The organism is Paenibacillus sp. NPDC056579 (assembly GCF_042793215.1).
GTDB lineage: Bacteria > Bacillota > Bacilli > Paenibacillales > NBRC-103111 > Paenibacillus_S.
This window is the reverse complement of the sequence record NZ_JBHTVD010000011.1, coordinates 147,413-262,755: the sequence shown is the minus strand read 5'-3', so window position 1 is coordinate 262,755 and position 115,343 is coordinate 147,413. Positions and strand designations below refer to the sequence as shown.

General features: G+C 50.5%; 94 protein-coding genes and 1 pseudogene (2 of these 95 running past the window's edge). 81 read left to right on the top strand and 14 right to left on the bottom strand.

Annotated features, from left to right (window positions below):
• The 6 genes from ACFQ88_RS32155 to ACFQ88_RS32130 form a co-directional block, all read left to right on the top strand.
• Positions 1-541, top strand: the 3' portion of a protein-coding gene (locus ACFQ88_RS32155) for a carbohydrate ABC transporter permease (RefSeq protein WP_379460897.1). It extends 344 nt beyond the left edge of the window; 541 of the gene's 885 nt are visible here — the last part of the coding sequence; its start codon lies off the left edge, out of view; its stop codon occupies positions 539-541.
• Positions 538-1,368: a carbohydrate ABC transporter permease gene (locus ACFQ88_RS32150; protein WP_379460895.1), complete on the top strand. Its 831-nt coding sequence runs from the start codon at positions 538-540 to the stop codon at positions 1,366-1,368. The genes ACFQ88_RS32155 and ACFQ88_RS32150 overlap by 4 nt, the downstream gene beginning before the upstream one ends.
• Before the next feature lie 44 nt (positions 1,369-1,412).
• Positions 1,413-3,245, top strand: a complete 1,833-nt coding sequence (locus tag ACFQ88_RS32145) for a cache domain-containing sensor histidine kinase (RefSeq protein WP_379460893.1) — start codon at positions 1,413-1,415, stop codon at positions 3,243-3,245.
• Positions 3,235-4,860: a response regulator gene (locus tag ACFQ88_RS32140; protein WP_379460891.1), complete on the top strand. Its 1,626-nt coding sequence runs from the start codon at positions 3,235-3,237 to the stop codon at positions 4,858-4,860. Before ACFQ88_RS32145 ends, ACFQ88_RS32140 begins: the two co-directional genes overlap by 11 nt.
• A 25-nt stretch (positions 4,861-4,885) precedes the next feature.
• A complete protein-coding gene (gene nagZ / locus ACFQ88_RS32135; protein WP_379460889.1) occupies positions 4,886-6,493 on the top strand; it encodes a beta-N-acetylhexosaminidase in 1,608 nt (535 codons plus the stop codon).
• Positions 6,494-7,490: 997 nt separating this feature from the next.
• Positions 7,491-8,264 carry a type III pantothenate kinase gene (locus tag ACFQ88_RS32130; RefSeq protein WP_379460887.1) on the top strand — a complete coding sequence of 258 codons (774 nt, stop codon included), beginning with the start codon at positions 7,491-7,493 and terminating at the stop codon, positions 8,262-8,264.
• Positions 8,265-8,931: 667 nt separating this feature from the next.
• On the opposite strand, the gene ACFQ88_RS32125 is transcribed toward ACFQ88_RS32130, so the two are convergent.
• Positions 8,932-9,603, bottom strand: coding sequence for a DUF2642 domain-containing protein (locus tag ACFQ88_RS32125; protein WP_379460885.1), 672 nt, complete (start codon positions 9,601-9,603; stop codon positions 8,932-8,934).
• A gap of 289 nt (positions 9,604-9,892) precedes the next feature.
• Here ACFQ88_RS32125 and ACFQ88_RS32120 point away from each other — a divergent pair, with 289 nt between their 5' ends.
• From ACFQ88_RS32120 to ACFQ88_RS32095, 6 genes are all read left to right on the top strand, one after another.
• Positions 9,893-10,948 carry a CotH kinase family protein gene (locus tag ACFQ88_RS32120; RefSeq protein WP_239633881.1) on the top strand — a complete coding sequence of 352 codons (1,056 nt, stop codon included), beginning with the start codon at positions 9,893-9,895 and terminating at the stop codon, positions 10,946-10,948.
• A 142-nt stretch (positions 10,949-11,090) separates the two neighbouring features.
• Positions 11,091-13,283, top strand: a complete 2,193-nt coding sequence (locus ACFQ88_RS32115) for a RelA/SpoT family protein (RefSeq protein WP_239635343.1) — start codon at positions 11,091-11,093, stop codon at positions 13,281-13,283.
• A gap of 38 nt (positions 13,284-13,321) precedes the next feature.
• Complete coding sequence (gene dtd, locus ACFQ88_RS32110; protein ID WP_379460882.1) at positions 13,322-13,762, top strand: D-aminoacyl-tRNA deacylase; 441 nt, start codon at positions 13,322-13,324, stop codon at positions 13,760-13,762.
• A gap of 124 nt (positions 13,763-13,886) precedes the next feature.
• Positions 13,887-14,063 (top strand): hypothetical protein, encoded by a 177-nt coding sequence (locus tag ACFQ88_RS32105; RefSeq protein WP_239633883.1) that lies wholly within the window; start codon positions 13,887-13,889, stop codon positions 14,061-14,063.
• Positions 14,064-14,258: 195 nt separating this feature from the next.
• Positions 14,259-15,743 carry a coproporphyrinogen III oxidase gene (locus tag ACFQ88_RS32100; RefSeq protein WP_379460952.1) on the top strand — a complete coding sequence of 495 codons (1,485 nt, stop codon included), beginning with the start codon at positions 14,259-14,261 and terminating at the stop codon, positions 15,741-15,743.
• 103 nt (positions 15,744-15,846) lie between these two features.
• On the top strand, positions 15,847-17,805 hold the full coding sequence (locus ACFQ88_RS32095) for an FAD-dependent oxidoreductase (protein ID WP_379460880.1): 1,959 nt from the start codon (positions 15,847-15,849) through the stop codon (positions 17,803-17,805).
• A gap of 752 nt (positions 17,806-18,557) precedes the next feature.
• On the opposite strand, the gene ACFQ88_RS32090 is transcribed toward ACFQ88_RS32095, so the two are convergent.
• Complete coding sequence (locus tag ACFQ88_RS32090) at positions 18,558-18,695, bottom strand: hypothetical protein (protein WP_239633886.1); 138 nt, start codon at positions 18,693-18,695, stop codon at positions 18,558-18,560.
• Between the two features lie 117 nt (positions 18,696-18,812).
• Here ACFQ88_RS32090 and hisS point away from each other — a divergent pair, with 117 nt between their 5' ends.
• The 3 genes from hisS (at position 18,813) to ACFQ88_RS32075 (ending at position 22,728) form a co-directional block, all read left to right on the top strand.
• Positions 18,813-20,069, top strand: a complete 1,257-nt coding sequence (hisS, locus tag ACFQ88_RS32085; RefSeq protein ID WP_379460878.1) for a histidine--tRNA ligase — start codon at positions 18,813-18,815, stop codon at positions 20,067-20,069.
• A 39-nt stretch (positions 20,070-20,108) separates the two neighbouring features.
• Positions 20,109-21,884: an aspartate--tRNA ligase gene (aspS, locus tag ACFQ88_RS32080; protein ID WP_379460950.1), complete on the top strand. Its 1,776-nt coding sequence runs from the start codon at positions 20,109-20,111 to the stop codon at positions 21,882-21,884.
• Between the two features lie 85 nt (positions 21,885-21,969).
• Entirely contained in the window at positions 21,970-22,728 is a 759-nt protein-coding gene (locus ACFQ88_RS32075) for a tRNA threonylcarbamoyladenosine dehydratase (protein WP_379460876.1), read from the top strand.
• A 72-nt stretch (positions 22,729-22,800) separates the two neighbouring features.
• On the opposite strand, the gene ACFQ88_RS32070 is transcribed toward ACFQ88_RS32075, so the two are convergent.
• Complete coding sequence (locus ACFQ88_RS32070; protein WP_379460874.1) at positions 22,801-23,778, bottom strand: helix-turn-helix domain-containing protein; 978 nt, start codon at positions 23,776-23,778, stop codon at positions 22,801-22,803.
• 255 nt (positions 23,779-24,033) lie between these two features.
• Here ACFQ88_RS32070 and ACFQ88_RS32065 point away from each other — a divergent pair, with 255 nt between their 5' ends.
• From ACFQ88_RS32065 to ACFQ88_RS32015, 11 genes are all read left to right on the top strand, one after another.
• Positions 24,034-26,097 (top strand): glycoside hydrolase family 65, encoded by a 2,064-nt coding sequence (locus tag ACFQ88_RS32065; RefSeq protein ID WP_379460872.1) that lies wholly within the window; start codon positions 24,034-24,036, stop codon positions 26,095-26,097.
• Between the two features lie 71 nt (positions 26,098-26,168).
• On the top strand, positions 26,169-27,494 hold the full coding sequence (locus ACFQ88_RS32060; RefSeq protein ID WP_379460870.1) for an ABC transporter substrate-binding protein: 1,326 nt from the start codon (positions 26,169-26,171) through the stop codon (positions 27,492-27,494).
• A gap of 17 nt (positions 27,495-27,511) precedes the next feature.
• Positions 27,512-27,715: a hypothetical protein gene (locus ACFQ88_RS32055; RefSeq protein WP_239633892.1), complete on the top strand. Its 204-nt coding sequence runs from the start codon at positions 27,512-27,514 to the stop codon at positions 27,713-27,715.
• A gap of 18 nt (positions 27,716-27,733) precedes the next feature.
• On the top strand, positions 27,734-28,825 hold the full coding sequence (locus ACFQ88_RS32050; RefSeq protein ID WP_379460867.1) for a Gfo/Idh/MocA family protein: 1,092 nt from the start codon (positions 27,734-27,736) through the stop codon (positions 28,823-28,825).
• A complete protein-coding gene (locus ACFQ88_RS32045) occupies positions 28,822-29,715 on the top strand; it encodes a sugar phosphate isomerase/epimerase family protein (protein WP_379460865.1) in 894 nt (297 codons plus the stop codon). The genes ACFQ88_RS32050 and ACFQ88_RS32045 overlap by 4 nt, the downstream gene beginning before the upstream one ends.
• A gap of 1 nt (position 29,716) precedes the next feature.
• Positions 29,717-30,841 (top strand): DUF6807 domain-containing protein, encoded by a 1,125-nt coding sequence (locus ACFQ88_RS32040; protein WP_379460863.1) that lies wholly within the window; start codon positions 29,717-29,719, stop codon positions 30,839-30,841.
• 35 nt (positions 30,842-30,876) lie between these two features.
• Positions 30,877-33,372, top strand: coding sequence for a glycosylhydrolase-like jelly roll fold domain-containing protein (locus ACFQ88_RS32035; protein ID WP_379460861.1), 2,496 nt, complete (start codon positions 30,877-30,879; stop codon positions 33,370-33,372).
• A 263-nt stretch (positions 33,373-33,635) separates the two neighbouring features.
• A complete protein-coding gene (locus ACFQ88_RS32030) occupies positions 33,636-34,961 on the top strand; it encodes an ABC transporter substrate-binding protein (RefSeq protein ID WP_379460859.1) in 1,326 nt (441 codons plus the stop codon).
• Positions 34,962-35,223: 262 nt separating this feature from the next.
• Positions 35,224-36,546, top strand: a complete 1,323-nt coding sequence (locus tag ACFQ88_RS32025) for a replication-associated recombination protein A (protein WP_379460857.1) — start codon at positions 35,224-35,226, stop codon at positions 36,544-36,546.
• 589 nt (positions 36,547-37,135) lie between these two features.
• Positions 37,136-38,476 (top strand): hemolysin family protein, encoded by a 1,341-nt coding sequence (locus tag ACFQ88_RS32020; RefSeq protein ID WP_379460948.1) that lies wholly within the window; start codon positions 37,136-37,138, stop codon positions 38,474-38,476.
• A gap of 194 nt (positions 38,477-38,670) precedes the next feature.
• Positions 38,671-40,137 carry an HD-GYP domain-containing protein gene (locus ACFQ88_RS32015; protein WP_379460855.1) on the top strand — a complete coding sequence of 489 codons (1,467 nt, stop codon included), beginning with the start codon at positions 38,671-38,673 and terminating at the stop codon, positions 40,135-40,137.
• Between the two features lie 95 nt (positions 40,138-40,232).
• Here ACFQ88_RS32015 and mnmA read toward each other — a convergent pair whose 3' ends face one another.
• Positions 40,233-41,318 (bottom strand): tRNA 2-thiouridine(34) synthase MnmA, encoded by a 1,086-nt coding sequence (gene mnmA / locus ACFQ88_RS32010; RefSeq protein ID WP_239633900.1) that lies wholly within the window; start codon positions 41,316-41,318, stop codon positions 40,233-40,235.
• Positions 41,319-41,494: 176 nt separating this feature from the next.
• On the opposite strand from mnmA, the gene cymR reads away from it, so the two are divergent.
• The 17 genes from cymR to ACFQ88_RS31925 all read left to right on the top strand — a co-directional run bounded on the left by cymR (position 41,495) and on the right by ACFQ88_RS31925 (position 59,723).
• Positions 41,495-41,914 carry a cysteine metabolism transcriptional regulator CymR gene (cymR, locus tag ACFQ88_RS32005; protein ID WP_239633901.1) on the top strand — a complete coding sequence of 140 codons (420 nt, stop codon included), beginning with the start codon at positions 41,495-41,497 and terminating at the stop codon, positions 41,912-41,914.
• Between the two features lie 15 nt (positions 41,915-41,929).
• Positions 41,930-43,078 carry a cysteine desulfurase family protein gene (locus ACFQ88_RS32000; protein ID WP_379460852.1) on the top strand — a complete coding sequence of 383 codons (1,149 nt, stop codon included), beginning with the start codon at positions 41,930-41,932 and terminating at the stop codon, positions 43,076-43,078.
• 120 nt (positions 43,079-43,198) lie between these two features.
• Positions 43,199-43,723, top strand: coding sequence for a PRC-barrel domain-containing protein (locus ACFQ88_RS31995; protein ID WP_239633903.1), 525 nt, complete (start codon positions 43,199-43,201; stop codon positions 43,721-43,723).
• A gap of 10 nt (positions 43,724-43,733) precedes the next feature.
• The gene (locus tag ACFQ88_RS31990; protein ID WP_239633904.1) at positions 43,734-43,931 is read left to right on the top strand and encodes a hypothetical protein; all 198 of its coding nucleotides are present in this window, start codon (positions 43,734-43,736) and stop codon (positions 43,929-43,931) included.
• A gap of 309 nt (positions 43,932-44,240) precedes the next feature.
• The gene (locus tag ACFQ88_RS31985; protein WP_239633905.1) at positions 44,241-45,311 is read left to right on the top strand and encodes an AI-2E family transporter; all 1,071 of its coding nucleotides are present in this window, start codon (positions 44,241-44,243) and stop codon (positions 45,309-45,311) included.
• Between the two features lie 203 nt (positions 45,312-45,514).
• Positions 45,515-46,795: an ArsB/NhaD family transporter gene (locus tag ACFQ88_RS31980; protein WP_239635346.1), complete on the top strand. Its 1,281-nt coding sequence runs from the start codon at positions 45,515-45,517 to the stop codon at positions 46,793-46,795.
• A 42-nt stretch (positions 46,796-46,837) separates the two neighbouring features.
• Entirely contained in the window at positions 46,838-47,134 is a 297-nt protein-coding gene (locus ACFQ88_RS31975; protein WP_379460848.1) for a hypothetical protein, read from the top strand.
• Between the two features lie 417 nt (positions 47,135-47,551).
• On the top strand, positions 47,552-50,179 hold the full coding sequence (gene alaS, locus ACFQ88_RS31970; RefSeq protein ID WP_379460846.1) for an alanine--tRNA ligase: 2,628 nt from the start codon (positions 47,552-47,554) through the stop codon (positions 50,177-50,179).
• A 127-nt stretch (positions 50,180-50,306) separates the two neighbouring features.
• Entirely contained in the window at positions 50,307-50,570 is a 264-nt protein-coding gene (locus ACFQ88_RS31965; protein ID WP_028549809.1) for an IreB family regulatory phosphoprotein, read from the top strand.
• A gap of 61 nt (positions 50,571-50,631) precedes the next feature.
• Complete coding sequence (gene ruvX / locus ACFQ88_RS31960) at positions 50,632-51,051, top strand: Holliday junction resolvase RuvX (RefSeq protein ID WP_239633908.1); 420 nt, start codon at positions 50,632-50,634, stop codon at positions 51,049-51,051.
• Positions 51,052-51,056: 5 nt separating this feature from the next.
• Positions 51,057-51,365, top strand: coding sequence for a DUF1292 domain-containing protein (locus ACFQ88_RS31955; protein ID WP_239633909.1), 309 nt, complete (start codon positions 51,057-51,059; stop codon positions 51,363-51,365).
• Positions 51,366-51,389: 24 nt separating this feature from the next.
• A complete protein-coding gene (locus ACFQ88_RS31950) occupies positions 51,390-51,689 on the top strand; it encodes a DUF1292 domain-containing protein (RefSeq protein ID WP_239633910.1) in 300 nt (99 codons plus the stop codon).
• Between the two features lie 169 nt (positions 51,690-51,858).
• Positions 51,859-52,929, top strand: a complete 1,071-nt coding sequence (gene mltG, locus ACFQ88_RS31945) for an endolytic transglycosylase MltG (protein ID WP_379460843.1) — start codon at positions 51,859-51,861, stop codon at positions 52,927-52,929.
• A 12-nt stretch (positions 52,930-52,941) separates the two neighbouring features.
• Positions 52,942-53,877: a peptidase U32 family protein gene (locus tag ACFQ88_RS31940; protein ID WP_379460841.1), complete on the top strand. Its 936-nt coding sequence runs from the start codon at positions 52,942-52,944 to the stop codon at positions 53,875-53,877.
• A 28-nt stretch (positions 53,878-53,905) separates the two neighbouring features.
• Complete coding sequence (locus ACFQ88_RS31935; RefSeq protein ID WP_379460839.1) at positions 53,906-55,186, top strand: peptidase U32 family protein; 1,281 nt, start codon at positions 53,906-53,908, stop codon at positions 55,184-55,186.
• Positions 55,187-55,685: 499 nt separating this feature from the next.
• Positions 55,686-57,737 carry a methyl-accepting chemotaxis protein gene (locus tag ACFQ88_RS31930; RefSeq protein ID WP_379460946.1) on the top strand — a complete coding sequence of 684 codons (2,052 nt, stop codon included), beginning with the start codon at positions 55,686-55,688 and terminating at the stop codon, positions 57,735-57,737.
• A 165-nt stretch (positions 57,738-57,902) separates the two neighbouring features.
• Positions 57,903-59,723: a peptidoglycan D,D-transpeptidase FtsI family protein gene (locus ACFQ88_RS31925; RefSeq protein WP_379460837.1), complete on the top strand. Its 1,821-nt coding sequence runs from the start codon at positions 57,903-57,905 to the stop codon at positions 59,721-59,723.
• On the opposite strand, the gene ACFQ88_RS31920 is transcribed toward ACFQ88_RS31925, so the two are convergent.
• Both ACFQ88_RS31920 and ACFQ88_RS31915 read right to left on the bottom strand, forming a co-directional pair.
• Entirely contained in the window at positions 59,717-61,012 is a 1,296-nt protein-coding gene (locus tag ACFQ88_RS31920) for an ATP-binding protein (RefSeq protein WP_379460835.1), read from the bottom strand. The two genes, ACFQ88_RS31925 and ACFQ88_RS31920, sit on opposite strands and share 7 nt — an antisense overlap.
• Before the next feature lie 113 nt (positions 61,013-61,125).
• A complete protein-coding gene (locus ACFQ88_RS31915; protein ID WP_379460833.1) occupies positions 61,126-62,184 on the bottom strand; it encodes a metallophosphoesterase family protein in 1,059 nt (352 codons plus the stop codon).
• A 260-nt stretch (positions 62,185-62,444) separates the two neighbouring features.
• Here ACFQ88_RS31915 and ACFQ88_RS31910 point away from each other — a divergent pair, with 260 nt between their 5' ends.
• The 6 genes from ACFQ88_RS31910 (at position 62,445) to ACFQ88_RS31885 (ending at position 66,496) form a co-directional block, all read left to right on the top strand.
• Positions 62,445-62,831 (top strand): DoxX family protein, encoded by a 387-nt coding sequence (locus ACFQ88_RS31910; protein ID WP_239633918.1) that lies wholly within the window; start codon positions 62,445-62,447, stop codon positions 62,829-62,831.
• A 194-nt stretch (positions 62,832-63,025) separates the two neighbouring features.
• A complete protein-coding gene (locus ACFQ88_RS31905; RefSeq protein ID WP_379460831.1) occupies positions 63,026-64,252 on the top strand; it encodes a DUF2157 domain-containing protein in 1,227 nt (408 codons plus the stop codon).
• Positions 64,242-64,775 (top strand): GDYXXLXY domain-containing protein, encoded by a 534-nt coding sequence (locus tag ACFQ88_RS31900; RefSeq protein ID WP_239633920.1) that lies wholly within the window; start codon positions 64,242-64,244, stop codon positions 64,773-64,775. The genes ACFQ88_RS31905 and ACFQ88_RS31900 overlap by 11 nt, the downstream gene beginning before the upstream one ends.
• Before the next feature lie 88 nt (positions 64,776-64,863).
• Positions 64,864-65,031: a hypothetical protein gene (locus ACFQ88_RS31895; RefSeq protein WP_239633921.1), complete on the top strand. Its 168-nt coding sequence runs from the start codon at positions 64,864-64,866 to the stop codon at positions 65,029-65,031.
• A 160-nt stretch (positions 65,032-65,191) separates the two neighbouring features.
• On the top strand, positions 65,192-65,626 hold the full coding sequence (locus tag ACFQ88_RS31890) for a MarR family winged helix-turn-helix transcriptional regulator (RefSeq protein WP_239633922.1): 435 nt from the start codon (positions 65,192-65,194) through the stop codon (positions 65,624-65,626).
• Between the two features lie 45 nt (positions 65,627-65,671).
• Positions 65,672-66,496: a lipoyl protein ligase domain-containing protein gene (locus ACFQ88_RS31885; RefSeq protein ID WP_379460828.1), complete on the top strand. Its 825-nt coding sequence runs from the start codon at positions 65,672-65,674 to the stop codon at positions 66,494-66,496.
• A gap of 231 nt (positions 66,497-66,727) precedes the next feature.
• Here the strand turns inward: ACFQ88_RS31885 and ACFQ88_RS31880 are convergent, their stop codons facing one another.
• Entirely contained in the window at positions 66,728-67,465 is a 738-nt protein-coding gene (locus ACFQ88_RS31880; RefSeq protein ID WP_239633924.1) for an alpha/beta hydrolase, read from the bottom strand.
• 208 nt (positions 67,466-67,673) lie between these two features.
• Between ACFQ88_RS31880 and pdhA the strand changes: the two genes are divergently transcribed.
• The 4 genes from pdhA to lpdA all read left to right on the top strand — a co-directional run bounded on the left by pdhA (position 67,674) and on the right by lpdA (position 73,077).
• Positions 67,674-68,747 carry a pyruvate dehydrogenase (acetyl-transferring) E1 component subunit alpha gene (pdhA, locus tag ACFQ88_RS31875; RefSeq protein WP_239633925.1) on the top strand — a complete coding sequence of 358 codons (1,074 nt, stop codon included), beginning with the start codon at positions 67,674-67,676 and terminating at the stop codon, positions 68,745-68,747.
• Positions 68,748-68,765: 18 nt separating this feature from the next.
• Positions 68,766-69,746, top strand: coding sequence for an alpha-ketoacid dehydrogenase subunit beta (locus tag ACFQ88_RS31870; RefSeq protein ID WP_239633926.1), 981 nt, complete (start codon positions 68,766-68,768; stop codon positions 69,744-69,746).
• 533 nt (positions 69,747-70,279) lie between these two features.
• A complete protein-coding gene (locus ACFQ88_RS31865) occupies positions 70,280-71,659 on the top strand; it encodes a dihydrolipoamide acetyltransferase family protein (protein ID WP_379460825.1) in 1,380 nt (459 codons plus the stop codon).
• 5 nt (positions 71,660-71,664) lie between these two features.
• On the top strand, positions 71,665-73,077 hold the full coding sequence (lpdA, locus tag ACFQ88_RS31860) for a dihydrolipoyl dehydrogenase (RefSeq protein ID WP_379460823.1): 1,413 nt from the start codon (positions 71,665-71,667) through the stop codon (positions 73,075-73,077).
• A 579-nt stretch (positions 73,078-73,656) separates the two neighbouring features.
• Here lpdA and ACFQ88_RS31855 read toward each other — a convergent pair.
• Positions 73,657-74,571, bottom strand: coding sequence for a hypothetical protein (locus ACFQ88_RS31855; protein WP_379460821.1), 915 nt, complete (start codon positions 74,569-74,571; stop codon positions 73,657-73,659).
• A gap of 312 nt (positions 74,572-74,883) precedes the next feature.
• Between ACFQ88_RS31855 and ACFQ88_RS31850 the strand changes: the two genes are divergently transcribed.
• The 4 genes from ACFQ88_RS31850 to ACFQ88_RS31835 are packed head-to-tail and all read left to right on the top strand — an operon-like array spanning position 74,884 to position 79,671.
• Positions 74,884-75,486 carry a TetR/AcrR family transcriptional regulator gene (locus ACFQ88_RS31850; protein WP_379460819.1) on the top strand — a complete coding sequence of 201 codons (603 nt, stop codon included), beginning with the start codon at positions 74,884-74,886 and terminating at the stop codon, positions 75,484-75,486.
• Between the two features lie 51 nt (positions 75,487-75,537).
• A complete protein-coding gene (locus ACFQ88_RS31845) occupies positions 75,538-76,746 on the top strand; it encodes an HlyD family secretion protein (protein ID WP_239633931.1) in 1,209 nt (402 codons plus the stop codon).
• Positions 76,727-77,881, top strand: coding sequence for an ABC transporter permease (locus ACFQ88_RS31840; protein ID WP_379460817.1), 1,155 nt, complete (start codon positions 76,727-76,729; stop codon positions 77,879-77,881). Before ACFQ88_RS31845 ends, ACFQ88_RS31840 begins: the two co-directional genes overlap by 20 nt.
• Positions 77,878-79,671: a hypothetical protein gene (locus tag ACFQ88_RS31835; RefSeq protein WP_379460815.1), complete on the top strand. Its 1,794-nt coding sequence runs from the start codon at positions 77,878-77,880 to the stop codon at positions 79,669-79,671. The genes ACFQ88_RS31840 and ACFQ88_RS31835 overlap by 4 nt, the downstream gene beginning before the upstream one ends.
• A 76-nt stretch (positions 79,672-79,747) precedes the next feature.
• Here the strand turns inward: ACFQ88_RS31835 and ACFQ88_RS31830 are convergent, their stop codons facing one another.
• The gene (locus ACFQ88_RS31830) at positions 79,748-80,515 is read right to left on the bottom strand and encodes an IclR family transcriptional regulator (RefSeq protein ID WP_239633934.1); all 768 of its coding nucleotides are present in this window, start codon (positions 80,513-80,515) and stop codon (positions 79,748-79,750) included.
• A 429-nt stretch (positions 80,516-80,944) separates the two neighbouring features.
• On the opposite strand from ACFQ88_RS31830, the gene ACFQ88_RS31825 reads away from it, so the two are divergent.
• From ACFQ88_RS31825 to ACFQ88_RS31805, 5 genes are read left to right on the top strand one after another with little or no spacing between them, the layout of a single operon-like run.
• Positions 80,945-82,054, top strand: a complete 1,110-nt coding sequence (locus ACFQ88_RS31825) for an ABC transporter substrate-binding protein (RefSeq protein ID WP_379460812.1) — start codon at positions 80,945-80,947, stop codon at positions 82,052-82,054.
• Positions 82,055-82,064: 10 nt separating this feature from the next.
• A complete protein-coding gene (locus ACFQ88_RS31820) occupies positions 82,065-83,180 on the top strand; it encodes an ABC transporter ATP-binding protein (protein WP_239633936.1) in 1,116 nt (371 codons plus the stop codon).
• Positions 83,181-83,183: 3 nt separating this feature from the next.
• A complete protein-coding gene (locus ACFQ88_RS31815) occupies positions 83,184-84,050 on the top strand; it encodes an ABC transporter permease (RefSeq protein WP_239633937.1) in 867 nt (288 codons plus the stop codon).
• Positions 84,047-84,850 carry an ABC transporter permease gene (locus ACFQ88_RS31810; RefSeq protein WP_379460809.1) on the top strand — a complete coding sequence of 268 codons (804 nt, stop codon included), beginning with the start codon at positions 84,047-84,049 and terminating at the stop codon, positions 84,848-84,850. Before ACFQ88_RS31815 ends, ACFQ88_RS31810 begins: the two co-directional genes overlap by 4 nt.
• Positions 84,851-84,905: 55 nt before the next feature.
• Positions 84,906-86,042, top strand: coding sequence for a M20 family metallopeptidase (locus ACFQ88_RS31805; protein WP_379460807.1), 1,137 nt, complete (start codon positions 84,906-84,908; stop codon positions 86,040-86,042).
• A 100-nt stretch (positions 86,043-86,142) separates the two neighbouring features.
• Here ACFQ88_RS31805 and ACFQ88_RS31800 read toward each other — a convergent pair whose 3' ends face one another.
• Complete coding sequence (locus tag ACFQ88_RS31800) at positions 86,143-86,601, bottom strand: DUF2269 family protein (RefSeq protein ID WP_379460805.1); 459 nt, start codon at positions 86,599-86,601, stop codon at positions 86,143-86,145.
• Positions 86,602-86,752: 151 nt separating this feature from the next.
• The gene (locus tag ACFQ88_RS31795; RefSeq protein WP_239633940.1) at positions 86,753-87,421 is read right to left on the bottom strand and encodes a hypothetical protein; all 669 of its coding nucleotides are present in this window, start codon (positions 87,419-87,421) and stop codon (positions 86,753-86,755) included.
• A gap of 185 nt (positions 87,422-87,606) precedes the next feature.
• On the opposite strand from ACFQ88_RS31795, the gene ACFQ88_RS31790 reads away from it, so the two are divergent.
• From ACFQ88_RS31790 to ACFQ88_RS31745, 10 genes and pseudogenes are all read left to right on the top strand, one after another.
• On the top strand, positions 87,607-88,257 hold the full coding sequence (locus ACFQ88_RS31790) for an HD domain-containing protein (RefSeq protein WP_239633941.1): 651 nt from the start codon (positions 87,607-87,609) through the stop codon (positions 88,255-88,257).
• Positions 88,257-88,910, top strand: coding sequence for an SAP domain-containing protein (locus ACFQ88_RS31785; protein WP_379460802.1), 654 nt, complete (start codon positions 88,257-88,259; stop codon positions 88,908-88,910). Before ACFQ88_RS31790 ends, ACFQ88_RS31785 begins: the two co-directional genes overlap by 1 nt.
• 163 nt (positions 88,911-89,073) lie before the next feature.
• The gene (gene sigK / locus ACFQ88_RS31780) at positions 89,074-89,775 is read left to right on the top strand and encodes an RNA polymerase sporulation sigma factor SigK (protein WP_239633943.1); all 702 of its coding nucleotides are present in this window, start codon (positions 89,074-89,076) and stop codon (positions 89,773-89,775) included.
• A gap of 69 nt (positions 89,776-89,844) precedes the next feature.
• A pseudogene (locus ACFQ88_RS31775) lies at positions 89,845-90,518 on the top strand (ABC transporter ATP-binding protein).
• Positions 90,519-91,089: 571 nt separating this feature from the next.
• A complete protein-coding gene (locus ACFQ88_RS31770) occupies positions 91,090-91,479 on the top strand; it encodes a DUF1259 domain-containing protein (protein WP_239633945.1) in 390 nt (129 codons plus the stop codon).
• Between the two features lie 285 nt (positions 91,480-91,764).
• Entirely contained in the window at positions 91,765-92,187 is a 423-nt protein-coding gene (locus ACFQ88_RS31765; protein WP_379460799.1) for a DoxX family protein, read from the top strand.
• A 63-nt stretch (positions 92,188-92,250) separates the two neighbouring features.
• On the top strand, positions 92,251-92,715 hold the full coding sequence (locus tag ACFQ88_RS31760) for a phage tail protein (RefSeq protein WP_379460797.1): 465 nt from the start codon (positions 92,251-92,253) through the stop codon (positions 92,713-92,715).
• Positions 92,716-92,805: 90 nt separating this feature from the next.
• The gene (locus tag ACFQ88_RS31755) at positions 92,806-93,726 is read left to right on the top strand and encodes a helix-turn-helix domain-containing protein (protein WP_379460795.1); all 921 of its coding nucleotides are present in this window, start codon (positions 92,806-92,808) and stop codon (positions 93,724-93,726) included.
• A 312-nt stretch (positions 93,727-94,038) separates the two neighbouring features.
• Positions 94,039-95,478 (top strand): sulfatase family protein, encoded by a 1,440-nt coding sequence (locus tag ACFQ88_RS31750; RefSeq protein ID WP_379460793.1) that lies wholly within the window; start codon positions 94,039-94,041, stop codon positions 95,476-95,478.
• 171 nt (positions 95,479-95,649) lie between these two features.
• Positions 95,650-96,666, top strand: coding sequence for a glycoside hydrolase family 43 protein (locus ACFQ88_RS31745; protein WP_379460791.1), 1,017 nt, complete (start codon positions 95,650-95,652; stop codon positions 96,664-96,666).
• Between the two features lie 44 nt (positions 96,667-96,710).
• Here the strand turns inward: ACFQ88_RS31745 and ACFQ88_RS31740 are convergent, their stop codons facing one another.
• On the bottom strand, positions 96,711-97,802 hold the full coding sequence (locus ACFQ88_RS31740) for a GntR family transcriptional regulator (RefSeq protein ID WP_379460789.1): 1,092 nt from the start codon (positions 97,800-97,802) through the stop codon (positions 96,711-96,713).
• A 470-nt stretch (positions 97,803-98,272) separates the two neighbouring features.
• Between ACFQ88_RS31740 and ACFQ88_RS31735 the strand changes: the two genes are divergently transcribed.
• From ACFQ88_RS31735 to ACFQ88_RS31725, 3 genes are all read left to right on the top strand, one after another.
• Positions 98,273-99,574, top strand: a complete 1,302-nt coding sequence (locus tag ACFQ88_RS31735; RefSeq protein ID WP_239633953.1) for an ABC transporter substrate-binding protein — start codon at positions 98,273-98,275, stop codon at positions 99,572-99,574.
• Between the two features lie 58 nt (positions 99,575-99,632).
• Positions 99,633-102,740, top strand: coding sequence for an alpha-mannosidase (locus tag ACFQ88_RS31730; protein WP_379460787.1), 3,108 nt, complete (start codon positions 99,633-99,635; stop codon positions 102,738-102,740).
• A gap of 84 nt (positions 102,741-102,824) precedes the next feature.
• Complete coding sequence (locus tag ACFQ88_RS31725; protein ID WP_379460785.1) at positions 102,825-106,544, top strand: OmpL47-type beta-barrel domain-containing protein; 3,720 nt, start codon at positions 102,825-102,827, stop codon at positions 106,542-106,544.
• A 90-nt stretch (positions 106,545-106,634) separates the two neighbouring features.
• On the opposite strand, the gene ACFQ88_RS31720 is transcribed toward ACFQ88_RS31725, so the two are convergent.
• A complete protein-coding gene (locus tag ACFQ88_RS31720; RefSeq protein WP_379460783.1) occupies positions 106,635-107,828 on the bottom strand; it encodes an MFS transporter in 1,194 nt (397 codons plus the stop codon).
• 279 nt (positions 107,829-108,107) lie between these two features.
• Here ACFQ88_RS31720 and ACFQ88_RS31715 point away from each other — a divergent pair, with 279 nt between their 5' ends.
• The 5 genes from ACFQ88_RS31715 to ACFQ88_RS31695 all read left to right on the top strand — a co-directional run bounded on the left by ACFQ88_RS31715 (position 108,108) and on the right by ACFQ88_RS31695 (position 113,679).
• Complete coding sequence (locus ACFQ88_RS31715; RefSeq protein ID WP_379460944.1) at positions 108,108-109,136, top strand: LacI family DNA-binding transcriptional regulator; 1,029 nt, start codon at positions 108,108-108,110, stop codon at positions 109,134-109,136.
• Positions 109,137-109,448: 312 nt separating this feature from the next.
• On the top strand, positions 109,449-110,777 hold the full coding sequence (locus tag ACFQ88_RS31710) for an ABC transporter substrate-binding protein (protein ID WP_379460781.1): 1,329 nt from the start codon (positions 109,449-109,451) through the stop codon (positions 110,775-110,777).
• A gap of 48 nt (positions 110,778-110,825) precedes the next feature.
• Positions 110,826-111,641, top strand: a complete 816-nt coding sequence (locus ACFQ88_RS31705) for a formylglycine-generating enzyme family protein (RefSeq protein ID WP_379460779.1) — start codon at positions 110,826-110,828, stop codon at positions 111,639-111,641.
• A 17-nt stretch (positions 111,642-111,658) separates the two neighbouring features.
• A complete protein-coding gene (locus ACFQ88_RS31700) occupies positions 111,659-113,326 on the top strand; it encodes a right-handed parallel beta-helix repeat-containing protein (RefSeq protein WP_379460777.1) in 1,668 nt (555 codons plus the stop codon).
• A 152-nt stretch (positions 113,327-113,478) separates the two neighbouring features.
• Positions 113,479-113,679, top strand: a complete 201-nt coding sequence (locus tag ACFQ88_RS31695) for a hypothetical protein (protein ID WP_379460775.1) — start codon at positions 113,479-113,481, stop codon at positions 113,677-113,679.
• A gap of 157 nt (positions 113,680-113,836) precedes the next feature.
• Here the strand turns inward: ACFQ88_RS31695 and ACFQ88_RS31690 are convergent, their stop codons facing one another.
• On the bottom strand, positions 113,837-114,442 hold the full coding sequence (locus tag ACFQ88_RS31690; protein WP_379460773.1) for a TetR/AcrR family transcriptional regulator: 606 nt from the start codon (positions 114,440-114,442) through the stop codon (positions 113,837-113,839).
• Positions 114,443-115,004: 562 nt separating this feature from the next.
• Between ACFQ88_RS31690 and ACFQ88_RS31685 the strand changes: the two genes are divergently transcribed.
• A protein-coding gene (locus ACFQ88_RS31685) for a sulfite reductase subunit alpha (RefSeq protein WP_379460771.1) crosses the window boundary here: on the top strand, positions 115,005-115,343 show its start. It continues 816 nt past the right edge of the window; 339 of the gene's 1,155 nt are visible here — the first part of the coding sequence; it begins with the start codon at positions 115,005-115,007; the stop codon falls past the right edge of the window.

Sequence of the window (115,343 nt, the reverse complement as noted above, 5' to 3'; positions counted from 1 at the left end):
CGCCGTCGTCGGCATCCTGTTCTCCTTCATCTACCATCCGGAGATCGGATTACTGAACCAGCTGCTCAAATCGGCCGGAGCAGGCAGTCTGGTCCATACGTGGCTTGCCGACGACAAAACGGCGATGCTCGCTATTCTCGTTACGAACGCCTGGCAGTGGACCGGATTCTATGTCGTGCTTGTATTGGCGGCCATTCTTGGCATTTCGACGGAAGTATACGAGGCCGCAGAGCTCGACGGGGCTACCGGCTGGTCCAAAGCATGGCATATTACGATTCCGCTTATTCGCTCGGTCATTATGGTCATTATTCTGTTGTCGATAACCGGAGCGATGAAGGCGCTTGATATTGTAATGGTCATGACCGGCGGAGGGCCTGCGAACCAGACCGAAGTGCTGGCCACCTATATGATCAAGCAAGGCACGCGGCTGAACGAATACGGGTACGGCAATGCGATTTCTATTCTGATCGTGCTGTTCACCCTCGCATTAACGGTTCTATTTCAGCTGGTGTCCAAACGATTCGGGGAGGTGGAGACATGAAAACCGCAATGATGAAACGCGCATTGATCCATTTGATGCTGTGGTGCTATCTGATCTTCACACTGTATCCGCTTGTATGGATATTGAACTCCTCGTTCAAAACGAATAAAGAAATCATCTCCAATCCGTGGGGATTGCCCCAGCAATTCACGTTCAGCAATTATACGAACGCCTGGACGGGAGCGAAAGTCAGCACTTATTTTTTCAATAGCTTCTATGTTAGTATATTGGCAAGTGTAGTAACGATGTTGCTCGCAGCCGCCGCGGCTTATGCGCTTACAAGAATGAGGATGAAAGCGGTTAACAAAGCGGTCGGCGGATTGCTGCTGCTGGCGCTTCTCGTTCCGGGCGGGACGCTGATTTTGCCGTTGTTCATTTGGCTGCGCGACCTTCATTTGTACAATACGCATTTCGCGCTGTTGTTTCCATATATCACATTCGGCCTGCCGTTAACGGTGTTCATAATCTCCGCGTTTATGAAATCGATCCCGCAGGAGCTGGAGGAAGCGGGGGTCATGGACGGATTAAGCGCCTTCGGCTTGTTCGCCAGAATTATCCTTCCTATTACCGTTCCGGCGCTGGTGACGGTGTTCATATTGAACTTTTTGTCCAATTGGAACGAGTTTGTCATGGCTTATTTATTTCTCTCCAAAGAAAAGCTTCGAACGCTTCCGACGGGAATGGTTGCGTTCATGAACCAGTTCAACATGAACTATGGCAGCTTGGCCGCATCCATCATGTTCAGCGTGCTGCCGGTCATTGTCGTATATGCCGTATTGCAAGAGAAAATTATCGAGGGAGTTACCGCAGGCAGCACGAAAGGATAGCGGAGCCGCGGCCTTCCTTGGCCGGTTGGGGGAGACACGGCTCGATGAATCTTCGCAAGAAAGTGTTTATAGCCTTCATGGCTTTCATCGTCCTTCCGCTGTTCGTGCTCGGGCTGATCACCTACCTCGTATCGCAATATATTATCGGGGAGAATTATGCGGAGCAATCGGAGCTTACGTTAAAAGCGGTTGGTCGCAATCTGACTTATGTGCTCAAAGAGGCGAATTACTTTTCGGAATCTTACATGCTGCGTGAGGATATCCAGAGTGTGCTGGGGACGGGCCAAACCTTTGATGCGGTTGCCTTGACCGAGTACGGAAGGCTGCTGCAGCGGACTTTTTTATCCTACACACCGGCCTATTCCGCGGCTTTATACGATTTTGACGGCAAGGTGTTCAGCGAGGGCAAGATCGGATACCGCAGATTATCTTACGAGGAGCTGTTCCGGCAGCCGGTGTACAAGGAAGCGATGAGGCTGAACGGGATACCGGTGTGGATAGGCCCCCACGAGGAACCGGAATTGACCGGTGACGGCCCGTTTTTTACGATGCTGCGGGTGGTCAACGATAAATATACGCTGGATAACAAAGGCATATTGCTTCAGCAATTTCAATTTCAGGAATTGAACAAAATTTTTAACGATTACGATTCGGGTCGGAATGCGGATAACCGGTATATGCTTGTCAATCAGGACGGGCTCGTCATGGTCGACAGCAAGTCGGAGCTGCAGGGTCTCCTTCTGTCCGGGCTGCTTAGCTCGAGTATGGATTGGAGCAAGGACTATGACAGCAGGAAGCTCGAGTTCGGTGGCGTAGAAAGCGTCGTTTCCGTGCACCATCCGGAGCTTGACCGCTACGGCAAAATGAACTGGAGTGTCGTCTCCGTCACGCCATGGCGGTATTTGTCCGGCAAAACCGAGCAGGTGCTGCGGTGGATCGGAGCGATTACCGCGCTATGCTTGCTCAGCGCTCTGCTGTTTAACCTGTTGTTCGTAAACCGGAACATCCGCTTTATTCTATATGTCGTGCAGCTGATGAAACGGGTGGAGATCGGAGACCTCCGCATCCGCGCGGAGGCGGCCTCGAACGATGAAACGAGCGTGCTGGCGCGCGGCTTCAACAGTCTGGTAGAGCGGATCAGCGGTCTGCTGGAGGAGGTGAAGCGCGAGCAAGAGCGTAAAAACAAAGCGGAGCTGATGCTGCTGCAAGCCCAGATCAAGCCGCATTTTTTATTCAATACGCTCGAATCCATCAACGCGCTGGCCGCGCAAAACGAGGGGCGCAAAGTCAATAAAATGGTGCGTCAGCTCAGTACGATTCTGCGCATCAGCTTTCAGACTTCAGAGCAAATACCGCTCTCATTGGAAATGGATCATTTGCGCAATTATTTGGAAATCCAAAGCTACCGGTTCGAGGAGCTGTTCGAATATGAACTTGACATCCCTAATTCGCTGCGCGATAGTCTGATTCTGAAGCTGACCTTGCAGCCATTGGTGGAAAACAGCATTCAGCACGGGTTCGAGGGGATTGCCTATAAAGGTCGGGTTCATGTCAAAGCGGAGGACCACGGGGAGCACATCGTCCTCTGGGTGGATGACAACGGCATCGGCATCGATTCGGCCGTGCTGTCCCGTTTACATTATAAATCCGGCATAAGCCAGTCGGCGGCAAAATTACATGCGGCGGCTATTGCGGCTGCCGTTCGGGAAGAAGGAGCCAGCGCAAGAACCGGTCTCGGTCTACCCAATGTGGCGGACCGGTTAAGAATCCGCTACGGCTGCCGGTACGGGCTATGGCTGTGCAGCGAGCCGGGGCAAGGCACGCTGATTCGGATCGTCATTCCTAAACAAACGGCGGGTGAACCGGATGAAGCTTAAAGCGATGCTTGTGGATGATGAAATCAATATTATCCGGAATTTGCAAAAAGTCATTTCTTGGGAAGCCATGCAGTTGGAGCTCGTAGGGATGGCTTCGAATGGTGCTATGGCTCTGGAGCTGGCGCAAGAGCATAATCCGGACCTGATTCTGTCCGATATCCGCATGCCGGTGATGGACGGCATTACGATGCTGCAGCGGCTAAGGGAGCAGGGCTTCCAAGGAGAGGTCATTATGCTGACCGGCTTCCAGGAGTTCGATTATGCGCGGTCCGCCATCAAGTACGGCGCGAAGGATTATATCGTCAAGCCGATTGATTACGAGGAGCTGCAGCAGGTGATCGAACGGCTGGCCGGGGAGCTGAGAAGCAAGTTCGCCGGCAGGGAAAGAGACAGCAACCGGTGGAAGCAGCTGTCGGGCATCGCATACGAGAAGGTGCTTCTCGACGCGCTTATGAATTGTCCTGCGGGGATAAGCCGTCAACTTCTCGATGTAGGTTCCATAAAATGGAACAATACGAGGTTTATATTGTATGTAATCGATCTGGACGATTATTCGCAGCTTACCGTCCAGGATGAGCGGGAGCGGAGGCTGGTGCATTTTGCCGTTCGCAATGTGCTGCAGGAGGTACTGCTCGACGATTGTCCCGATTACTCGGTTCTGCAAACGAGAGAAGGAGAATGGTGCCTGCTCGCAGCAGAAGAACGATCGCCGGGCAAGCCGTCCGGTCAGCTGAGGCATTGGGCGGAACGGATGCAGCAGGCCGTGGAACGCTACACCCGGCTCTCGGTCAGTGTAGGCGTATATCCGGCATCGCTGTCACTGGAGGAGCTCTCGGGTGCTTACCGGAGCGCCAAACAAGCCATGCGGTTATCGTTGCAGGCGAAGCATATCGAAATCATCGGAGAACGTGCCGAAGCCGTTCATTCGGTAAGCTCCTTTTGGACTATGGCCGACGGTCTCGTTGCGGCTTTGCTGCAGGGAGATCAGGAGAAGGCGCACGAACTGCTTGAGCGGCTCTTGAGAGAGCTGGCGGAGCCGTCGTCCTTGCAGGCGGAGCCGATGCTCCATTTTCTAAGCATCCATTTGCTGCGGGAGATGAGAAGCGTCGGCATCCTGACGGCCGAGCAGGAGCAGACGTTGTGGCTTGAGCTGAACGGGAGTCGTCACATCAAGCTGCTGGTGCAGACGATCTACCGCATCGCCTCCGAATGCGCGAACGGATCCGCAGGGAACAGCCGCAAATCCATTGAGCTGCTGATGGCTTGCGCCAAAGACTATATTCACCGCAATGTTACCCGCGACTTGGGAGTGGAGGAGCTCGCATGTCATCTTGGAATCAGCACGAGCTATTTCAGCCAGCTGTTCAAGCAGCATTTCGAAGAAACCTTCGTCGAGTATGTGACGCGGCAGCGGATAGAGCTTGCCAAGACGCTTCTCTCGTCGAGCGGCAAAAGCGTAACGCAAATCGGCAAGCTGGTCGGCTATGCGGAACGGCGCTATTTCACCAAAGTGTTTCATAAGCATGAGGGCATGAGTCCCTCGGAATATCGGGAGTACCTTTCACAGCCGAGTTCCTGTCCAAGTGATTCCAGTCCGTTGAATTCTAGCCGGTAAACCTGAGGATGGAAGGTGAAAAAGGATGATGGCGGATCACCATTGGACCTTAAAGCGGAAAATCGGCCAGATGGTCATGTGCGGCTTCCATGGAACGGAGCCGTCGGATGATATCGCCCGGTTGATTCGCGACGAGCATATCGGCGGCGTTATTTATTTCCGCCGCAATTTACGGGATGCTGCCCAAGCGCGGAGGCTGTCTACGCAATTGCAGCAGCTTGCAGGCGGGAAGGTGCAGCTGCTCATAGCCATCGATCAAGAGGGAGGCATGGTGAACCGGATTGACAACGGTGTCACGATCATGCCGGGAGCGATGGCTCTGGGCGCGGCGCGTAACACCGCCTTCGCCCGGCAGACGGCGCGTGCGGCTGGTGAGGAGCTGAAGCGCCTCGGCATCAACATGAACTTTGCCCCTTGCCTCGATGTTAACAATAACCCGGCCAATCCGGTGATCGGAGTACGATCTTACGGGGAAAACCCGCAGCTTGTAGGCGAGCTGGGTTCCGCCGCGGCGATGGGCTATCAGGAGGCGGGCGTGGCCGCGACGGTCAAGCATTTCCCTGGCCATGGCGACACCGGCGAGGATTCGCATCTCGCGCTGCCCTTGGTACCGCATGGCCGCGAGCGGCTGGAGCGAGTGGAGCTCGCTCCATTCCGGCAGGCGATTGCGGCCGGCGTCGACGCGATCATGACGGCTCACGTCATGTTTCCGGCCTTCGAGCCGGAGCGCGTGCCGTGCACGCTGTCGGGCAAGGTCTTAACCGAGCTGCTGCGCAGGCAGCTCGGGTTCACCGGCGTCGTCGTCACCGACTGCCTGGAAATGGGCGCGATCGCCGATCACTTCGGCGTCGCGGAAGGCGCGGTGCGCGCCGTCGAGGCCGGGGCTGACCTCATTCTGGTCAGCCACCGCATCGAGCGGCAGCAAGCCGCGCTAGCCGCCCTGCTCCGTGCCGTGGAGCAGGGGCGCATCCCCGAGCGGCGGATCGACGAATCCGTGACACGGATTCTGGCGATGAAGCGCCGCAGGGGGCTGTTGGGCGGCGGCGGGGCGTCTGCCGCCAGTGATGTGCCAGCCGCAGAAGCTGCGCTGCGGCTTGCGGAGACAGTCAGCGAGCGGAGCGTCACGCTGGTGAAGGAGGCCGGGCGGCTGCCGCTCGACGCGGGCAAGCCGGTCTTCGTCGTCTGGCCGGAGGTTCGCGTCGGCACCGAGGTCGATGAAGTGATACCTCAGACGGAAACATTGGGCTTCTGGCTGCAGCGGCTCGGATATACCGTTCGTGAGGAACGGATCGGCGTCACCACGATGAAATGGGAAGCCGACTATTTATTGCAGGAAAGCTTGGGTTACGAGCAGGTGGTTGTATTGACATACAACGCTGAAGCTTCGCCTCAGCAGGTTCGGCTTGTCAAGAAGCTTGAAGCCCGCGGCATTTCCTTGATTGTCGCCTCCGTGCGGATTCCTTACGATCTGAATGCTTTTCCCCATATCGGGACGTACATTGCCTGTTACGAGAATCGGCCTTCCGCTATGAGGGCGCTGGCTTCCGTGCTGGCTGGGCGGATTCAAGCGTTCGGCAAGCTGCCTGTTACTATACGACCCGCCTATCCGTATGGATGGTCGTGGAACGGTTGAGCGGCAAGGACTTGTTGGCGGCAATAGCTTTGCCGAGAAAACCAATGAATGTAAAGCTGCTGCTGGGTATCCCGGTGGGGTACCTCCTTTTATCCGCTGTTGTTTTCGGGAACTTATCCGTCCGTGCGGTAACTTCCGGTGAGAACAAAGGCGGGCGCTATCGCTCCTCCAAGAGATACACCACCTTCTCACCAAGCTTTCAATAACCTGGCTTTCTCGACAAGACAGCGGCCGCCTTCTGGCGGCCCTTCAGATTGTTGACAAAGCCCCATGGATTAAAGGGTTTAACTGTTAGAACTCAAGAGCGTGCCTTCTTATGAGCAATGTTGTTTCGGACATCAGATCCGTTATTTTACCAAAAATGCCTCTATTTGCAGGGTGATCGGACCGTAGTTCCGCTATTTCGCCAAAAACCACTGTTTTCGCATGCAAAATTTGCAAATAGCGGCCTCTGTGTCCGATCACACTGCAAAAGAAGCCTCATACCAAGGAATAGCGGAACCTCTGTCCGATAGACCACCACCAGCCACCATGTCCTAAGCTCTCTCCATAATCATAAACAAATGGATCCCAGGACAACTATTTACTATGTAATAATGCGAGGTCGCAATTGGATATGCCATCGGGCCTGATACCTTGCAGCAGCTTCAACAATCCTACAGGCTTCTCGACAAGCAAAGGCCACCTTCCGGTTGCCCTTGGAGTTTGTTCAGAAACTTGCAAAAACTGAAATTTTGTTGCATACCCCGGTGCGGTATACCTCTCCAGCCGCAATTGAAACCCGTGAATCTGTTTAGAGTAAGTGGTATTTTAAACAGGTTCAATGGCGGACTTACACTCCTCCGAGCTATACCCAACCTACCTATTACAAAAATCTCAATGCAATAAAGGCTTCTCTACAACCCAAGGGCCGCCTTCTGGCGGCCCTTGATCGCTTTGTATATAATAGAGAGGCAATGGAAATAGCCGGATACGCCCCATAAGGAGAATCGAATCGATGCCAGCCGTCATTTTAGTTATAGATGTAGGTAACACCAATACGAAAATTGCCGTCTACAACGGAAAGCATATGGACTATTTCTGGAGAGTGACGACCCAGCGGGACATGACGCCGGAGGAATTCTGGATCGTGCTTCATCAGCTGTTTCTGCAAAGCCGCTTTGCATACGAAACTTTGCAAGGAGTCATAGTGAGCTCCGTCGTGCCTCCGGTCATGTCGGCGATCCGCGAAGCGTGCCGCAGCCGCCTCGGGATGCAGGTGATGGAGTTCGGCCCCGGCCTCCGGACCGGGCTGACCATCAAGACCGATCATCCGGCGCAGGTCGGCTCCGACCGGATAGCTCTGGCTATTGCGGCGCTGCAGCTCTACGGCCCGCCAGTTATCGTCATAGGGCTCGGAACGGCAACGACGGTCAATGTAATCGATGACCGGAGCCAGTTTATCGGCGGAGCCATACTGCCCGGCGGATTCATCTCTGCCGAAGCGCTGTACCAGCAAACGGCACAGCTGCCGACCGTCAATATCACGAGCCCTCTAAGAAAGCTTACACATGATACGGCGTCCAGCATGACCTATGGCATTGTGAACGGAATAGCCGGACAGGTAGATGGGATCGTAGACCGCATCCAGGAAGAAATGCACCTTCCGTTCACGGTTATCGCGTCCGGCGGACTTGCGGAGCTGATTTCTCCGGAGTCCCGGACCATCCAGCATACCCATCCCGATCTCGTACTGGAAGGCTTGCGGATTACTTGGGAGCTAAACCAATGAGAAAACCTCTATCGAGGTCTTTCAAGATGAGCGACCGCGTTCAATGGTAGGTTTTATCGCCAATAGGAAAGATCCTCGCTTCGCTTTATTACTTTACCGAACTTATGCTTTCCTATGTGGTGAGCAAACCTCTATCGAGGCTTTTCAAGATGAGCGACCGCATTCAATGGTAGGTTTTATCGCCAATAGGAAAGATCTTCGCTTCGCTTTATCACTTTGCCGAACTTATGCTTTCCTATATGGTGAGCAAACCTCTATTGAGGCTTTTCAAGATGAGCGACCGCATTCAATGGTAGGTTTTATCGCCAATAGGAAAGATCTTCGCTTCGCTTTATCACTTTGCCGAACTTATGCTTTCCTATATGGTGAGCAAACCTCTATTGAGGCTTTTCAAGATGAGCGACCGCATTCAATGGTAGGTTTTATCGCCAATAGGAAAGATCTTCGCTTCGCTTTATCGGTTTACCGAACTTATGCTTTCCAATGTGGTGAGCAAACCTCTATCGAGGTCTTTCAAGATGAGCGACCGCGTTCAATGGTAAGTTTATCGAGGCCTTCCAAGAGCTTCGCCTCCGATAACCTCGGATATCTTCTCAATTTTATTGTGGCAAAACGAAAGGCCGCCCGCTTCTTGAGTGAAGCGGACGGCCTTATTTTTATGCAAACTTTATGGAATATGGACGGTTCTTATTTGCTCCATATGGAGAAAAACCGTTTCTCCTCCGGCAGCGACAAGCTCGACCATTCCGTTTCGGATCGATTTGAGCTGACCTATTGTGTGGGGATCGTCCCCCGAATCGAGCACAACGAGGCGGCCTTCCAGCTTTTTCATCTGCTGATCGAACGTCCGCGCCAAGGTTAAGGAAAGCGGGCTTAGAGGGAAGCGTTCGAGCATCAACGCATACGGCGTAACATTCGGTTCGTACGGAATCATATATTTTAACTGCTGCATCGGAATGTAAACGACCTGATAGACAGGGGAGTAGAAGGCGAAGAAGTCGTTCATGACACTGGTTACATAGCCGTGGAGCGGCTGGCTGCCGGTAATAACCATTTCGGTAAATACGCCTTTTGCATTCATTAACATTTTACGATATGAGATATCCTGCTCGTCGTCGAACAGCGGTTCTGTCAGCATGACGCCGTTATCCCCGGTTCTTTGATCGTCATCCAATACCAGCTGCCGCAAATGCAGCAGCGGGATGTATATATATTTCCGCCCGTTATTAAGTATGATCATGTCGTTGCCAAGATGGTCCAGATTTCCGCGGAGCGGAGCATTAATTCCGGAAATCGTAAGTATTACGTTTTGTCCTAGCAAATCGGTTAAAGCTGCCATATCGCACCTCCTCTACATTTGAAGTTTCCGACGGATTCCGGCTTTTATAGCAAACTGATACTCTATTAATATGTTCCCGGTCGTCCTTCGGACTGGTTGGCCAACTAGGATCAAGTTAATTTCCACTTCCAACTAGCAAAAATTAAGAGAGGCGGACGCTGAAATAGATCCCCGAGACACGGGCGGAAGCCGTGACGAGCGGCTATACGAAGGCATAACGTAAAGTACTACAAAAGTCTATCATCCGTTGATAGGCTTTTTGCTTTTCAAGGAAAGGCGGAAACATTCCATGGATATTCGCACAATGCATATTTTGATCGGCGAAAAGGAGCTTTCGGAGCTGCAAAAAAATGTATGGAGCGATAAATTCGAACCGGCGCAACTCGTCAGCCAAGACAAAAAGGAACCTGTCAAAATACGTATCCGCGGCGGACATACAAGGGAATACCCCAAAAAATCATACGAGATCGTGCGAAACGGAAAGACGTATCATTATAATGCCGAAACCGACGATCCGTCCATGATCCGCAATGCGCTCTCTTTTCGTTTCTTCGAAATCATAGGTGTGCCTTGTCCCAAAACCCGGCATTGTCTTATGAAGATTAACGGCAAAAGCCATGGCTTGTATTTGGAAATCGAAGGGGTAGACCGGATTTTTTTCCGCAAAAGAGGCATTGGCGTTCGTTCCTTAATGTACGCCTCCAACGACTTGGCCGATTTCAGCCTGCTTCACCCTGATACGGGGCGGAGAAAAGCCTCCTTATTCCAGGGCTATACGTTAAAGATCGGCAATGAAGCCGACCGTACCCATTGGAAATCGTTCATTTTAAAGCTCAATACGCTTAAAGGCCCCCGTTTGGGGCGATACTTGAAGCAACGATTGCATATTGACAACTATCTCCGGTGGCTGGCCGGCGCCGTTTTGACGGGAAACTATGACGGCTTTGAACAAAACTATGCGATATTCCGGCATAAACCGAGCAATAAATATTGGATCAGCCCTTGGGATTACGAAGGCACCTGGGGGAGAAATTGCTACGGAAAGAAGGTCGACAGTGACCTGGTACGCGTGACCGGATACAACAAGCTGACCAAGATGCTCTTATCCTTCCCACCGATTCGCAAACGGTACAAGAAAATACTTCACGATTTACTGAACCGCCATTTTACACTTAAGAAAATAGAACCGATGGTGCAGGACATGTATCAATCGATCGCCCCGCATATATACCGGGATACGACGCGGAAATGGTCATCCTCCGTCTTCGATGGAGAGCCTCAAATCATCCGGGATTATATTATTGAACGGCGGAATATCGTTGCCGAAGAGCTGAAAAAGCTTTGATAGGTAAGCATCTGCGGTCGTTTTATGAAACGGCTCGGATGGTATTCGACAAAGTTTGTCGATTCCAGTGCAAATAAGTTGACGTAAAGCATCATTCAAAGGCATAATGAATTAAAATCGATTTAAGGGAATGGATAAACGAATGGGCATTGAGCAGCTTCTTGAGAAGGCGTCCAGCTATGTAAAAGAAAATGATCTGAAGCGTATAAGAGAAGCCTACGAGTTCGCTGAACAGGCTCATTCGGGCCAGGTTCGCAAATCAGGGGAGCCTTATATACTTCATCCGTTGGCTGTAGCGGAAATCTTGGTCAACATGCAGATGGATACGACTTCTATCATAGCCGCACTGCTTCACGACGTGGTGGAGGACACGACCGTTTCTCTGGAAACTGTGAATGAGAGATTCGGCAAAACCTGTGCCATGCTGGTGGACGGTTTGACCAAGCTCGAGAAAATCAAATTCAAAACAAAAGAAGAGCAGCAAAACGAAAACTATCGAAAAATGTTTGTAGCGATGGCTCAGGACATCCGCGTCATTTTGATTAAACTGGCCGATCGCTTACATAATATGCGCACGCTCAAGCACCAATCGGAGGAAGCACAGCGGAGAATTGCGGATGAAACGCTGGAAATCTTTTGCCCGATCGCCCACCGGCTCGGTATTTCTGCGATCAAATGGGAGATGGAGGACATCGCCCTCCGTTATTTGAATCCTCAGCAGTATTACCGGATCGTGAATTTGATGCAGAAGAAACGAACCGAGCGGGAGAAATATATCCAGGATGTCATCGAAACGGTGAACGGGAAGCTGTCCGAAATGGGGATCGACAGCGACATCTCGGGACGTCCAAAGCACATTTACAGCATTTACAAAAAAATGACCGCGCGCAACAAGCAGTTTAACGAGATTTACGATTTGCTGGCGCTTCGGATTATTGTAGACAACATCAAGGATTGCTACGCAACCCTGGGTATTATTCATACATTATGGAAACCGATGCCGGGACGGTTCAAGGATTATATCGCTATGCCGAAGCCGAACATGTACCAGTCGCTGCATACGACCGTGATCGGTCCGAAAGGCGAGCCGCTAGAGGTGCAAATTCGTACCTTCGATATGCACAAGACGTCGGAATACGGGATTGCCGCCCACTGGGCTTACAAGGAAGGCAGTATGGTTCCGTCCGGCAGCTTCGAGGACAAGATGAACTGGTTCCGCGAGATTTTGGAGCTTCAGCAGGATGCGCAGGACGCTTCGGAGTTCGTCGAATCGTTGAAGATGGACTTCTTCTCGGACCTCGTCTTCGTGTTCACGCCGAAGGGCGAGGTAATTGAACTGCCGGCCGGCTCCGTGCCATTGGATTTCGCCTACCGGATTCATACCGAGGTCGGCAACAGGACCATAGGCGCCAAGGTGAACGGACGCATTGTACCGCTGGACTTCCGGCTCAAAACCGGCGATATCGTTGAAATATTAACGTCCAAACACTCTTATGGTCCAAGCCAGGATTGGATCAAGCTGGCGCAATCCTCCCACGCCCGGACGAAAATCCGGCAGTGGTTCAAGAAGGAGAAGCGTGAGGAAAACGTGGAAAAAGGCAAGGAAGCCATCGAACGCGAGCTGAAACGCCTCGGGATCGATCCTCCGACGCTGATGAAGGACGACGAGCTGATGGAGGTTGCCAAAAAGTTCAACTTCAACGAAATTGAAGATATGTATTCTGCCGTAGGCTTCAACGGGATAACGGCGGCGCAAATCGTTACCCGCCTCACCGAAAAGCTGCGCAAGCAGCAGGAAGAGGCGAGACAGCAGGCCATGCAGCTGTCCGAGGAAGTCAAAGAGCTCAAATCGGCTCCGACTGAGCGCAAAGGAAGACCGACTCACGGCGTCCGCGTCAAAGGCGTGGACAACGTATTGGTTCGGTTCGCGCGCTGCTGCAATCCGGTACCCGGTGATCAGATCACCGGATATATTACCCGGGGGCGCGGAGTCTCCGTGCATCGGGTCAACTGTACGAACATTCCCGTTACGGACAATGGGGATGACGGCAATCGTGTCATTGACGTAGAATGGGCGGATTCCATTGAGGCCAACTATAACGTAGAAATTGAAATTACGGGACATGACCGCTTTAACTTCTTGAACGAGGTGCTGCAGGCGGTATCGGAAAGCAAAACGGCGATTTCCGCCGTCTCGGGCCGCTCGGACAAAAACAAAATGGCCATCATCCATATGACGATTCTTATCCGCAACATCGAGCATTTGCACAGTGTCGTCGAAAGAATCAAGCGGGTGAAGGACGTCTATTCCGTTCAGCGGATTATGCAGGCGTAGAACCTGGTCAATATAATGAATTGAGGGTAACGATAGTCATGAGAGTAGTCGTACAGCGCAGCAAGCAGGCACAGGTCACGGTTGACGGTGCCGTCGTCGGCTCCATCGATCACGGGCTCGTCCTGCTGGTCGGTATTACACATGAAGACACGGAGCAGGATGCCAAACTTGCTGCAGATAAAATCGCAGGGCTGCGAATATTTGAGGACGAGTCAGGGAAAATGAACCATTCTGTCCTGGACGTAAAAGGACAAATATTGTCCGTTTCTCAGTTTACTTTATACGGGGACTGCCGCAAAGGGAAACGGCCCAATTTCATGGCGGCCGCCCGTCCGGAGCAGGCGAAGCCGTTATACGACCGCTTTAACGAGCTGCTGCGCGAGCAGGGCTTGCAGGTCGAAACCGGCATTTTCGGGGCTATGATGGACGTTTCGCTTATCAATGACGGTCCGGTTACGCTCATCGTGGAGAGTAAATAGCAAGCCGAGCGGTACAAGCCTGCTTGGGCTTGAAACATATCGAAACCATACACTGCCGAATGGTTAGGTTTATGCGGATTTGGACAAAATAAGCATATACTTACCACAAGGAGATTTCTTGCTCATGCACCAGTCCGGCAAAGAGAAAGTAGCGGTACTGCCCGAGCAGCAGCTGTTGTATTGCAGTGTGGAGGAATCCATGGGGATGGCTGCCGCTTATTTAGTCGACAACGAGCTGTCCGCAGGGTTTTCATCCGTCCACGAGCAAATCAAGCGGCAGCCTCGCAAGACGTTCCGATAATAACCGAAAGACCCTCGGATATCCGGGGGTCTGTTTCTTTTCTTGGTAGCGGGCCATGTGGTACACTGAGACTAGTTTTTTTCGACGCATGTCGACTCATACAATATGTTTTAGGTTATAGAAGTACGGTAACGGAGGGATTCGGCTTTGAAAATCTATTTAGAGCGGGATGGCTTTGAAGGCTATTCTACCGATATGTTTCATATATGCAAGCTGTTTTTTGAAGAAGTAGAGCTCATTTACGAGCCGTCTGACGACGCAAATCTGCATATGAAGATTACGATTCGGACTGACGAATCGGCGCGTCTCGCCTACGGAGACATCCGCCTAAGCAGCCCGGCGGGAGGAGAAGTCTACACCTCCCGTTACGAGAAAAAGCTTGGAGCGCGAGAAGAGACCTACAAGCGAGCAATCAAGCGAGTAATCGGTTTCTGCATGCTGCATGTTCTGCGGGATTACACCGGGCTGGAGCAAGCATGGGGAACGCTTACCGGCGTCCGTCCGACCAAGCTCATGCACAACATGATGATGAAGAACAGCTTGGAGGATTGCGTTCAAATGCTGCGCGACGAATATTTGGTCACCGAGCCCAAAGTGCAGCTGCTTGCCGGGATTGCCGAACGCCAGCTCAAGGTCATTCCCGATTTGTTCCGGCTCGACCGGGAGGTCAGCATCTATATCGGCATTCCGTTTTGTCCGACCAAATGTGCTTATTGCACATTCCCTGCCTATGATATCCGCGGCAACAACGGATCTGTTGAAGCGTTCCTTGAAGGTCTGCACGACGAGATCCGGATTACGGGCCAATGGCTCCGGGAGACGGATTTGAAAATTACGACGATCTACTGGGGCGGCGGCACTCCGACAAGTATTACGGCCGAGCAGATGGACGCACTGTTCGTAACGATGAGCGAAACATTTCCGCACTGGGATGAGGTGCGGGAGCTTACCGTCGAAGCGGGGCGGCCCGATACGATCACGGAAGACAAGATTGAGGTTATGAAGAAATGGAACGTCGACCGGATCAGCATCAATCCCCAGAGCTTCACGCAAGCTACATTGGACGCTATCGGCCGTCATCATACGGTAACGGAGACGCTGGATAAATTCAAGCTGGCGCGTCAAATGGGCATGAACAACATTAATATGGACTTGATCATCGGCCTGCCTAATGAAGGAATGAAAGAGCTGCAGAAAACGCTGGACCAGACGGAGCAGCTGCTTCCGGAATCGCTCACTGTTCATACGCTTTCTTTTAAGCGTGCTTCCCGCATGACGAAGAACAAGGAAGATTACGAGGTAGCGGAACGCGACGAGATCGAGGAAATGATCCGCACGACGGCGGAATGGACCGAGCAGCAAGGCTATGTGCCTTACTACATGTACCGGCAGAAGAACATTCTCGGCAATCAGGAGAACGTCGGCTACGCCCTGGAAGGCTATGAGAGCTTGTACAACATCCTGATGATGGAGGAAAGACAGACGATCATTGGCCTCGGCTGCGGGGCGGTGAGCAAAATTTTGTTCCCCAAAGTCGAGCATGAGGACGGCTATGAGCAGCGAATCGAGCGGTTTCCGAATCCGAAAGAGCCCGCGCTCTATAATCAAGCTTACAAGGAATATGTCGTGAAGAAAATCAAACTGCTTGATGAGGCTTACAAAGAAGCTGCGCTAAAATGAAACATAATTCGACTCTGCTACGTATATACAAGTTGGGGAATTGTTCCTGAATTGTTCCTTTACTTATAAAAACGCAAGACAATAACAAGTTACGAGGTGCGCAATGGGGAAAGCAGGTTATTCGACCGGCAATGCAAAGGGCTGGCTGTTAGCAGTTATTGCTCTCGTATTGGTGGCTGCTTTGGGAGCCGCGGTCTACGTATTTGCATCAAAGCAAGGGGGCTCGGTCGCACCGGGCAAGGCGAAACCGCAATCGCTGCAAGAAGTCAAATCCGCCAAAGACATTAAAAACAGCTATGACGTCATCGTCGTTGGCACCGATCCCGAGGGCGTTGCCGCAGCGGTTTCCGCAGCGCGCAACGGAATGAAGACATTGCTCGTGGACGGCAGAGACCGGACGATTCTGGGCGGTCTTATGACGGAAGGCTGGCTCAACAGCATCGACATGAACTATGAGCCGACCAAAGGAATTATCGGCAAGCACGATATTATGAACAAAGGGATTTTCAGCGAGTGGTACGGCAAGATCGAAGGCGATTCGTTCGATATTACGACGGCCGCCAATGCGTTCTATGACATGGTATCCAAGGAAAAGAACATCGATCTACTGATGAAGACGAAGGAAATCGTTCCGGATGTGACCAAGAGCGGGGATAAAACGACCGTAACCGGCGTCACGATTACTAAGGCGGACGGCAGCAAGCAGACGGTAAAAGCGAAAGCGGTTATCGATGCGACGCAGGACGGCGATATTGCGGATGCCGCCGGCGTTCCTTTCACTCACGGACGTGAGGATCTGGGGGATGTGAAAAGCCGGATGGCCGTTACCGCGGTGTTCCGTCTGAATAACATTACGCCGGAGCGCTGGAAGCAATTCGGCAAGACGATTCTCGCCGAGGACAAAGGACAGCAAAAATATGGTATCAATGAAATGAGCCTTTGGGGCTTCGATAAAATGCAGGATTACCCGGCTGTCAATAAAGAGCGGGTAAGAATGCGCGGTTTGAACGGCGGCCGCCAAAACGACAACACGATGCTGGTCAACGCGCTGCAAATTTTCAACGTGGATCCGTTCGATCCGAAATCGAGGCAGGAAGCGATACAGATCGCTAAGGACGAGCTGCCTCATGTTCTGGCTTATTTGAAGAAAAATTACCCTGATTTCGAGGGTGTGGAGCTGGACGCCATTGCTCCGGAGCTGTATGTGCGTGAATCCCGCCATATGATAGGGGAATACCGGCTGTCGATCATCGATTTGCTTGAAAACCGCGATCAGTGGGATCGCATTGCGTTCGGCGGTTATCCGGTCGACATTCAACGGACGAGCCCTAAAGACAACGGGGCTGTCGTAATCGATCCGGATAAATTTGCGGTTCCTTTCCGCAGCATCGTTCCGCAGAAGGTAGACGGCATCCTGGTCGTTGGACGTGCAGCCAGCTACGATACGCTGCCTCACGGCAGTGCGCGCGTCATTCCGGTTGGAATGGCGGAAGGGGAAGCGGCTGGAGCGGCGGCTAAGCTTGCCGCGGATCAGAACATGACGTTCCGTCAGCTGTCCGCTTCCAAGGAGTCGATCGCCAAGCTGCAGGATATGCTGAACAAGCAAGGAATGGATTTGAAGCCTTACTCGATCAAGCCGCTCCCTTATATGGAGCATAAATCGTACGAAGGCTTGAAGACAGCTGTTACGCTCGGACTTTCCACCGGCGGCTACAAGAACGATTTCGAGCTGGATAAGGCTTCCAACCAGCAGCGGATGGTCAACCTGCTGGAAGGCATGCGCAGGTCCAAGCCATCGGCCATGACCGGCAGCCCTGCTACCGTCATCGCCAATGTGAAGGAGCCTCAGAAGCAGCCGATCTCGCTTGAAACAGCAGCGCAAATGATTGCGGCTCTGTTGAAGCTGGATTCTCCGCAAGGCAAAGCGATTGATACGCTGCAGGCAAAAGGCTTCTTGGCGAAGCAAACCGTCGACAGCATTGCGAATAAGCAAGAGCTGGTCAACGGCGATGCGTACATGCTCATTCACGATGTATATAATCAGCTAAAAACGGCAAAATAACGACAGCTTTGGCGGAAATTGTTCGCCTGGGCGAGCAATTTGCTTGACTTTGCCAAATTTCGATATTACAATTATGCAAAGACTTATAAGTAATATGGATCCGTTGAAGGGACAAAGTACTTCGAGAGCCGCATAACCAGAGAGGGAAGCCTTGGCTGAAAGCTTCCTTATGTGAACCGGACGAACAGACCTCCCCGAGGACAGGCAGGGAACCATCGGAAGCTTGGCCGGTGCAGTAGCTGCTTTGCGTAGCGCGGGCGTTAACCGCATGAGTGTGAGCCTTGATCAAGCTGTTAGTTCGATGAGCAGCATGGCACAGGTTCAAATCGTGGGTGGTACCGCGGGATGATTCCGTTAATCGAATCTCTCGTCCCTGACTATGCTGTCAGGGGCGGGAGATTTTTTAGTTTCCGTGCGTCAATCCCCCCATACCCCCCTTCCTCTTAAGGGGGGCCCCGGGCGCTGCGCCCCTGGACCCAGCAAAGTTTGGTGAAAGGTGCGAAGTGAGCGGCTTCGATGGGGGATAAGTGGTGGGATCGCGTCCGTTTTGTTTATACTCATGCTGAAGCATGGATAAACAAAACACGCTTTCATACGTGCCTGAACGGTTAGTGCAGCGCGAAGCGCAGCAAGCATGAAGGCAAATTTCGGAACGAAAGAGCCCATCATGCGAGAAGGTTTCCTTTGCACCAACGTAAAGCGTGTTCTGAACTGGCTTTGCGTAGCAAAGCGGTTCAGAACAGACGCGAGCTCTATCGCCGCAACGTAATGCCAAGCTGCAGCCCGTTCCCGCACGTATGGCAAGCGTGTCCGATTCCGGCATGCCGCAAGGCATAAGCCAAACCGGACGAAAGCGATCCTACCGCCACCATACCTTCGAAGTCGCACACAGCAGCTCCCTCCGCCAACATTTACGGGGTCCAGGGGCGTAGCGCCCTGGGGTCCCCCTTTAGGTAAAGGGGGATTTAGGGGGATCCGATCTAAGCCAATTGAAAGGAGTCCAATAGATGAGCATTCAAAAGCCAAAAGGAACGCAGGATCTGCTTCCAGGAGAAGTGGAAAAGTGGCAGTATATCGAAGCCAAGGCAAGAGAACTCTGTCAAAGATTCAATTACCGCGAAATCCGCACGCCGATCTTCGAGCATACCGAGCTGTTCCAGCGAGGGGTAGGAGAAACGACGGATATCGTCGAGAAAGAAATGTATACGTTCCTCGATAAAGGCGACCGGAGCATCTCGCTTCGTCCGGAAGGAACCGCAGGCGTTGTCCGCGCCTATGTCGAGAACAAACTGTACGGCGAGCCTGACGTAAGCAAGCTGTACTATATCGGACCGATGTTCCGTTACGAGCAGCCGCAGGCAGGACGTTACCGTCAGCTGCATCAATTCGGCGTCGAGGCGTTCGGTTCGGTGGATCCGAGCATCGATGCAGAGGTTATTGCTCTTGGCTACAGCTTTTACAGCGAGGTTGGAATCAAGGATGTGACTGTGGAGATCAACTCCGTAGGCAACCCGGCTGTCCGGGCGGTATACCGGGATAAGATCCAAGAATTTTTTGCGCCGGTCAAAGATAAGCTGTGCAAAGATTGCCAATCGCGCTATGACCGCAATCCGATGCGGATTCTCGACTGCAAAATCGATCAGAAATACGGCGAAGGAGCTCCGACCATTTTGGAGTATCTGGATGAGGAATGCAGCACGCACTTCCAGGCGGTGCAGGAGCATCTGAAGGCAATGGACATTCCGTTCCGCGTCAATCCGCGTCTGGTGCGCGGCCTGGATTACTACACTCACACCGCCTTCGAATACAAGGCGTCGGGCATCGGAGCCATCGATACCATCGGCGGCGGCGGCCGGTACAACGGCCTGGTCGGCCAAATCGGCGGCAACGACCAACCGGGCGTCGGTCTTGGTCTGGGGCTGGAGCGCACCTTGCTCATTTTGCAGGCACAGGGCGTTGAGATCCCTACGACGAAGCCGCTCGATGTATATTTGATCGGACTGGGCGAGGCGGCCGAGAAGGAATTGCCGCGCCTGCTTCATCAGCTTCGCAAGGAAGGCTTGAGAGCGGAGAAGGATTACTTGGGCCGTAAAATCAAGGCTCAGATGAAATCGGCTGACCGTTACCAATCTAATTTCGTTGCGATCTTGGGCGAAGACGAGCTGGCACGCGGTGAAATTACCGTCAAGACGATGGCCAACGGCGAGCAGCAAACCTTGAAGCTCGATGAATTCGCAGCTGCAATGCGAAAGCTTACCGAATAAACAAATTTTTGAATCCATTTGGAGGTTGATGAAATCATGATGTTAAAAACGCACCATTGTGGAGCTTTAACGAAAGCGAACGTCGGAGAAACCGTCGTTCTGAACGGCTGGGTCCAACGCAGACGCGACCTTGGAGGCGTATTGTTTATTGATCTGCGCGACCGCAGCGGCATTGTTCAAATCGTATTCAACCCTGATTTCTCAGGCGACGCGTTGAACATTGCAGACCGTGCGCGTAACGAATACGTGTTGGCTGTAAGCGGCAAAGTAGTAGAGCGCGACCCGGCTACTATCAATCCGAACCTGGCAACGGGTGAAATCGAGATTCGCGTAACGGAAATCGAAATCATGAACCAGGCTAAAAACCCGCCGTTCTTCATTGAAGACGGCATCGAAATCGACGAGTCGCTGCGCCTGAAATACCGCTACCTGGACCTGCGCCGTCCGGAAATGCAGCGCACGCTGATGCTTCGTTCCAAAGCGGCGAAAATATTCCGCGACTTCTTGGACGACAACGGATTTTTGGAAGTGGAAACACCGATCCTTACTAAGAGCACGCCGGAAGGCGCGCGTGATTATCTCGTGCCAAGCCGTGTGCATCCGGGCGAATTTTTTGCACTGCCGCAATCGCCGCAAATTTTCAAACAGCTGCTGATGGTAAGCGGACTTGAGCGCTATTATCAAATCGCCCGCTGCTTCCGCGACGAGGACCTTCGTGCCGACCGTCAACCGGAATTTACGCAAGTCGACATCGAGACTTCCTTCTTGTCCCAAGACCAGCTGCTGGACTTGATGGAGGAGCTTGTGGTTCGTTTGATGAAGCAAACGGCCGACGTGGAAATTTCCCGTCCGTTCCAACGGATCAGCTACGCCGACGCCATGGGCAAATACGGCTCCGACAAGCCGGATCTGCGTTTCGGTCTGGAGCTGCAGGACGTATCGGATATCGTATCCTCGTCCGGAGTGAAGGTGTTCGCATCCGTTGTGGAAAAAGGCGGCCAGGTTAAAGCGCTGAACGCCAAAGGCTGCGGAAGCTGGAGCCGCAAGGAGATCGACGATCTCGGCACGTTCGCTGCTCGTTATGGCGCCAAAGGCTTGGCATGGGTCGTTCTGAAGGACGGCGAAATGAAAGGGCCGATCGTGAAGTTCTTCTCCGAGCAGGAGTTGGAAGCTTTGAAAGAGCGTCTTGGAGCGGAAGAAGGAGACTTGCTCTTGTTCTCCGCCGACACGAAGAAAGTGGTTGCCGATGTATTGGGTAACCTTCGCCTTAAAATCGGACGCGAACTCGGTCTTATCGACGAGAGCCAGTTCAAGTTCGCATGGGTTGTCGACTTCCCGCTCTTGAGCTACGACGACGAAGCCAAACGTTATGTAGCCGAGCACCATCCGTTCACCCGTCCGAAGGAAGAAGACGTTCACTACTTCAACACCGATCCGGGACAAATTCGCGCTCAAGCGTATGACCTTGTTCTGAACGGTTACGAAGTGGGCGGCGGCTCGATGCGGATTTACAAACGCGAAGTACAAGAGCTGATGTTCCAGGCTCTGGGCTTCTCGAAGGAAGAGGCGCAAGAGAAATTCGGCTTCCTGCTCGAAGCGTTCGAATACGGCACGCCTCCTCACGGCGGTATTGCTTTCGGCTTCGACCGTCTGGTTATGCTGATTGCCGGTCGCACCAACCTGCGTGAAACGATCGCATTCCCGAAAACGGCAAGCGCGACAGACTTGTTGACCGACGCTCCGGGCACGGTAGACGACAAGCAGCTAGAGCAGCTGTCCATCCGTTTGGCGTTAAAGCAGCCGGCTTCTAAATAATTAAGAAACAGCGCAGGCCGGATCACGAGGTCCGGCTTGTCCGCCTGTTTCTCAACCGATATATGAATAAGGAGGGCAGCCCGTTATGCTGCACCAGTTTTCCAGAACGGAGCTTGCGATCGGTCCCGAAGGCCTGGAGGCTATGCGCAACAGCAGCGTAGCCGTGCTTGGCGTCGGCGGTGTCGGCTCCATAGCTGCAGAAGCTTTAGCCCGCACGGGCGTCGGCCGGATCGTGCTGATCGATAAAGACGTTGTCGATATTACAAACGTCAACCGTCAAATCCACGCTCTGTTATCGACCGTAGGTCAGCCGAAGACGGATTTGATGCGCGACCGGATTTTGCAAATCAATCCAGAGTGCGACGTCATTTCCTTGCGTATGTTCTATACGGAAGAAACGTACGAGAAGCTGTTCGAGTATCCGCTTGATTACGTCATCGACGCTTCCGATACGATCAGCTACAAAATCCACTTGATCAAGCAGTGCCTGCAGCGGAAGATTCCGATCATTTCCAGTATGGGCGCGGCCAACAAAATGGATCCGACGAAGTTTCAGGTAGCGGATATTTCCAAAACCTCGATGGATCCGCTGGCTAGAGTCATCCGCCAAAAGCTGCGCAAAGACGGAATCAAAAAGGGCGTGAAGGTCGTCTTCTCGACGGAAGAGCCTATCAAGCCTCGTGAAGACGTAACGCAGAAAATCGTGCCGGAAAATGCCCCTGAAATTCGAAAAGCGCAGCAGCCTCCGGCGAGCAATGCATTCGTTCCCCCGGTTGCAGGCTTGATCGCAGTAAGCGTCGTCGTACAGGATCTGTTGGCGGCAGCGGCCAAAGCCAAATCGTAAAATAGAAATTTAAAAAGAGCTTGGCAAACCTGAGGAGCAGGACTCCTTCTTGGTTGCCAGGCTCTTTTCATTTCATCGAACGACTCCGATAGAAGCTTTTCTAATCTCATAAGGCTGAAAGGAATACTTCATGTCCCGGATATCGTCATCGTCCTCTTCCGATTTGTCTTCCACCAATAGGATGGTATTATCGTTTTTCCTGTACTCCTGGGGCGTCATTCCGGTCTTTTGCCTGAACAGCGTATGAAAAAACTTCATGTCATGGTAGCCGATCGCACCGGCGATTTGCTGTACGGTCATCGAGGTCGATTTCAACAGCTCGCAGCAGCGCTGGATTCGCAAATTTTGCACATAGCACGTAAACGAGGTTCCCGTCGCTTGTTTGAACAGCCGTTGGAGATGACTGACGCTAAGGAAAGCATGCTCGGCTACCTGCTTTAAGTTGATATCTTCATGATAACGGTGCTTGATGAAGTGCAGCGCATCCTGGATTTTCAGGTTCATTTTTTCCGGAGCGACGCAAGACAATGTATCCCGATGAAGAAGAGCCATGATCTGAGTCAGCATGGATTGGACGACAACCTCATAGCCAGGAAGCTTAAGCCGGTATTCGGACAGCAGCGTATGGAACAAGTCGGTGTATTTGCTGTCTTTATCGTAGTAGTGGAACCACGGACGCTTCAGCTTCGAAGGGCTGTATAAAGCATGATGCAGCTCGGAACCGCGGGGAGGCATATTCCCCTCAGAAGGAAGCGCTTCCAATCGAAACACGCAATTGATAATCGCCAAAGTACGAACTTTATCAGGAGATGTAGGGCGGTATACATGAGAGGTGCCGATAGGCAGCAGAAAAATATCGCCTCGTTTGACAGGAACGACGGTATCATCGATATATTGATATCCTGTTCCTTCGGTGACATAGCTGATTTCTATCGCATCGTGCGTATGCTGCGGAATGCTGAACGCTTCAAAAGCGCGGTTGACGAAAACATTCATGCCGGGGCGAAATCGTTGTTCCGATTTGAACACTTCCATTGCCACTGGATTCATCTACACTCACCTCAGAAAAGTACTATAAACGGATATAGGGGAATCTCGTCGTTGGGAGTAATGCAAAATATACCTATTTTGTACCATTATAAGCACATATCGCTCAGATTATCAACCCATCTTGCACTAACTTTTGTAGGGTTATTTTCGCGAAATGAGGTCTAAGCCCCATAAACATCGTGTGAACCCCCCATATGACAAACGGTCAGATTGGTATAATTTAATTGATCATGTTAAATGAGGGGGCGCAGTCGCTTGAAGATCAATCGTAAAGCTTTGGTAACCCGGCATCATCCTGTTATGACAACCATCGACCCATTATCTCCTCTTTCCGTAGGAAACGGGGAGTTTGCTTTTACCGCCGATTTTACGGGCTTACAGACATTCCCCGACAAGTACACCATCCCTTTGGGAACGCAATCCCAATGGGCATGGCACAGCTCGGGAGGACACGATGTCTGGTCACTGGACGATGTCCGGCTCCAGTATCGGGATGAGACGACGAAGCTCGGCGGCTACCCGATTCATGCGGAGGATAAAGAGGAGCCTTACCATTGGCTAAGACAAAATCCGCACCGGCTGCAGCTTGGGCAGTTCGGGTTTCATATCGTTTCGTCGTCCGGTGCTCAGGTACAGCCTGAGTCCATTACGAATATAGAGCAGACACTGGATCTGTGGAACGGAATTTTACACAGCCGATTTGTTGTAGAAGAGCAAGAAGTACGGGTGCAAACGTGCGTGCATCCCGATCGGGATCAGCTGGTTGTGACCGTAGAAAGCCCGCTGTTATCGGAGGGGCGTCTCGGCATCAGCATACGCTTCCCTGCACCGGGAATGACAGCAAGGGGTTGGGACAAGACCATTGCATTGAATTGGGGAGAAGCCGATTCTCACGTGACTCGCTGCATTCCGGATGGAGCTTCGGGAGCCACCATTGAGAGAACGATGGATGACGATAGCTATGCAGTAAAGCTGCAATGGACGCAAGGAGAGCTGTCTCAGGTAGGGCAGCACGACTTCTTGCTGCAGAGCTCACCTTCATCCGACAGGCTGGAATTCGCCGCAGGCTTCTCATCATCGGCTGAACTGATAACGCTTGCAGGCGTGCAGGATACATTGGAAGCGAGCCGCCGTCATTGGGAGACGTTCTGGATGGAAGGCGGGGCGGTAGAGCTTGCCGAAAGCGCCGATCCGCGAGCTCTGGAGCTGGAACGGAGGATCGTCCTCTCCCAGTACAATACGGCGATCCATAGTGCAGGCTCCGTGCCGCCGCAGGAAACCGGCTTGCTGTACAACAGCTGGTTCGGGAAGCTGCATTTGGAGATGCACTGGTGGCATGCGTTTCATTTTCCGCTCTGGGGCAGGACGCAGCTGCTTGAGCGCAGTATGGGCTGGTACGCGGACATTCTCCCTCTCGCACGGGAGCTGGCGCAGGCTCAAGGCTACACCGGAGCCCGCTGGCCCAAAATGGTGGCGGCCGACGGCAAACAAAGTCCATCCGTAATCGCTCCTTTGCTCATATGGCAGCAGCCGCATCCTATCGTGATGGCGGAGCTTTGCTACTTGGCCGATCCGAGCCAAGAGACGCTGCAGCGCTACGGAGATATCGTGCTGGAATCCGCCGAATTTATGGCCTCTTTTGCAGCGTGGGATGAGCAGGGTCAAAGATATGTGCTCGGTCCGCCTGTAATTCCGGCTCAAGAGAATCACAAAGGGGAGCATACATGGAATCCGACGTATGAGCTCGAATATTGGCGTCATGGTCTGGAAATCGCAGCCGAATGGGCGCGAAGAATGGGCAAGCCGGTTCCGCCTCAATGGGATGAGGTACGCGAGAAGCTATCCGAGCTTCCGGAAGCGGACGGCGTCTATTTGGCACATGAAAACTGCCCTGACACTTATACCAAAGCGAATATCGACCACCCTTCCATGCTGGGAGCCCTGGGAATGCTTCCGGGGAAAAAAGCGGATTTGCAAGTGATGAGAAACACATTGCTCAAAGTGATGGATAGCTGGACCTGGGAGCATACGTGGGGATGGGATTACCCGATGGCGGCCATGACTGCAGCCCGGCTGGGCGAAGGGGCTTGGGCAGTCGATCTGCTGCTCAAGGACGTGACCAAAAACACGTATTTGGCCAACGGGCACAATTACCAGCGTCCGGGCTTGTATGCTTACCTGCCGGGGAACGGCGGACTGTTAACCGCAGTGGCAATGATGGCCGGCGGCTGGCAGGGAGGCCCTGAGGGGCACGCTCCCGGATTTCCTTCCGACGGCAGCTGGACAGTGCGCGCAGAAGGCTTGAAACGCTGGATGTAAATGAGATGAGGCTTCATTGAATGAACAAGGAACATCGATGTTTTTCCTAACAAAAAGAGGGGGTTCTTTCAATGCGTAAATATACGATTCCGGCTTTTCTGGCTTTTGCTATGACGGCTTCCATGCTTGCAGGCTGCGCTAAAGATACCGGCAGCTCCACTGCTACAGCCGATGATACTAAGAAAACGGCGGCAAACCCGGAGCCGGTTGAATTGACGATTTATTCCGCAGGCGGCACGAACAACGATGAATTCGAGAAAAACTATGCCAGCTATATCAAAAAGAAATTTCCGCATGTGACGATCAAATATATCAATCCCAGGGAAGGTGCAGGGACCAAGCTGGAGGACTTGATCACGGCGGGAGTCAACATCGACTTATACTACGAATCGATTGGAACCTTCTTCTCCACGCTGCCGAGAAACAAAGCGACGTTCGATTTGACAGAGATGGTGAAGAAGAAAAACCTCGATCTGAACCGCTTTGATCCTACGCTGATCGACGCATTGAAGCAAAACGGCAACGGTCAGCTGTGGGGTCTTCCGGTGACGACCAATACGATGTCGCTGTACTACAACAAGGATATTTTTAACAAATTCGGCATCCCTTATTTGAAGGACGGCATGAGCTGGGAAGAGCTGTACGAAGTTGCAGGCAAGCTGAACCGGACCGACGGCGGCAAAAAGTACGTAGGCATGGCTATTTCCCCCAGCCACAGCATGAGGATGAACAATTATTCGCTGCCGTTTGTGGACGCGAAGACCGGCAAGGCGACGTTTGATAATGAAATATGGAAGCAGCTGCTTCAGCCTATCTTGCAGCCGGCGGCAGATTCCCTCTATCAATCCAAAATGGCGGATTTGAACAGCAAGCTCCCTTACTCGAGCGAATGGCTTAAAACACAGGACTTGGCTATCTTGGGCGTCTTCTCGGATTGGCAGGTCGTGAATCCGGAGCCGGTGCCGTTCGATTGGGATTTGGCGGCATACCCGCAGTACAAGGACAATCCGGGCGTAGGAAGCCAGCAATATCCGGTATATTGGGCTATTCCATCCTTCTCCAAGCACAAAGAGCAAGCCTTCGACGTGTTAGCTTACTTGGTTTCCGACGAGTACCAGACCGAGCTGTCCAAACGGGGCGGGATGACCGTACTCACCAATCCTGAGGTGCGGAAGGCATTTGGCGAGAACAGCCCTCATAAAAATAAAAATCTGGCAGCCGCTTATTATAACAAGTCCGCTCCGATATCGGTAAAAACCGAGTATGACAAGACAGCGGAAAATGCGATTACCGCCAAGCTGGCTGATCTTGCTCTGAACAAAATCGATATTAATACGGCACTTCGCCAAGCTCAGGAGGAAGCGGACAAAGCGATCGAGGCTGCGAAAAAGAACTAAGTGCGGGAGGGGCACACATGGTCAAAAAAATATTGATATTGTGCGGTTTGTTTCTTGTTCTGCTGATGGTTTGGATTGCGGCAGGCTTATGGTTCTCGTCGGTGTACGGCAATGCCGGATTCGGCGGCTCTCTGATTATTGGCTTTGTCACCGTGCCCCTTGTCTTGCGTTTGGCTGTTATTCGTTTGTTCCGTTCCGGAGAAAAAAAGCTGGATATTTAAAGGAGGCTACACTGAATCATGACGACAAAAGAGATCGGATATGCCGTGTTTGGACTGGGTGTCGGAAAAAGCCACCTCGCTAGCGCCGTCAAAGCGGCAGGCTGCAAATTCGTCGCCATTTGCGATATGAACGAAGAAGTGCTGAACAAGCTCGGCGACGAACACGGGATTGCTCCTGAGAACCGTTATACGAGCTATGACGAGCTCTTGAAACGGGAAGATATCGATGCTATAAGCGTCTGCACGCCGAGCGGCTGGCACCGTGACCATACAGTGAAGGCTTTGCGGGCGGGCAAGCATGTATTGACGGAGAAGCCGCTGGAAATCCGCCTCGACCGGATCGACGAGATGAATCGCGTCGCAGAGGAAGAAGGACGTTATCTCGGTTGCGTATTCCAAAACCGTCTGGCTCCGGGCAATCAGAAAATCAAGGAAACCATCGACAGCGGCCGCTTGGGCAAGCTGATTACGTGCAACTTCCATCTGAAGTGGTACCGAGACGACAAGTACTATGCCAAAAATGGCGGCTGGCGGGGCACCTGGGCGATGGACGGCGGCGGAGCGATGATGAATCAAACGATTCACACAATCGACTTGATGCAATGGCTGATGGGCCCGGTCCGAAGCATTTTCGCCAAAGCGGGCACGTATACGCATCCGATTGAGACAGAGGATACCGCGGTTGCCGTTGTGACATTTGCCAATGGAGCGATTGGAACCTTGATCGGCACGACATGCGCGTATCCGGGGCTGGAGGTATCGGTGCAAATTCATGGATCGACCGGTTCGATTTACTCCAAGAACAACCGGATTGAGCTTTTCAAAATGGCCGACGACGACGAGCAATTCTCGGAGGAAGCACGAGTGCTTGAGGAGTTCGGCAGCAGCCAAAACGCCAAGGCTTCGGGTACAGCCGCTGCAGGATTGCCGAAAACAGGCCACGCAGGCCAGGTTCAGGATATGATCGATGCGGTAGTCGAGAATCGTCCGCCGATGATTGAAGGCCGCGAGGGCAGAGCTTCCGTCGAGATCGTGCAGGCACTGTACGAGTCGGCAAGAACGGGAAAAGAAATCTTCTTTCCTTTTGTACCGGAGCTGAGCGAAGTATGAGCGGGCTGACGAATGGAAGACAACCGTTTCCCGTCGGCTGCTGCATTACGTCCGGATCTTTTATGCCGCAAAGCGGCAATGCATCGAATCGAAATGAAGATAAAGTAACAAGGCTGGTTGACGAAATGAACCGGCTGCTGTCGTCGGGGTACGATTTTGCCGAGCTGACGGTCGGCGCCCTCGTGCAGTTGAATGCTGCGGAGTTCGAACAATTGAAGGAACAGATGAAGGCCGACCGGCTTACGATTCCGGTGTTTAACAGCTTCATACCTCCAACCTTAAAATTGACGGGACCGGATGTCCGCACACAGGAAATCGATGCCTATGTGGCGCTTGCCATGAGCCGCGTCCAAGCGGTTGGCGGGGAAATCATCATCTTCGGAAGCGGTGCCGCCAGAAGGGCGCCGGAAGCTTTCTCCAAAGAGCAGGGAATGGAGCAGATCAAGGATTTTCTCCGCCTATGCGATCGGCATGCACAGCAATATGGCATTGTTGTGGCGATCGAGCCGTTGAACAACAAGGAGTGCAATATGATCAACAGGGTGGGGGAAGCTCTGGACCTGGCTCGCGAGCTGAACTTACAGAACGTCCGGGTGCTGGCGGATGCTTATCACATGCATTTGGAGCAGGAACCGCTTGAGGTCATTCCACAGGCGGTAGCCGACCGGATGCTGGCCCATGTCCATTACGCCGAGTTCGACCGCGGCTTTCCTGATGGAAGCAACGAAGAAGGCGTTGATCTCGCGGGGTTGCTGTCCGTGCTTCAAACGAGCGGATACAGGGGACGTATTTCCGCGGAATGCATGGTTGCGGACGCAGCGGCGGCGAGCGGCAAATCTTTGGGTTATGTGCAAAGTCTGATTACACAAATGAAGGAAAGAGGGGATTAACATGGCATCCATTGCATTGCTCGTCCATTCGGGAAATCATAACCGGGATTATTGTCCCGTATCGTACCGCGTTTCGGCAGACTCGCTGCTATCGCAGGGGGAGACAGCGGACGGATTGCAATTGCTCGGGCCGCAAGGTGAGCCTATGGCTCTGCAGGTGGAGGAAGAGAATGGAGAGCTCGTCCTGCACTGGATTGTAAACGGACTCAAAGCAGGAGAGACCCAGCAATATACCGTCGCGAGCGGTAAGGGTACACAACAACACGCGGATGACGGCGTGCGACTAGAAGAGCAAGAGCATCAGATCGATATTGTGATCGGTGGACAGCGGTTCACCTCGTATGTGTTCGATCCGTCCATTGCCAAGCCGTATTTGGGGACGGTAATCGGGCCTTACGGCGAAAGCTATACCCGCCTGGATTTTGAAACGAAAGAGCATCCCCACCACCGGTCGATATGGCTTGCAATTGGGGACGTGAACGATATTGATATGTGGAACGAGCCGAAGGAGCGGCACGGGAAGCAGATCGTAACCGGCATCGATAACAAGACGCAAGGTCCGGTATTCGCGAGCATTACGTCTACCCAGAATTGGTGCTCTTACGGCGGCAAGCCCCAGTTGACGGAAACCCGCACGATGACCTTTTACAATACGCCGGCAGAGGGACGGTTTATCGATTTGGATTTTACTCTGCAGGCTAACGGCCGCGTGGAGCTTGGCGCTACGAAGGAAGCGGGACCGCTTGGCATTCGCGTTGCGGAATCGATGAAAGCGGACAACGGAGGCGTCATCCGCAATGCCTTCGGCTCCGTCGGCGAGAAGGAATGCTGGGGACAGCGCGCCCAATGGTGCGATTACTACGGCAACGTAGGCGGGCACACGCTCGGTATCGCGGCCTTCGACCATCCCGACAATACGGATTTTCCTACTTATTGGCATGTGCGGGACTACGGGCTGCTCGCTCCGAACAACTTTTACTTCCTTGGAGGTAAACTATTGCAAAAAGGGCAATCCATCCGCTATAAGCACCGGATTTATTTCCACACCGGGGATACCGCAGCAAGCGGCGTAGCCGGCAAATATCAAGACTACATTCATCCTCCGAAAGTGACCTTGGCTGAATAACAATAATACCGGAGCTAGAAAGGAGAGGCTTGGCAGTGAGCTTATCGACGCACAGTACAAGCGCCAAACAGGATTTGCGGGAGCAATTTTTACATCCTTCAAATGAGTTTACCCCCGTTCCGTTCTGGTTTTGGAACGATGACCTGAGCCCGGCCGAAATATTGCGGCAAATTGCGGATTTTGCCGACAAAGGGGTCATGGGGTTTGTCATTCACCCGAGAATCGGGCTTCCCGAAACGATCCCCTACATGTCCGATACGTACCTGGATTTGGTGGAGACAGCGGTCAAGGATGCTTATCGCAGAGGAATGACCGTCATTCTGTATGACGAGGCGATGTACCCTTCCGGAGCGGCCAACGGCCTGGTCGTGAAGGGCGATCCCGCCTTTGCCAGCAGAGGCTTGAAGATGGTGGAGCTCGGCTGCGAGAAGCCGGTTCGGCTGTCGGATGTGCTCGAAGACGGAGATGTGCTCGTCTCGGCCCAAGCGGTCCGTAGAACGGGTGATAAGCCCGACTGGCAGACGCTGACGCTTCTGGAACCTGCCGAAGGCCAGGTTTCGCTGCAGCGCGAAGACTCCGGCGACTGGACGATGTTGCTGTTCATCGAGACGTTCTCCAGAGGAACGATCCGAGGCATCCATTTCGGCGAAGACGACGGGGAACCGAACGCACCGGCAGCCGCCGATCTGATGAATCCGCTGGCGACGGCCAAATTTATCCGCTTGACTCACGACAAGTATTACGAGAGGCTGAAGGATTACTTTGGCACTACGATCCAAGCGATGTTCACGGATGAGCCGGATTTGCTCGGACGACGTCACAGGAAAGGGCTGCGCGCCTGGACGGAAGGCTTTCTCGGATATTTTCTGCAGGAAGGCTGCGCAGAAACCGATCTGCCGCTTCTGTGGATGGACGGGGAATCGTCCGACGAAGTGCGCCGAAGATACCGCAAGGCGGTTAATAAGCGGATGGTAGCCGCGTATTACAAGCCGCTTAGCGACTGGTGCGAGCAGCACGGCATCGCTTTGACCGGACATCCTGCACAAAGCGACGAAATCGGTCTGCTCGAGCATTTTCATATTCCCGGACAGGACGTCGTCTGGCGCTGGGTTGCCCCCGAGGACGGCAAAGCCATTGAAGGAAGGCATACGACGATGGCCAAATGCTCGTCCGATGCCGCCAGACACCGGGGCCGGCGAAGAAATTTGAACGAAATGCTCGGCGTATGCAGTCCCGGCGGAGGCTGGGCGCTTCATGCCGGGGACATGAAATGGTACATGGACTGGCTGCTCGTCAGAGGCGTCAACTATCTGTGCCCGCACGCCTTTTATTATTCAATCGACGGTCCCCGCAGAATTAACGAGCGTCCGCCGGATGTAGGGCCGAACAACATATGGTGGCCTCACTACACGCAATTTGCCGATTACATGAAACGGATGAGCTGGATTATGACCGACAGCGCGAACGTGACCCCGATCGCCGTTCTGGGGCGAGAGGATTGGCTGCCGTGGAAGGCGGTAAAGCCTCTTTACGAGCATCAGCGAGAATTCAACTATCTGGAGGAAAGTTTGCTGGCAGGAGCTTGTACCGTTTCCGACGGGCAAATTCGCATCGCGAACCAGACGTATACCGTCGTCATCGTTGAGAACGACGGGCTGTGGGAAGAGGAAACGGGCCGGATTCTCAGCCAATTTATCGAACAGGGAGGCTCCGTCATTCAGCTGCAAACGGGCGAAGCCCGCAGAACGATGCCTGCGACCGCTCAAGCTGCAGCACCGGAGCAAATCGTCGCAGAGCTGGACCGTCTGTTTGCGAAAGACGCAGCCTTGGAGCCGGCATGTCCAGATATCCGGGTCAGCCATGTCGTTAAGGAGGATAACCATTTTTACGTTGTCGTTAACGAAGGCGAACAAGCTTACGACGGAAGCCTGTCGGTCGGAGTGTCCGGCAGGGCGGAGCTGTGGAAGCCTTGGGAGGCTGAGATATCCGAAGCGGACGCTTATTCGCGAGAAGGACGCACGGTTATTGACTTCACTGTAGAGAGACGGCAATGTCTCGTCTTCCGCGTCGATCCGTCCGCTGCTCCAGGGAAGGAAGGCCTGCGCCGGGAGAAGAGGCCTGTCGTATCCTATTCTCGCCGTTTGTCGGCCGATACGTGGAACGTAGAAGCTCCGCAGCTTACGGAGCATGCACTGACCTTGGGCAGCTGGACGGAACGGGAAGGATGGGAGCATTTCTCCGGGACGGTGACTTACTCCAATAAATTCCCGATCGATGAGACGAAATCGCCGGACCGCCGGGTTGTGCTGGATTTGGGGGAAGCGCATGAAATGGCCGAGGTCTGGATTAACGGCCAATGGGCCGGTGTCCGCATGTGGCATCCGTATTCATTTGACATCGGGCCCTTGCTGCAGCCGGGAACCAATGAGCTTCGGGTTGCCGTCACGAACAGCTTGGCGAATCGGGTGGACCGGGTGAAGCTGCCGTCCGGCTTGATCGGACCGGTGACAATTGCCGAATTCGACCGGTAATTGATTTCGCAATTTTGCTCGAATAGCGGATGTTCCAATTACTTGCTGTTAGCACGGAAAGCGAAAGGGATGGTGCCCAGCAGCTTATGGCTGCGGGCATCGTTCCGAATATCATAATTGCTGCAAGAATACCCGCAGGACTAGAATCGGATCGCTTTAATAGAGAGTGAAGATATGAAGTTAAAGCGGTTTCACTTTCCATTCTCATTGAATTTTGTGATGGAAGGGTTACTTTGAAAGTTACGAAAAGGGGAGAAAGATCAATGATGCTCAAAAAAACAGTAGCTTCCGTGGTAGTATCCACCATGATGCTTTCGATGTTGGCGGCTTGCGGAGGCGGCAGCGGGGGAGAAGACAAAGGCGGGACAGGAACGACGGCTCAGCCTTCCGATACAAATAAAAAGGCGGACCTTGTTGTCTTCTCGAACAGCGGCGATTCGGTAGAGAGCTGGAACGAGCGATTCGGGAACGCGATCAAACAGAAATTCCCTAACTACAATATCAAGTATATTCAGAAGCAGAAGGATTACGGGATCAAAGAGCTTCTGACCTCCGGCGAGACGATCGACATTTATTGGGACTCCATCGGCGGCTTCGCCTCGGCGGTCCTTGATAACGGTCTGGAATTCGACATGACGGAGCTGGTGAAGAAGCATCAGATTGATTTTAGCAAAATGGAGCCATCCGTCGTTGATTCCATCAAGCTGATCGGTAAAGATAAAATATACGGCATTCCGGTGTTCAACAACAATATGGTGCTGTATTACAATAAAGATTTGTTCGATAAATTCGGCGTGCCTTATCCGAAGGACGGCATGACCTGGACCGAAGCCAACAAGCTGGCCCAGCAGCTGACCCGTATGGACGGCAAGCAGTATGTCGGCCTGTCCAGCTCGCAGACACACATGCTGCCGATGAACCAATTGTCGATCCCGTTCGTCGATCCGACAACGGAGCAGCCGACCATTTTCTCCAATGAAAAGTGGAGAGAATATTTTGACACCGTATTCGTCGGGCCAAGCAAATCGCAAGGGTATGTAGAATACATGAAGCAGCTGAAGGATGCGATTCCGTACCGCAACGAGTTTCTTGTCGAGAAAAATTTGGCGATGTTCGCATGGCTGTCCTCCATCGTGTTCGTATTTCCGGAGGAATTTAAGAGCATGAACTGGGATATGGTGTCTCTCCCTACGTTCGAGAGCTTGCCGAAGGTCGGCTCACAGGCGTATCCGACGTATTTCACTGTCACGTCAATGTCCAAGCAAAAAGATCAGGCGATGAAGGTCATTCAATATTTGACTACGGATGAAATACAGACCAAATTGTCCAAAATCGGACTCATGCCGGTATCGAATTCGGATGCGATCAAGAAAGTGTACGGAGAAGAGAGCATCTTCAAAGGGAAAAACTTCGGAGCCTCCTTCTACAACAAATTTGCGCCGATTCCGGCCAAAACCCGTTACGACAGCCTTCTGTTGACGCCGTACGCCAAGGCGGTTCCGAAGGTCGTCATGACAGGCGATTACAATACCGTATTCCGTGCGACAGAGGAAGAAACAGCCAAGAAAATTGCGGATGCGAAAAAATAGCTTGTATGAAAAAGCAACGGATTGCCGGCTTTCGAGCCGCTTCCTTGCTTTTTTGTTTTGCTGAATCGTCGCTGGTCCGGCGAAAACGGAGCTCTTGCAGCGAACAACCGTGAAAAAGGAATATCTGCTCCATCTGCCTTGCCTAGACTCGTAATTCTGCGAGCTTCCCGCCGGTTGTCTTTGTAAATCCGGCCGCATCCGATATAATAGACCATACACGATAGAAACTAGCAGCTCTATTTCCGTAAAAGGTAGTGATAGAATGGATTTGTTCTCATTTGCGGCTGAAGAGAGCCGGCAGGGCAAGCTGCTGGCGGATCGGATGCGTCCGTTGACATTGAGTGAATATATAGGCCAGGAGCACATCGTAGGCCCCGGCAAGCTGCTGCGCCGGGCTATCGAAGCCGATCAGGTCACGTCGATATTGCTGTACGGACCTCCGGGCACAGGGAAAACGACGCTGGCGAACATTATTTCCCGCGCTACGCAGGGAGATTTCGTCAAGCTTAACGCGGTCGACGCCTCGGTCAAGGACGTTCGGGACGTAATCGAGCAGGCCAAGAACAACAAGGCGCTTTACGGCCGCAAGACGATCTTGTTTCTCGACGAGGTGCACCGCTTCAACACGTCGCGTCAGGATGCGCTGCTCCCTGCCGTGGAGCAGGGCATCATCATTTTCATCGGCGCGACGACCGAGAACCCGTTCCACCACGTGAACGGGGCGCTTCTGTCGCGTTCCACGCTTTTTGAGCTGCACGCGCTGACGCAGGAGCACTCGCTCGCGGCGCTGCGCCGCGCTCTCGCCGACAGCGACCGCGGCCTCGGGCAGCTGCCCGTCGAGGCCGACGAGGAGGCGCTCGCGCATATCGCGCGCATGGCCGGCGGAGATATCCGCCGTGCGCTCAATGCGCTCGAGCTTGCCGCGCTAACCACGCCGCCGGATGCCGGCGGCATGGTGCGCGTGACGCTTGCCGTCGCCGAAGAGTCGATTCGGCGACGCACCGTGAAGGCCGACGAGTCGACGCAGTACGACGTCTTGTCGGCCTTCCACAAGAGCGTGCGCGGCTCCAGCGACGCCGCGCTGTTCTGGTTCCTCTATGCCGTCGAGAAGCTCGGCATGGATCCCATGACCTTCCTGCGGCGGTTGATCGTCGCCTCGAGCGAAGACATCGGCATGGCCAATCCGCAAGCGATGGTCCAGGCGGTATCCGCCATGGACGCCTATCACAAGATCGGCTGGCCGGAATCGAAGTACGTCATCGCCCAGGCGATCCTGTTCGCTGTAGAAAGCCCCAAATCGAACGCTATCCCCGTCGCAATCGGCAAAATCATGGATGCGTTCGATGCGATCGGAGCAGCAGAGGTGCCGCTGCATCTGCGTGACGCGCATTACAAGGGAGCGGAGAAGCTCGGCCATGTCGGGTATCAATACCCGCACAATTATCCGGGCCATTACGTCGATCAGCAGTATTTGCCTAAGCCGCTCGACGGGCATCATTTTTACGAAGCGACGCAGCAAGGCATGGAAGATAAAATCAGGCAAAACCAGGAACGGCGAAGAAAAGGGCGGCGCGCAGATCGATGATCGGCGCGTTGTTTTTTTTCATGCGTCAAACAACGTTCCTGGTTCCGTGCTGCGGCACTTAATGCCGACAAAGAGAGATGATCAACGCTCTGCCTTTCATGCCGTGTTGTGCACCGATTCTGGATCGTACTGAAGCACTTGAGGCCAGTTAAGCGCTATGATTTGCGTGCTTCTTGATTTTGCTGCGTTGAATATCGATCCTAGTTCCATATCGTGGCACGTAAAAGCCGGGTAAAGATCATTGATCGGACATTGGTTCCGTTATTTCGGCAAAAACGCGACAATATGGATAGCGATCGGACCGTCGATCCGTTATTACGCCAAAATTCGGTCCAAATGCCCAAAAAAACAAGCAATAACGGATTCGCTGTCCGATCAGTGTGTTTTTGGATGGTCAAAGCAGGAAATAACGGATCTCTTGTCCGATCTATCCCATACGCCGATTTTTCCATTTTAGTGCAAGCTTTCTGGTGTTTTTGGGCATAGCGCACCATGCGGATGTATAGTGTATTAATATATCATTTACATTATTAAACCTAAGGGAGGTGTACCTGTTCGCCTCACGCGAGGGGAATAGGGAAGCATATTGATCGATAGTGACCCTTTACCGACGATATGGAACTTCAGCCTCGTCTTGCTGCTGGTGCTGCTTAACGGTTTTTTCGTAGCCGCCGAGTTTGCCATGGTTAAGGTCCGCAACAGCCGGATTGACTCGCTGGCTCAGGAAGGGCACCGGAACGCACGGTTTGCCAAGACGATCATGGGCAATATGAACGGGTATTTATCGGCATGCCAGCTGGGCATTACATTCGCCTCTCTGGGCCTTGGCTGGCTCGGTGAACCGGCCATCGCCAACGTTCTGGAGCAGGTACTGCGTCCGCTGCAGCTTTCCCCTGCGGTCATTCACACCATCTCCTTCATCATCGCTTTTACCATCATAACGACATTCCACATCACGCTCGGCGAGCAGTTTCCGAAAACCTACGCGATTCGCATGTCGGAGCGGGTAACGCTGTTGTCGGCCGGCCCCTTGATTGTATTTTACAAATTGACATTCCCATTAATCTGGTTTTTGAACGGAACCTCGAACTGGATGCTTCGCAAGGCGGGGATAGAGCCGTCCGAGGAACATTCTACAGCACACACCGAGGATGAAATCCGTCTGCTTATGAAAGAAAGCAACAAAAGCGGCCTGATAGACAATACGGAGCTCGCTCTGGTCGACAACATCTTTGACTTCGCCGAGACGAACGCACGCGAAATCATGATTCCAAGAACCGAAATGGTGTGCCTATACTCCCACTTATCCTACGAACAAAACCGGCTGATCGCGGTCACGGAAATGCACACGCGCTATCCAGTCTGCGATCCGGATAAAGATAATATCATCGGCTTCGTCCATATCAAAGATTTGCTGAAGTCCGACTCTGGAGTGGATCATATAAAAAGCATCGTTCGCCCCATAACGAAAGTGCCCGAATCGATGCAAATCAGCGCACTGCTAAAGCTGATGCAAAAAAAGAAGCACCAGATGGCCCTCCTCATAGACGAATACGGAGGCACTTCCGGGCTGGTTACATTCGAGGACATAATTGAAGAGATTGTCGGAGAGATTCAAGACGAGTTCGACGAGGAACGTCCCAGGATCGAGAGAAGGGATGACGAAACCCACTCCATCGACGGCAGGCTGCTTATTGAAGAGGTGAACAGCTATTTCGGGCTCGAGATCGAATCAGACGATTATGATACGATTGGAGGCTGGGTCTATTCTCAGGTGGAAATTCCGCCGAAGAAAAACCAGCGAATTCTATATAACGAACAAATTGAGTTTGTTATCGAGGAGACGGACCAGCTGCGGATTTCCAGAATCGTCGTGAAAAAACGAGGCAACGAGAGGCCTCAAGCGGAGCAGACAAATTTTAGTCTGTGAGCACCCAACTAATTCTCAACAAGCTCAGCGGGTGAAAACCCGCTTTTTTGCTGTGGTGCGCTAAAATCGACACAATCATTAATAAAATCTTAAACGATGGATATTGCTGGTTTCCATTTTATGATAAACTGATGAAGTAAGAGACTAAATACCTAATTATACCGTATTTTGTTGTCGAAGGAGACCTTGTTTTTATGAAAATTCGCGATCTTCTAGGCCCGGTGTCCGCTGTTTTGGTCCCTTTTCTGCTGTTTGAATACTTGAAGGCGAATCCTGCACTGGACGTTAGGTTCTTTGTACCCAGAGGCCACTTTTATATCGTCAGCTCCGTCGCTTTATTGGCTACTTTGGTTGCGATCGCGGTAGGCATCTCGGGCAGCCGTGTCCGTAACATCAAAGTAAGCTTCCTGTCGCTATCGTTCATCTCATTAGCCGAAACATTTACGGTACATGGACTCTCCACACCGAATTTTCTTATTCATTCCTCGCATTTGCCCGGAGTCGCCGCCCAGTCCAGCACCCTGCTGGCGTCGTTCTGGCTCTGGCTGTCTTCATTGTCCTCCGACTCGGCTTTCATAACGAAATTGTCGGGAATGAGAGGGGGTTTGATTCCGGTATGGACGATCTTTATAGGCGGGATCGGCATTGCCGGACTTCTTCATCCTCATCTTCTTGACCTGATCCCTCTGGATCAATATCCGATAAACGGAGCCATCACATTATTCGTCATTTTCCTGAATCTGCTTACCATATACCGCTATTATCAATCGTACCGCTTTTCCCGGTTTCCCCTGCAAAAAGCAATCATCTACAGCTGCTGCTGGCTTATGGTAGCACAATATATTATGGTAGCAGGCGAGAGCTGGAGAACCAGCTGGTGGCTGTACCACTTCCTGCTGCTCGGTTCTATGATTGTCATGCTGTCCGGCTTGGTGAAGCAGTACGCAGCGAATCCTTCGCTTGCCATGGCCATGAAATCCTTGTTCACCAACGATCCGGTTGAACGGATTACAAGCTGTCTCTCCCCGAGCGTGAAGACGCTGATTCTTGCTACCGAAGCCAAGGATACCTACACGGCAGGGCATAACTTCAGAGTCACGATGTATGCGATGAGGCTCGCGGAAGAGATGAAGCTGCCTCCGGAGCAGCTGCGAGTGCTGTCCCAAGGCTCGATTGTCCATGACGTCGGCAAAATCAACATTCCCGATTCCATTCTGAACAAGCCGGGACGACTAACGGAGGAGGAGAGGGTTATCATTGAAGCCCATCCGGTCAAAGGTTATGAAATGTGCCGCATGCTTGGCATTATGAGAGAGGAGCTCGCCATCATTCGATCGCATCATGAAAAATGGGACGGCACAGGCTATCCCGACCGGCTGAAGGGAGAGCAGATCCCGCTACTGGCCAGGATCGTAGCCGTAGCAGACGTATACGACGCTCTGACGTCCAACCGTGCTTATCGTCAGGCTTGGTCGCACGACCAAGCGATTCAGCTGCTCATTGACAACTCAGGGTCTCATTTCGACCCTGAGTGTGTTGAGGCATGGGTCCGTGTATGCGAGCGCGATCCGCAAGTGTACCAGTATCCTTCCTTCGTTGTAGGAGGAGTGTATCCGGGCCTCGCACTGCAATCCGGCACTTCGGAGCGCATCCCGTCCTAAATGCAACAAATCCGTCCCGGTTAAGGACGGATTTGTTTTTTTCAGCAATCAATATGCTTCCGATTGTCACTCGGATCTTTATTTAGCCAATATCCTCACCGCAGCAGCTCGTCTATCGTCGCGCCGCCAAGACAGCTGTCGCCGTCATAGAATACGACCGATTGGCCGGGTGTTATCGCTTTTTGCGGCTGGTCGAACGTTACTTCGACGGTACCGTTCGGACCGAATGCCAGCGTCACGCCTTGATCCGGCTGGCGATACCGGAATTTGGCTGTACAGCGGATCGGCGCTTCGGGCAGCTTGCCGCTGATCCAGTTCAGATCGGTAGCCCGCAATCCTTTCGAATACAGACTCGGGTGCTTTTCCCCTTGAACCACATACAGAACGTTGCTCTCGAGATCCTTGCCTGCAACAAACCAAGGCTCGCCGGTGCCGGAGCCGCCGATGCCCAGCCCTTGCCGTTGTCCGAGGGTATAGTACATCAGTCCGTCATGACGGCCTTTCACTTCGCCATCGAGCGTGACCATATCCCCGGGTTTAGCAGGCAAATAGCCGCTCAGAAACTCTTTGAAGTTGCGTTCGCCGATGAAGCAAACGCCGGTGCTGTCTTTTTTCTTAGCCGTGTACAGACCGGCCTTTTCGGCAATGGCTCTCACTTCAGGCTTAGGCAGGTGTCCGATTGGGAACATCGCCTTCGACAGCTGGTATTGATTCAGCGCATTCAGGAAATACGTTTGATCCTTGTTGTTGTCGACGCCGCGCAGCAGGCGGTATACGCCGTCCTGTTGCTCCACTCGCGCATAATGGCCTGTTGCGATATAATCCGCGCCAAGCTCAAGCGCTTTTTGCAAAAATTCGCCGAACTTGATCTCGCGGTTGCACATGACATCGGGATTGGGCGTGCGGCCTTTGCGGTACTCGTCCAAAAAGTATTGAAACACCTTATCCATGTATTGTTTCTCAAAATTTACCGTATAATAGGGAATACCGATTTGGTCGCACACCCGGCGTACGTCTTCCGCATCCTCTTCTGCGGTGCAATGTCCGAATTCGTCGGTATCATCCCAGTTTTTCATGAAAACGCCGATAACCTCGTAGCCCTGCTCCTTTAATAGAAGCGCGGAGACGGAAGAATCCACTCCGCCGGACATTCCGAGGACGACACGTGTTTTATTGTTCATCTGTGTACCCTCACTTTACAGCTTGTTTCGACCGTTGTCTAAATAGTATTATACATAGTTTTAAGCAATTATAAAATATTTCATGAATATGTCACGGTTTTTCTCCCATAAAAGAAGGTTTTATGTTACGATAAAAAAGATACCAAAATGTATGAAATGTAAATGAGGTGCTCTATTTGAAGATTTCTACTAAAGGGCGATATGGACTAACCATCATGATGGAGCTGGCAACCAGATACGGCGAAGGCCCCACCTCTCTAAAAAGTATTGCAGAAAAGCATCAGCTTTCCGAGCATTACTTGGAACAATTGGTCGCTCCGCTTCGAAACGCAGGTCTGGTCAAAAGTATTCGAGGAGCTTACGGGGGATACATACTATCGAAGACGGCGGAGGATATTTCTGCCGGCGATGTGATTCGGGTACTGGAAGGGCCGATCAGCCCGGTTGATTTTACGGAAGAAGACGATCCTGCTAAGCGCGATCTGTGGGTTCGCATTCGCGACGGCATCGCTCAAGTTCTTGATTCGACGACGCTGAACGACCTGATCACCTTTAAGGATGAAGGACAAAACGACAACTATATGTTCTACATATAAGATTGCAGGTTCACTATGACGTACATTTATTTCGACCATGCGGCTACAACTCCGGTTCATCCGGAAGTCGTAGAAGCCATTCTGCCCCATTTCACACAAAATTTCGGGAACGCCTCCAGCACACACAGCGCAGGAAGAGAAGCTCGCGCGGTACTCAATCAATCCAGAGATACGCTGGCTTCTTTTATCGGCTGCGCGCCTTCCCAATTACTCTTTACGAGCGGCGGAACGGAAAGCGACAATCTGGCGCTATTCGGTGCGGCTGCCGCTCGACAATCCTTAGGCAAACACATCATTACTTCGCAGGCGGAGCACCATGCGGTGCTTCATGCCTGCGAGCATTTGGAATCACAAGGCTTCGAGGTTACTTACGTTCCTGTGGACAGCACAGGCCGTGTTCGCGTATCCGATATCGAAGCTGCGATTCGTCCGGACACCATATTAATCAGTATTATGTATGGCAACAATGAGGTTGGAACGATACAACCGATTCAAGAAATCGGCACGATAGCCCGATCCCGCGGAATTGCTTTTCACGTTGACGCCGTTCAAGCGCTCGGGATGATTCCTATGGACTTGAGCCGAATGCCGGTGGATTTCATGAGCTTTTCCGCGCACAAAATCAATGGTCCCAAAGGGATCGGTGCGCTTTATATAGCGAAGCAAGCCAAGATGGAGCCCATGCTGTACGGGGGAAATCAGGAACGCAAACGGAGACCGGGAACGGAGAATGTTGCTTCCGCCGCCGGGTTTGCGAAGGCTGTGCAAATTTTGAGTCGCGACAGGTATGAAAAGCAACAAAACTTGGAAAAACTACGTAATGCGATGGTGGCGAAGCTTCATCAGCTGCTCGGTCCGGAACAGGCAGTGGTGAACGGTCATCCCGATGAACGGCTGCCGCATATTTTGAACATCAGCTTCCCGGGCGTTTCTACCGAGACGATGCTCATGAACTTGGACTTGGAAGGCATCGCAGCGGCAAGCGGATCGGCATGCACGTCCGGCTCGCTCGAGGTGTCCCATGTTCTCAAGGCCATGCAGCTTCCCGATGCGCTGACGACATCGGCCATACGCTTCAGCTTCGGCATCGGCAATACGTTGGAACATATTGAAGAGGCTGCAGCAATCATTGCAACCATTGTGGGCCGTGTACGTAATATCTAGTATAGGCGATCCTCTTCGTTATGACCCCTGCGATTACGCGGCAGCCGCCGTGACAGGGTTCACGACATCCGATGGTAATCAAATGTTTAATTAACATGCTGCTGCAGGAGGAAGTCTCCATTGAAAAGAGCGCGTGATGTAATCGGACTGCCGATATTTTGCGTACAATCCGGCAAGCAGCTGGGCACCGCCAAGGATATTTTGCTGGGTGAGGGCTGGCAGGTGGAAGCAGTACTTCTGGAAACGAAGCATTGGTTCGCCACGCCGAGCTGCATTAAGTGGAAGGATGTCATCGCCCTGGGCGATGACGCGATTACGATTGAAGACGAAGAAGTGCTCTGCCCGCTCGAGGACAATCCGGGTTATACATCGCTTTGTAATGGAGACCGGAAGCTGAAAGGAATGCCCGTACTAACGGTTAACGGACAGCAGCTGGGTATCGTCGACGACGTTTATTTAGACCAGAATAAGGGTAAAAAGGTAATAGGCTACGAACTGACGGAAGGCTTTATTTCGGACCTTAAAGAAGGGCGCAAATGGCTTCCTTTACCTGAAAAGGTGACTGTAGGCAAAGATGCGATTATCGTACCTGTTCATTGCAATGATACATTGGAGGAAAGCTTTATACCAATTGAAGAAGAATAGGGTGATTCAAATGCTGCGTTGTCCAAATTGCAATTCCAAAGATATCGGCAAAATCGGCTCCCATCAATTCTATTGCTGGGGATGCTTTATTGAACTTACGGTAAACGGCGAGAAAATGTCCGTCTTCCAAGTAGAAGAGGACGGAACGCTCAGCTCTCTTGACGATTTGTTCTTCGAAGAGGAAATTACGCAAGTTCATGCCAACTGATACAGCATAACAAAGCAGATCGATGAAATGAAGCATCGGCATCTACCGCCAGCCACGGCGAATGATCCGGTGCTTTTTTTAGTTGTACCTGAAACAGCCGTCAACTGCAAGCAATCTATTATTATCGGCATATCTATATACCGTTTCACAATAGGAGGTCCATTGGATCGTCCGCACACTTTCCAGTTTATTCTGCTGCATCCAAACTATGCGTGATTGATGCAAAAGTGGGTACACAGGATTAAGATAGAAGGGTTGTACATATACTGTAAGGGTGACAGCGATTTTGCAGTATAGGTGGTGATACCGTTGGACCGATTTTACAAAAGCCGATTTTTTTCCGTCCTTATTTATACGTTGCTGAGCTTGCTCATTCTGTTTTTTCTGCTGCAAATCAAGCCGATAATCACCGCGCTGTTTCTGTTTCTCAAGGAAATATTGGCTCCGTTTATTATCGCCATGATCATCTCTTATGTGCTGAATCCGGTCGTGTCCTTATTGAATGCCCGCAAGGTGCCGCGAACCGTGGCCGTACTGTTGATATACGCCGTCTTCATCCTCTCGACAACCGTAGTGCTTATGAATGTCATTCCGATGTTCATGTCGCAGCTGTCCCAGCTCAACAATCATCTCCCGCAGCTCGCCATGAAGGCGCAGGGGATCGTGGACGGCATGAACAGCGTCCAGTTTTTGCCGGACAGCGTCCGTACCGGGATCAATCAATCGCTTGCGAAGCTGGAAAATGGAGTTTCACTAGCCATCTCCAAATATATCGACGGTATTGGAAGCACAATCAATATGCTGTTTATCGCTTTCATCATTCCGTTCTTGGCATTCTATATCCTGAAGGATTATCAGCTGATCGAGAAAACGGTCCTTGCCATCGTCCCTAAAGCGAAACGCAAGCAGATCATTACGCTGCTCGTGGATATGGATACGGCGCTTGGCAATTACATACGCGGTCAATTCATCGTCTGTATGATCATCGGGCTGCTCGCGTACCTTGGGTATTGGATGATCGGCATGCCCTATGCGCTGCTGCTCGCCTGCTTAGTCGCCATCTTCAACATCATTCCGTATTTGGGGCCTTTTTTCGGCGCAGCGCCGGCCATCATCATGGCTTCGACCATCTCGCTCAAAATGGTGCTGATGGTTGCTATCGTAAATACAGCCTGTCAAATTCTCGAAGGCAACGTCATCTCCCCTCAAGTGGTAGGCAGATCGCTCAAGATGCACCCGCTGCTGATTATATTCGCGCTGCTGGTAGGCGGAGAGCTGGCCGGCGTGGTCGGATTGATTCTTGCAGTGCCCTTCTTCGCCGTAATGAAGGTGATTCTGCAGCACATCTTGATGTACTATGTCCACCGCAGAACGACTTGAGGAGCGAATCGCGAGGACATCTCTCCTTCAATAAACTATTGAAACCCCCTAAGGTTTTGCCGTATAATACGAACAGCGCCTGAAAATCGAGCGGAACAAATGAATAATTGCGTTAAATTCGGAGGAGCCTGTCAACAAGGGCTCTTTTTTGCATTTTTCAGGCATCATGCGCACTCATGAGCGATACATAGGAGGAGATCACACTGGATCAGCAAGCTTGGATTGCCATTGCCATTTTTCTTGTTATTTACGGACTTATTATCGCCGAGAAAATTCACCGGACCATCGTAGCGATGATCGGCGGATTGCTGATGGTTGGGCTCGGTATAGTCAGCCAGGAGACGGCGGTGCATCATATCGATTTCAATACGCTCGGTTTGTTGATCGGAATGATGATCATCGTCGGCATCACGGCGGAGACCGGGTTATTCAAGTATATTGCGGTATGGGCTGCCAAAAAGGTCGGAGGCCATCCGACCAAAATTCTTATCGTACTCGGCGTCGTCACCGCTTTTGGATCGGCATTTCTGGACAACGTCACGACCGTTCTGCTCATGGTACCCGTAACGTTAAGCATCACGCGGCAATTGCGCGTAACGCCGATTCCTTTCTTCATATCGCAGATTATGGCTTCGAATATCGGCGGCACAGCGACGCTGATCGGCGATCCTCCGAACATTATGATCGGCAGTGCGGTGAAGGAGCTGACGTTCATGGCGTTCATCAATAACTTGAGCTTCATTTCGTTTCTCATCCTGTTCCTGACCCTTCCGTTCTTCGTGCTTATATACCGCAAGCAAATACAGACAACGGAAGAGCTGCGCCAAGGTATTATGGATATGGATGAGAAAGAGGAGATCAAAGACCCGGTTCTGTTGAAAAAATGCATCACCGTCATGGGTCTGACGATATTCGGCTTCTTCATTCATCAAGTCGTCCATCTGGAATCGGCTACCGTTGCATTGGCCGGCGCATTTTTACTGCTTCTGTTGACAGGGGAGCATTTCCTGGAGGAAGCGTTCCACAGGGTGGAATGGACGACCATCTTTTTCTTTGTAGGGCTGTTCGTGCTCGTATCCGGTCTTGTAGAGACCGAAGTCATTGCCGCCTTAGCGGACTATGCCGTTGGGATCACCGGGGGAGACGTGGCCAAATCGGCCGTTTTGATCCTATGGCTCAGTGCCATTGCATCGGCTTTTCTCGATAACATTCCGTTCGTCGCCACGATGATTCCGCTCATTCAGGAAATGGGCACGATGGGCGTAAACAACCTGGAGCCTCTATGGTGGAGCCTGGCTCTTGGTGCGTGCCTAGGCGGCAACGGGTCATTGATCGGAGCGAGCGCCAACCTGATTGTGGCGGGAATTTCGGGAAGGGAAGGCCATCCGATTTCATTCATGAGCTATTTTAAAGTCGGATTTCCGCTCATGATATTGTCAATCGTAATCGCCAACATTTATATTTATGTGCGCTATTTGATGTAAAAGCTCGCCAAGCAAGACGGATGAACAGGGGAGGCTGTTACCATGCTGAAATATATATATGACAAGGAACGTTATACGATAACGGAGAACCGGCACGACAAAGATATAGAAATACGATTTAAGTTAAACGAACCCGACGATTCCGTCGTCCAGCGATTTCGGCTGATCCGGGACTATTTCGACCGCAACGAGGTGCATACCGACGTGTTGTATTATCCGCACCGCAATCAGGACTATCAATGGATCATCCGAAACGATTATTACACGGATTTCATCCTGGCGCTGTTCAAGCACCGCCTGCTCGAATCGGTATCGTGGGAAGCGGAGAACAAGCGGTAAAATCAGGCTTATCCAAGGCATCCGCTCAGTTGACAGTGCTATTGTGAAACGTATATAATTTCCTTAATATAGTCATAATGTAATAATCCAAAGCGTTGATGAAATTCAGTAAGCCATAGACCATAATCCAGAGAAAAGGTTCTGGCCCTTCATGCTGCAGAAGCATAAGGCCAGCTGAGAGAGCCTTATTGTGAAGGATGGCTGAAAGCTCATTTCGGAGTGCGGAACAAATCCGCCGGATGGACCCGTTATACGTCTGACAAGGAGATTGTGCAGCTTAATCATGCGCTCGGAAGATCTTGTATGCGAGCGTCTGTACAGTAACCAGGGTGGTACCGCGATCAATTCGTCCCTGTTAGCAGGGGCGATTTTTTATTTTTGCACATACAAGATAGATTCTGTAGGAGGTCAACATTCATGAAAGCCAGCGAAATACGTTCCAAATGGTTAACATTTTTTGAAAGCAAAGGTCACAAGATCGAGCCAAGCGCACCGCTTGTGCCTCACAACGACCCGTCGCTCTTGTGGATCAATGCAGGGATGGCCCCGCTGAAGCCGTATTTTGACGGCCGCGTCGTGCCTGACAATCCGCGGATTGCCAACTCCCAGAAGTGTATCCGTACCAACGATATCGAGAACGTCGGCAAGACTCGCCGCCACCACACGTTCTTCGAGATGCTGGGCAACTTCTCCATCGGAGATTACTTCAAGGAGGAAGTTATCACCTGGGCTTGGGAATTCCTGACGGGCAAAGAATGGCTCGCCCTGGATCCGAACCTGCTGTCCGTTACCGTCTATCCGGAAGACACGGAAGCCTACGAGTTCTGGAACAAAAAAATCGGCATTCCGGAAGAGCGCATTTACAAGCTGCAGGACAACTTCTGGGATATCGGCGAAGGCCCATGCGGACCTTGTACGGAAATTTTTTACGACCGCGGCGATGCCTATGGCGATCTGAACGATCCGGAATGCTGGCCTGGCGGCGAAAACGAGCGCTTCCTCGAAGTTTGGAACCTCGTATTCTCGCAGTTCAACCATAACAAAGACGGCAGCTATACGCCGCTTCCTAACAAAAACATCGATACGGGCGCAGGCCTCGAGCGCTTCGCCAGCGTATTGCAGAACGTGGATTCCAACTTCGATACGGACTTGTTCCAGCCGATCATCCAGCAGACGTGCCAGCTTGCCGGAGTCAAATATCATGATAACGAAGAACATGACGTGGCTCTCAAGGTCATTGCCGACCATATCCGTACGGTCGTATTCTCCGTAGGCGACGGCGTGCTTCCTTCCAACGAAGGCCGCGGCTACATTATTCGCCGCCTGCTCCGCCGTGCCGTACGTTACGGCAAAGTATTGGGTATGGACAAGCCGTTCCTGTATACGCTGACGCCTATCGTCGGCGAAATCATGGGAGTTTACTACCCTGAAGTCGTTGCTAAGCGCGAGTTTATCGAGAAAGTAATCCGTACGGAAGAAGAACGCTTCCACGAGACGCTGTCGGACGGATTGAATATTTTGGCCGATATGACGGAGAAGGCTCGCAAAGAGGGCTCCACTCAAATCAGCGGCCCTGACGCTTTCAAATTGTACGATACGTATGGATTTCCGTTCGATTTGACCGAGGACTTCGCCGCTGAGAAAGGGATGACCGTCGACAGAGAAGGCTTCGACCGCGCGATGCAGGAGCAGCGTGACCGGGCGAGAGCGGCGCGTCAGGATGCCGACAGTATGAAGGTACAAGGCGGACCTTTAGCTGATTTCACGGTTAAAACCGAATTTGTTGGATATAATGAATTGGTAACAACTGCTAAAGTTATCGCCATCGTCCATGAGAACCAGTTCGTCGATCTGGTCGGCGTAGGCGAAACGTGCCAGGTCATTCTCGACCGGACGCCTTTCTATGCAGAAAGCGGCGGTCAGGTTAGCGACCATGGCGTCATCACTTCCGGCGATTTGGTGCTGAAAGTGGAGGACGTGGGCAAAGCGCCTCACGGGCAGCATGTGCATACGGTTGTTGTCGAATCCGGAGTTCTGCGCAAGGGCGAAGCTGTTCAAGCCCAAGTTAACGATGAGCTGCGTGACGACATCATCAAGAACCATACGGCCACTCACCTGCTGCACAAAGCACTGAAGGAAGTGCTGGGCGAGCACGTAAATCAGGCCGGATCGCTGGTTGCCCCGGAACGGCTGCGCTTCGACTTCTCGCATTTCGGCAGCATCAGTGCAGAAGAGCTTCAAGAGATCGAGCAGCGTGTTAACCGTCAAATTTGGAAGAGCACCGCTCTCACCATTTCCTTGAAGCCGATCGCCGAAGCCAAAGCGATGGGAGCCATGGCGCTCTTCGGCGAAAAATACGGCGATATCGTCCGTGTCGTCCAGGTAGGAGATTACAGCCTCGAGCTGTGCGGCGGCTGCCACGTAGGCAACACCAGCCAGATCGGCTTGTTCAAGATCGTCAGCGAATCCGGTATCGGTTCCGGCGTACGCCGGATTGAAGCGGTATCCGGACGCCATGCTTACGAATATTTGGATCAGCAGCTACAATTGCTGCGTGATGCTGCAGGCTTGCTCAAGTCGAACATTCAGGACGTTCCGAAACGGATTGACGGATTGTTCGCCCAGCTGAAGGAGCTGTCGAGAGAGAATGAATCGCTCAAAGCGAAGCTTGGCAAAATCGAAGCCGGTTCCTTGACCGACCAAGTGAAGCTGGTGCAAGGAGTTCCGGTATTGGCGGCAGTAGTAAGCGCAGGCGATATGGAATCGCTTCGCGGCATCGTAGACCAGATGAAGTCGCAGCTGGCTTCGGCGGTCATCGTGCTGGGAGCTGCAGCTGAAGGCAAGGTGAATCTTGTTGCTGCGGTTACGCCTGACTTGGTTGCCAAAGGCTACCATGCCGGTAAGCTGATCAAAGAAACGGCGGCGGTTGTCGGCGGCAGCGGCGGAGGACGTCCGGACATGGCTCAAGCCGGGGGCAAGGATGCTTCCAAGCTTCAGGACGCGTTGAAGCAAGTCGAACAGCTTGTTGCGAGTGTTACCGTATAGCATGAAATGACATGGTTTGAACAACCTCTAAATAAATTTGCTGTGTCAACAGGAATTATTCGACAAACAGCGAATATAAGAAGATATTAGTTGTTGTTAGCCTATGATTTACGAAGGGGGTGTTGGGATGAGTTCGATGGATAAGACGATGAAGTTCAACGTTAAAGCGGAAGAGATCGAAACATCTCCCAAAGAAGTCATGTTGGCGGTGTATGACGCATTGCAGGAAAAAGGCTACAATCCGATTAACCAGATTGTCGGCTACCTTTTATCCGGTGATCCGGCCTATATTCCCCGCCATAACAACGCAAGAAGCATTATTCGCAAACGTGAGCGCGATGAGCTTATCGAAGAGCTGGTTCGCTCGTACTTGCAGCAGCATAAATCATAGCAGGTTAACAGGTTGAGGGCGGCGCGTCAAGCGCCCCCGACAGACCCCAGGAGTTTATGGCATGGATCGATTAATGGGATTGGACTACGGGGATAAGACAATCGGCATCGCCGTCAGCGACGAGCTGGGGTGGACTGCTCAAGGACTTGAAGTGATCCGTCGCACGACGGAAGAGCGGGATTTGGCGCGGATTCGCGAGATTATTGGCTTATACGATGTCAAAGAGTTGGTTGTCGGACTTCCTAAGAACATGAATAACACGATTGGACCGCGTGGAGAAATTTGTATCGCATTTGCCCAATCTTTACAAGAAGCATTACAAATGCCCGTTCATTTATGGGATGAGCGGCTGACTACCGCTTCGGCTCAGCGTACTTTGATCGAAGCCGATGTCAGCCGTAAAAAGCGCAAGCAAGTCATAGATAAAATGGCGGCTGCGCTTATATTGCAAGGCTATATGGATTCCAAATCGAAGAGGTGATTGGCATGTCTAAAGACGAACAACTGCAAGAAGACGAGCTGGATATCATTGTGATTCCGGATGATGATGGCAATGAAGAGGAATTTGAAGTGGTTGCCAGGTTTGAAGTAGACGGCTCCGAGAAAAAATATATTATGGTTGTTCCTGTCGATGCCGACGAGGAGTCCGACGAAGTGTACGCATTCCGTTACGAGGAAGATGGCGACGATCTTCAGCTGTATACGATCGACGACGAGGAAGAGTGGAACATCGTGGAAGAAACCTTCAATACGCTGATGGACGAAGCCGCCGACGATGAAGAGGAATCCCGCTAATCGAGAGCAACAGGAGGCAGTTCCTTGTACGAGTTAAAAGATATGAAAGAGACGAATCAGTTGCGCAGCGCATACGGAGATGATATTATTTTGTATGACGACCGCGAACAATCCGTTGCTTATAAGCTTCTGGCCGAGTTTCTGCTGGGTGACCAAGGCTATGCGGTCCTGGAGCGGACACAAGGCAAGCAGGAGGAGCCCGAGCTGTTTCGGGTGACTTCGACTGACGGAGAGCTTGAGCTGGAAACGATAGAAGATGACGACGAGTGGGAGAACGTATTCGAATTGTATGATGAGATGACGTTCCCGCAAGACGAAATGTAGTATACTACAATTTGTGTTCATTACGGAGCTGAGCGGAGACATCCGCTCTTTTTCGTTGTTTATCCGAAAAGTGCCTGATTCTGGCACCCCTGGCCGCATCGTAAGCACGAAGGTGCGGATGGGATCGTTGTTCTTGGCGGAATATACCGTAAAGGAGTTCGGGAGGCACGTGAATTCAGGAAGACGGCTATCGGCAGTGAAAGCCATCGTGGTAACGGTGATCATTGTCGTTCTAGCAGGTGGAGTATCTCTCGGATTGTACGCAAGGCAAATGCTTCAGCCTATGCCCGGGTCCGATCAGCCGGTAAAAGTTACTATCGCACCGGGTACGGGATCGCAGCAAATCGCCCGCAATCTTCAGCAGGCGGGAATCATACGCAGCGCCGAGATGTTCTCCTATTATTTGAAATACAAGAACCAGGGCAACAAATTTCAGGCCGGAGAATATGAGATGCGTCCCGGCATCACGCTTGACGCTATTATCGATACTCTTAATCAAGGATTGACCGTGAAGGAGCAGGGGATCAAGCTGACCATTCCGGAAGGCTTCACCGTGAAACAAATCGCGGAGAAGGTGCAGCAGCAGTTCGGTACGGACGCTGCGCAATTTTTAACTGCGGTGCAGCAAAATACCGGATTTACCGCTAAGGTGTACGCGCAAGTTCCTGCGGCGGAATCGAAGCTGGTCAACCGGCTGGAAGGCTACTTGTTTCCGGAAACCTATGAATGGAGCAAGGACATTACGGTAGACGAAATGATAGACCGGATGATGCTGGAATTGGACAAGAAGCTTGCTCTGCTTCCTGCCGATTGGCAGCAGCAAATGGCGGAGCGGGGCCAAACCTTCCATCAGATGATGACTATCGCTTCGTTAATAGAACGTGAAGTCGTGCTGGAGGAGGAACGCCCTCTGGTGGCAGGCGTAATCTATAATCGATTGCAAAAAGGGATGCCGCTGCAAATCGACGCTACGGTACAGTATTTGTTCGACAAGCCGAAGGAACGGTTGTTTGAGAAGGACTTGCAGCTGGAAAGTCCATATAATACGTACTTGCACGCAGGACTCCCTCCAGGGCCGATAGCGAGCCCGAGCTTGTCCTCGATCAAAGCGGCGATTTATCCTGTGAATACGAAATATTTGTTTTATGTAACGAAGAAGGACGGAAGCAAGGGCCATTTGTTTGCCGAAACGTTCGAACAGCATCAGCAAAACATAGCGGCCAGCAAAAAGAATCAGTAAGGAGAGAATCATATGAAGAAACCGGAGCTGTATGTAACAGCCGGCTCGGCGGAAGAAGCCCGCAGCTATATTGAGGCAGGTGCGGACGCGGTAGCCGTCGGAGAGCACCGATTTGGCATGCGTCTGCCGGGAGAAGTCCCGCTGGACGAACTGGGCGCATTAATTCCCTGGGCTCATGAGCGCGGGGCCAAAGTATACGTCATTGTAAATAAAATTATGGATAATAATCTGCTGCCTGAGTTGCCGGCTTATTTGCGGCAAATTCATGAGTGGAAAGCAGATGCGGCGGTATTCGGCGATCCGGGAGTTCTAATAGCTCTGAGACAAGCAGGTGCACAAGGATTGCCGCTGCACTGGAATGCGGAGATGACCTCGACCAACTACGAGACGGCGAAATATTGGGGCTCCAAGGGCTCTACGCGCATCGTTCTTGCCCGTGAGCTGAATCTCGAAGAAACGCTCGAAATCAAGCGAAACCTGCCCGAAATGGAGGTTGAGATCCAGGTTCACGGGATGACGAATATTTACCATTCCAAGCGGACTTTGCTGACGAATTATAAAGATCATCAGGGACGCGACAGCCAAGAAGAAGGTACAAGTCTGGAAAAAGGGCTGTTCCTGATCGAGCAGGAGCGGCAGGACGAGCGTTATCCCGTATATGAGGATGTTAACGGGACGCATATTATGAGCTCCGACGATATTTGCATGCTGGAAGACCTGCACGAGCTGATGGCGGGTGGCATTGACAGCTTCCGTATCGAGAGCCTGTTGAAATCGCATGAATACAATATTACGGTGATCCGGAGCTACCGGAAGGCTATCGACGCATATTTCGCCGATCCGGAGCAATATGAATTCCAGGATGAGTGGATCGACGCGATTCGCGAGCTGCAGGATCCGCGGCGCGAGCTGTCGTTCGGATTTTTCTATAAAGAACAAGTCTATTAATCATAACTACGAAGGGGTGGAAACTGATATGACCATGATACAGCATGAGCTACTGGGCAAACGAGTCCGTCTGGAAAAACCGGAGCTGCTGGCGCCGGCAGGCAGTCTGGAAAAGCTGAAATTTGCGGTCCATTACGGGGCCGATGCAGTATATATCGGAGGGCAGCAGTACGGTCTGCGTTCCAATGCCGACAACTTTTCGTTCGAAGAAATGCGCGAGGGCGTAGAGTTCGCGGCTCGCTACGGCGCCAAAGTGTTTGTTGCGACCAACATTTATGCTCATAACGAAGATATCGAAGGGATCGAAAATTACCTGCGCGGCATTCAGGATGCCGGCGTTGCTGCCATTATCGTTGCCGATCCGGTTATTATCGAGACGTGCAAGCGCGTAGCTCCGAAGCTGGAAATTCATGTCAGCACGCAGCAATCGACGATGAACTGGCAGGCCGTGCAGTTTTGGAAGGAAGAAGGGGCCGAACGTGTCGTGCTGGCACGCGAAGCGAATATGCAAGAGATCTTGGATATCAAGAAGAACGTGAATGTCGAGATCGAGGTATTCGTGCACGGGGCCATGTGCAGCTCCTACTCCGGCCGCTGCGTATTGTCCAACCACTTTACGGACCGCGACTCCAACCGCGGAGGCTGCTGCCAGTCCTGTCGCTGGAAATACGACCTGTTCACTACCGAGGAGGGCGGGCAGGACGGCATCAAAGAGCTGCCGTTGTTTGACGAGGAGGATCATGCCTTCTCCATGAGCTCCAAAGATTTGTGCATGATCGAGCACGTGCCGGAGCTGGTGCGTTCCGGTGTGGACAGCTTCAAAATCGAAGGTCGAATGAAGAGCGTCCATTATGTCGCAACCGTCGTAAATGCGTATCGCCAGGCAATCGACGCTTACTTCGAGGATCCCGAGCATTACGAGCTAAAGCCGGAATGGCTGTATGAAATTCAAAAAGCGGCGAACCGTCCGCTGAACACCGGCTTCTTTTTCGACGAGCCAGGGCATGAGGATCATATCTTCGAACCGGAAGATAAAGCGGCGCCTTACGACTTCGTCGGTGTGGTTATGGCGTATGACGAATCCACGGGAGTGGCCACAATTCAGCAGCGCAATCACTTCAAGCCAGGACAAGAAGTGGAGTTTTTCGGTCCGAAGGGCTCGTTCTTCAAGCAAACCGTTCCTGCCATTTACGATGAGGCAGGCCAGGAGCTTGACGCGGCGCGCCATCCGATGCAAATCGTCCGGCTGAAGGTTGAACATCCGCTCAAGCCGTTTGACATGATGCGCAAAAAAATGGGGAAAGCCTGATTACGCTGCGAGTTCAGCGCTAATCCAAGCTTTCACAACTAAACCTGTAGTACGAACCCGTATCCCGGCGATACGGGTTTTTTGCTGTATTTCGGGGCGGGGGTTTTAATTGTCAAAGATTGTGCCATTGGGAAGGATAAGGGAGGGATGGGACATAAGGCCCATGGACAAATTTGGGAAAAAGGAATATCATCCTACGTGTTGCGCAAAAAAATGGATTCACAGGACAAGCTGACGTCCTTTAAGGCGGTGGAACTATTTTTTTGCAATGTAAGCGATTTATTTAGAGGATTTTGGTAAACCGTGTCGAAATATTGAAGGGGACACGGGGTACGTCCTTACATAAGCACAATAGCCTAATATTCAGAACTGGGTGGTGGGTCCTTTGAAACAATTACTGTCAGTACTTAAGCAGTGGGCAGAGAAAGTCGGCAATGGGTTGGCATCTAGAAAACAGGAAAGTCGGGGATCAAGCAGCGGAAGTACGGTTGCACATACGATGCCCGGTTCGGCAGCAGGTCTTCGTCTGGAAAATCCGTTGAAGTCCGTGGGCATGAAACTGTTTCTTATCTTTTTGGTCAGCATTTTATTCTTTGTACTAGTGGCAGGATTTACTTCTTATAACATTTCAAGCGGCGTGCTTCAGAATAAAGTGGTGGACGCATCGGAGCAAACCATTGTCCAAGCCGGACAGAAAATGGACTTGCTGTATGGAGTATATGAGGACTTATCCATGCAGATTTTGCTCGATGAAGAGATGAAGAAGCTCCTGACGGAGATTGATGCCGTCAACAAAGGAAGCTATGATTATTTGCAGGTAAGGCAAAAAATCGGCGACAAGCTGAATGTGTACTCCTATTCTAACAAGACCATCAAAGCGATTCATTTGCTTCGTGCAAGCGGCGAGCCGATCAGTTCGTCGGGAAGCTCCATGAACAAGGAGTCCGTAGCGCAGGAAGATTGGTTCAAGAAGACATTGACCAACAACGGCAAGGCTACATGGCTCGAATCCAAAGCAAAAGGCTACGCTGACGGAACAAGCACGCCTACGTTCGCTCTGGGACGCGTATTGAAAAATACGTCGACCAATACGCAGCAAGCGGTTCTCCTGCTCGAAATCAGCCTCGAAGCAATTGATAAGGAGCTCGGCGACATCAAGATGGGCGACGAGGGCCAAACGCTGATTTTGTCTCCGGAGTTTACCGTTATTTTCGCGAAAGACCGGAATACATTAGGACAAAAATCTACGCTCGACGTACAACCGGAATCGTTAACCGAGGAAAGCCACAATACGATGACGGCCAAAAAAGATACGCAGGTTGTGTACTATCAGTCCCCTAAGACAAGCTGGTACTTAATTGGAGCCATGCCGGTCGAGGAGCTTGTGAAAGATGCGAAGAGAATCTTTAATTACACCTGGATTATTGCCGGTGTAGCGGCAATCATTGCCGTATTTATCGGAATCTTCGTCGCCCGCATGATCGGACATCCGGTCGTTACGCTGCGAAACCTTATGAAACAAGGAGAGCAGGGGAATCTGACCGTACGGATGAAGGTGAATTCCCAGGACGAAATCGGTCAATTGGGACAAAGCTTCAACCAGATGATGGAGAAAATTACGCTGCTCGTGCAGCAAACGACCCAATCCGCTCAAGAAGTGCTGGCTACCGCTACCGAGGTGTCGGATGCTTCGAAGAAAACAGCGCTGTCAGCCAAGGAAATCGCGGTGGCTACCGAGGAAATCGCAGGCGGAGCATCCAGCCTGGCTGTCGAATCCGAACGGGGCAATGAGCTTACTCATAACATTAGCACCCAGATGAAGATGGTTATCGACGCCAACTCCGTGATGGGTGAAGCGGCGGCGAGCGTCCAGCAGTCCAGTGAGCAAGGGATTCAATACATGTCCGAGCTGATCAACAAGACCAATGCAACGGAAGCAATGACACGCGATATGGTCGAGAAGGTCGACAATTTGAAGGAAAGCACTCGCTCGATCCGTAAAATTTTGGATGTGCTCAACAATTTGACGAAGCAAACGAACATCCTGTCATTGAACGCTACCATTGAAGCGGCGCGCGCCGGAGCAGCCGGTAAAGGCTTCATGGTCGTCGCCGATGAAATCCGAAAACTGGCCGATCAATCGCGTCAATCGATTGCTATCGTCGGTCAAGTAACGGAAACGATTCAAAAGGAGATCGACGAAACGGTTCATGTCTTGTCCAATGCATACCCGATCTTCCAGGAGCAAATCGTCTCTGTTAAAGAAGCGGATATGATCTTCAAGGAAGTTCAGTCGCACATGGACGGATTCATCGTTCAATTGTCCGAGGTAACCGGTTCGATCGATAATCTGAATGCGTCGCAGGTCGTGCTGTCCGATGCGATGTCGAACGTAAGCGCCGTAGCGGAAGAATCGTCCGCCACATCCCAAGAAGTGGCTTCGCTGAGCGCGGAGCAGCTGAATATCAGCTCGGGATTGGTGCGGTTGTCCGACAATCTGGAGCAATTGTCCAATTCATTGAAGGAATCTTTATCCAAGTTCGAAGTATAATTGCTCGATCTATCGGTCTTATACTATATGATTCGTAATCAATAGCTTTTTTCATGGCGTAGGCTCGCCTTGAAAAAAGCTTTTTTTGTCGGCTGTTTGAGGAGCGAAGCGGAAGATCATACTGCTAATAATCAGGTATGCTGTGCAGGAGGGTGTAGTACACGAATGAAGGGCAGAATGGCACTGAAGAAGCACCGCCTTTTTTATATATTAATGATTATCATCCTCGCTCTTGCCGGCTTGAACGCCCGTTTGTTCTGGATTCAGGTAGCGGCTAGCGGCGATTGGACGGAGCATGGCGTAGACCTGGTGCAAAATTCGGTCATTCAGAGAGCTCAAGGCATAGTGCTCGATAGCGGCAGGGGCGACTTTTACGATCGCGATGGGATTCCTTTGACCGGGAAGGAGCAGACGGTACTGGTTGTATTTCCGGTGCATGCTTCATCCCCCGAGCAAACAAGGATGGACGACACGAACATCGCCCGCACGCTGCAAGTGCCGGTAGAACAATGGAGAGCGTTCTCAACCGGATTGAAGGAGCCGCAAATTTGGACAACGGGAGATAAGCCCGTAAACATAAACGAAGCTCAGGCGAAGCAAATCGAAGCGCTGCGGCTGCCCCAGCTTGCCGTCACTAAGCTAAAGCAGCATTACGGCGATACCGTCTTGGCCAGCCAGGTTATTGGATACATCGGGCAAAACCCTGAGCGGATTACGCGTCAGTTCACGGACCAATTCCATCGCGGGGAGCTTCAGCTGACCAGCAAGATCGGCGGGGCTGGGCTGGAGAAGACGTTGGAGCCTTGGCTTCAAGGGATAGGACCGGAGTCCTTATCCTTGTTCACCGACGGCCGCAAACGGCCGCTCCCCGGACTGGATGCAAGGTGGATGTCGCCGCACAACGGCTACTATCCCCTTAAAGTCATAACGACTCTGGATGCTTCGATTCAAAGCAAGGTGGAGCAGGCGATGCGCAAGCTTCAAGTGAAAGAAGGAGCCGTCGTGGTCACGGATGCTTCCAACGGCGATGTCATTGCAATGGCAAGCCGGCCCGACTTCCACCCGGAGCATGTCGATTTGCTGCATGGAACGTGGAGCAACCGTGCGCTCAAGGCGGCTGCGCCGGGGTCGATCTTCAAGACGGTAACGGCCGCGGCAGCCTTGGAGGAGCATGTGACTGAGCCGGGTGAAATGTTCCGCTGTGACGGAGAACTGGGGAAATACGGATTGACCTGCTGGAATAAGCAAGGTCACGGCTTGATCAGCCTGGAGGAAGCTTATGCGGAATCTTGCAATATTGTATTCGCACGGCTGGCTGAAAGGCTGGACGGTGCTAAGCTGCAGGAATACGCGCATAAGCTGGGCTTGGGTACACAGATCGGATGGACAGGCCCCTTCCTGCAGGAAGAGCAATGGACTACCTGGGATGCGGAGGAAAAGGGACAGGTGTTTGCTGCATCGACTCCACAGCAGGACGGCGGGGTCAAGGCCCAAACCTCCATAGGCCAGCGGGATGTGCTTGTGACGCCGCTGCAAGCCGCCAATATGGTCGTAACCTTGCTGCATGGAGGGAAGGTCGCTTCGCCGCGAATCGTCAGCGAGATGAGGTTCCGCAACGACAGGCTGATGGAAAAGCTGGAGGCCAAATCGTTAGACGGATTGCCTTCAGGCATCTCGAAGGCTACGTCCGGCCTACTGCTGGAATGGATGACGGATGTCGTCCAATACGGCACGGGAGCAGCGCTGCAGTCGGCGGACTGGAAGGTAGCCGGCAAATCCGGTACGGCACAGGTGGGAGCAAAGAGCGGCGAGGAACGGGTTAACCAATGGTTCATCGGCTACGGTCCGGTTGCTGAACCGCGCTATGCCGTCGCCGTCTTAGTCCAGAACGTGCCGGACGGCACAAAAAATACATCCATTCCTCTCTTTCGAGAAGTAATGGATGTATTGGCTCAGGCGGAGCAATCGGGCAGGAAAGCTCAATGATATGATGTCGCGTGGAGCGTCGGAATGAGGAGCGAGAAGCAGGTGCCTTTGCCCACCTCGCTGGTGACGTCGATTTTGCCGTGAATCGTCTGAATGACCCGGTAGGTCACCATCATGCCGAGACCGGTTCCCTTGTCTCTGGTGGAGTAAAACGGCGTTCCGAGCCTGCGGATCTCATCCGGCGTCATCCCTACTCCATGATCGATGATATCGATGCATACGCTGCGATTTTGGACCGTTCCGATGATCTGCAGCTTGCCGCCGCTTGGCATGGCTTCGATCCCGTTCTTGCACAAGTGGATCATGCACTGGACGAATTTGTCCCTGTTCGCGCTTATGATCAGTTTGTCATCAAGCTGCGTTTCCACATCAACGCGGCAAAGCTTGGCATAAGGCTCTATGGAGCTCAGCGCCTGCTGAATCAGCTGCTTCGCGTCAACCAGCTCGATCGCCTCCAAATGCGGCTTGGCAAACGATAAATAATCAGTGACGATGGATTGGGCTTTGTCGATCTCCTCCAGCACCATGTTGGTGTACAGCGCCTTTTTGTCGTCCTGGATGCCCGGCTGCTTCATGATTTGCACAAACCCGCGGGCTACAGTTAACGGATTCCGGATTTCATGGGCGAATGAAGCCGCCAGATCGCTGAGCACGTTCATTTTGTCGGCTTGCTGTGATTGATTGCGCTGCCGCGAGTTCAGCTTAATTTGCTCCACTACATAGACTACCATCCCTAATGTAAAAGCAGTAATAAGACTGTACAGGCCGAAGTAGCCGACAATACGCATGGTTATGGGCTCACCTATCCACCAGAAGGTAATACAGGAGCTCACTGCCGGCAACAAGCCGATCAGTAAGCCGGTTATTGCCGCCGCAGTCACATTCCTGCTGCGGGAGCCGGTAACGATATAGGGTTTGCTGCGCCATAATAGGACCATTAATATACCGGTCAAAACCAAGCTCAGGCTTAAGGCCGTGAAGCTTCCTCCGAGAAACAGCCGATAGCATATCATGACGGCTGCAACCCACAAGGAAGGCACGATGCCCGCATATAAGATACAAGCGGCGAGAGGCACCATTCTGAGATCATACAGAAAGCCATCGGAAAACCGGAATGGATACACCATACATAAAACAGCAATTAGAGAACCTAGGATGACAATGATCCGTCTGTTTATCTTCGCGCCGATCTGATGACACCTGTCACCCCAGAACAATTGATACAGTAAGACAGGGGTAATAATGATTAGCATGTTCAGCAGTAGTTGATTAATTACGTCCAATGACATCACCTTATGCAATTATGTTATGTGCACTATTAGTACTACCTATATTTCTTTATTCGACATCTTCTCCTGTTTTCCTACAAAAACGATAGAGAAAAGTCCTAATCTGTCTAATCTCAAGCCGTAGTGAGCGGGATGGTCCATTGGGACGATTCGATCCAGCTGCGGTTGCTGAATTCCCTTGCGCGCAGTACGACTTGGTGGCCGTAAACTTCGACAAACAGACCCTGAACATCCACCGAGTTCTGGCCAAGCTGAGCGGCGCGGGTGCGTCCTACGGATGCATTGTTAAACCAATGGAACGTGTTTTGCTTGTTGTAATGGTCCTCGCTCAGGAAATTACGGTGGGTATGCCCGGACAATACGAAGACATTGGGATAGGGCGCCAATATTTCCCGGAATGCAATGGCTCGGATAAGGCGGTGAGTTCCCCCGTCGGTACCCGGCTCGGGAAGCGGCTGGTGAATAAATACGATAGCCGGCTTTCCATCCTCGTGGGCTTTCATCGTTTCGCGCAGCCAGTTCAGCTGCTCATCGGAATACCAGGCTCCTTCGCCAACGTCCGCCTTCTCCTGAACGTAGCACTCCTGGGATACAAGGATCAGGTGAACGCCGTTGACCCATACGTCCGTATAAGGCTTATCGGCATAGCCGATGAACGATTGGAACCTTTCCCTCGCCATCGAATCCGTCTTGCCGTTAGGCATCGTCTCCGTTGAAAACTGGCCCTCGCGGTCAAGCCATATATCATAATAATCATGGTTGCCCATGTTCGCGTAGAGCTTGGGCAATTGATATTGATTTAAAATGCTATTCAATAGCTTGTAATCGCTTTCCCGCCCGAAATCCGTCAAATCGCCTCCGAGTACGATGGCGTCAAGCGGGCCGTTCCAAGCGCTGATATCTTTTAGCGCCATATGAAGCCTATCCGTCATGGAGGACTCGCTTACAGAAATATGGAGATCGCTAAGTAAAAAGAACGACGCGAGCAGTTCCGTAGGCAGGACCTTCTCCACATGAACCGGTTCCGGCAGCACTTCCGCTGCAGGGGTTTCCTTCTCCGAGTCCGCTTGGGCGATCCATCGTTTTAGGTAAGGAGCACCAATTCCGGCGCCGCCGGCTAAAAAAGCAAGAGAGACTAACATTTTTTTGACAAAATTTCTGCGAGACATCATGGCGCATCACCCTATTCAATATATAATTGCCGTTTTTTTCTACGGTTTTCTTTTATTATAACGGGACGCTACGGCTATCACAATAAAGGAAGGGCCGATCATTCCCCGGGAAATCAACATTTTTTGCAGCTGGAATGTTTGGAGAACAACTGGCATAAAATATTATAAAGTTACTTTAAGTTAGCCCCTTGACAAAAGTAATTAAAATAAAGTAATATACTTACATAATGTTAGTTATTAATTATCAGGGAGTGATAATCATGGTAGATGCAGGACTTCTTATTATTCGTTTGGTCATTGGTCTTATTTTCGTAGGTCACGGGGCGCAGAAGCTGTTCGGCTGGTTTGGGGGCTACGGGTTGAAAGGAACCGGCGGTTGGCTGGACTCGATGGGAATGAAGCCGGGTGTTCTGATGGCTCTTATCGCCGGATTAAGCGAGTTTGTCGGAGGGCTGCTGTTTGCCAGCGGCGTCTTGACTTGGGTAGGTGCGATTCTGATCGCATTGACTATGCTTGTGGCGATTGTGAAAGTGCATGGAAAGAACGGATTGTGGGTTACAGCCAACGGCTACGAGTATAATTTGATTCTTATCGCCGTCGCTGTCGGTGTGGCTTTGATCGGACCGGGAGCCTACGTTTTGTTCTGATTGAACGGAATAACCTTATGACGTTTTATAGCGAAGCTTGCCCCCAGTATATGCTGGGGGTTTTTGTTGTGTAATGCGCGTTTAAGGATAGGGATAGGGAGATACCGAGGTACTAGGGAAAGATAGTACTTCTTTTCCATTTAGAGAAAGATATAATGAAATTAAAGGCAATACATGAGAGAGGTGCAGCGACTATGAGCCGCAAATGGTTGGAAAAGGAAGGTCTTCGCTGGGTTGAACGCGATATCGTGACCCGTGAGCAATATGAGCGTATTTTACTATTGTATGAAGATAAAAAGCATGCGATCGGCATTCTTCCGATCCTCGGCAGCATCCTGGTAGGCCTCGGGATTTTGAGCTTTGTAGCCGCCAACTGGCAAGACATCCCCCAGCTCGCAAGGCTGGCCATGGTCATCCTCCTGATGGTCTCGTTCTACGGGGGAGGCGAAGTGTTCCGGCGCAGGGAGCATGAGAAGCTCGGCACAGCATTGACTGCTCTCGGCTATATTTCATTCGGAGCGGGAATCGTGCTCGTAGGGCAAATGTTCCATCTGGTCGCCTACGACATCACATCGTTTGTCATCTGGGGTACCGCGGGGATCTTGCTGACGTACATTGTCCGCAGCCGATTTATTTACTTACTGAGCTTGCTCGTGTTTACCATTGCGCAATATTACAGCACAACGGAATTTCATCAGTTCAGCTATGCAGGATTCGCGCTGATGATTGCCGGTCTCGGGTACTATGCTTGGAAGAATCAAAGCACCTTGCTAACCTGGTGCTTCAGTCTGAGCTACGTGCTTCATTGTCTCATGCTTGTTCTGGATAATGAATGGAAATTTCTATGGTTCTTTGTTCCGCTTATGGCTTTGTATACGGTCGGCGACTGGTACAAGGATCGCAGTACGGGATACGCTTTGCAGTCCGTCCCGTTGGCCGCGGCGTTCATATTCGGCATTGTTATGGTTCTTTCCTGGGATAATGGTCCTTCGGACAGGAACGAGCTGCTGGCGGAGCCGCTCTATTACATCACCGCACTGGTCGTTCTGTTCGCCGCTTCCGTTGCAGGCAAGCTGATGAACAAGAGAAACTCCAGCACGTTCGAATGGATTCTAGCTGTGCCTTTCGTCTACTTGCCCGCAGGGATTAGCGTCTTGTATTTACTCGCGCTGTTCTTCTTCTCCTTCTATGTGCTCTGGAGGGGATATATCGAAGAATGGCGGTTCAAAATCAATTTCGGTACGGTGCTCTTCATTTGCAGCACCATGGTTGCTTATGGCAAGCTCACGTGGGATTTCATGGACAAATCTATGTTCTTTATCATCGGGGGACTGCTGCTCCTCGTATTGAGCTGGTTCCTGAACCGCCGCAACAAGAAATTTCTCGAGGAAGCCAAGGGAGGGAGCCATCATGATCAGTAAAGGCGCTGGAGTCAAAAGCCGTACATGGTTGACCGGTATCCTGGTCCTGCTTCAGATTTTGTTCCTGTGCGGCATCGCCTTTTCGTATTACGCGGTAAGCTGGTTCGGTCATGAAATCAAGCTGAAGACGGTGCCGGTCGATCCGAGGGACTTTTTGTACGGTGATTACGTAACCCTTAGCTACGAAATCAGCCGGTTGAAGCCGGGAATCTGGCAAGAACAAGGCAAGCTTCCGGAAGAAGGAGAGCCGGTCTATGTGCTTCTCAAGCCTGTGAACGGTCTATATGAGGCGCAAGCCGCCTACCGATCGAGTCCAGACGTCAAGCCGGGCGAGGCGGTACTCAAAGGCGTTGTGCAGTACAGCTGGGATGAAGCCATAACGGTGAAATACGGTTTGGAAAAGTACTATGTCCCGGAAGGAACGGGTAAGGCGCTCGAAGAGCAAGCGGGCAATATGATCGTGCGCGTCAAGGTTGCTTCGTGGGGCCAGGCCAAGATTGAGAGTCTGGAGCCGCAGAGCTAGCGTTCAGCGAACATTCAGTTAACGTTCAGGTTCGTTTCATTTTCCTGTGAGATAATACGGTTATCTTGTTCAACTGGAGGAAACGAATATGACAAACCGTAAATCACTCCGATTGGTGTTGGCGACGTTTCTAATGTTCGGCACTACGGTAGCTCTGTATGAATGGAATCAAAGCGTTTCCGACCAACAGGCACAATCCACCGGTTCGGCTAACCATTCATCCACTGTTCAATCAACGGGAAAACCATCCGACTAATATGACAGGAACCGTTTATAAAGGCGCATGGAGCATGTATCCATACGCCTTTTTGCTATGCTCGGGCAGGATAAATATCAATGAAAAGCAAAAAAACATTGTTCTAGGCCGGTTTAATGGTATTATAATCTCAAACTTGGTTAGGAAAAGGGGCCGTTCGATGGATGATCACCGGAACCTCTTCGAGCTGGAAGAGGTAGCAAGACAGCTGTACCGCAGAATGGCGGCAGCGTGGAACAAATTCGACGAGAAAGGAATGACGGCTCCTCAAGGCTACATTCTTGAGAAGCTGGAGCAGGAGGGGCCGCTTAAGGTTTCCCAAATGGCTGAAGCATTAAGCTATTCCGCCGGCGCCATTACGACGTTATCGGATAAGCTGATCGCATCGGGCTATGTGGAGCGGAACCGGGATGAGGCGGATCGCAGAGTCGTTTATCTCAGCATTACCGAAGAAGGAAGACAAGTGCTCGGAGCCATCAGGGAGCAACGAAAAGTGAACATCAATACTTTCTTCGGCGCACTTACGGACGAGGATATCCATCATCTGATCCGCATCTATAAGGACATTTTGGCCAAAACCGATAAGAAGGCGTAACCATACATAGATAGAGATATTTTGTACAAGAATGAGGGGATTATCATGGAACAGGAGCCGTGGAGCTTGCCGGCAGGCACACTGATTTGGGATCGTTCACAGCAGCTGGATCAGGCGGAGATATTGTACCCGTTCGCATTGGAGGAATTGCTGTGCAAGCTGGTGGGAGAGGGAGGCCCGCCGATCGTCCATTTATGGAGACATCGGAGAGCTTTCGTCATGGGCCTGAGAGACAGCCGGCTTCCGTTCGCACGAGAGGGAAAGCGCTGGTTAGAGCAGCAAGGGTATTCGACAGCAGTCCGCAATTCCGGCGGAGCTGCCGTACCGCTCGATCTCGGCGTAGTGAACGTCTCGCTCATCCTGCCCAAGCGAACGGGGCAAATCGATTTCCGTCACGATTTCGAAACCATGTACCATCTAGTGCGCGATGCGCTTCATGCGGTGACGCCGGATGTTGCCAAAGGGGAAATCGCAGGCTCGTATTGTCCCGGCGATTACGATTTGAGCATACGGGGTAAAAAGTTTTGCGGTATCGCCCAACGGCGTCAGGCCCATGCGTTCGTCGTACAGGCCTTTGTCGTTGTAACGGGAGTCGGGGAAGAGAAGGCGCGTCTCGCGCGGCAGTTTTATCAAATTGCTGCGGAAGGGGCGGACGGACAGCAATTCCCCGACGTTCAGAGCGACAGCATGGCAAGCCTCCAGGAGCTTGCAGGCTTGAACGACGTGCAGCCGTTTATCGATGCCGTGAAGGAGACGGTGAGAGGACGTTCAAGGATGGAGGAACAAAGCTGGAAGCAGATCCATTTGCCGGATGACGCGCAGGTTGCCGAAATGGTCGAATCGCTCCAAAACCGTTACGGCATTGATTGAAAAACAGACAATGTATCGGAAGCAAAGTATCGATGACTATACTGCCTTAGGACGTCTGCATTCTGTGGGCTGCAGCGTCCTTAACCGGCTCCCCGCTGTACCAACCGCCGCCGGATGAGTCGTTGAGCCATCACTTTATCGGCTTCCTAGGCTTACGTAACAGACACTACCACTTCCAAGCCATGAATCGAACCTATCCGAAGGACAAGCTGTTCATTCCTTACAGCCGACTCAATGCAATCCTTTTAAGAAAAGCTTCATAGCCTCAGGCAATTCATTTTGCCAAAAGCCCCAAAGATGCTTGCCCGGCTTCTCCTCATAGGTCAAGCGGCAGTTTCTCTCCTCCAGCAGCAAACGGGTATTTCTGTTGGCCTCTACGAAATCAAAGGTGCCGCGCTCCGTCTTGACCTCCCGTTCATCGAGTCCTATTAACATATATAGATTCAGCCACGATAAATCGGCTTCCTCGGCGATCCGCTGCTGCGTTTCGCGGAAAAATGCGCCGGACAAGGATATAACGCTGCAAAATAGGCTAGGATAATCTAAGGCAAGATGCAGCGAGACGGTACCCCCCAAGGAATCTCCCGCTATAATTCGTTCGGAGGGCGAGGTGCGCACCGGGTATTTGGATTCAATATAAGGAAGCAGCTCCTGGGTAAAAAATTGCGTATAGGCCGCGAAGCGCTCTCCTTCCGGGGCATATTCGCTCGTTCTTACCGACGTGTCGACATCGACACCGACGATAATGGCCGGATCGATGCCTTCGTCGAAAATAAGCCGGTTCATATGAGTGACGATGCGTCCGAAATTAAAAAACTGCTCGCCATCCTGACAATAAATGACAGGATATGTCATGACCTCCTGATAACCGGGAGGCAGGAAGACGCGGACAGGTCTTTCCTTGCCTAACGCAGCGGACGGGACAAGCTCCTTAACTACCGTTCGTTTGTAATAAATGGAATCGTCCATCGGAATTCCTCCAAGTGTATTATAATAGTTTGCACCTTTTTTCTCTTCTGTATTATATATTTTGTTACACTGTTATAGTCATGGAAAAGGAAAGATCGCATATTTTGCAAGTAAGTAGTTGTGTTATTAGAGAAAACAGGTTTATAATACTACTATAACAGAAACTCCGGTTTCAAGGCATCAAAATCTATCGCTGAGGTGAATGTACATGAGTAAGCCATATGAAGTGGCAGTGTCCAAGGTGACGCCTTTGTCTGTATTGGCGCCAGACGGTACTGTAGTAAATGAGCAAGAAATGCCGAAATTGACTGACGATCAATTGAAAGAATTGATGAGACGCATGGTATTTACCCGTACATGGGACCAACGCGCGGTTAACTTGACCCGTCAAGGCCGTCTTGGCTTCTATGCTCCGGTTTCCGGTCAGGAAGCGTCGATGGTCGGCAGCGAATTCGCTTTAAATAAAGACGACTTTATTTGCCCGGGCTATCGTGATATGCCTCAAATCGTGTGGCACGGACTTCCGATGTACCAAGCATTCTTGTATTCCCGCGGCCATCAGCATGGCGGACAAATCCCGGCCGATGTGCACGTTTTGATGCCGCAAATCATTATCGGCGCGCAAATTTTGCATGCGATGGGCGTTGCCATGGCATTCAAAAAACGCGGCGAAAAGCGCGTTACTATTACTTATACAGGCGACGGCGGTTCCTCCGAGGGCGATTTCTACGAAGGCTTGAACTTCGCTGGCGCTTTCAAGCTTCCTTCCATTTTCGTAGTTCAAAACAACGGCTATGCCATTACGACACCATTCGCCAAACAAACGGCTGCAGAATCGGTTGCTCATAAAGCGGTAGCTGCCGGTATTAAAGGCGTGCAGGTGGACGGCATGGACGTGCTTGCCGTAGTTAAAGCGGTACAAGACGCTGCCGAGCGCGGACGTAACGGCGAAGGCGCAACTTTGATCGAAATGATCACTTACCGTTTCCTTCCACACTCGATGTCCGGTGACGATCCTTCCAAATACCGTACGAAAGAAGAAACGGCGGATTGGGAAGCGACAAGAGATCCGCTAAACCGCTTCCGTACGTATTTGACAGCCAAGGGCTTGTGGTCGGAAGAAGAAGAAAACAAAGTTGTCGAAGAAGCGAAGGCTACTGTAGCTGAGCAAATCAAGAAGGCGGAAGAGACCGAGAAAATGACGGTTCCTGGCCTCATCGACAGCATGTTCGAAACGACACCGTCCCACTTGGCTGAGCAAAAAGCGGATTATATCGGGTAAAGGAGAGGAAAGCATACCATGGCACAAATGACAATGATTCAAGCGATTAAGGATGCTATGCGCGTAGAGCTGCAGCGCGATCCTAACGTTGTTATATTCGGGGAAGACGTAGGTAAAGTAGGCGGTGTGTTCCGTGCGACGGAAGGCCTGCAAGCAGAATTCGGCGAAGAACGCGTATTCGATACTCCGCTCGCAGAATCCGCTATCGGCGGTTTGGCAGTAGGTATGGGGATTCAAGGCTTCCGTCCGGTAGCCGAAATCCAATTCGTAGGTTTCATCTATGAAGCGATGGACCAAATCTGTGTCCAAGCTGCACGTATGCGTTACCGTTCCGGCGGACGCTACAATGCTCCGATCACGTTCCGTACTCCTTTTGGCGGCGGCGTTAAAGCAGCCGAGCTGCACACAGACCCGCTGGAAGGCTTGCTTGTACAAACGCCTGGTATCAAAGTGGTTGTACCTTCCAACCCTTACGATGCCAAAGGCTTGCTGATCTCCGCGATCCGCGATAACGACCCTGTATTCTTCATGGAGCACCTGAACCTGTACCGTTCGTTCCGTGCTGAAGTTCCTGAGGGCGAGTACACGGTTCCAATCGGAAAAGCGAACGTCGTTCGCGAAGGCTCCGATGTAACGATCATCACTTACGGCGCAATGGTTCACACTTCGCTGAAGGCTGCGGAAGAAATCGAAAAAACCCGCGGCGTGAAAGTAGAGGTAATCGACCTGCGCACCTTGATTCCGCTCGATATCGAGACGATCGTCGAGTCCATTAAGAAAACGAACCGTGCTATCGTTGTTCAAGAAGCGCAAAAAACATCCGGCGTTGCAGCGGAAGTTATCGCTCAAATCAACGAAAAGGCAATTCTTCACCTCGAAGCTCCGGTTCTCCGCGTAACGCCTCCGGATACGGTATATCCGTTTGCGCAAGTGGAAGATCAATGGCTGCCTAACCCTGCTCGTATCGTAGCAGGTTTGAATAAAGTACTGGATTTCTAGGATGACGCTCCGTCAAGGAGCGGCGGTTTGTCCAATGCGTTGTCGCGTAATGGTTGCAGGGAAGAGGGAATGCCTACGGCCGCTGTTGAAATGGTGTATGGTTGATGAGATCTAGCGGTAAATACACCATTTCAAAGGCGGACGCAAGCTCCTTCGGCACATCCCTCTATCCTTTCCACATTCCGCGTTCGTATTGGGACAAAAAACGCTCCTGTACAGGAGCGTTGAAGGGATAAGCTATCGTTTGCCGGTATCCGCAAACGGGTAATTTATATTATAAAGCGCAGCGGGAGCGCTTTTTGGAATTTATATAATCCGAACACTAGGAATCGGAAGGGCGTGTAACTGTCGGAGAGTTTACGAGCCGCCTTTGAAAACGGATTTCAACCGCAAAATGTGTAATCTAGAAATCCGTTTTCAACAGCGGACGGAGACAGTTGGCACGGCATTGAGATGGTTTCTAGTGTTCAGCACGATTTTTATAAATTCCAACCTGCAAACACCGCTGCGCCACCTTTAGGAGGATCAGAATCGTGGCGATATTTGAATACAAATTCCCGGAGCTCGGGGAAGGGATTCACGAAGGCGAGATCGTCAAATGGCTTGTGAAGCCTGGCGATACGGTCAATGATGAAACGATCATCATGGAAGTGCAAAACGATAAATCCACGGTAGAAGTTCCTTCTCCGGTAGAAGGCAAAATCGTCGAAATCAAAGTCGGCGAAGGTACGGTATGTACGATCGGCGACCTGATCGCGACGATCGAGGTATCCGGCGAGGTGCCTCAGCAACCGAGCCATGGCGGTCACGGCGAGAGCGCTGCGCCTGCAGCGGCTCCAGCAGCACCTGCAGCGGCTCCAGCAGCACCTGCAGCGGCTCCAGCAGCACCTGCTGCGGCAACGGCACCAGCCGCAAGCGCAGCTCCTGCAGCGGCGGCTCCAGCTGCAGCAGCACCGGCCGCGGGCGCATCCGCCGCAGGCCAAGTATTGGCTACGCCGAGCGTGCGCAAGCTCGCTCGCGAGAAAGGCGTGAACATCGCGCAAGTCACACCTACAGGCCGTAACGGCCGCGTGACGAAGGAAGATGTTCTTGGCTTCACCGGCGGCGCAGCGCCAGCCGCAGCAGCACCGGAAGCTGCAAGCGCAGCTCCTGCAGCGGCAACGGCATCTGCAGCAGCGCCATCGGCGGCTGCAGCGGCATTGTCCGGCGAACGCGTCGAAGAGCGCGTTCCGCTCAAAGGCATCCGCAAAGCGATTGCGAATGCGATGGTCAAATCCGCGTATACGGCTCCGCACGTAACGCTGATGGACGAAGTCGACGTCACCCAGCTCGTCGCCCTGCGCGGCAGAGCCAAAGCAGCTGCAGAGAAAAAAGGCGTCAAGCTGACGTACTTGCCTTTCATCGTGAAAGCTCTCGTAGCGGCAGCACGTCAATTCCCTGCTTTGAACGCAACGCTCGACGAAGAAAAGAACGAGATCGTCTACAAAAAGTACTACAATATCGGAATCGCAACGGATACCGACAACGGCTTGATCGTACCGGTGATCCAGGATGCAGACCGCAAAAATATTTGGACTATCGCCGAAGCTATCAAAGATTTGGCAACTCGCGGACGCGACGGCAAATTGAGCGGGGCAGAAATGAAAGGCAGCACGATTTCCATTACGAACATCGGCTCTGCCGGCGGTATGTTCTTTACACCGATCATCAACTTCCCTGAAGTCGCCATTCTGGGAACAGGCCGTATTACCGAAAAGCCTGTCGTGAAAAACGGCGAAATCGTAGTAGCGCCTGTCATGGCATTGTCCTTGAGCTTCGACCACCGGATTATCGACGGTGCAACGGCTCAAAACTTTATGAACTACATTAAACAGCTTCTGGCGGATCCAGAGCTGCTCATTATGGAGGTGTAACAGCTATGGTAGTAGGAGACGCTTCCGTTGAGATTGACGTTCTAGTCATCGGTGCCGGACCCGGCGGTTACGTGGCGGCCATTCGCGCCGCCCAGCTGGGCAAAAGCGTACTGATCGTGGATAAATCCGAATTGGGCGGCGTATGCTTGAACCGCGGATGTATTCCTTCCAAAGCGCTGATTTCGGCTGCGCATCATTATGAGGCGGCAAGCCACAGCTCCTCCATCGGCATTACGGCGGACAACGTAAAGGTTGACTTCGCTAAAGTGCAAGAATGGAAGGGCGGCATCATCAAGAAGCAAACCGGCGGCGTAACGCAGCTGCTTAAAGGCAACAAAGTACAAATTTTCAACGGCGAGGCTTTGTTCATCAACGATCATGAAGCCCGCGTGTTCAACGATAACGAAACAGCTCGTTACCGTTTCAACCACTGCATTATCGCTACAGGCTCCCGTCCGATCGAGCTGAAAGCATTCCCTTACGGCGGACGCATCCTGTCGTCCACCGAAGCGCTGGAGCTTCCGGAAATTCCGGAAAGCCTGATCGTCATCGGCGGCGGCTACATCGGTATCGAGTTGGGACAAACGTACGCGAAATTCGGTACGAAAGTAACCGTGCTCGAAGGCTCCGACGCCGTACTGCCTGGATTTGAGAAAGAAATGTCCCAGCTTGTCGCACGCAACCTGAAAAAGCTCGAAGTGGAAGTATTCACCGAAGCTATGGCTCAAGGCTGCGAGCAAACAGACAAGGATGTTACTGTGACCTTCACGGTAAAAGGCGAAGAGAAGAAAGTAACGGCACAGTATGTGCTTGTGACTGTCGGCCGTCGTCCGAACACCGACGGAGATCTGTCCTTGGAGCTGGCCGGCGTTGAAGTAGGCGAGCGCGGACTTATCAAAGTAAACGAGCAATGCCAAACAAATGTGCCGCACATCTATGCTATCGGCGATATCGTACCAGGCTTGGCTCTGGCGCATAAAGCTTCTTACGAAGGTAAAGTAGCGGCGGAAGCTATCGCAGGACTTCCAAGCGCTGTCGATTACAAATGCATTCCGGCGGTTGTATTCTCCGATCCGGAAATTGCCAGCGTAGGCTTGAATGAGACCGAGGCAAAAGCCCAAGGCATCAACGTTGCTGTAGGCAAGTTCCCTTACGGAGCTAACGGCCGTGCGCAATCGATGAACTTGAAGGAAGGCTTCGTGAAGCTTGTCAGCGATAAAGATTCCGGCTTGCTGCTCGGCGCGCAAATCGTGGGAGCGGAAGCATCCAATCTGATTGCCGAGATGGGTCTCGCAATCGAGATGGGAGCTACAGTGGAAGATATCGCATTGACCATTCATGCGCATCCTACATTGGGTGAAATCACCATGGAAGCCGCTGAGGTTGCTATGGGACATCCGATTCATATTCTTAAATAATCGTATTTTCGATTTTCGAGGCTCGGGCTGCAGACATGCAGCACCGGGCCTTTTTTCATTGGGACAAACCAATACATTTGTACCGATAAATGGGTTATAGCCGATAGGGTTCGTCTGCACGGATAATCCCCGGAATTCATACAATACATCGATTGTCGAATTCTAAGGAGGATGATCATCGATGGGTAAACATCATTTTTGCAGCTGTCATCCAAAGAAGAAAAGAAAGCCGAGATGGACAAAGCATAAACATGTGCATTCATGCAAATGCAAGCATGTGAAGCATGTGAAACACGTAAAACACGTAAAACACGTAAAACACGTAAAACATGGAGACAACAAGCATGCTCGTCTTTGGGTCGGACCCGTATTCTTGAAGCATGTGCATAAAGCGACAAAAATGAAATGCGAGGATCATCACGGTAAGCACCACCATTCCAAAAAACATCATGGCAAAAGTCATTGCATGTGTTCCAAACGGCATCATCATCATCATTAATTGAGGTTAAAAAAAAGAACGGCCTCTTCCCATCGGATAGGATGGTTGGAGGTCGTTTGTTATGATTGCTCATTGCCTGGTCAGGGCTTTAATTCAATCCAGCGGTCCCATTCATGAACACTGTAGCCTCGGAAAGACGGATGGACCCGCAATGTTTCGATAACGCTGTTCAATTCGGTTTTCATAACTGCGCTGCCTTTATCATAAAAGCTGGTGCCGTGCTCGTTATTATTCACGGTTTCTACGGCAACCAGCACGGGTACGCCTGCGCGGTCCGCTTCCGCCATTTCCTGCTGGACGGATTCCGTAATCCCTTTAGCATTATCCACGTAAGCCATAAGCGTCACTTGATCGACCCTGCCGATGAACCAATTGGATAATGTCGTTCTGCCGCCGTAGCCGTCCCTAACATCCGTATAATTGAGCCATACCGGCATATCCATACCGACGGTTAGGTCCGTATCCGCTTTAACTTCCTCTACAAAGCCGCTTACGGTGTCCATCCACAATCCGATCACCGCGTCGGAATTCTCGCTCCATTGAGGCAGTACATAGGGTTCTACGTCCAGATGAATCCCGGAGAACTGCTCCTCGGGAGAAGCAGAGCTGTTATACTGCTTAACCCAATAAATGAACTGGTACATTTTCTTGTTATGCTCGGGAAGTACCCAGTTCGGCGCCCCGGACAAGGCAAATACGTCGATACCCCTCGTCTTGGCTTCCTTAATGAAGCTTTTGTAGTACGTCGCCGGAAAATCGGGATCTATGAACAAATAGACCCGGTTCACTTCGTGTTCTTTCAGTTGGGTAAGAGTCGCATCTTTGTTCTGGATGAGATAAGGATTCCACATCCACGTGCTGACGACATTCGGCTCCGCTGCAGCTGCCGTATTCCCGGCAATGCCTGCAAAGGAAAAAGCCTGGAGTGCGATGAGGCTGGCGGCTATCGACTTGCTGACTCGTCCAAATCGTTTCCATGAAAATTTCTTGTTCACTTCACTACTCCTTCTCCTTAATGTGTCTTCTCTCTATATCCATTATAAGATTCGAGGGAAATTCAGGAAATCAAGGGGTAGTTTTTGGACAAATCCTCTTGACAAGTCTTCAAAGACCGATGTATCATCCAATTATAGCTAATTTGAACATTTGTTCAAAACAATCGTTCAAAACAATTGTTCAATATATGCACTTTTCCCAATGGGTTTTTATGATACTAAAGAGCCCATGGTTGAACCCGACTAACTAAGGGAATTTTATACATAGGAAGCTATCTCAATGAATTCGGCGTGCGCCGACAGGAGGTTCGAATGAAACAGGATGCGAAAGATGTAAAGCTGAAAATTCTCGATGCGGCGAAAATATTGTTTGCGCGCAAAGGCTTTGAAGGAACTACAGTAAGGCAAATCTGCGATGAGGCAGGAGTGGCTCTTGCCCTCATTTCCTACCATTTTGGAGGCAAGGAGAACGTATATTACGCGTTGTTCGACACGTTCGCGCCGGACTTTTTACATACCGCTTATGAATTGAAGGATCCGGAAGAAGATCTGCGGTCGTTCATCCGCGAGTTCGTTCGATTCCGGATGGCGGAACCGGAGCTCATTAATATGCTGCAGCAGGAAGTCATGATGCAAAGTCCGAGGCTGGAGAAGGTGCAGCAATTATTGTTTTCGCTATGGCTTGGATTGCGACATATTTTGCAGGCAGGCCGCGACAAGGGCTGTTTCGAATACGACTCGCTGAAGCATACGATGCATTTTGTCGTAGGTACTTTGATCTTTTCCCGTATCAGCCCTTTCCTAGATCCTGTATTCGGGTCCGGCGAACCGCAAGCCGGGAAGGAAGACAGTCTGGAGTCCGTCGTATCCTACACGACCCAGTTTATTTTTAACGGATTGAAATGCAGGAGTTAGCCTCCTGATTCCAATAGATATAACAGCATCATGGGAGGAGTAGAGAGAGAAATGAAACGGAATGCAGCGGTATTGGCTGTATTGGCCATTGCTTTGGGGGGCGGAGGTTTCATGCTGTCCGCAGAAGGCAAGGATGCGGTAACGTTGGCCGCCAATCAGAAGGCGAGCATTGTGACGGCGGAGCAAGTGAACATATCTTTTCAAGGCGTTGGAGGCAAGGTTGTCGGTGTGCCGATCCAGGAGGAACAGCCTGTGAAGAAAGGGGATGTGCTGCTGACCCTCGACCCGACGGACATCGATTTGCAGCTGCAAAAGGCGCAGGCCGACATTGAGGTTACGACGTTGAAGCTGAAGCAGAGCCAGGACGGGCTCCAGGTCGCCCAGGAAAAGCTGAACAATGCATTGAAGCAGGCGCAAATCGGAGTGGCCCAAGCCAAGACATCGCAGCAGCAGGTGGAGGAAGGGGCACGATCCGAAGATATCGAGAGACAGAGGCTGGCTGTTACAGCAGCGTCCGATTCCTACAACCACGCCTTGAAGCTGTATAACCAGCTGTTGAATATGGAGGAAACCTACGATAAGAACCCTTACTCCTACAAGGACCACAGAGATGCGATGGAGAACGCCAAAAACCAGCTGACTACGCTCGAGAATGCGCGAAATCAGCAGCAGGCCGTGCTGGATAAAATGACGAACGGCGCGACCAAGGAGGAGCGTCAACAGGCTGCTCTTATGGCGGACAAAGCTCAAGCCGTACTGGAGCAAAACCAGCTGGGTCAAGAAGATATCGACAATCAGCGAATCGGATTGGACGCTCTGGCGAAGCAGCTGGAGCAGCAGAACATCCTGCTGCAATCGCTGCAGATCCAGAAGGATCGGATGACCTTGAAGGCGCCATCGGACGGCAAGGTCGTGAAGATCGTTCCCAAGACGGGCGAGAACGTAGGATCCGGCGCTCCCGTCGTCATCATCGAGACGGAGAAGCTGTACTTCGATCTGTACGTCAGTGAGCAGCAGGTCGGCAAGCTGAAGCCGGATATGACCATACCGGTGCATTTTGCTGCGCTGCCGGATCAAGTACTGGATGGCCGGGTCCATTTCGTAACGGCTGCACCGCAATTCGCAAGCTTAAGAATGAGCCGTGAGAAAGGTACGGCCGACTTGAACACATTCCAAGCGAGAATTTACATTGACCGGACCGACAAGCTGCTGCCGGGAATGACTGCGGAGGTACATGTCGATGAGATCCCAGCTCGATGAATGGCGATTTGCGCTTACGAGCAAGTTCATTCCGGCGATTCTGATCGCTCCGCTGCTTGTAGCCGCCCTGTTCGGATATATGTTCCAGAACAGCCAGATTAACGAAGCGCCGATTGCAGTCGTCGATGAAGACAACAGCATATACAGCCGGCAGTTTACGGAGAAGGTGAACGCATCGCAATATATGAATGTGACCGATGTGTTCTACCAAGCGGTACAGCCCGATACATTGCTGGCGAACGAGAAATACATAGCCGTCATCTACTTGCCGAGAGGCATGGAGCAGCTGAGGTACCAAGGCAAACAGGTGAACGTGGGGGTATTGATCGACAACACGATGCCCTCTGCTGTAGGCAATATTCGTAACGGCATTCAAGAGCTGATCACCATCGAGAATTTGTCTCTGTCCGTCGGCAAACTGAAAGTAATGGGACTTAGCGATGAAAGTGCAGCGGGAATTGCCGCTCCGATATCGATGCAGCAGCGTCTGCTGTACAATCCGACCTCCGATTTTATCGGCTTCATGGTTATAGGCTTTGTCAACGTAGTTGCGCTGGGAATTACCGCTATCGCCACCGCTTCAATCGTCCCGAGACTGCGGGTAGAAGGTACGTTGGCGCAAGCGCTGAGTCGGCCGCTAGGGTTATGGCTAAGGGTCGTGCCGTACTCGGTAATCACGTGCATCAGTCTGCTGCTGGCGTTCGGGATGCTGAAGCAGCTGGGCGGCTTGAGGTTCGCAGGCAGCGCGACCGCTTTTGTCATTCCCCTGCTGTTATATACGCTGACGATCTCCTATATGGGGATGCTGGTAGGATGGTCGGCGTCGGAGCCGTCTAAGGTGGCTCTGAGGACATACGCCATTGTATATCCGTCCTTTATGCTGTCCGGCGTGCAGGTAGCGACGATTATATTCCCTTATCCGATCCAAGTGATAAGCCACATGCTTCCTTTGACCTGGTTGTTCAAGTTCATTCGCGGCATCGGCTATCGCGGAGGCAGCTTGTCATATTTTACAGCGGAAATCGGGGTCTTTGTATTGATGATCGGCATATTGTCCTTAGGAATCGGATTGATGATAATGTGGGAGCACCGCAAAATGAACGTGAAGACGGGTATGGAGGAGATAGCAGCATGAGTACGAACAGAAAATCTTTGGCAATCGTTTTTGGTTTGTCTTTATTGACCATGGGACAATTAAGTGGAGCCGTCGAGGCATCCGCTTCGGCACTTCCGGCGGGGATCAGCTTCATCGCTCCCGAACAGGCGGTGACCGTATATCAACTAACGGATTCCTTAAGTGTAGAAGTCAAAAGCCTATTGAACGAAGCCACTTCCGACGGACTGCGAATCGCCGCAACCATCCGGATGAAGAGCACCAGCTCGAAGGTTATTAAAATTCCGGAAACGGATATGCGGGTTACCACCGCCGACGGTTACGAATACACACTGCAGGCCAGCGTATTTAACGCTCATGCGATCCGACCTAACACAACCGAGGAATTGAGCTATATGGCAACGGTGGACCGTAAAGATCAAGTTAGCTTGACCGGGCTGTCCTGGTTCTCCGTCGACTGGTACACGTATCCCAAAACCGAAACAACGCTGTTGAACATTCCAGTATCTAGCAACATATGGAGTGGTCCCTTGTCTGAAATCACCGAACCTGAATACAAGAAAACATGGGGAGAAACGTTCCGTATACCGAATATCGACTCTCCGCTAGTCTACACTCCGGTTGCGGTACAGAAAGATACGACGCAGCAGGGGACGGTAACGACGGTGAAGCTGCTGGTTGAGAACCCTTCCGGCAAAAAAGAAACGCTGCCGGAGTTCAGCCTGGATGGGCGGACGGCGAACCAAACCGGCTCGGATCCGAACGTATTCCCCGGCAAAAGGGTGGAGCAAGGGCCAATTTCTCTCGATCCTCAAGAGCAGCGCTACATCCACTATACCGTCGCTATTGAGAAAGATACGTCCTTGGCCAGCTTGAACCTGCTGACGACGGAAACGTTCAAGCAGCTGGATGCCAAAGGAACGCCGACACAGACCTCGTATTCCATCGGCCGCCTGAACATCGCGCTGCCATCGGGAGGACAGTCGGATATTTCAATCGAAGGCAATGCTTACGAATACAATACGCCGTTCCGATTCGACGCGCTGTCGGACGCTATCGATCCGAATATGGACGTATCGTTGGTTGAGATGCACATGCATGAGAATGAAGGCGAAGGCTACCAGACCGTCATCGGGAAATTCAAGCTGAGCAATAAGGGCGAGCAGCCGCTTCCGCTGCCTCAGTTCCAGACGAAGCTTGTGACCGAATCCGGCCTGTCCTACGCCGGCAGCAGACAAACAACGACGACCCAGGATATTATGCCGAATACATCGTATGTGATCAGCTATTCCTACATTATGCCTGCGGAGATGAAGGATCGGAATTTTGTGCTGAAACTAGTCGATACCAAAACGGCCGCACCGGCTTCGACAACGATTGGAGCCTACCGGATCTCGCTGCAAACAAATACGGTGAATGAGGATGAGCTGTCCTTCTATCCGTTCAAGGTTAAAATGAACCTGTGGCAGCTGTCGGCCAGAACGAATATGGCTCCGGTTACGTCGCCTGCTCCGACGACCTTCTCATACAAGCTCAAGCTCGATCTGGATATCGAACGGCAGGAGCAAGTCATCGTGGATCAAAGCTTTTCCAAAATGACGCTGGAGCTGGTGGACCCAACAGGCAAGCTGCTATCGGTCAAAACGTTAAGCTTCACAGGCGTCAATCGTCTCGTCAGCGGCACGCAGATCATCCAATTCGATAATCTGAAAACCGATGAGCAGGAATATCCGCTCACCGTAAATATCTACGAATCGATCACGACACCGACGGGTGAAGCCAAGCGGTTAGTCGGCTCGATCAAGGAATAATCAAGGCGCTTATAACAATAAAGCAGCTGCCATTTATGGATGGGCAGCTGCTTTTGGCTGTATTACGGCAGCATCTTTAACCGTACATTTTCTTATAGCCCAAGCCTGCGGATAGGTTGCGGGTCGTCTCGAGAACCGCAGAGATCCACTGCTCCTGGGATTCCGTCATCCGGTCGGAAGGACCTATCGTGCTAATGGAGGCGATGACTTGTCCGGATGCATCGTAGATAGGTGCAGCGATACCCGTCACACCGACGTTACGGAGGTTGGAGCTTACTTCGTAGCCACGCTCCCTTATCGCATCAAGCCGCTGCTCGATTTCTCCCGGCGATTTCAACGAATATGGAGTAAACGTGCGCAGATCCTCGCCCAACACGGCGTCGATGATTTCCTTCGGCTGAAACGCCAGGATGGACCTGGAAGCCGAGGTGGCATACAGCGGAAACCGCCGATACACCTCGATATCGAACCGAATCGGATATTGCGAATCGATTTTATCAACGTAGATCGCGTCTTTGCCGTCGATGACGCACAAACAGACAAGCTCCTTGGTCGTTGACGCCAGCGAAAGTAGATGCGGTCTTGCGAACTCTACCATGTTGTGATCCTTAAGCACTTTATTTCCTAGCTCCAGCAGCGTATAGCCGAGGGAATAGAGCTTATTCGCCGGATTTTGCCTAATAAGCCCTTCACTCTCCAACGTAATGAGAAGCTTATGAACGGCGCCTTTGGATAGACCGAGACGCTTGCTTAGATCCGTAACGCCGAGCTCCTTGCTGGATGTATCGAGAAACAGCTTTAGCAGATGACAGCTGTTTTTTACGGAAGATAAATACGTTTCCATATGCTTCCTCTCCCTTAGACAATTACGCAAATATTGGTATTTTATCATAACCGAAACATTTTTTCACCACAATAATATTTATAAGTGTCCTCAGGCATCGGATGTAAAATCTATACGGCGATAAAAACTGCCTGGGCTTACGAAGCAAGTTTTACTAAAGCAAAATTTTAAGGTCGCTCATCTGTTAATGAACCTCGTAAGAAGTCTTTCTCTAAGACGAAAGCGTAAACATTTGTAATTGAAAAAAACGGATAACCATGCTAGAATCGGTTTATGATTCACATATAGTATACATCGTTCACGTATAGTGAACAAGTTAATTTTCTGAATTGTAAAGGTCATTTGCTGTAATAGCTTGGTTTCAGGTGATTACCGGCGAATTCCTTGGCAAGGATACATCGCAATTATAAAAAGGGAGGATCATTTTACATGAAGAAAAAGACTATTTCCGTATTATCGGCAGTCATGCTGTTCGGAAGCATACTGGCAGGCTGTGGGACATCGGCGGACAAGCCCGCTGCTCCGGCAGGGGAAGGAAAGGCTGCAGAAGGCGGGCTCAAACCGGAAAAGCAGCTGGTTGTGGCCGGTAACGGCGCAACGGTCGAGCAGCTGATGAAGGATGAAATTTTCAAGAAGTTCAACGAGAAGTATCCCGATGTGAAGCTGACATATGTATCCGGCGTTTCCACTGAAATCGTTGCCAAAGCGAAAGCTCAGAAGGCTTCACCTCAAATGGACGTGACGATTGTAGAAGGCGGGGAGCAGGAGGCGGGTCGCGTAGAGGGTTTGTGGGACACGCTTAACGATAAAGATATCCCAAGCATGAAGAAGGTTCCGGACGAACTGAAGGTGAAGGACAACACCGGCGTCGCCGTCAACTTTACCCCAATGGGCATTTCGTATAACGAGGCGATGTTGAAGGAGAAAAACTTGCCGGTTCCGACATCGTGGAACGATCTGGCCCGTCCGGAAATGAAAGGAAATTTGACTCTGTCCGAAATCTCCAGCAACTTCGGGCGCTCCACGCTCATCATGCTCGCTTATGCCAATGGCGGTAACGAGAAGAATATGGATGCAGGCTTCGCCAAAATGAAAACGATCGCAGGCTATATGCCGACGTTCGCCAAAAGTGCGGCTCAGCTGCAGCAAAACTTGCAAAACAAGAGCGCAGCCTACACCACATGGACAATGGCCCGCAGCCTGGTGCAAAAGGACGCCGGACTGGATTTGAAATTCGTCGTCCCTAAGGAAGGCGCGAATCTGGTGCCGAATGTAGCTACCATCATCAAAGGCGCCAAAAATCCTAATGCGGCAAAGCTGTTCATCGAGTTCCTGCTATCGGACGATGTGCAGAAGATGTACGCGAGCAAGCTGTACTATAATCCGGTGACGAACGTAAAGCTGCCGGATGATACGGCAAAGCTGCTTGAATTCGACCGCAGCAAGGTTGTGAAGTTCGACTTGGAAGCCGTTGGCACCAAAACGCCGGAGTGGATTGACCGTTTCAACAAAGAGATTGCACCCCATGTAGGAAAATAGGTGAGCAAACGTGAGTAAAATGTATGATGTAGAGCTGCACGGCATAAGAAAAACGTTCGGTCCGAACGTGGTTGTGGACAATTTTAATTTGCAAATCGAGCAGGGAGAATGCATCTCCTTCCTCGGCCCTTCGGGGTGCGGGAAAACGACGACACTCAATATGATCGCAGGCTTCCTTGATCCCGATCAAGGCGATTTGATCATAAAGGGCCAACGGATGAACGGCGTACCCGCCAACAAGAGAGACCTGGGCATGGTGTTTCAGACGTATTCGCTGTTCCCTCATATGACGGTCGCAGACAATGTGGCGTACGGCTTGAAGCTGCGCAAAGTGCCGAAGGCGGACATCACCGAGCGGGTACAACGCGTGCTGGAGCTGGTGAAGCTGCCCCATGTAGCCGACCGTTATCCGAAGCAGCTGTCCGGCGGGCAAAGACAACGTATCGCCATCGCCCGCGCTCTGGTAACGGAGCCATCGCTGCTGCTGCTCGACGAACCGCTCAGCAACCTGGACGCCAAGCTGAGAGAAGAGCTAAGGGACGAGCTGAAAAGATTGCATAAGGAAACCGGCGTGACGACCATTTTTGTTACGCACGATCAGGAGGAAGCGCTGTATTTGTCCGACCGGATCGTCGTGCTCGACCATGGGAAAGTCGAACAAATCGGAACCCCGTGGGATATTTACAATGCTCCGGCCAGCGAATTCGTGCATACGTTCATCGGCAAATCCAACCGGATTATCGGAAAGGTAAAGGGCATGGAGAACTCCCGTCTGCTTCTCGGAGCAGGAGGATCGAAACTTCCGTTCGAGCTGAGGGCGAATCCGAAGTCCGGAAGCTTCGCTGCAGGGGATGACGTGTCGATCTATATTCGCCCGGAAAAAATCGTATTGTCGCTGGATGAAGCTCAGGCATCCGGTTCTCCCGAATGGACAGCTGTGCAAGGGCAAGTGAAGCAGCTTTCCTTCCTAGGGGCGTTCGTGGAGTGCGAGGTTGCGGTCGGGGGCGAGACGCTGATGGTCCGTGTGCAATCGGCGGAGCTGCAGGGTCGGCTTCAGGAAGGCCAAGCCGTGTCGCTGCACTGGAACATCGACGATGTATTTGTTTTCCCGGGAAAGGAGCGGTAAGCGATGGCTGCCTCAACGATTGCCTCAAAAGGTTCGCTGCGCACGGCGCTCCTGCTGCTGACCCCCGGTCTTATCGTGCTGCTGGGAGCTTTTCTTATTCCGATGCTTTATATCTTTTTGCAAAGCGTTCAAAACGAGCACCAGCAGTTCTCGGTTCAAAACTACTTGTTATTCGTACAGGACCCGTACTACATCGGCATTTTGTGGAGAACGATCCGGGTTAGCCTGTATACCGTCATCGTAACGTTAGTGCTGGCTTATCCGGTAGCCATGTTTATGGCGAGGACGACGGGTAAAATGCGGGGGATCGTCACCTTTCTTATCATTTCTCCGCATCTGATCAGCGTGGTTATCCGTAACTTCGGCTGGGTCGTCATTCTAGGTGAGAAGGGGTGGATCAACACGACGCTTCTGAAGCTCGGCCTCATCGATAAACCGCTGCGCTTGTTATATAACGAGCTGGGCGTCGTTATCGGCTTGACCGACTCATTCATCGTCTATATGGTGCTGTCGATTGCAACCAGCCTGTATTCGATCGATTCTTCTCTCTATAAGGCTGCGGGCATCTTGGGCGCATCGCGTCTCCGGTCGTTCCTGACCATTACGCTTCCGTTAAGTCTGCCGGGAATGATAGCAGGGATTACACTTGTATTCAGCTTGTCGATGAGCGCTTTTGTCACACCGGCATTAATGGGAGGAACCTCGGTTAAGGTTCTGCCCGTCATTGCCTACGAGAAAATTATGGCAACCTTGAACTGGCCGCTTGGCGCAGCGTTATCCTTCTTGCTGCTGGCCTCCACCTATGCTCTGGTAACATTGTTCACGCGAATTATCGAAACGAAACGGTATAAAGAGGTGTTCTCATCATGATGCGGCGATTTCCACTGCTTGGCCTCATTACGTTCTGCGTCGTTCTGTTCGTCATTTCGCCGCTTCTAGTTGTTATCCCGGTATCGCTTACTTCCAAAAACGTGCTGTCGTTTCCGCCGGAAGGCTTCTCATTCAAATGGTATGAGAAAATCGCCGACCGGCCTGAATTTATCGACGCTTTCGTATTCAGTCTCGAGCTTGCTGCCGTAACTGCGGTGCTTGCCACGCTGGTTGGAACGCTCTGCGCCTTGGCGCTGCATAAATACAGCTTCCCCGGCAAAAAGCTCATCCATGCACTGATGCTCTCGCCGCTTACGATTCCCTCTCTCATTATCGGGATCGCAGCGCTGCTCTTTTTTACGCGGATCGCCATTGCCGGAACGTTCTGGGGACTGCTGGCCACCCATATTCTCATTTCGGTGCCATTTGTCGTCCGGCTGACGTTAACCGGTTTGAGCTCCTACGATTATACGTTGGAGAGAGCGGCTTACATTTTGGGAGCGAAGCCGGGTCAAGTGTTCCGGGACATTACGCTTCCGCTGCTGAAGCCGGCCATTATTTCGGGCTTTATCTTTTCGTTCCTGACCTCGTTTGACAATGTGACGGTATCACTGTTCCTCGTCTCTCCGTCTATGACGACGCTGCCTTTGGCTATTTTCAGCTATATGCAGGAGACGTTGGACCCTCTGGTCGCCTCGATCTCGTCGGTCGTAATATTGCTCAGCCTTGTATTTATATTGCTTCTTGAGTTCGTTTACGGTCTGGACCGGTTGTTCGGCTCGAACTCCCAGGCTCATTGATAATAAAGATTTTTCCAGTCAAAAATGGTTTCATCTAGAAAGGTTATGTAGATCGATGTTATTACTTGGATATATTCAAAATCAAATGCCGGAACTGCTGAAGCGGCTCGAAGCCTGCGTCAACATGGACTCGCCGTCGAAAAGCAAAGCGCATAACGACCGGATGGCCGACTGGTTCGCCACGTTGGCGCATCAGCTGCTCGGTGCAAACGTACAGAGGCTCACTCACCCGGAGGCGGGCGACCGCCTGCTGGTCGAAGTCGGTACGGGATCGCGCCGCATCCTGCTCGTAGGCCATTACGATACCGTATGGCCGGAAGGCGAAGCCGCCCGGCGGCCGTTTGCCATCCGAGACGGCAAGGCGTACGGCCCCGGCGTGTACGATATGAAGGCCGGCGTGCTGCAGGCGTTCTATGCCTTGAAGGCGCTGCAGGACAGCGGCATGTGGCCTGCGGATACGCAGGTCGCGATGTTTCTCAACAGCGACGAAGAAATCGGCAGCCCGTCATCGCGCGGGCTGATTGAAGAGCTCGCGCGCGATGCATGCGCTGCTCTCGTGCTGGAGCCGCCTATGGCTCCCATGGGCGCGCTCAAAACCGCCCGCAAGGGCAGCGGGCGGTACAGGCTCGAGGTGCGCGGCGTATCCGCGCACGCGGGGGTTGCGCCGGATCGCGGCGTATCCGCGATCCAGGAAATGGCGCTGCAGATCCAGCGGCTGCACGCGATGTCTGACCCGGCGGTCGGCACCAACGTGAACGTCGGGATAGTCCGGGGCGGCATCGGCACCAATGTGGTGGCCGATTATGCCGAAGCGGAGATCGACGTTCGCGTGCCGACTCTGGCCGAGGCCGAACGCGTGCATGCTGCGCTGCTCGCGCTCGCGCCGTATCACCCGCTGGCGCGGGTGTCGGTGAGCGGCCGAATGATGCGGCCGCCGATGGAGCGCACGCCGGAGAGCGCGCGGCTGTTCGAGCTCGCGCAGTGTATAGCGCGCGAGGAGCTCGGCCTCGACCTTGCGGAGACGGCGACCGGCGGCGTTAGCGACGGAAACTTCACCGCCGCCTGTGGTGTGCCTACGCTCGACGGTCTAGGGGCGAGCGGCGACTTCGCCCATGCTCCGGGCGAATATGTGGAGCTTGCGGATATTCCGGTGCGATCGGCATTGCTTGCCCATCTGATCGCCAGCCTGTAGCTCCGACTACCATCAATCTGCCTATATCTGCACACGGCGAACGCGTTTCTCGTTGATATCCAACCTCCATCCGGTTAATCGGATCGGAGGTTGTTCTCATTTATAGCACTGGCTTCAAAATCATGAGAATAAACAGAACGATGCCCATAGCGGAGACGAGGTACAGCCAGTTATTAATCGAAGCGATACTCGCTTGAATATCTCCCGGCAGCATGTCCTTGTCCTGCAGCCCTTCGCGCTGCTCCAAAATGGCTCTCAGCTGCTTTTGCCTCGGTGTGACGACCCCAATGATGACAATTTGTATCAAAGCGTACAATAGGAGAGAGCCGATAATCCACAAATCGAGAAATCGTACCGGTGACCACGCTACCAGCATAATCCCGCTAATAACCGAGAGGCTGCCTCCTACCTTCGGAAATAAATCGAGCAAGCTTCCCAGACGCAGTGCATGCTTGAACTCTCCCGCAGATTGTCTTGTTCTGTACAAAACATGCAAAAAATAAGTTGGCCCCACACCGATTATGGCTGTAAACACATGGAGCAAGACAAGCCATTTCAACCTTCATACCTCCCGCAGTAGTTGGACTGTATTTACTATACAATGCCGAGAGGGTTTATAGATAAGGGGTTAGCAATAAATGGATATTAAATTTTCTTTATCCAAAAATGGTTAAGTTATGTTATACATATCTTCATGACCATGGCGAGTATCATTGCTTCGAGATACGCCGTGTTCCCGTAGTGTTTCTGGAAAAACGGGTAACTGCAGTTGTTGAAGAGGCAATTAGGAGCGTTTTCGTCGTTTGATTGTAGGTCAGCCTCCAAGTTTTCCCTGAAGCAAGGCCTAACGATGTCCGAATAGCCGAGGTGAGACGGAAGGTCTCATCCAGCTCGTTCACCGGAATGATCAGTCTTGCCCGTTTGCTCATATTGCCGCTCTTTACGGCAATCGCATTGCCGGAGACGGATTCGGGAATACCGAGCTTGCTTAACAGCGCATAGCCAATGACGATGACATCGTCGCGGTGCTTTCTCGTTTCCTGCAGCAGATAGCCGTAAGCGGTGCTGGTTACGATCCTCTTCATCATAACAGTCTTCGTATCCTCCAAATAGGTGAGGGAGAACCGCTGGCCATCCTTTATTGCGAGCGTTTTGGCCAGTTCAGGGCTGATCTCAATATAGCTGAAAAAGCATTCATCGCCTTGTTCCTCGACAAATGTTACTTCCCTTTCGGCTTTACCGTGTTTCAGCTGCAGCCCGGCGCGATTTTGAATCATATGTAGATCGCCCGGCCGATCGTATCCGCAGTTCAAGATTAATTTGACTATACCTGCATTCAAGCCTTCCGTGATACTAACTTCCACGAATCCTAATAGCACATTGTCCACTCCTTACTCTGTTTACATAACTGAGTTGCTCACATGTTTAGTAGCATATGCGGCACTAGCCAATGATGATTGTATAGTTGTACCGTTGCCTTTTGGGGGAATTTGCCGCTCAAGCAAAGTAAGGTATACTGAATTCAATCCATTAAGCTTACCAAGAGAAGGGATAATCAAAGCACATGAACAAAGAGACGATATTACTCGAAGCAGCAGCCTTTGCCAAAAAAGAGCTGGAAGCGGACTCTAGCGGACATGACTGGTGGCATATCGCCAGGGTTGCCCGGACCGCACGCTTGCTGGCCATGGAAGAGCAGGCGGATTTGTTCGTCTGTGAATTGGCCGCTCTTCTTCATGACGTGGCCGACGAGAAGCTGAATCCTTCGGCCGAAGCCGGTATGAACAAGGTACGGAATTGGCTTCAGGCGCACGACACGGAAGAAAAAGTCGCAAATCACGTGCTGGAGATTATAGCTACGATCTCCTACAAGGGCGGGCATAACCGTCCGGTGACGACCAAGGAAGCCCAAGTTGTACAGGATGCGGATCGTCTCGATGCGCTTGGCGCCATTGGGATTGCCCGGACCTTTGCCTATGCCGGCTGGAAAGGGCATCTGATCTACGACCCGGAGCAGCCGGTACGGACGGAGATTACCTACGAGGAATACCGCAAAGGAGAGGCGTCGGCGGTCCATCACTTTTACGAGAAGCTGTTCAAGCTGGCGGACTTGATGAACACGGACAGCGGCAAACGATTGGCGAAGTCCCGGCACCGGTTTATGGAGCAATATTTGCAGCAATTTTATAATGAATGGAATGGAGAGAATGTGTAATGGAGCGCCCTCCTTTCTCGGAGCAGCTCACGGTAGCGGAGTTCCGGCGGCATTACTGGTATAAGGCGGAGTTAGCCGGCATTTGCAAATCCATCGGTTTGTCCCCTCAAGGTACCAAAGCGGAAATGCAGCAGCGGGTCGAAGGCTTTTTGTCCGGCGAAACCGTCGCAGATGCGAGAGAAAGCCATACGCGAATACGCAAAAAGGCTTCACCACGGGAAATCACGCCTCAGACGCGGCTTATCCCGGAAGGCTTCAAGTTTAACCGGCAGGCGAGGGAGTTTTTTGCGCGATACTATGGAAAGGAGCGGTTTTCATTTACTAAAGAAATGGCTACCGCTCTAAGAGAAGCCGAACGAACCGGAAACCTCGAGATGACGGTTGCCGATCTGATCCGTGTATACGAAGGAAAGACGGATGCGCCTGCTGCCGCCTCTTCTGAAGAGGCTACGTACCAATGGAACCGGTTTGTCCGGGATTTTAACGCCGATCCGGCGACGAGAGGAATCAAGGACCGGATGAAAACGGCTGCCCTGCTGTGGAAGCGGGTGAGAGATGACCCAGGATGGAGCAAAACGTATTCCACTACCTATTTGGCCGACTTGCTGCCGGCAAGCGAGCTTGACAAGAAGGATGAACCGGATCCGTCATAGCCTTAACATAGATTGAACGTAGTAAGGAGCGGCAAGCAGCACTATTTTTTAGTCCGTACAGGCACTTCCAGGCTATAGCCTACATAAAATGGTAGTAATCACTATAGCGGACGCCTCCCGTATCAGCTTTCGGCTCCGCGACTACGCTCAGGGGGTGGCTGAAGTGCCTGGATTTTTTTCCGCAATTGCTCTGTTTATTAAAGAATTAATGCTTCTGGTCTCTTACGTGAAAAACAACGCTTTTCCGCAGCCTCTAGCAGAGGATGAAGAAGAAAAGCACCTTCGCTTAATGGCCCAAGGCAATCAACACTCGCGTAATTTATTGATTGAACATAATTTGCGGCTTGTTGCTCATATCGTCAAAAAATTCGATAACACGGGGGAAGATCTGGAGGACTTAATCTCGATAGGAACCATCGGACTGATCAAAGCGATCGAATCGTTCTCGCCGGATAAAGGCACCAAATTGGCGACGTTCGCAGCGAGATGTATCGAAAACGAGATTTTGATGCATCTTCGGTCGCTTAAGAAAACGCGCAAGGACGTTTCGCTGCACGACCCTATCGGTACGGACAAGGAGGGAAATGAGATTACATTGATCGATATTCTCGGTACGGAAGCCGATGATGTCGTGGACAAAGTGCAGCTAAAAATCGAGAAGAGCAAAATTTACAAAAATTTGGATATTCTTGATGACCGCGAGAAAGAGGTCGTGGTGGGCCGTTTCGGTCTGGAGCATGGCGGAGAAGAGCGGACACAGCGGGAAATTGCGAAGGAGCTCGGCATCAGCCGCTCGTACGTGTCGCGGATTGAGAAGCGGGCGCTGATGAAGCTGTACCATGAGTTTTATAAGGCGAAAAAGTAAGGTCGGTCTGACGTAGCGGATGAGTCGCATACTTCATTTATTTGGTTTCAGATAATGGAGGCGAAGCGTATGACCTTAATCCAGTTGGAGCATGTGAGCAAGAACTATGTGATTGGCGGGGAAACGATTCGAGCGTTGGATGATGTTTCGTTAGAGATTGTTCACAGCGAGTTGGTGCGATTATGGGGCCGTCGGGGTCGGGGAAGTCGACGCTGATGAACATTTTAGGCTGCTTGGACGCGGCGGATCATGGGGCATATGTTCTCGATGGGAAGGAGATTAATCGTCTCAAAGATGCGCAACTGGCTGAGATTAGGAATCGGAAGATCGGCTTTGTCTTCCAGAGCTTTAACCTGCTGCCTCAGCTTAATGCTTATGAGAATGTGGAGCTTCCGCTCATTTATCGGGGCATGAGTAAGAAGGAACGGGAGCCGCTTGTCATGCAGGCGCTGGAAGCGGTGGATATGGTGGACCGCAGGCGGCATCTGCCGTCGGAGCTTTCGGGCGGTCAGCAGCAGCGGGCTGCGATAGCGCGGACGTTGGCTGGGGATCCTGCAATTATACTGGCGGATGAGCCGACAGGGGCGCTGGATTCCAAGACGGGCATGGAGATTTTAAATATATTCAAAAGTTTAAATCAGCACGGCAGGACGATTGTGTTGATTACGCACGACCTTGCGATTGCGCAGCAAGCGAAGCGGGTTGTGTATTTTCGGGATGGGAAATTGAGTGAAGTTGGGTAGGTTGAGGACCGGGGCTCCGATGGGGTTCCGGTTTTGCGGTTTTGTTGTGGTGGAGAAAGGTTTTTGCTGGACAGCCTCTCCTTGTAATAGTGAAACTAACGATTTGCCATCCAAGCTGCTCTTCTTATACTCGACACCGGCGAAGTCGAGAATGGTTGGATGCAGATCCATCCATTCTGCTAGTCGCTGCTTGTCTCCACTTTTGTCGCCTCGGATCCGCAATGATAAGCGGAATTCGCCATGCACCCTCGTACATCGTGCTTTTCTGGAATAAACCGTGATTACTTCCACTCAGAAAAGCGTTTACGGTAATCTTCAACGAAATCGGATAAACGCCCCTGACCCCGTAAGTAGCTTTGCTATGGGCCGGCGATATGATCGTCCTGATCAGGGTTAATGTCAAATATCATTAAATCATTTCCGTGAAAAGCTGCGTTCATCTTCCCTTCGGTTTCATGCGGAATGCCATAGGTATTTCTCCGGGGACGAAAACAAAATAAGTTAGACAATAATCCGGTTCAATCCTGTCCATGTACTCATACCATAATTGAAAACAGGGGAGGAATGAAGGATGTCCCGTACCGTTACGCTTTGCGAGCGGTTCTCAAGGATTATCGGGGGTGAACAAGGGTTTGCCGGTGGAAAATGCGTCTCGACGATCAATCGAAATGAAATAAGAGCAACAATTCTGAGGAAAAGATTTCAAGTAACGTCTTCTTTTTCGTTCGAATCTTTAAATGAAAGAACCGGTAGAGCGCTTTGTTTAGGAAGAGCGGCATTCTTAGAGAAAGAAGTCAATAAATTCATTAGGGCTATTCGCAATCAAGGAATAATAGTTACTTCTGTCCGTAACGAATGGCTATTCGAGCAGCCCCGCTTGATTTATATTAATATTGAAGCAGTTGAGAGACCTCTTGTTTTTGCAAGAAAAGTCAGGCGAGCGTTGGATGCTATTCATTAATAAAACAAATGAGGTTGGTTTCCTATGTTAAGTAAACCTCATCTTTGCCAAAATGCCGATCCCATAATTGGGACGGTGTTTTTTTGTCTGATGACGGAATAGGATAGCTCAGTCCGATGAGGATCCTTGTTTTACCGACTGACGGTAAAAAGTCTTGTTGACATGACACTAAATGGTGTCCTATAATAAATGAGACACCGAACAGTGTCTAATTAACAAATAGCTGCTTTTGAAAGTCTGCAACCGGAGTGAGTTCCAATGGAATCAATTATGAGGAGGGAACAAATGAGTACGATTATCGGTACGGAAACAACCGCGAAAGTAGAAAATCAGACCCGAGGAAAAATTATCGCTTATTGGGTTACAACTTCGCTGCTAGCGTTCTTTTTAGGGAGCGGAGGCATTGGAGAGCTAACCCATCAATGGGGGACGCTAGGGACGGTGGAGATTGTAGGGTATCCGGTGTACTTTCTAACCATACTCGGGATTTGGAAAGTGCTCGGGACGATAGCCCTCCTCGTGCCGGGTTTTTCGAGGCTTAAAGAATGGGCATACGCGGGCATTTTCTTTGGAATGACAGGCGCAGCTGCATCACATGCATTCGTGGGAGACTACGGGGCTTATGCGTACCACATATTCATCCCCCTTGGTTTTGTAATTCTCGTTCTCGTCTCGTGGGCGCTTCGTCCGAAGAGCCGCAGGCTTTAAGGTGAAGATGAACTAACTTGTAGTCGTTTTGTACGCAAATCAAGAATAAGAGGAGAAAAGCAAATGTCCTATATCGTAAATTTTAATCATGTGTCCACGGTTGGTTTAGAGCCTTCCCCTATAGCAGAAGCGCTTGCGGGTTTACGTGCTAATGAAGCCCGTTACTATATGAACAAATATAAACATGAATTTACGGTAGTTCCAGCTAGCGAAAGTCAGGAGACTCTAGATTATGTGAACCGAATTTTAAATGAAGAACGTGATATTGAGTTTACGGCCAATCCTTTAGAAACATCGCGGTTTCAAGTGGACAATATCAAAATGGCCTATGTCTTTTATGAGGATGGCCTTGTGGTCAACGTCATGTACACGGTTGATGATCCTAAGAAGCGGGCCGTTGGTTTTAAGCTTTCTGAGGGGATGGAGGTACCGAAGGAGTTAGAAGGGAAATTTAAGTTTGCTAGACAAAAGTCTAAGCTTGCGGGAACAATTCGGGGCTCTTTCTTTACAATTAAACGAGAATATTAAAGTTAACTAGCGTCGTCGTGAAATAACCTAGTAGGCGATTTGTGAAAACAGTATAATAGGATGTAAAAAGCTTCAAATGAGGTGCCGGAAATGGGACACATCCAGGCTGTAAGTTTTCTCAAAAACCTCTCCTTGAAATTGAATTGGATTATTGAATGGAATTTCAGACCGGACATGGGTGTCGGCAAAATCGCCTATCCTCACACAATCATATGGCTTATATTGGACGGCAGAAGGCATATTACGATTCATGAGAAGACATATGAAATTAAACGCGGCGATCTGGTCGTCATCCCGCCGCATACGATTCGCTACGTAGAAGCAGATGCGAACGACCGCGAGTTGTTTAGGTACATTACGGTTTGCTGTGACCTGAAGCTTGGCTCGTTGGAGTTTGTGGACATGTACCGGTTTCCGATCGTACCGGCCATACAGGACCAGACACGTTTCCAGGAGCTAATCGATCTATCCTACACGCTTCTGAGAGAGACGAATCACATTTTGAACCAACTGGGCATCAAGAACATCTCGGAGCTCGAAGCCCAGAAAAAGGCAGCAAACGTCAGTGCGGACGAGACGGAAGCGCTACTATACGTACAAAGCTTGTTCGGCGCCTGGTTTTATCAATTTTACAGGCTGATGCGTCCGTTCCTGCTCGAGCAGCCGGTGACGATCGATCCGAGAATCCAGACGGCATGCAGCTATATTGAGAAGCACTTGAATCAAACTATGAAAATCGGAGATTTGGCGCGAAACGTGTATATTAGCGAGAGTCATCTGCGGCTGCTGTTCCGCAAAACGTTCGGCAAATCGCCAATGGAATATTTGCAGCAGGCCAGAATGAAGCGAACGAAGGAGCTGCTTGTCAATACGGAAATTCCGATCCGCGACATCGCGGAAATGATCGGCTATCAGAACCAGAATATGTTCAGCCGATCGTTCGTCAAATTGGAAGGCTTGAGCGCTAGAGAGTACCGGAAACGGTACAGGGAGAAAGTAGACAAGCAGTAACATGGCTTCTCAACATGAAGTCATTGGCTGTTGAATCGAGCACATTGAGCGGAATAAACGGACACGGACATGGAGTTATCCGATAGTAAGAGGAGCATGGGAGGAACCTGGGATTTTCGGCCAGGTTCTTCTTTTTTAACGCCACGAAATTAATGTCCGATACGGAGGTAAGCCCTTCCTTCAGTTCATTGTTACAGTTCATTCATTAATCGAAAATGAAACATAGCTAATCGATTGGGCTATATATTACCATACGAATTAATGATATATTTTGACACATAATCGAATTCAACATTGATGGAGGTACACTGCATGAGTGACAAACCAAACATACTATGGATTTGCACCGACCAGCAGCGGTTCGATTCACTTGGCTGCTACGGCAACCAGTACGTTAGGACGCCGAATATCGACAAGCTTGCCTCGAACGGCTTGCTGTTTGAAAACGCATACAGCCAATCGACAGTTTGCGCACCGAGCAGGGGGAGCTTCCTGACCGGCCGCTATCCGCGCACAGTCCGGCTGCGCAAAAACGGGCAGAACATTCCGGACAGCGAGGTACTCGTTACCAAGCTGCTGCATGATGCAGGCTACACGTGCGGACTGTCCGGCAAGCTGCATCTGTCCGCCTGCTTCCCGACTGCCTCTCACGGAACGGAGCACAGAATCGACGACGGATACGATATGTTCCATTGGTCTCACCATCCAAAGGACGATTGGGCGACGAACGAATACAGCCAATGGCTGCGGGCGAAGGGCAAGAAGTTTGCTGCGCGGCCGGTGGAAGGCTGCGAATATGTGGTGTACGGTCCGGACGCGGAGGACCATCAAGCGGCCTGGTGCGCAGAGAAAGCGATCGATTACATCCAAGCCCATGAGGGGAAGCGGCAGCCGTGGGTGTTCTCGGTCAACATCTTTGCTCCTCATCATCCGTTTGATCCTCCGGAAAGCTACTTGAAGCGGTATCTGAACATGCTTGATGAACTGCCGCTGCCGAACTATTACGAGGGCGAGCCGGAATCGAAAACGAGCGGTCAGAGAAGAGACCATCAAGGAGCTTACGCTAATCCGAAACTATACCCTTTCAACAAAATGTCGGATTCCGATCACCGGTATTTGACGGCGGCTTACTACGCGATGGTGGAACTGATCGACGACCAGGTCGGTCGTATGCTCGAGGCGCTGGAGCGTACCGGACAGCTGGACAACACGATCGTCGTGTTCATGTCGGACCACGGAGAGCTGCTCGGCGATCACGGCGTCTATTTGAAAGGGGCGCACTTCTATGAGCCGTCCGTACACGTGCCGCTGATCGTTTCGTGGCCTGCCGTCATCAAGCAGCCTGATCGCCCGTCCACTTTCGTCGAGCTTGTCGATCTTGCGCCGACGTTCCTGGAGGCAGCCGGTATCGAGCGTCACCCCGGCATGCAAGGGAAATCGCTGATGAAGCTGTGGAGCGGCGAGACGGCGGATCATCGCAGCGACGTGTATTGTGAAGCTTACGAGAGCAGCAACAGGAAGCCTTATGGCATGGAGTACGCGATGATGGTACGGGACCGTACGCATAAACTCGTCGTGTATCATACGCGCCAGGACGGCGAGCTTTATGATCTGGAGACGGATCCGGGGGAAAGACGGAATTTGTGGAGCTCGTCCGAGCATGCGAGTGTCAAGCTTCGGATGATGGAGCTGCTGTGCCATCGTATGGCGGAGACGATCGATCCGCTGCCCGAAAAGCTTGCGCCGTGGTAAGGGGAACATAACGCTTGGCGATCATGCGCTTGCGCTGAAAGCTCTACTGATGCAGCTTGATTTGAGTTACGGTCATCATTGCGTCTTACAACAAATAAGTAAATCTTTAAAGGCTTTTCTTCAGATGAAAGACTAAGGAACAGCCATGAACCGAAAAGGGAGTGAACAAACGTGGGTCAACTAACCTATTGCAATCCTTTGGCTATTCAACAGATTGGCGATCCGTTCATCTTGAAAGCATCTAATGGGCGGTATTATTGTTACCCTACTTATGCCGCAGGCAACAATCTCGGGTTTAAAGCATGGTCCTCCGACGATTTGATCCATTGGAAGGATGAAGGATTCGTTTATGAAAAAGTAAAAAATAAAAAGGCTTGGGGCTACAAGCAATTTTGGGCTCCCGAGGTTGTGGAGCATCAAAACCGTTTTTACATGTACTATACAGCCCGTTGGAAGGAGAAGGATAGTTTAAGGATTGGCGTTGCCATCGCCGACCATCCGGCAGGGCCGTTCGTCGATATATTGGACTGTCCGATGTTTGATTTCGGTTACGCGGCGATTGATGCCCACGTGATGGTAGAAGAGAACGGGCGTAAGTTTCTCTATTATTCCAGGGATTGCTCCGAAAATATCGTTGACGGCCGTAGGGAAAGCCATATTTACGGATTCGAGTTGATGGATGACATGCTGACACCCAAACAGGAAGGCAAGCTCCTGCTGAAGCCTGATCAGGAATGGGAGTTTAAATCCGGAGAGAGCTGGCGGTGGAATGAAGGGCCTTTTGTAGTGAAGCATAACCGGCTCTATTATTTGATGTATTCGGCTAATTGCTTCGCGGAACGGGATTACTCTGTCGGTTATGCCACAAGCAGCGAGCCCTTAGGACCGTTCACGAAATATGAGGCGAACCCGATCCTGTTCACCGATAGCGAGAAGATCTCAGGCCCGGGCCATCATAGTGTAACGGTATCGCCGGACGGCTCGGAATTATTTATGGTTTATCACACCCATACAGATCCTAAGGCGGGTGGCGGCAACCGTCAAGTTTGTATGGACAGGATGGCTTTCCGCGAGGACGGCTCGATAGTCGTTTACGGACCGACAATCTCGGAACAGCCTGCGCCTTCCGGAGCATCGAGTAATATGCCGGAAAACCTCCCCGCGGACGCGACTCCTCCGGAACGGTAATGCTGTGAGCGAAGCACTGCCAATCCATGATTCCGCCGTCGAAATCAAGCTTCCGATCGAACTAGAGCTGGGCTTGCAGTCGAACTCCGGATAACAAGATGGCTGGGCAGAGCGATGCTGCATCGATCTTGCTTCGGGTTCTCAATAAGCGAAAGAACAAGCTTTGCAGCTTCTCTGCCCATATTTTTCTCGTTCTGATTAATATACGTAAGCGGCACCTCCGACAAATCGGACTGCTCATAATTGTCGAAACAGACTATAGACAAATCTCCCGGAACGTTCAGGTTTAAAGCCTGCGCAGCCTTTTTGGCCATTAGACCGATAGCCGCATTCGTTGCCACAATCGCTTTAATATCCGGATTATCGGCTAAATAGCTCCTGATTTGTTCGACGGGCGATGCGGCGCCCAAACTTAGTCTCAGGCGATATTCAATGAACAGCCCGGAATCGCTCAATGCCTGCTCGTAACCGTGCAATCGATCCTCGATACTCGTGGTTCCGGAAACCTTTGTACTGATAAAGCTGATTTTGGTGTGACCAAGATCGGTCAAATGCTTGGTTGCTTCGTAGGCACCGGTGTAATTATCGGAGATAATACGATTAGCGTCGAGTCCTCGAAAATATCGGTCTACGATGACAAGGGGAAAATGATTAATAGTTAAATTTAATATCTCATCGTTGAAGGTTTCCCCATCGACCGGATAAATAATAATTCCGTTTACTCCGAGCTCGTGGAGCTCTTTCAAAATTTTATTTTCCATATCCTGATTATTATGGGTCAATCTAGCCGCGAGATGGTAGCCGTGATCGGCCAGTTCCTGTTCTATACCGGTCATGAGGTTGGCTGTAAACAAGTTATTGAGGCGAGGCATAAGGAATGCGACGATGGGACGGCTGTCATCTTTTTGCTCAAACGAAAGCAGCTGTCCTGAGTCGTCATCGGAGATGAAGGAGCCTCTCCCTTGAATCCGATAAATAAGTCCTTGCTTCACGATATCGGCCATAGCATTTTTTACGGTAATTCGGCTGACGTTAAATTGCTCGGCGAGTTCATTTTCCGAAGGGAGCTTATCTCCAGGCTTCCAAATGCCCTGATTCATTTGTTGGATGATGTAGTTTTTCAATTGTATATACATGGGAAGCCTCTTCCGGGCAATAGACATATTCATCTCCACTCCCTATCATCAGTTGATATATCAAATATACAACTATATTATTTATTAGTAAAGCTTAAAGTCCGTAACCAAAACGCGGGTGGACTTCGTATGGAAAAAATTACGAGAGTTTGTTGATCTGCAAAACCACGGTTTACCAAAGCATAGTCGGTGCGCAATGCACTTTGACTATGCTATTTTTCGTTATATCACAATCAACTAATTGATATAAAAGTTATATAAGAATATACATCATATTTACAGATCAAAACGGGAGTGTTATAATCACTTCGAACCATGAAAACCCGTTATGGAACGAACGATTGTAAGCGCATTATTTTACTGGGATGGATAATTAATGGCTCGGGGAGGTGAACACATTTAACGTAAGTACTTAGGCATCGATACTCGAACTTATAGGGAAAATTATTATTATGGCAGGAGGGCCTTGGATGTTAAGAAAACGTTTACTTTTAGCTACGCTGTTATGTATTTTCGTGGTGATAGCGGGATGCAGCAAAACAGCTACGGACAGCGGAATGAAAAACGATGAGGTTGTATCAGAAGGACCCGTTGAAATTACTTTTTTTCTGAACTCTATGGGCCAAAAGGAGTTTGATGAAATTGTCGTTCCTATTGCCCAGAAGAAGTTCCCGAACTACACCTTAAAGGGTATCGTACCCGGAACCGGTACTGGAATGCGTGACCTCATTGCCGCCAATGCAGTTCCTGATATTGTTGTAGGGAGTAAAGGAGCCATACCCGCCTTAACGGAATTCGAAACATTTGGAGATATCGACGACATGATTAAGAAACATAATTATGATGTAAGCCGCCTGGAACCGGCTCTTGTGAATATCATGAAGTCGAATTTTCAAGACAAGATCATCGGGCTGCCTATTTGGTCCACGGTTTACGCATTAAGATACAATAAAGATTTATTTGATAAATTCGGGGTCGCTTATCCCAAAGACGGTATGACATGGGATGAATTGTATGAGCTGGATAAGAAGCTCACGAGAGTCGAAGGCGGAGTTCAATACCGCGGTTTCAGCGAGCGATGGCAGAACGTTCTTCTTGAAAATAATCAGCTCTCCTTGCCGATTTTGGATCCAAAAGAAGAGAAGTCCGCTTTGCTTACGGAGGATTTTAAGAAATTAGCGGAAAGCATCCTTAGATTTTATCAGCTTCCAGGACTGACCTTCGATTTAAAAACATCTGACCCGGAAGAAGATAAGCTTCTGTTTGAAAAGGGGCTTTCAGCCATGCAAATCAATAATAATAGCGACCAGGTGAATTTCAATTGGGATCTTGTAACCGTTCCGACATATAAGGAGAAGCCGGGCGTCAATTTTCAGGCCAATGCGACTTATTTACTCCTGACTAAACAGAGCAAGCACCGTAATGAGGCGTTTCAATTGATCGCTTATTTGACTTCGGATGAAGTGCAAAAAGAACTGTCAATGAAGGGGAAGGCGCCTGTAGTGAAGGAACCGAGCATTCAAAAGCTGTTCATGTCTAACAATCCGCTTTATAAAGGAAAGCGAGTCGAGGCCTATTTCATGCTGAAGCAATATGCCCCGGAGCCGCCTGCAAGAAGTCCGGAATTGCTGCAAGGTTATAGTAATGCTGCATCACAGATTGTGAAGAAGGAATTCCAGAACGTGATCATCGGAGCCAAAGATATCAATACAGCTCTAAGAGATGCGGATGAGGCCATTATTAAGGACATCAATACCAGGAAGGTCAAGTAGCACTGTTCGATGAGATGAAGATATACGAAAAGTTGGAAAAAGGAATGAGGAGACAGAGATGCTGAACGAAAAACAGACGGAACGAATGCTGGGCAAGCTCAGACGATTTGAACAAACGATAGAACCGCTCATCTTCACGAAGGTAGATACCTTTGATGCGGAAATTTACAGGACACAGGAAAGACTTCATCAAATCCCTGAGAGTCATTTGTTCATAAAGGCTAGTCCGGGTGAAAAGTGGGGCGGCGAGGGGAATTATTGCTGGTTTAAAGGTAAATACCAGGTTAAGCAACAATTAGATAATCAATCCCTGTTTCTAAAACCTCATGTTGGAGGACACGAATCGCTTTTATGGGTCAACGGATCGCCTTTTGGGACGTTTACGTCTGCGTCAAGCGCAAACCATGGCAATCATTACTGTGATCTGTTGAAGTCTAGTGTGAAGTCCGGAGAAATTATCGATATTGCATTGGAATCGTATGCGGGTCATTTTTCAATAGCGAGTCAACCATTAGCGGCGACACCGCGCTCCGATTTTATGCACACATACAAGTCGATGGATATCTGTGTAAAGAACGAGAGCATAGCGGATTTTTACTTCGACCTGAAGACCTTTAATCAAATGGCCAGGGCACTGGACAAAAACAGTTTTGTCAGGGCAAATATCATTAGAACGTTAACGCAGATTCATGAGATTCTTTATTATTCTCCTGATAATATCGAGCAAGAAGCATTTTTTGATGCCATTGAACAAGCCAGCAAATTAATTAAAGTCTTATATCAGTACAAAAATACATCACTAGCGCCCATTGCGGCAGTTATCGGCCATTCCCATATGGATACTGCATGGCGCTGGACCATTGAAGAAACCGTTAAAAAGTGTACCCGGACCTTCTCCAATCAAATAAGCTTAATGGAGCAGTATCCGGAGTACAAATTTGTTCAGAGCTCTGCGTATCATGGGAAAATGATTAAGGACAACTATCCTGATTTATTCGAAAAAATAAAAGATGCGGTAAAAGCAGGCAGATATGAACCGAATGGCGCTGTCTGGATTGAGTGTGACTGTAATCTGGTAGGCGGGGAAATGATGCTGCGACAATTCCTATGGGGACAGAGATTTACTATGGAGAATTTCGGTTACATGTCAAACAGCTTTTGGCTGCCGGATACGTTTGGATATAGTCCGTCCATTCCGCAGATTATGAAGGGCTGTGGGGTCGATTATTTTCTTACTACCAAAATGGCGTGGAACGATACCAACAAATTCCCATACGATACCTTTTACTGGCAGGGGCTGGATGGTACGAGAGTGTTGACACATTTGAATAAGACCCATTTATGGCCCGATCCGGAAACCTGCATTGACTTCGTATTGGACGGACATAGATCGAGAGATACTATTGCAGAGAAAACGGTATCCAATATGCGTCTGTTAGCTTACGGCTTTGGCGATGGCGGCGGCGGGCCGCAATTTGAAATGATTGAAATGGCACGGAGATGCAGCGATTTGGAAGGGTGTCCGAGAGTGGAGACCATGTTTGTCGGTGATTTTATGCGCAGGCTGGAGCAGTCCATTACATCCCCTTCCGTATATGCCGGCGAACTCTATCTGGAGCTTCATCGGGGAACTCTCACGAATCAGCATACAATAAAACGCAATAACAGATTATCGGAAATCCGTCTGCACGATCTCGAATACCTCACAGTCCGAAATGCAGTGAATACTGATTCCATATGCAGCGATATCCATATTAAGCCTCTTGTTGAAACCCTTCTTGTCAATCAATTTCATGACATATTGCCCGGCACTTCGATTCCGGCAGTCCATGACCGAAGTATTTCGGAAACAACGCACATCATTCAAAAAGCCGATGAATTAATCAGACAGATCGTGCCGGTCAAAGCGGTGGAGAACAAGATTTCGATAATAAACACATTATCGTTCGACCGCAGCGATGTCATTTATCTGGATTATGTAGAAGGGTATGTTGTAAAAGGAGAATACCAACAGCAAATCGTAACGGATATTTCGGGTAATAAAAAGCTGGCTGTTTCAGGCGTAACCGTAGAAGCTTTATCGTCTGTGGTGCTTGAACGAGTTCCAGGCGATCCCGGAGAAGGCTCCTGCTTTGCTTTTGACGGCACTGTACTGGATACTCCACTAATCCGAGTTGTTCTTGATGACAGAAAATATATTACATCATTTATCGACAAGAGTCTGAACAGAGAACTACGAGGTCAAGGCTATGCCCTAAATACTTTGCTTATCGCTGAGGATGTGCCCACCGCTTGGGACAGCTGGGACATCGACGCCGATATTGAGCTTAAATTCAAGGATTGTGCCGTTCTCCTGGATAGCGAAATCATATCGGACGGTTTAGTCGAATTTAGAATCCGTAATACATATAAGCTGACCGAAAAATCAAGCTTGATTCAGGATATCATTTTTTATAGCGACAGCAAGCAGGTTACATTTGAAACGATGATGAATTGGCAAGATGATCATAGATTGCTGAAGACCGTATTTGATACGAATGTTTTTGCGGATTTTGCGAGACAAGAGCTTCAATTCGGCTACATAAAGCGCCCAACAACCCGCAATACGGATATAGAAAAAGCAAAGTTTGAAGTTTGCAATCATAAATATACCGATCTTTCAGAAAACAGGTACGGCGTCACGATATTGAACGACTGTAAGTACGGCATATCCGTACATCATTCACAGGTTGCTCTGACCTTGCATAAAGGCGGCTGCCGTCCGGATTTCAGGGGAGACAAGGGCGAGCATATGTGCTCCTATGCTTTTTTGCCGCATAGCAGCGGATTTGATGCAGATTCCGTAATCAAGCCTGCCTATGAGTTTAATTATAAGCCGATTATGATTCCAGGTGAATGCAGCTTTGAAAAGTTTATCAGCGTTAGTGAATCCAATATCATCATTGAAGCGATCAAGCCATGCGAAGATAACGAAAAAGCTTACATAATCAGACTGTACGAAGCTGAAGGCACCTATACGAATTCAACTCTGGCGTTTAATAAGAATGTAATGAAAGCCACATTAACCAACATGCTGGAGGAAGATATTCAGGCTTTGGAGGCTAAAAACGATGTTCAGCTTACCTTTAAGCCTTTTGAGATCAAAACAATGAGGATCAGCTATTAAATCGATGGGACCATTCCTGCGAATGGTTCCAGCTTTCCAGCTTTGAAGGGACGAATTTAAGAAGAACCTAAGGAGGGAAAGAACGTGGAATTATTGTATAAATATGTAAACCGTAGCAGCTTCAAATCCGCTATTGCCCGAATTCTAGTCCTGCTCTTGATTCTGACTGCAGTACAAATCTATCCGAACGAGGCATTAGCGTCTGTGGACGGAGTCAGCATAACGCTGGGGCCGACCCCAGTTGAAAACGGGATCCATGCATGGGCGGGCGACAACCCAAACGGCTTGCTGACAGGAACGGTAGCCGGTACGACGTATTGGCAGACGAACAATAATGCCGCCAGTCCGGGCACGTATTATTTTTACATGAATGTAGATGACGCTTATCTTCAAAACAATACCCAAGACGTTCAGATCACTGTGAAATATTTTGACGAAGGCGGCGGAAAGCTGCTGCTGAACTACGATTCGACAAGCGCAGCCTTCAAAGACGCGCCTTTGGCAGCGTACACCAATACAGATACCTGGAAAACGCATACGTTCGAGCTGAACGATGCTGCATTTGCGAATCGAACGAACGGGGCCGACTTTAGGATAGGGTTAGAAGGCGGTGGTGCAGGTACGAATGCTGATTTGAAAGTAGCGTCCGTAACCGTAGCAAAGACGCCGTCAGTGAAAATTACGAATATACATGTAACCGCCACGGCTACAGAGGTTGAAAAGGGCGGAACGCTTCAATTTATTGCGGAAATAACGCCAACTAATGCAACAACGCCAACCGTGACATGGTCTGTTGTGAATCAAGATCATGAGGCCGTCACTAGTGGAACGACGATTAGCGATACCGGTCTATTAACGGTCGCAAATAATGAAACCGCTGCTTCATTAATAGTAACCGCATCATCCACAGCCGACCAAAGTATAAAAGGAACCTATTCCGTATCTGTATCGTCCGTACCCTACTACGCTTTGCTTGAGTTCAGTGAAACGGTAGTCGAAAAAGGAGTGACCTATACCAGATATAACGGGAATCCTTCTTCCGAAGCCCAGACTTTCGTAGAAGAGTATAAAGGAGATATTGTCGGGCGTATTAATACCAATAAATATCTGTATGGTACATTACCGGCAGACTCTCCCCTTAGAGGCATCGAAGACGTGATTTTTACAATTCAGTATTATGATGTTGGGTCCAATAGGCCCTATTTGGAGCTTGGCCAGAAATCAACAGGGCATGCTTACAATAACAGACACTTCATACAGCTGTATAATACGGGAGAACTAGTAACACTTAGAATCGTAGTAAGCGATGCGCAAATGAACAAAAAACAAAATGGCGGTGCTGATTTCAGAATATCGGCTGCCGGCGGGAATTTTTACGTAAAAAGCATACGCATTGCCGGCGGTAAGGATACCCCTATAGATGAGACAGCTCCTCCTATATTTGCCGAACAGACTCCAAGTAATAACATGATTGGAAAAACGGTTTCCGGTTACCAAATGTGGTTTGCTGCTACTGAAACCAATACAGGATGGGTTCATTGGGGCTCCGGAGCAAGGCCTGGAGTTGGAAAGCTTAATGTTGAACTTTGGCCGGATGTAAGAGAATATCCTACCACGGCTCTTTTCAATACAGATTTTGAAAACCTGGAAAACGGAGAACAAGCTAAGCTGTTTACATCTAAGAATAAAGACGTGGTGGATCTGCATGCTTCTTGGTTGCGTGATTATGGCATAGACGGGTTAGCAGTTCAGCGATTTTATAACGAAACACAGGTCTCTGAAATTCCGGTAAAAAATCATATTAACCTGGTTCAAGAGGCGGCTGAAAAGTATAACAAGCTTTTCTATGTCATGTATGATATGTCAGGGTCCGGAAGTGCAGGGGACGCAGCAATAGAAAGAATCAAGAAAGATTGGGTTTATAATATCGAACGAAAAGGCATTGTAAGCTCAACGAGCTATGCCCATGCCAATGGTAAGCCGGTGGTCTGCTTATGGGGTCTTGCGGGAAATAATCCGACAAGATATCCGAGCGCCGAAGTGGCGCTGACTCTTATTCACTGGTTCCAAGACAGGGGCTACTATGTTATTGGAGGGTTACCTGATAATACATGGGCGTCGGTAACAAATGATTATGCCGAGGTTTATCAGTCCATTGACATGGCTTCTCCTTGGACGGTAGGACGGTTCTCAGGCACAGAGGGCGCCAAAAACTGGTGGAAGCGGTTAGATACCGAGCTGGCTTATTGCGAGAAATACGGAGTAGACTTCCAGCCAGTTATTTTCCCTGGATTTGCATGGTCGAACATGAGGAAAGGAGTCAACTCGCCGCCGCTTGAGATACCTAGAGACAGCGGAGATTTCATGTGGACCCAAGCGGCGCTTTTAAGAGAGCATGGATTAAAGTCCATGTATATAGCAATGTTTGACGAGTATGACGAAGGCACTGCAATTATGAAAGGTGCTGAAGATTCCTATATGATACCGAAAGGCGAGCAGTATGTTTATACACATGCGTCAGAAGGTACCTGGCTTTCTTCCGATTATTATTTGCGGCTGGCAGGAGCCATCGCTAATTTATCTAAACGTGATATAACCGAGGATAACCCTGTAAGCTATGTGGTACCGATCGAGCATTCGACTGGCCCTGTTTATTGGCGGAATGGCTTTGAAAAACGCGTAGCTATGGGCGGGGAGCTGACCAACGTTGACGTAGGTATATACAATCCCGATGATGCGAATGAACGTGATAATCCGGCCATTTTGAAACGGCAACATACGGATCTTGCTTCAGATTCCTTTGCCATAGAAAAAGATACTTATAATAGAGGAGCGTATTCTTTCCGATTCAACGGTACATCGGAAGGCCGCTCAGAAAACTCTCAACTTTACGCGCGAATTGCGCCAACGAAAATAAAAGTTCAAAAAAATCTAGAGCTTTCTTATTTTATTAAAGCAGAAAATGACTTAGGCCGGCATGTTTTCATTGATCTGTTGTTTGATGACGGTACTTATTTGAGTGACACGTATGGTTTTGACGGCAAAAATGCCAAAGGTAAAGTAGGGGAATGGGAGGAATTAACTTATTATGTAAACTCTTCTCTTGCAGGCAAGACGATAGTCGCTGTTATAGCCGCGTACGATAACGCTGCAGAAGGTGAATTTACGGCTTATATAGACGACATCACGATTCAATCAGCACCTCCGATGCTGAATCTAAGTCCTGCCGTACCTGACGGTAGTAACGGATGGTATACATCGAATGTAACGGTAAGCTTATCAGAAAGCGACAATATGTCCGGTGTGGTGAAATTCGAATACCAAGTAAATAACGGGCCTTGGACTGCCTACACTGGAATCCTGCCAGCCTTCGGTGACGGGCTGTATACCATCCATTATCGCGGTACGGATCAAGCAGGCCATGTAAAAGTGACTCAAACGGTAGAGTTTAAGATTGACAAAACGGCACCATCGCTATCCGTTCAATTGGATAAAACGTCGTTATGGCCGCCGAATAATCAAATGGTCGTTATCGATGCAGCACTTCATCCGAACGATACGGCATCAGGCGTTGCTTCTGTTGAGTTAACCTCCATTACGAGCAACGAGCCTGCTGGCAGTCAAGATGATATTGCAGCCGATTTGGGCACTGCAGCTACATCCTTTAGTTTACGTGCTGCAAGGCTGGGTACAGGATCGGGGCGTATTTACACAATCAAGTATACGATAACCGATAAAGCAGGCAACCAAGCGGTTACTACTTCAACCGTCACAGTGCCTCATGATCAATCAGGAAATCATTAGTTCATTGTACACAAGCTTTAAACTGAAAGAAGATGGCTCCTGTATTTGCCAGGAGCCATCTTCTTTTGAATCTGAAACGCTTCGTCACAATTAACGCGCCTTCCGGTCGGATCGGTAACAGACGATGCTTAGAATCAGAGCTGAGGCAACTAGCAGCGCTCCGACCCAAGGCAGCGAGGTGATAGACAGGTGAGTAATCACCGTGCCACCAATGAAAGCGCCGGTGGCGTTTCCCAAATTGCCGGCGGAGTGACTGGTCGTCGAGGCCAAAGCCGGCGCCGATTGCGCCAAACTCATGATGCGCACCTGCATGCCGGGGAATACGGCAAAGGATGCGGCGCCCCAGAGGAAAATGGTCACCACCGAAGCAATCGGGCTGTGGACCGTAAATGTAAAGAGGGTAAGAAGCACGCAGATGGTCAAATAAATGCCGATAATGGAAGGCATCAGCTTCCAATCCGCAAGCTTGCCGCCGATGATGTTGCCGATGGTCACGCCGCAGCCGAATAAAACGAGTATCCATGTGACGCTATGCTCGGCAAAACCGGTAACTTGCACAAGCAGCGGGGTAATGTACGTAAATACGGCGAACAAACCGGCATTCCCGAGCACCGCGATCAGTAGGAAGAGCAGCAGCTTGTGGCTTGTGAGTGCCGAAATTTGCTGCATGACGCTTACGGGCATATCCTGCCGCAATTGCGGTATGAACATCAGGATTCCGACCAGGGTAATGGCTCCCATGACGGCAATCGTGGCGAAGGAAGCCCGCCAGCCCAAATGCTGGCCGATGAAGGTACCCAACGGGACGCCGATAATATTGGCGATAGTTAGACCGGCCATCATGATCGACACAGCGCCGGCTTGTTTATCAGGAGATACTAGCTTGGAAGCAATAACGGCGCCCACGCCGAAAAAGGTTCCATGCGTCAGGGCGGTGATTAATCGGGCTCCCATCAGCACCGCATAGTTCGGAGCTGCGACGGAAAGGATATTTCCCGCAATAAATAAGAGCATCAGAAAGACTAGCAGTTTCTTTTGCGGAATTTTGTGGGTCAGCACGGTTAGAATCGGGGCTCCAACGGCAACGCCGAGCGCATACATCGTAATGAGCTGGCCGGCGGCCGAGATGCTGACACCTAGATCGGCAGCGACGTTGGGTAATAGACCCATGATGACGAACTCCGTCATCCCGATGGCAAAGGCACCCATGGTTAAGGATATCAATGATATGGGGAATGGTTTTTTCGAAGCTTCATTCCTGATCTGGGTTTGTGTTAATTCCATGAGGTTATGATCACCTTCCGTTGTAAATAAAATGAAAGCTTCAAGGAGGACCTGTGAATGCTAAATCGAACTGTTCCATCTTATTATTATTTCTGGCAATGAATCAAGAGTTTTCTGCAAAACTTACAAGAAACTTAACCTTGAAACGTTTACATTGGAAAACCGAAATGGATAGTTCATTAATTCGCCTTAGCTTCCATTTTTTTCTTGACATGTTAAACGTTTAAGCATAATCTAATAAGTGTGTTAAACGTTTAACAAAGTGGAGATGAATTGCTGATGAGTAAGACCAAACAAGTCACCATAGTCGATGTAGCGGAATTTGCAGGTGTCTCAATTGCAACCGTTTCCAATGTCCTCAACCGAGGTGGAATTCGAACATCGAGAGAAACGATTCGTAAGGTTGAATTGGCAGCCGATGAACTGGGCTACCGGCGAAACATAATGGCAGCGGGGTTAAGTCGAAAGAAAACATTTGAAATCGGTCTCATTATACCAGGCTTTAAGAGCATCTATGGTATGTTAGCAGAGCATTTGCAGCTAGAAGCGCACCATGCCGGCTACCATCTGACCGTTTTTTCTTCCAACGGGCTGAACCCTGACATTGAGCGAAGACATCTGGAAGTACTGTTACAGCGAAGAGTAGACGGTCTCATTTGCCATGGCTTGGCCATGGGGATGGAGGCTACCAGATCCATTGTGAATCAAGGCACCCCCTTGGTATTGATTAACGGCTGGAGCTGGCCTGAGGATATTTCGATCGGCTCGGTTAATCTGGGAATTGCCGGTGCCTGCGAGCAATCATGCAAGGTTCTGACTGATCGAGGGTGTACCATGCTCTGTTATGTAGGGCACAAAGGCTCAAAGATTATCGATGAACGGCGGCGGCTTGGTTTTGGGGATGGAATCGATAAATATGGAAGCGGTTTACTTCATGAATCTACGGATATTCAAGAGTTGGATTATGAGCGTTATTTGACGGATTTGGTACAGCGGCATTCGGGGCGAATCGGTATCATTGCCTTTGACGATAATATTGCATTGAAGCTGTTGTCCGCTGCGAACAAACTGCACATTCCTATTCCCGAGCGTTTGATGCTGATTGGTGTTAATAACGATTACATAGCCATTAACAGCTATCCGGGAATTTCAAGCTGGGAAATACCCTATATGGATCAAGCCCAGTCGGTCATTCATAAATTGATTAACAAGCTCGAAGGAAGATCGAAGGAGGATGAGGTTCGAGAAATGGAAGTGCCTCTTACGTTCGTTGAGCGAGAAACAACCAAAATACCGGAAGGGTTATAGCTACCTACGAAAAGATGTTGCGGCGGTGTAGGGGAATGCTTCAAGCTAGTGCAGACTCATATACCGTCTCCCAACAACGGACGCAGGAAAGCTGCAGCTGAAGGCAGTGACTGGTAATCGTTCTAAGGAGGATGATGTAAGCAGGTGGAGAAAGCGGAGCTTGGCTTCGTCGCAATGCTCTTTGAATGCGATTACATAACTCAAATTAATTGGTAAATAATGTAATATTACACCGGAAAGCTCAATTGGAAGACGATGAGATGAAATGAAATGAGATGTAATGAATCAAGAGGATATATAAGGAGGATTTCCATGAGACAGAAGAAGAACTGGACCATTCGTTTGACGATGCTCACGACTTTATCTCTAGTAGCGGGGGGCTGCAGCAGCTCCGGGACGCCAACCCAAGGCAAAGTAGAGGAAGCCAAGAAAATTACGGAGCCGGTTGAGCTTGTATTTTATTCGGTAAGTAAGGATTCCGAGGAGAACTTTAACGAGCGATTCGGTAACGCAATCCGCAAAAAGTTTCCGAGCTACACCATTAAATATATTCAGCGTGTACCGAACAGTACGGATTTGCAGCAGCTGTTGACCTCCGGCGCACAAATCGATATTCAGTGGGATTCCATTGCTTCGTTCACAAGCTCCGTACTCGACAGCGGAACGGCGTTCGATATGATGGATTTGATTAAGCAGCATAACGTCGACTTGAACCGTTTCGAATCGAGCATGATCGATTCACTGAAGAAGACGTCCGGAGGGGGACTTTACGGTTTGCCGCTTTATAATGACCGAATGGCCCTCTATTACAATAAAGATCTCTTTGATAAGTTTGGCGTGCCTTATCCTAAGGATGGAATGACCTGGGATGAAATTATCGAGCTTTCGAACCAAGTGACCCGGGAAGAGAGCGGTGTTATCTACACGGGCTTATCCCCATCCCTGAACCAAGTATTCGTTTCCAATCAATTCTCACTTCCGCTTGTAGATAGCTCCACCAATAAAGCTACGATCAATAACGACACTTGGAAAAAAGTCATCGATACGATGCTAATCCGCCCTACGCAAAATAATATCTACAAGAAAAAAATTGAGCAATCGAAAGGCAAAATTCCTGATTCCAACACCTTCGTCAAGGAGAAAACATTAGCCATGTATACAGCCTCTCCTTTGCTGCCGGTAGTATTTGCCCAGGATATGGCTTCGATGAACTGGGATGTCGTTACCTTCCCTACATTCAAGGAGCTGCCAGGTGTCGGCGCGCAAGCCTATCCGGGAGTGATCTCCGTGACGAAGATGTCTAAGAATAAAGATGCCGCAATGGAGGTTATCAAGTTCCTCACATCCGATGAGTATCAGCTGGAGGCTTCCAAGAACGGGATCATGACCGTATTGAAGGACGAGACGATTCAGAAAACACTTGGGCAAAATTCAGCGTACAAGGACAAAAATTTCTCGGCGTTCTTCTCCAAATTTCCGGCAATGGCAGAAAAAACAGTGAGTGAAAGCAAAGCCGGAGTGTTAGGAAAATATACGACAAATGCGATGAAAGTAGTCAACGGAGAGATGGACATCAATACTATGCTTCGTACAACCGAAGAAGAAGTAAACAATGCGCTGCAATCCGCGAGTGCGAAGTAGGAGAGGAGGGGATAATACCTATGACACGAACGCAATAGGAAGGTGCCTATGAAAATGAAGTCTTCTCTACTAACATTTTTGGTAGTCTTAGGCATAGCAGGTGCCAGTCTAATCTATTACAGTAATCAAAAGTCTGAACAAACCGTTCCAGTACATCTGCCAAAAACAATAAGCGTTGATATCGGGCACGGCAGGAATATGGAATTGGTTCTGATTAATCCAGGATCATTTACAATGGGATCTTCTTTGACTACGGGAGAGGAGGATGAGGCTCCGGAACACAAGGTCACGATCACAAGACCCTTTTATCTGGGAAAATATGAGGTGACCCAGGAGCAATGGGAAGAATTGATGGAAACCAATCCAAGTAAATTCAAAGGTGATAAACGACCTGTTGACAGTGTTAGCTGGGATGACTCTCAACTATTTCTAAACAAACTCCAAGAAAAGACCGGACGTAAATTTACCCTGCCAACGGAAGCACGATGGGAATTTGCGGCACGTGCAGGAACAAGCACCCCATGGCATTTTGGTAATAATGAATCATCTCTAGGCGACTATGCCTGGTTTCAGGAAAATTCCAATAATGGGACTCATCCTGCAGGTCAGAAAAAGCCCAATGCTTGGGGACTTTACGATATGTACGGTAATGTTCAGGAGTGGTGTAATGACTGGTATGCAGCGGCATATCCGCAAGGTGATGTCGTGGACCCGCAAGGTCCGCTTTCAGGTGAATCTCGTGTAATGCGCGGAGGGGCTTGGGGAGACGACCATACCATGGTTCGCTCAGCCTATCGTAATGCCTCCGGAACCGACGCGAAAACTCCCGGCATAGGTGTTAGAGTTGTAATGGAGATAGACTAAAAAGGAGTGAAATAACTATGGCAGCCTCATTAAAATCTATGGTTTTATCTATGAGCCAGATTGGTAAAATTGGTGTCGCTATGATAACGATTAGTTTAGCTGCATTATTTGTTATATCCACCTCAGTATTTGCAGCAAGCTATTACATTTCTCCAACGGGTAATGATAACAATTCAGGAACGGAGATTGCTCCTTTCAAAAGCATAATGAAAGCGCAATCAGCATCGTCCTCTGGGGATACCGTATATATTCGCGGAGGAGTATATGATGATTTTGAAATTGCGAATACCGATAGTAATTATAACTATGTCCATGATATTACTAAGAGCGGAATTACATATGAGGCATATCCTGGAGAAAGGCCTGTCTTTGATTTCAAACATGTGCCGACGAATCTGCGTGTGGCTGCTTTTCGTGTAGCGGATAAAGTAACGGGTATTAAATTCAAAGGCTTTGATGTGACCGGAGTTAAAGTAGGGAATCAAAAGCAATCCGAAGTTTTTCGAGTTATTGGGCAAGCCGATTTCGAGAATGTAGCTGCTCATGATAATGAAGCTAACGGCTTTTACTTTACTACAAGAGGGACGGGAATAGTTCTTAATTGTGATTCATACAACAACATTGGACCAACGGATACATCGGCTGGAAATACAGATGGTTTTGGTGCTCATGCGGGTCCCGTTTCGTTCATTAATTCCCGTGCATGGAATAACAGTGACGACGGGTTTGACAGCATCAGTTCAAGCGCGCCGGTGATCTATGACCATTCCTGGTCCTTCAATCATAGGGGAAATCAGGATGGGAAAGGCGATAAAAACGGTTTTAAAGTCGGCGGATATACTACTAGAACAGAAGGACTTCCTAGTCCGCTGCCCGTTCATACCGTTAAATATTCCTTAGCTGTAAATAACGGTGGTGCCGGCTTTTATGCTAATCATCAGCCGGGTCAAGCAGCTAACTGGACTAATAATACGGCCTATAAAAATGGCAGAGCTAACTTCGATATGCTGGAGCGAGTAAGTCCGACTCAAGTCGGCGACATCCCCGGCTACAGAGAAGTATTGCATGATAACGTTGCTTATGTTGGTAAGGCAATAATAAATGATAATAATCCTTCGGAAAATGTAACGAATAATTCATGGACAATCAATGGCGGTCTCAACATTACGGACGCAGATTTTGTAAGCTTGGATACAACCCAATTATCTGCACCTAGAAAACCTGATGGAAGTTTACCTGACGTTACTTTTATGCGCCCGGTACCTGCCAGTCCTCTGTACACACACAAATTAGGCTACCTTGCTGACAAAGATACAATAGCACCCGTTACGACGGATAACGCACCGAAGGTCCCGACGAATCAGGATACTACTATCAGCTTCAACGCTGTAGACAACGGCTCCGGAGTAGCAGCAACCTACTATTCGGTAGATGGGGGGACTACACAAGCGGGGACTTCCGTTACAATCTCAACCGAGGGGGTACATTCGATCGTTTATTGGAGCGTAGATAACGCCGGCAACGTGGAGGAAGCCACAACGATTGTCTTCACTCTGGATAAGACAGCCCCGGTGATTACAGTGACCGGTGTGGTGTACGGTACGATTGACAATTCCATGGAACTATCGCCGGTCTTGTCGCTTAGCGATTACTTATCGGGGGTGATAACAGCAAGACGACAATAACTCTCGATGCGAATGAAGTACAACAAGGCATGATAGTCCCGCTTTATACACTTCCACTCGGTCCGCACATATTCAATGTGTCTGCAAGCGATCTGGCAGGAAACGTAAGCAGCCAAACCATTAGGTTCCAGACATCAACAAGCATCCAAGCTTTGCAAGCATTGATCGAGCGCTTTAGTAATGCCGGATGGATCGATAACGCAGGTATTGCAAACAGCTTAAAGAGCCAATTGGCCTCCGGCAATCTGGCTGCTTTTGTTAACCATGTCAATGCTCAAAAGGGCAAGCATATTTCAGCTCCATACGCAGATTATCTCATCCGGGATGCCGAATTCTTGTTGTCCCATAAATAAACGCGTGAATGGGAAGCACAACGAATGGCTCATGACTCGATGAATCGAGAGCAGTGAATAGCGGTGAAGGAACGATTTAAGGGAGCAGATCGCTGTGACAACTGCTCCCTAAACTTATAACATTGCAGCATTACGGCATTGAAGCAGCATCGGAAGCTTATTCATCCGACATGCTCGCACAAAGCTCTCGGAGATGCCGGGTAACGATCCGCTCAACAGTCTCCGGTGTGTAGACCTCCGGGCGAAGCAAGGCTAGGCTTGTCAAGCCTTCGACGATTGCAGCCAATCGATATGTTTCGAGTTCAACGTCTATCGAAGAGGGGAGAAGCTCCGCCTTAGCTAGAATATCGAGGACGGCTTTAGTCAGGTAATGTAATCCGTCAGTGAGCTCGTCCTTTTTATTTTGTAAGGCCGAACTAGTGAGGGAACGGATGGCGAATACCCACCAGACACCGACTGCAGTTCGTTTTTCTGAATCCATAGGAAGCAGCTCTAATAGAATTTCCTTCGCAGCCTTCAGCGGAATACGGCTTATATCCAGCTCCCCTCTCCTTGTAACTCCTCTCGTCAAATAATAATCCACAATAAATAATAGCAGCTCGTCCTGGGTTGAAAAATAATGTCGTAAGGCCCCAGGCGATAGCCCTGCTGCAGCGGCTATGGCGCGGATTGATGCATGCTCGATCCCTTTTGCTTCGATAATACTCCATGCCGATTCAGCTATCAGTTTTCTTTTTTGTTCATGGTCCACGATTTTCGGCAACCGTATACACCCCTTGTCTTATTTAACACACTGTATTAAAATAAATAATACAGTGTGTTATTTTGATTTTACTCCGTTATAACGCATCACGTTTGTCCCGTCAATAATGCTGGAGCTTGCCGCGATTAATGAGAGGGGGATTTTGGTGCAGGACTTCTCCAACGGATTTCGTTTGCATTCGACCTGTTATAGCTGCAAAAAGGCGTTTAATGCCTTCGAGGGGACTCAAGCCTACGACAACTTGAAACGTAACTTTAAAGGAATGCATTACTGCGAAGATTGTAAAAGCAGGATCGAGCTTGAAGCGCGACTGCAGTTTGGGAGACGGCTATTAACCGGCAAAGATTAGGTTTCAAGATAAACCGAAATTTCTTACAAAGAATGGACTTAAATACGGAGCTTTTTTTACATGTGGAAGCAGAATAGTTGTTTTAAACATGTTATCAATTGTGTACAATTATGAAGAATAGGTAAAGATCTATAGGATGATTCATGAAAAATCATTTCTAAGTTATGCGGCATGTGATATTCTAAATGTAAAAAAATTGTTGGAGTGAAGAGAATGCAGGCTACTGATGTCGAAAAATCACCATCCTTGTTTTCCAGAACCAACCCGTTTCAAGCAAAAGTGTTGAAAAATGTCAATTTAAATGGAGAAGGCTCCAGTAAAGAAACACGCCATATTGAGCTGTCGTTGCAGGGCTCCGGTCTGTCCTATGTGCCCGGCGATTGCCTAGGTATTATTCCTGAAAACGATCCGGAGCTGGTAGCTCTCATTATTGAGGTTATGAAGTGGGATGCGGAGACTCCGGTTGTCATTAATAAACAGAATGAAACGCTTCCGTTGAAAGAAGCGCTTTTGAAGCATTTCGAGATTACCCTGCTATCCAAAAAAATCGTT

Bases quoted from the DNA above. Each gene is read 5' to 3' on its own strand.
- ACFQ88_RS32150 (WP_379460895.1), top strand. From the start codon at position 538: ATGAAAACCGCAATGATGAAACGCGCATTGATCCATTTGATGCTGTGG.
- ACFQ88_RS32145 (WP_379460893.1), top strand. From the start codon at position 1,413: ATGAATCTTCGCAAGAAAGTGTTTATAGCCTTCATGGCTTTCATCGTC.
- ACFQ88_RS32140 (WP_379460891.1), top strand. From the start codon at position 3,235: ATGAAGCTTAAAGCGATGCTTGTGGATGATGAAATCAATATTATCCGG.
- nagZ (WP_379460889.1), top strand. From the start codon at position 4,886: ATGATGGCGGATCACCATTGGACCTTAAAGCGGAAAATCGGCCAGATG.
- ACFQ88_RS32130 (WP_379460887.1), top strand. From the start codon at position 7,491: ATGCCAGCCGTCATTTTAGTTATAGATGTAGGTAACACCAATACGAAA.
- ACFQ88_RS32125 (WP_379460885.1), bottom strand. From the start codon at position 9,603: ATGGCAGCTTTAACCGATTTGCTAGGACAAAACGTAATACTTACGATT.
- ACFQ88_RS32120 (WP_239633881.1), top strand. From the start codon at position 9,893: ATGGATATTCGCACAATGCATATTTTGATCGGCGAAAAGGAGCTTTCG.
- ACFQ88_RS32115 (WP_239635343.1), top strand. From the start codon at position 11,091: ATGGGCATTGAGCAGCTTCTTGAGAAGGCGTCCAGCTATGTAAAAGAA.
- dtd (WP_379460882.1), top strand. From the start codon at position 13,322: ATGAGAGTAGTCGTACAGCGCAGCAAGCAGGCACAGGTCACGGTTGAC.
- ACFQ88_RS32105 (WP_239633883.1), top strand. From the start codon at position 13,887: ATGCACCAGTCCGGCAAAGAGAAAGTAGCGGTACTGCCCGAGCAGCAG.
- ACFQ88_RS32100 (WP_379460952.1), top strand. From the start codon at position 14,259: ATGTTTCATATATGCAAGCTGTTTTTTGAAGAAGTAGAGCTCATTTAC.
- ACFQ88_RS32095 (WP_379460880.1), top strand. From the start codon at position 15,847: ATGGGGAAAGCAGGTTATTCGACCGGCAATGCAAAGGGCTGGCTGTTA.
- hisS (WP_379460878.1), top strand. From the start codon at position 18,813: ATGAGCATTCAAAAGCCAAAAGGAACGCAGGATCTGCTTCCAGGAGAA.
- aspS (WP_379460950.1), top strand. From the start codon at position 20,109: ATGTTAAAAACGCACCATTGTGGAGCTTTAACGAAAGCGAACGTCGGA.
- ACFQ88_RS32075 (WP_379460876.1), top strand. From the start codon at position 21,970: ATGCTGCACCAGTTTTCCAGAACGGAGCTTGCGATCGGTCCCGAAGGC.
- ACFQ88_RS32070 (WP_379460874.1), bottom strand. From the start codon at position 23,778: ATGAATCCAGTGGCAATGGAAGTGTTCAAATCGGAACAACGATTTCGC.
- ACFQ88_RS32060 (WP_379460870.1), top strand. From the start codon at position 26,169: ATGCGTAAATATACGATTCCGGCTTTTCTGGCTTTTGCTATGACGGCT.
- ACFQ88_RS32055 (WP_239633892.1), top strand. From the start codon at position 27,512: ATGGTCAAAAAAATATTGATATTGTGCGGTTTGTTTCTTGTTCTGCTG.
- ACFQ88_RS32050 (WP_379460867.1), top strand. From the start codon at position 27,734: ATGACGACAAAAGAGATCGGATATGCCGTGTTTGGACTGGGTGTCGGA.
- ACFQ88_RS32045 (WP_379460865.1), top strand. From the start codon at position 28,822: ATGAGCGGGCTGACGAATGGAAGACAACCGTTTCCCGTCGGCTGCTGC.
- ACFQ88_RS32040 (WP_379460863.1), top strand. From the start codon at position 29,717: ATGGCATCCATTGCATTGCTCGTCCATTCGGGAAATCATAACCGGGAT.
- ACFQ88_RS32030 (WP_379460859.1), top strand. From the start codon at position 33,636: ATGATGCTCAAAAAAACAGTAGCTTCCGTGGTAGTATCCACCATGATG.
- ACFQ88_RS32025 (WP_379460857.1), top strand. From the start codon at position 35,224: ATGGATTTGTTCTCATTTGCGGCTGAAGAGAGCCGGCAGGGCAAGCTG.
- ACFQ88_RS32015 (WP_379460855.1), top strand. From the start codon at position 38,671: ATGAAAATTCGCGATCTTCTAGGCCCGGTGTCCGCTGTTTTGGTCCCT.
- mnmA (WP_239633900.1), bottom strand. From the start codon at position 41,318: ATGAACAATAAAACACGTGTCGTCCTCGGAATGTCCGGCGGAGTGGAT.
- ACFQ88_RS32000 (WP_379460852.1), top strand. From the start codon at position 41,930: ATGACGTACATTTATTTCGACCATGCGGCTACAACTCCGGTTCATCCG.
- ACFQ88_RS31990 (WP_239633904.1), top strand. From the start codon at position 43,734: ATGCTGCGTTGTCCAAATTGCAATTCCAAAGATATCGGCAAAATCGGC.
- ACFQ88_RS31975 (WP_379460848.1), top strand. From the start codon at position 46,838: ATGCTGAAATATATATATGACAAGGAACGTTATACGATAACGGAGAAC.
- alaS (WP_379460846.1), top strand. From the start codon at position 47,552: ATGAAAGCCAGCGAAATACGTTCCAAATGGTTAACATTTTTTGAAAGC.
- ACFQ88_RS31965 (WP_028549809.1), top strand. From the start codon at position 50,307: ATGAGTTCGATGGATAAGACGATGAAGTTCAACGTTAAAGCGGAAGAG.
- ruvX (WP_239633908.1), top strand. From the start codon at position 50,632: ATGGATCGATTAATGGGATTGGACTACGGGGATAAGACAATCGGCATC.
- ACFQ88_RS31955 (WP_239633909.1), top strand. From the start codon at position 51,057: ATGTCTAAAGACGAACAACTGCAAGAAGACGAGCTGGATATCATTGTG.
- ACFQ88_RS31940 (WP_379460841.1), top strand. From the start codon at position 52,942: ATGAAGAAACCGGAGCTGTATGTAACAGCCGGCTCGGCGGAAGAAGCC.
- ACFQ88_RS31935 (WP_379460839.1), top strand. From the start codon at position 53,906: ATGACCATGATACAGCATGAGCTACTGGGCAAACGAGTCCGTCTGGAA.
- ACFQ88_RS31930 (WP_379460946.1), top strand. From the start codon at position 55,686: ATGCCCGGTTCGGCAGCAGGTCTTCGTCTGGAAAATCCGTTGAAGTCC.
- ACFQ88_RS31925 (WP_379460837.1), top strand. From the start codon at position 57,903: ATGAAGGGCAGAATGGCACTGAAGAAGCACCGCCTTTTTTATATATTA.
- ACFQ88_RS31920 (WP_379460835.1), bottom strand. From the start codon at position 61,012: ATGTCATTGGACGTAATTAATCAACTACTGCTGAACATGCTAATCATT.
- ACFQ88_RS31915 (WP_379460833.1), bottom strand. From the start codon at position 62,184: ATGATGTCTCGCAGAAATTTTGTCAAAAAAATGTTAGTCTCTCTTGCT.
- ACFQ88_RS31910 (WP_239633918.1), top strand. From the start codon at position 62,445: ATGGTAGATGCAGGACTTCTTATTATTCGTTTGGTCATTGGTCTTATT.
- ACFQ88_RS31905 (WP_379460831.1), top strand. From the start codon at position 63,026: ATGAGCCGCAAATGGTTGGAAAAGGAAGGTCTTCGCTGGGTTGAACGC.
- ACFQ88_RS31900 (WP_239633920.1), top strand. From the start codon at position 64,242: ATGATCAGTAAAGGCGCTGGAGTCAAAAGCCGTACATGGTTGACCGGT.
- ACFQ88_RS31895 (WP_239633921.1), top strand. From the start codon at position 64,864: ATGACAAACCGTAAATCACTCCGATTGGTGTTGGCGACGTTTCTAATG.
- ACFQ88_RS31890 (WP_239633922.1), top strand. From the start codon at position 65,192: ATGGATGATCACCGGAACCTCTTCGAGCTGGAAGAGGTAGCAAGACAG.
- ACFQ88_RS31885 (WP_379460828.1), top strand. From the start codon at position 65,672: ATGGAACAGGAGCCGTGGAGCTTGCCGGCAGGCACACTGATTTGGGAT.
- ACFQ88_RS31880 (WP_239633924.1), bottom strand. From the start codon at position 67,465: ATGGACGATTCCATTTATTACAAACGAACGGTAGTTAAGGAGCTTGTC.
- pdhA (WP_239633925.1), top strand. From the start codon at position 67,674: ATGAGTAAGCCATATGAAGTGGCAGTGTCCAAGGTGACGCCTTTGTCT.
- ACFQ88_RS31870 (WP_239633926.1), top strand. From the start codon at position 68,766: ATGGCACAAATGACAATGATTCAAGCGATTAAGGATGCTATGCGCGTA.
- lpdA (WP_379460823.1), top strand. From the start codon at position 71,665: ATGGTAGTAGGAGACGCTTCCGTTGAGATTGACGTTCTAGTCATCGGT.
- ACFQ88_RS31850 (WP_379460819.1), top strand. From the start codon at position 74,884: ATGAAACAGGATGCGAAAGATGTAAAGCTGAAAATTCTCGATGCGGCG.
- ACFQ88_RS31845 (WP_239633931.1), top strand. From the start codon at position 75,538: ATGAAACGGAATGCAGCGGTATTGGCTGTATTGGCCATTGCTTTGGGG.
- ACFQ88_RS31840 (WP_379460817.1), top strand. From the start codon at position 76,727: ATGAGATCCCAGCTCGATGAATGGCGATTTGCGCTTACGAGCAAGTTC.
- ACFQ88_RS31835 (WP_379460815.1), top strand. From the start codon at position 77,878: ATGAGTACGAACAGAAAATCTTTGGCAATCGTTTTTGGTTTGTCTTTA.
- ACFQ88_RS31830 (WP_239633934.1), bottom strand. From the start codon at position 80,515: ATGGAAACGTATTTATCTTCCGTAAAAAACAGCTGTCATCTGCTAAAG.
- ACFQ88_RS31825 (WP_379460812.1), top strand. From the start codon at position 80,945: ATGAAGAAAAAGACTATTTCCGTATTATCGGCAGTCATGCTGTTCGGA.
- ACFQ88_RS31815 (WP_239633937.1), top strand. From the start codon at position 83,184: ATGGCTGCCTCAACGATTGCCTCAAAAGGTTCGCTGCGCACGGCGCTC.
- ACFQ88_RS31810 (WP_379460809.1), top strand. From the start codon at position 84,047: ATGATGCGGCGATTTCCACTGCTTGGCCTCATTACGTTCTGCGTCGTT.
- ACFQ88_RS31805 (WP_379460807.1), top strand. From the start codon at position 84,906: ATGTTATTACTTGGATATATTCAAAATCAAATGCCGGAACTGCTGAAG.
- ACFQ88_RS31790 (WP_239633941.1), top strand. From the start codon at position 87,607: ATGAACAAAGAGACGATATTACTCGAAGCAGCAGCCTTTGCCAAAAAA.
- ACFQ88_RS31785 (WP_379460802.1), top strand. From the start codon at position 88,257: ATGGAGCGCCCTCCTTTCTCGGAGCAGCTCACGGTAGCGGAGTTCCGG.
- ACFQ88_RS31770 (WP_239633945.1), top strand. From the start codon at position 91,090: ATGTCCCGTACCGTTACGCTTTGCGAGCGGTTCTCAAGGATTATCGGG.
- ACFQ88_RS31765 (WP_379460799.1), top strand. From the start codon at position 91,765: ATGAGTACGATTATCGGTACGGAAACAACCGCGAAAGTAGAAAATCAG.
- ACFQ88_RS31760 (WP_379460797.1), top strand. From the start codon at position 92,251: ATGTCCTATATCGTAAATTTTAATCATGTGTCCACGGTTGGTTTAGAG.
- ACFQ88_RS31755 (WP_379460795.1), top strand. From the start codon at position 92,806: ATGGGACACATCCAGGCTGTAAGTTTTCTCAAAAACCTCTCCTTGAAA.
- ACFQ88_RS31750 (WP_379460793.1), top strand. From the start codon at position 94,039: ATGAGTGACAAACCAAACATACTATGGATTTGCACCGACCAGCAGCGG.
- ACFQ88_RS31740 (WP_379460789.1), bottom strand. From the start codon at position 97,802: ATGTATATACAATTGAAAAACTACATCATCCAACAAATGAATCAGGGC.
- ACFQ88_RS31735 (WP_239633953.1), top strand. From the start codon at position 98,273: ATGTTAAGAAAACGTTTACTTTTAGCTACGCTGTTATGTATTTTCGTG.
- ACFQ88_RS31730 (WP_379460787.1), top strand. From the start codon at position 99,633: ATGCTGAACGAAAAACAGACGGAACGAATGCTGGGCAAGCTCAGACGA.
- ACFQ88_RS31720 (WP_379460783.1), bottom strand. From the start codon at position 107,828: ATGGAATTAACACAAACCCAGATCAGGAATGAAGCTTCGAAAAAACCA.
- ACFQ88_RS31715 (WP_379460944.1), top strand. From the start codon at position 108,108: ATGAGTAAGACCAAACAAGTCACCATAGTCGATGTAGCGGAATTTGCA.
- ACFQ88_RS31710 (WP_379460781.1), top strand. From the start codon at position 109,449: ATGAGACAGAAGAAGAACTGGACCATTCGTTTGACGATGCTCACGACT.
- ACFQ88_RS31705 (WP_379460779.1), top strand. From the start codon at position 110,826: ATGAAAATGAAGTCTTCTCTACTAACATTTTTGGTAGTCTTAGGCATA.
- ACFQ88_RS31700 (WP_379460777.1), top strand. From the start codon at position 111,659: ATGGCAGCCTCATTAAAATCTATGGTTTTATCTATGAGCCAGATTGGT.